Genomic DNA, 115,343 nt, shown 5'->3' with positions numbered 1-115,343 from the left:
GCGAATTGCCTGCACCGCATTCTCCAGATTCTCCGGAAGGATATGAAGCGGCACGTAAGCACCCGGAATTCCCAGTGCTTTCAGTGCTGCTTCATGCATAATAGGAGATTTTGATTGTATAATAGGATCTCCCATTACACCCAGCAGGATATTCCCGGTATTGTAGTCCTCGGTTGCAGTTATCAAAGACACTGTAATAGCCTCCCCGTTAGATCATCGAAGGGCGGGTAAGCACCTTCACGCCACGCGGAACGTGGATAGCCACGACTGCGCCTTCTGTCCCGTTGACCTTAATCCATCCCAAACCTGAAATATAGAGATCGCTCCGACTGCCTTTATTAATTCGGAACTCATGCCGTTGCCATGGTGGCAGCTTGTCCATCCGATCACTTCCTGGAGGGGACAACATTTCACCTCGATGGTCCGCATAAAGAGAATCTGCACGTTCCAGCTTCGTACGATGGATTTTTAAAGTACCGCTAATAAAGCAAGTGAACGATTGATGCTGACCTTGCACGAAATCAAAACGTCCCAGTCCGCCAAAGAATAGCGTCTGTCCTTCATTCAACTGATAGACAGCAGGCTTCAACGGATTGGCAGGCATAACTGCATCCAAATCCTGACGTTCAACTAGTTCACTATAACGCCATGGATACACAATCCCTGGCGTATCTATAATATAGTGGCCATCATCCAGTGGGATTTTAACCGTATCGAGTGTTGTGCCAGGGTAACGCGAGGTGGTTAACTCCTGCTCCAAATCACTATAGTCCGAAATCAAACGGTTGATAAGCGTGGATTTCCCTACATTCGTAGCACCCACCACATAAACATCACGTTGACCGCGCAGTTCTGTTACAGCTTCCAGCAAACGGTCGAAGCCTTGGTTACGTTTCGCACTACAAAGTACGATTTCAGCTGTCCGCAATCCTTCTTCTTTACAGCGTTGCTGCATCCAGTTACGCAGTTTATTCCAGTTGGTAACCTTAGGTAGCAGATCACACTTATTCACTGCAAGAATAACTGGGTTATTGCCGACAAACCGCTGAAGGCCGGAAATCAAGCTGCCTTCAAAATCGAAAATGTCAACAATATGAATAACAAGTGCATTCTTCTCCCCTACCCCACTCAGCAAGCGAAGAAATTCATCCTGGTTCACAGAAACAGATGAAGCCTCGTTATAATTCTTAATCCGGAAACAGCGTTGGCAAATCACAGGGTCCCGATCTAGTGCGACTTCCGGAAGGTATCCTGGTTGATCCTTATGCTCCGTCTGAAGCTTAATCCCACAACCGCTGCACTTCTCAGGACGCTGTGTTTCACTTTGTTCGTTCATTACTATTTATCCTCCTCGTGCCACAATCCTTTTTTACGAAGCCGTGTCAGAGCAACTCGCTCTACCCGGCGGTTAAATCTTGTGCCGAACCCTTCATCCTTAACGGAGATTGGCAGCACCAATACGGTATACAGGCCAAGCCGATTGCCGCCGTATACATCTGTAAGCATTTGGTCTCCCACCACAATCGTTTGCTCCGGTGGCAACTCCATCTGCTTCATCGCTTTAAGAAAAGGAGCATTACTCGGTTTACGAGCCTGATGCACAAATTCAATATTAAGCGGTGTAGCAAAGCGTGACACCCGATCCATGTTGTTATTGGATACGATGATGAGCTTAAAGCCCACTTCCTTCACCTTCTCAAACCATAACAACAGCTCCGGAGTAGCCATAGGCGCTTTGGCACCGACCAGTGTGTTATCCAGATCCGTAATGATTCCACGGTATCCCTGTCGATACAGCTCTTCTAGAGAAATATCGAATACCGTCTTCACCCGGAGTTTGGGAACTAACATTTCAAACAATACGTTCACCTCGATTTCATACAAAAAACTATAACATACTCCATGCGCTACGCAAATAAATCTATATCAATGATTTACTGCAATCGCGCTATTTCTTGGATCTAATCGTTCTCCGCAGCCGCAAAGCTTCAGTATACACGCTCTGCCAGTCTTTGTCTTCAATAACATCAGGGCTATACTTCGCTTGTTCAAACATCGTTAACAGTGAAGAAAGATGATTGGCCACAGCGGGTCGTTCCTGACTCCAGCGGACTACGGCTTCACGCAATGTTTCATGTTCTTCTTTCATCATTCCCTTACGATGCAAATACCTTATCCAGCGCTCAGTTTCCGCCACAACTTTCTGATCAGGTGTTAATGGACGACCCATCCGCATCTGTTGAATGAAGAAGCGAAGCTTAAAGCGCATATGCCAAGTTTTAAAAATTGTCCAGGAAAGCAGTACAACCACTGCAGCCAAAACTACCCATAAACCTACATGTAAGCCTTGATCTCCTTGTGCATTAGTTACAGGTGCTGGTGTAGGTTCTGCTGCATCTTCTTGATCTTCCGGATCTGTTTCAGGTATTTGCTCATTCTGAGTCAGAAGAGGCACATTAAATCCCGGAGTAGCTTCAACCGGAATCCAACCATACTCACCAAAATAGACCTCTGCCCAAGAATGGGCATCTGCATTGGTAATCGTATAGTTATTGTTCGCTGCACCCGCCTGCTGCTGCGCCGGATTCATAGGCATTTCTGGCTGTTCGCCAGGTGCATACCCCTTAACCCATCTTGCAGGAATGTTAAGGGACCGTGCCATAGTAACCAGTGCCGTAGAATAATAATCACAGTAGCCTTCCTTCAGCTCAAACAAAAATCCATCCACAAAATCCTTACTTGAAACGCGTGATATATCCGGCTTGTTGGTATATGGAAAGGTTTGTTGTAAGTATTGTTGCAAAAGCGCTGTTTTTTCATACGGTGTTGTTGCTTGTGCTGTAATTTCCTCGGCCAGTTCCTTAACCCTTTGAGGGAAATCGTCAGGTAGCTGAAGGAAGCTTTCCTCCAGATCATTACCTTTGTATAGCTCCTCATAGGTCTTCGCTGTCAATTCCTGAACAGGAATGACAGGAACTTCAGAAGTCACCTCAAAGCTCGAAGGATAATCGCGGTTCTTCCCATTAATATCCCATAAAAGCTCGCTATCACGATCTCTCCAAAAAAGACCTTTTCCAGCTTCCTCATCATTTAACGAATCCACCGAAGTAACTGAATACGCACCGAACAACACAGGAAATTCATTATTGTTAAGCACTCTAACCGTTTGTTTCAATGTTCGGGTAGTGACCTTAGGGGCAACATTTTGCTCCAAGAGTTTACCTGTCTCCACTTCTTCTACAGGTCCCCGCTTCAATCGATCCTTATCCGTCCATCCGCTTCCGGAGTAGATCCTGCGTGTCTCTCCACGCATATAAATCCGCAAGTCCGAAACCACTGTCATCACCGGAGTATAATCGAAGTTAAAGCCCCCGCCCAGATTATCATCATTCAGACTGTAGCCAGACGAAGTATTATTAATAGAGGAGCTTGAGCCCGTATTGGATTTCGATGTTCCAGTTGTGCTCTTACCAGAAGACTTTCCATTTCCATTCCATTCTTGCCATGCTGTATATGGATCCGTCAAAGTAGGCCTTACATCCGGCATATTCACACCGATTAGGATAACCAGAGAGAAGACGATTGCGATATTCATGACTATTTTCGAGGGATATTCCATCAAATGTACCCATCCACGCGGATAGTGTAGCTGAAAACTTCTCAGGTGCTGGCTGACAAGCCATCCCATACCCGCAAATACCGTCCAAGCCACTTCTTGCCACAATACAATAGACGTAAAGGAATCAAGAGCCGCCAGCGCTACAATGTTCATTCCAATAAACCATAAGATACGCTTCTTCGAGGATACCCACCAAGACGAAAGCAACAGCAAAGCAGATGCACCAAGAGCAAACCAGATATACGGCACCATATGAACACTAATATCCTGGAGCCTATCTGCAAGGGTTAATGCCCATGGGTCAGGAACATAAATTCCATAATTAGTAATGGTTCGATAAACGATATAGATAATAGCTACTGCTTCCATCAACAGTCTAAACTTAACTTTAACAGGGATAAGAATTTCAATGACTGTAATTGTTATTAAAGCAGCCCATACAGAAGCAGTGGTTTGATTTAACCAGATGGGTTCCGTATAAGAAATCCACTGCTGTGCAATAATCAATAGCCAAATTAGGCCAATGGAACGGTGCCAGGAGAATTTTATCTGATTCCACCAGGTTCTCATATCAGCCCTCCCCTCCTAACACTAAGGGAAGCTCTTGAAGTGAGCTAATACCATAACCGTTTATTCCACGTGATCTAAGGACATCAATCCAATCGTTACCTTTGTTCATCTCTGCCGAATTTCGCACATGAATGTGAGAAGCTGTCATCCCTCTGCTGTCAGCCCAACGCAGTGCATCAAGTACAGGCTGTCCACGCTGCGGGCTGATCAACACGAAGTAAGAACCCTTAGGAAACATACGGTATCCTTTTTCCAATCGGGAGATAAGCGGACCCCGCCCTTCAGCGTTAAGATCGATTAAATACTGAATCATCTTCTGTCGTTCAGCAGCACCTTCAACGGGTGCAAATACCTTCGTGGTTTTATCCAAACAACATAGGCCAATTCCAATTCTCTCTCGAATTCCAAATCCGAGTAGTGATGCCGTCACAGAAACTGCTAATTCAAATTGATTCGTATTCATATAAGCTGATGCGCTTCCGTCAAGAACTAGAATGGTTTTGGGAATCGACTCATGCTCAAACTCTTTGGATTTCCAAGAACCGGTCTTAGCAGTGGCATTCCAGTGAATTCGCGTCAAGCGATCACCGTATACATAGTCACGGACGCCATTAATTTGTGTGGTTTCACGCCGAGATTGAACAACGGAGGTCTGCGGCCCTGATAGCCGGGACTTCCTCTCATATAACTGCCAGCGCGGAACGTAGATCGCACGAGGCAACACCTGAAACTGTCCTTCAGATAAAAATGTCCCTTTATGCTCGACTAGCCCAAATATATCTTGGCTGATAATATCCGTATTAGCGAACGTGTAGGTACCACGCTCTAGGGCTGGTGTCTGAAACTTCAGTTCCCCAATGCCTCTGAGGCTTGGGATCACACTCTCTTCAAACACCCACGATTCTCCATTATGCCGTTTAAGCACCTCTCTCACAACTACGTAAGGCAAGGGCAAAATGCCGGGTATTGTAACCTTAAGTTTTACACGAAGATGCCCTCCTGCAGAGAGCAAATCCCCTTTGTCCTGTTCAGAAAAAAGACTGCGAGTGCCCTTAGCTCGCCGAACGCCTCCTAAACCTCCAGCAATCAAATATGCAATAAGTACAGAGACCATGATAAACAACATAAATGCCGTTTTCCCGCCCTGAAAAAGTACATATAGGAGTGTAATGCTCCAAATTACAAGGATGCTTGCGAGCTTAGATGGCTGAATGATGGCTGCTACCGACGACAAATAACGTCTCATATCATTGCCTCATCGTAACAGGCACATGAATGCTCTGCAGAAGCTTTTGAAGCAAAGATTCTACGCTAATATTATCAAGGCGCGACTCTGGACGCAGCAATATCCGGTGACCCAAGGCAAATGGAGTAAGGATCTTCACATCATCAGGCAGAACATAGTCTCTTCCCTGCAAAAAGGCATAAGCTTTACAAGCCATCATAAAGGATAGTGACGCACGTGGACTTGCACCTAGCATTACTAGTGGATGCTCTCTTGTCTGCCGTACAATATCTAACAAGTAATTCAGTACAGGATCGCTCATGAAGATGTCACGAATCTCTTCCTGAATCCCTGCGATTTGTTCCATGCTTGTTACTGGCGAAAGCCTGTCCACTGGTTGGCCTTCCTGATGACTCAACAATAGATTTTTCTCAGTCGCTGCATCAGGATATCCAAGGCTAATTCTTAGCATAAATCGATCCAATTGAGCTTCAGGAAGCGTGTAAGTTCCCTCAAAATCTATCGGATTCTGGGTAGCGCACAACATAAAAGGATGCGGAAGTGGATACGTCTCGCCATCCACAGTTACGTTTCGTTCCTCCATCACTTCGAGAAGTGCGGATTGTGTTTTCGTTGTAGCACGGTTAATTTCATCGGCTAGCAGAATATTCGTCATCACCGGACCTGGCCGGAAATGAAACATCTCATCCCTAGGATGATACACAGAAACACCTGTAATATCACTTGGAAGTATATCCGGATTACATTGAATCCGGCGGTATTCACCGGACATTGATCTTGAAAGTGCTCGTATTAACTGAGTTTTTCCTGTTCCCGGTACATCCTCGATCAATACATGACCTCCAGCAAGCAGTGCAGTTAACAGTAATTGTATTTCAAATGATTTTCCAAGTATGCAGGATTCCAGATTAGTGCGTACAGCATTCATGATGTGCATCGATTCTTGACGTACGGGCATATATGATCCTCCTAGCCAGAATAAGCAGTATTATTTATATTTTACATGATTAGGGGACCCAAAGTACATTGTTGAAGATCACGAAGTCAGTATACAAAAAAAACCATAAGATGAAACATCCTACAAGTTTTAAACAAAAAACGGTTGCCGTCTTTTCAGACGACAACCGTTTCAAATAGAATCATACTTGGCTAACCCTTAGGACGTACTACTAAAGCAGCCAAAAAGGAGAACACAATAGCTGACGAAATACCCGCACTTGTAATATCAAAAATCCCCGTAACTACGCCAATCCAGCCATCTCGTTCCAGCTCTGTTAATGCACCGTGGACCAAGGAATTCCCAAAGCTTGTGATTGGAATGGTTGCACCAGCACCTGCGAACTTCACCAGCGGATCGTATATTCCAAAAGCATCCGCAATCGCCCCGGCAACTACTAATGTACTCATGGTATGTGCAGGTGTCAGCTTCAATACATCGAACATCAGCTGCCCTATAACGCAAATGGCTCCTCCAATCAGAAAAGCCCATAAGTAGATCATCATTATGCTTCACCTCCACTTTCTATCGCAACAGCATGAGCCACACACGGAATACTCTCTCCTTGCTGATAAGACAGAGGGGATAAAAGTGCACCCGTTGCGACTATTAGCACCCGTTTAAGTTGACCCTTTTTTAAACGTTTAAGAATATGGCCATAGGTTACAACCGCTGAGCACCCGCAGCCACTTCCTCCAGCGATCACATATTTCTGTTTCTCAAGGTCGTAAATGAGCAGACCGCAATCATCAAAAGTAGTTTGCTCCATAGGAATTCCCTCTTTAGCTAACAGGGTTTTGGCTATAGGTAAGCCTACAGATGCCAGGTCTCCGGTAACAATTAAATCATAGTGCCCGGGCGATAGGCCTGTATCCCGAAAGTGCGCAGTAATTGTATCCGCCGCCGCGGGTGCCATAGCCGTACCCATATTAAAAGGATCTGTCAAACCAAGATCCATAATACGTCCAAGTGTGGCTGAAACCACGACTGGATGGTTACCAGAGCCGTCATTTTGACCTACTACAGCACAGCCCGAACCTGTAACTGTATATTGTGCTGTCGGGGGTTTCTGCGAGCCATATTCCGTTGGATAACGAAACTGCTTCTCCACTGTACAGTTATGGCTGGATGTTCCCGCGAGCACATACTTACTGCCTCCAGAATCAACGATCATTGAGGCAATAGCAAGGCTCTCCATAGAAGTAGAGCAAGCACCAAAGACTCCGAGATAAGGCACACCTAATTTTCTCGCCGCGAAAGAGCTGCTGATAATCTGGTTCATCAAATCGCCGCCAACAAAAAACTCCAGCTTTTGTTTATCGATATTCGCATTAATCAGAGCCAGATGGGAAGCCTTCTCGAACAAAGCGCGCTCGGCCTTCTCCCATGTCTTCTCGTCCATTTCCAGCGTATCAAATATAAAATCAAAATCTGAAGCTAAAGGACCTTCTCCCTCCTCTGGGCCAACTACTGCGGAAGAACCTAAAATAACGGGACGGTTCGTGAACTCCCAAGTTTGACTACCAAGCTGTTTCATGTATGTGCACCTCCACCTGTGCCCAAGATGAGATACACGATCCCAATGATGAAAGCAGCGACAGCTCCAAATACGATGACTGAACCCGCTAGCTTAAACATATTGCCGCCTACACCAAGCACAAGGCCCTCAGCGCGGTGTTCTAAAGCTGCAGAGCACATACTGTTTGCGAACCCCGTAACTGGAACTGCAGTTCCAGCACCAGCCCACTGAGCCATCTTGTCGTACACACCAAAGCTGGTCAGGATTACAGAGAGCAGTATCATCACCGCTACTGTCGGACTGGCGGCTTCCTTGGAGGTCATATCGAATATGGCCATAAAAGCCTCCTGAATACCTTGTCCAATAACACAGATTATGCCGCCAGCAATAAACGCTCGTATGCAGTTCTTAAATACGGGCCTAGCAGGAACAAAGGGCTTGGACAATTTCTCGTAATCTTGTGGAGTCAGGGTGTCAAGCTTCAGCTTGACACCCGATTTCTTAGTTTTCGCCGGCATTGAGGCACCTCCTGAAAGTTAGGCGAAGGGGGCTGACAAGCATCATTGTACTCACTTTAAAGCCCCTCAAGTTGTTCTTCGCTTAGAAGTTTTCCTTATTGTTTGCCATCCTCCGCTTCGTTATGTCCCTCCAGTTCAGGAAAAATACAGTAACACAACAATCAGCAATAAGAAAAGCACAAAAATAAGTACTGCTTCTCTTTCCCTTGGATTGTGGCGCCAGTATCTTCTGCGCATTCCGCTTACTTGTAGGCTTTTACTAGAGAATCCTCCCTGCACCCTTCTTTTGGGTACGCTGCCCGCTACCCTCATTCGTCTTCGCATCCTTTCTAAGGCTCCTGCCACCAAAGCCTCTAATGCATAGTATTCGTGGAGCTCGTGCCCGGTGTTCAATGTCTCTAATCATGGACAAGTGAGCTCAGAATGTTCATACTAGGTTGAAGGAAGAAATAACGATGCCATCCATTATGGATAACATCCGTTTCTCGTAGAAATATAAGAATTGGAGTGAATTCATATGAATCAAGAAACATTGGACATGTTTAAAACACTTACCGAATTTCCCTCAGCCCCAGGATTTGAGCGCGAACTCCGCGCTTACGTCAAGGATGCTATGACTCCTTATACTGATGAGTTCGTACAGGATCGTCTCGGAAGTTTGTTCGGCATACTGCGCGGCGAAGAGAACGGACCAAAGATTATGGTCGCCGGGCACTTTGACGAGGTAGGTTTCATGGTAACTGGAATTACTAACACCGGGATGATTCGTTTTCAACCCCTTGGCGGCTGGCTTGCCTCTGCTGTTGCATCCCAGCGCCTACATATCATTACACCTAAAGGAACGCTGACCGGTGTTGTTGGCAGCACGCCTATCCATTTGCTAAGCAACGAAGAACGCGGCAAGACTGGTGAGATTAGCAAAATGTATATCGATATCGGTGCAGACAGCCGTGAGGAAGCAGAAAGCTTTGGCGTTAGACCAGGCCAACAAGTTCTGCCTATTTGTCCGTTTACCCCTCTTGCTAATCCCAAAAAAATCTTGGCGAAAGCTTGGGACAACCGTTACGGCGTAGGTCTCGCCATTGAACTAGTTAAAGCATTGCACGGTAAAAAGCTGCCGAATACCGTTTTTGCTGGTGCAACTGTACAAGAGGAAGTAGGCTTGCGGGGCGCGCGTACTGCGGCTAATCTCCTGTCACCGGACATCTTCTTCGGTCTGGACGCGAGCGCTGCTGCAGATATGACAGGAGACAGCCAAGCATTTGGCCACCTGGGTAAAGGAGCTCTCCTGCGCATCTTTGATCCTACGATGGTTACACATCGCGGTCTGATTGAATATGTACAAGATACAGCGGATACCCACCGGATCAAATATCAGTACTTTGTTTCTCAAGGTGGAACAGATGCGGGGCAAGTTCATGTTAGTGGAATCGGCGTTCCTTCTGCTGTAATCGGAATATGCTCCCGCTACATACACACCGCTTCATCAGTGATTCACAGCGATGACTACGATGCTGCTAAAGAGCTTCTGATCAAGCTGGTAGAAGGTCTTGACCGGACTACGTTACAGACAATTATTGAAAACAGCTAATCGCATAAGAAATGAAAGAAGAAGCCCTCAAACACTTTCGCAGTGAATGAGGGCTTCTTTTATGTGAATAGCGCTTATTTAAATCATATCCAGCGGCACTTTCCAAGACGGTATTGGGAAAGCTTCATCCAGCTTCCAAATTTCATCCTTACTTAGGGTAATCAAGCCTGCGGCAGCATTCTCAATGACATGTTCACGAGAAGAAGCTTTTGGAATAGAAATAATATCCTCTTCACGCATTGTCCAAGCTAGCATAATCTGAAGCGGAGTTGCATTATGCGCACTGGCGATTTCCTGAACGACTTCACTCTCGATCACTCCTTTTCGGAGTGAACCTGCTTGAGCAAGCGGTGAGTAAGCCATTACCGGGATCTTGTGGCTTCGTTGCCATGGCAGCAATTCAGTTTCAATTCCTCTGGACCCTAAATGATATAGAATCTGATTGGTAGCACAATGAGTTCCTCCAGCAATACCAAGCAGTTCTTTCATATCGTCGACATCGAAATTGGATACACCCCATCTTGCTATTTTTCCTTGAGAGACTAGTTTCTCCATACCTACAACAGTCTCTTCTAGTGGAATATCTCCCCGCCAATGCAGCAGATAAAGATCCAGATGATCCGTATTCAAACGTTTCAGACTTTCTTCACAGCTGCGGATAAGGCGCTCATTCCCGGCATTATGTGGATAGACTTTTGACACCAAGAAAACTTGATCCCGAATACCCTTGATAGCCTCACCCACTAAAAGCTCCGAGCGCCCGTCCCCATACATCTCAGCCGTATCTATTAAATTCATGCCTAGTTCCACGCCTAATCGCAGGGCAGCGATCTCTTCCTCCCTGCGGGAAGCGTCATCGCCCATATTCCAAGTTCCCTGCCCGATTCTGGAAAGTGACGTTCCATCTGGAAGCAGCATGCGGTTAGATTGGTTCATTCTTGCGATTTCAGCCAAATGTTCGATTGAATCCTTAGTCATATTAAAAATCCCCTTATTGAAGTATTGTATACTTACTTTATACGACCTATAAGAACCTTTCTAAACATCTGAATCGTGTCTAAATTTTAACTAATCTCTCTTTTGTAGAGAAAAATTACGAATGAATCCCAAACTAAGCTATCAGTTTTAGTCCCACAGCGGCCCCCAGAATCATAATAATACAGACGATCCGGCGCCAGTCTTTGGCCTCTCCATACAATATCATCCCCAGAATCGCTCCGCCGGATGCACCGATTCCTGTCCATACCGCATAAGCTGTTCCCATCGGCAGACTCTTCATAGCTAAAGACAGAAACAGAAAGCTTGCTCCGAAACCAAGAAAGAGCAGCGCTAACGACAGGAAATTCCGGTGTTTATTCAACCTATTAATCATAGCTACTCCAAACATTTCAAATAAACCAGCAACAACCAGAAATACCCATGCCATTTAAGACTCCCCCTTTACTTCGGCTTCTTTGGTCACCATTTTCAATCCTATAACGCCTGCCAGCAAAATAACCACTAGAACCAGCTTCATCAACTTGAACGGTTCTCCGAATAAAACCATGTCCGCAACTACTGTACCTGCAGTTCCTAGACCAACAAACACGGAATAAACCGTGCCGACCGGCAATTTGGTACTCGCTGAAATCATCACATAGAAGCTTATTATTATAGCTACCACAGTTATCAGCCACTCCCACATCGTGGAGGCATGTTTTAAGCCGATGACCCACATGACCTCGAAAACAGCTGCACCAACTACCTTTAACCACTCTGAATTGTTCTTCATTCCAAGCCCTCCTTCAATTCACTAACTTTATAATTGCCCACGAAACAAACAAATAAGCCCGGAAGGTCATCGTCATTTATAACGATACCTCCCGGGCTTTTATCCCTCCGTGTAGACACGAACGATGCTGTTCGTGCGTTTTCCCTCGGACCAGACCAGCTGTGCACCAGCTGCGGAACCCTAGAAAACAATAACTATTAAGTTACATCGTATGGTAGCAAATCGGGGTGATAAAATCAACCTTTTCTAAATAAAAAAAGAACAATCTCACAGCGATCAATTCCATAAAATTGTAAAATAGCAAAAGTATTGATGCTTGATTCCCTATGAAAAGAGGTTGATCATGTTTCACTCCAGACATTTTAATTGTGTACCGATAACCGAAGGAATTTACGTCCTTGAAGCCAAGGAGCAAGGCGGAGCCATGAGCAATGCAGGATTAATAGATATGGGCGACCACACATTAATTTTCGACACGTTCAATACTCCACAAGCAGGTAAAGATCTTAGAGAGGCTGCTTTATATTTTTTTAATCAACCCATAAAATACATCATCAACAGTCATTGGCATGGAGACCATGTTAGAGGAAACCAACACTTTTCGGAGGAACTAATAGTATCTTCTAGTACTACAAGAGAGCTCATGATGAAGACTCAACCTGAATGGCTCAATCGTATGAGGAACCTTCTCCCTAACCTAGACGAAGACATTCTTAAACTAAACGCTTCTATTGATCACGAACATCATGCTTTGAAACAAAAAGAACTGTCCTCTGAGCTTTCCTATCTACTAGAAATCAAAGAGTCCATACTAACACTTAAAGTGACGCTGCCCCAGCTGACCTATGATCGAAAAATAACCCTACACGGATCGGCGAGAACCGTTGAACTCTTATCGGTGGGTGCAGCACATACTGATTGTGATACAATTCTATATTCACCTTCGGATTCCATCGCTTTTGTTGGAGATATTGTCGCCGTTCATAATCATCCACTCCTAGTAGATGGTGACCCTATATCATGGTTGGAGGCACTTACTTTCATCGAGAATTTAAATGTAGACCTGTTAGTCCCTGGACATGGACCTGCTGCTTCTAGCCCTTATATCCAACAAATCAGACAATATATAAATGATCTAATTAGCATTAGTAAACAAATGGTTGTGGAGAATGCTCTGATGGACGTGAATAATATAGAAATTCCTGAGCCGTACCTTCACTGGAAGTTTGGCAGTATTTTTTATCGAAATCTTGAGTTTCTGATCAAAACAGCTAATCGCTGATTCCATTCCCTTAAATCCATCTATTCGATATTATGGTACAATTTTAAAAAGTACAGCTTATAATGAACAACTGGGAGGGCGATCAATAGTGGTGTTTGGAATCCTGTTTATTGGAGTTGTTGTATTTATTATCATACAGGCCGTAGTTCGCAATGGTTCAAGCAGCTCGAACAGCAACAAATTTGAGAGGAATAGACGTGATGATGCGGCCAGTATGTCTTTTATGGCAGCCAGCCATCCAGATCTATTAGATCCAAATAACCCGAATCACTCTAATCACTCTAATCACCACCAACATCATCACCATCACGGTGGCGACTCCCATCATCATTCCGGACATGACAGCGGGCATAGTTGGAGTGGGGATAGCGGGCACAGTAGCGGGGGAGATTTCGGTGGAGGAGATTCTGGCGGCGGTGGCGGATGTGATTAGTGCGCTCTGTTTAAAGAAAGGGGCATCCTGATATCGCTTCAGGAATGCCTTTTTATGTTTATTGCTTTTTTAATAAGTTAAGAATCTTTGCTTGCGTGTGACTTAATAACTTCTCAGCACCGTGTGGGTGTAGTGGTTCACTCCAAGCGAATCCATCGCCTTCGTATCTAGGGATAAGGTGCATATGGTAATGGGTCAAATCATTAAACTTTCCGCCATTTTGGCATATGCTTATACCATCCGGTTTGAACAATGTTTTCAGAACGACTGATAACTTCTTCGACCCATCCATTATCGCATACGAAGTCTCTGAATCGATTTCTTCGAGATCCCAGTAATGCTTTTTAGGAAGGATCAGAGTATGCCCTTCGTTAAACGGAGCGATATCTAGTACACAAGTAATAAATTCATTTTCATATACTACTTTTACGTTAGGCTCAATTCCATTAGCAATCCGACATCCCAAACATTCCATATTGCACACTCCATCCTATATCTAAGGTCATGTCATTAAAAGCGATCCTAGCGCATTTTTACCGGATGTACGGAGGCTTCGCCTGCGTTGCATTCGTCCAAAAATACACACTTTGGTGTTGTTATACAAATTACGGGAAGGAATGATATCCTCTTCGCGTATTCTCCATTTCCGATGCAATATTGCTCTCGTGTAATATCCCAGAATGCTTTTTGTACCTCTTTCGCCCATTTCACGCCTTTCAGCCGATATCTAGGGGATTTTTGTACCTCTTTATGAAAGCTTACCATAGTTGATCATCCTTAAAGGAATGCTTATATTCATATCGGCAAACTCTACCACTCTTCTCCAAAACTATAGGACTAAACTTTCCTTTATTACAGAGAAAGACTCAAACCTTTTATAGCCGTACGCTTATCAATCCCAAGCACCTTCACCAAATCAACCGGTCGAATACAACCATTCGAACGCACAGCAATCCGCAAAATATCACGCTCCAGTCGGCTGAACTCCTCCTTCTCTTCCAGCCTCAATGCGAGGTACGGCATCAGCAACGGCCGAAGCAAAGTAATCGTAAGTTCAGGACTTGCTTCCAGGTCATCATAAGGAATCGCCACCACCCGATAACCCGCGATTTGCAGATAAGTCTCTCGATTTAGCTCCTGCCGATAGCGCGTCCTGTCTGTATTTTGCACATGCGGGCCGTAGCCTTTTACTTCAAACGCAAATTTCACCTGCCCAGGTTTCCACACAAAATCAACAAAGTAGAGCCTGCTGCGCCAATCCAACACTTCATATTCAGGATGGAGGTCATTAAGATGACCCATCATAGCCCACCATACCTTCTCAAAAAACATCCGCTCACCATGGCCATGTCCCCGCTTCAATCTCCCCCGCCTTTCTCCCGTCCTTCGACTTATATGCTCCTCTACCCACTTACGATGTTCCTCCGCAAATCCCATACGTCACCCTCCTCCTCGACATAAAAAAATCCCGCACCCAATATCGGTACGGGACGTGCTTCGTCCTATTAATCAAAAGTATAGTATTCGCTTTCTGATACTGTCAATAACACTCTACTATCAACGTTAAAGCAACCTCAGTGAGCCTATCCTCAATATAAAATGAAATCCACTAAGCCTACCTCCGACCCAACTTCCCATCCCAGCTACTTACCCCGCCCTGCAAATGTGCAAGTCGAGTATATCCGTGCTTACTTAGAATCCGTGCTGCACTTTTGCTTCGCATACCACTGCGGCAGTAGAGTAGCACATCCCGATCTTTCGGGATTTCCCCTAGTCGCTGCTCCAGCTGGGATAATGGGATGTTTTTCGCCCCCTGAATAAATCCACTCTTGTATTCATCCGGTTCGCGTACATCGATCACGAGCTTTGTTTTAGATCTATCCATTTCATTGCGGAATTCTGCCGGCTTCAATGTTCTAACACTTGCGCTTTTACCAAATCCGAGACGGGACATCCATGAGCTTAAATCCATTATCCTTCACAACAACCTTTCACAGAAATGTCGGAGAGCGTTCTTTTGTTCCCTAAAAAATCACCGTTTACCGCATATAACTTTCGAAAGCCCTGCTTATAAAGAATTCTCGCAGCTTTGTTTCTTTTATAATAACTATCTGCAAGAATTAGGACCGAATCGCCCGGGGATAGACAATGCTGCCATACATAAGCTAGCCGCCCAAGCGATATATTTATCGAACCACGGATATTGTTCTTCTCATAATCTACGGCATCCCTCACATCGAGCATTTTCATGTCCAATGATTGATCTGCTAATTCGCGAACGTCGCGTGCTTCCACAAATGAGAGTGAACGGACAGGCCAAGCGTAACGTAGGACCCGCACAAGACTTATTACTAATAGAACAAATAGTATGATCCGAACCGTCATGGCTATTACCCCCGCACCAAAAAATCATCCGTCCAAGCACCTAATCCACCCGTCATGTTCACAACATTGTATCCCTTTTCGCTCAGCAGCTCACACGCCAGTCCACTTCGACCACCACTTAAGCACATCACAATTGTCTCTGCATTAGGATCTAGTTCATCTATACGCATTAACAGCTGTCCAAGCGGAATATGCTTAGCACCGATCACATGTCCCTCCACCCATTCGGCGGGTTCGCGTACATCCAGCAGCGTAGGAGCTTCTCCATTCTTCAGACGTTCCGCCACTTGCTGAGGAGTAATTTCCTTTGGAATTTTAAAAGCCATCGAGCATCTCTCCTTCTCTTTTGTAAAAATAACTTGATTTTTATATCACTATATCATAATATTACGATATAAGGATATTGTAAAGCGAGGAGTTCATAACCATGGACAAAAATTTTAAAGCCTATAACCAAACCGCCGAAACCTTAAAGGCTATCGCTCATCCCGTTCGCTTATGCATCATTAAAGGACTGCTTGAAAAAGGCAGCTGCAACGTTAGCTTCATGCAAGACTGTCTTGACCTTCCACAATCTACGGTATCACAGCATTTACAGAAGCTTAGATCCCTAGGCATTGTCGAAACCGAACGTAATGGACTGGAAATTAACTATTCTGTTAAAGACGAGAAGATCAAACATCTAATTCAGCTATTTTTAGGGGAGGACTAAATCATCATGAGTAAAAAAGTACTGATTGTCGGAGGAGTTGCAGGAGGCGCATCAGCCGCCGCCAGGCTTCGGAGATTAGATGAAGAGGCTCATATTGTAATGTTTGAGCGTGATCCGTACATTTCTTTTGCCAATTGCGGACTACCTTATTATATCGGAGGTTCCATTCAGGACCGTTCCAAGCTGCTGGTGCAGACACCGGAGGCGATGCATAAACGGTTTAACATCGATGTTCGGATTCAAAGCGAAGTGGTGTCTATCGACCCTGTGAACAAGAAAGTGCGAGTAGAAAGTAAAGAAAAAGGCTCCTATGAAGAGAGCTATGATGCGCTTATTTTATCACCCGGTGCTAAGCCAATTCGTCCGAATCTACCTGGTATCGAAAGTTCCAAAATTCACATGCTGCGCAACATTCCCGACACTGACAAAATCAAAACCAAAGTCGCAGCCGAAGGCACTCGTTCCGCCGTTGTGATTGGTGGTGGATTTATCGGTGTTGAGATGGCTGAGAACCTTAGAGAAGCTGGACTGGAAGTATCCTTGATCGAGGCGGGTCCGCAAATCTTAGCTCCGTTCGATCCTGAAATGTCTTCTATTTTGGCAAAAGAGCTTGATGAGCATGGCGTTAATCTTATTTTTTCGGATATGGTTCAAGGGTTTGCAGATGTTGGTGAACAAATAGAAGTTCAATTGGCAAGTGGCACGGTGCTGCAAAGTGATATGGTTCTGCTGGCTATCGGCGTTTCGCCGGATACCTCTTTCCTGAAGGATAGTGGCTTAGAGTTCGGTCCACGCGGGCATATCTTGGTCAACGAGCGTATGGAGACAAACTTGGATCAGGTTTACGCTGTCGGTGACGCGATCGAAGTGATGGATTTCGTAAACGGAACTAAAACCGCCATTCCATTAGCAGGCCCTGCCAATAAACAAGGTCGGATTGCAGCGGACAACGTTAGCGGTCTAAACACTACTTATAAAGGTTCCCAAGGAACTTCCATTATCAAAGTATTTGGAATCACAGGCGCTTCTACAGGCAATAACGAAAAAACACTACAGCGCTTGGGCTTACCTTATCACGTGATTTACGTACATCCAAGCTCTCATGCAACTTATTATCCGGGGGCAACTCCGATATCTATGAAGCTGATTTTTGATCCAAAAGGTACGGTGCTAGGAGCACAAGCTGTCGGTTACAGTGGAGTAGATAAACGTATCGACGATATCGCCACAGTTATTCGGTTCAGAGGTACGGTCACTGATTTATCGGAATTGGAGCTTTCTTACGCCCCTCCTTATTCTTCCGCTAAAGATCCGGTGAACATGGCTGGCTTTGCCGCTGAAAATATTTTGCAAGGCATGACCACGGTATTCGTTCCAAAGGATTTAGAAGGACGCGACAAGAACAACACCATTTTAGTTGACGTGCGTTCGGAAATCGAACATGCCAACGGCCATATTGAAGGCTCCATTAACATCCCTGTAGATGATTTGCGTGGTCGTCTAAGTGAGCTTGACCCTAGTAAAGAAATTTGGGTGTATTGCCAAGTTGGACTTAGAGGCTATACGGCTTCCCGGATTTTGCAGCAAAAAGGTTTCCGTGTGAAGAATCTGACCGGCGGCTATAAGACGTACCAACTGAGCAAATTTACTCCTACGAAAAAAGATATCTCAGCGCCAACCACTACGATTTCAGCAGCCAGCAAAGAGATTGCAGCAGCGGGATCTGGGTCAGCTACGGCGTCTGGATCAGCAATGGCGACGGCCACGAGAAATGAAAATGGGATTCCCGTATCCGCACCAGCCAAACAAGAATTAGATTTAACACCTGATTCCGTGCTTGATGCTTGCGGACTATGCTGTCCCGGGCCGCTGATTCAAGTCAAGATGAGCATGGACCCGCTCTTGGACGGACAAATCTTGAAGGTAACGGCTTCCGATCCGGGATTCTATGAAGATATCAAGGCATGGGCTCGTATGTCTAAGCACACGCTTTTGCAATTAACGAAGCTGCCTACGGGCATGATCGAAGCTTATCTGTGCAAAGGTTTGAGCGAAGAATCCGCACTAGCAGGAACACAACCCGTCCAAACTAGTAACGCAAGTACGATGGTTGTGTTCAGCGGGGATTTGGATAAAGCGATTGCTTCCTTCATCATTGCTAATGGAGCAGCCTCCAGCGGCAAAAAAGTAACGATGTTCTTTACCTTCTGGGGCTTAAACATTATCCGCAAGGATGAGAAAGTACCTGTGAACAAAAATTTCATCGGAAAAATGTTCGGAGCGATGATGCCACGCGGCAGCCGGAAGCTAACCCTTTCCAATATGAACATGATGGGCATGGGCTCCAAAATGATTCGTTCTGTAATGAAGAACAACAATGTCTCTTCTTTGGAAGAGTTGATTCAGATGGCTGTCGACCAAGGTGTCGAGATCGTTGCCTGCCAAATGTCTATGGACCTTATGGGCATCACCCGTGAAGAACTGATCGACGGCGTAAAAATCGGCGGTGTAGGGTATTACCTCGGTCAAGCCGATCAATCTAATCATAATCTATTTATCTAAATTGTTATAATTAAAGAGACTCCTCTATTTATATAGAAGAGTCTCTTTTTTTAGCCACAAAGACATTTGCTTTCAAATAACAAAGCAGAGAGTTTTCTCTTTCGACATACAAAAATAGGGAATTCCCTGCCACTTAGGCATGGAATTCCCTACTCTTCAAATTCAATTAGTTTCTTCTACAAGTGAAATTGTAACCGGATCAATGACATTAGTATAAGTGCCGTCACCAAGCTGGGCTAGTCCATTGTAACCCCAAGTCAGCAAGGCTCCCTCTTCGCTAACCGCTCCGCCGCTCATATAACCTGCACTAATAGTAACGATACGACTGCCAATATTGAGCATTGACGCGATAGAACGCTCTGACTCAGCTCCACCACCGAGTTGACCCTCGTTGTTCGCTCCCCATAGCCATACGGTTCCGTCCCTCTTCAGCGCTATGCTGTGCAAGGCGCCAGCGGATACGCTGATCACTGAGCCAAGATCCACCGCTTGAACGGGAGTATAATGATCTTCGGTTGTCCCATCACCCAAAATCCCCTTGGCGTTCGTTCCCCAGCTCCATACGGTTCCGTCCTTTTTCACTGCCATGCTGTGGTAGAAACCGGCAGATACGGACGCAACCCCGTTTAATTCAGCAACTTGCACGGGAGTCGAGCGGTCAATCTTTGTGTCATCGCCGAGTTGACCATACGCATTGAACCCCCATCCATAAACCTGACCCTCGCGGCTAACCGCTAGATTATGAAAGGCTCCGGCCGAGATTGATGCGATTGGCTCCAAACCTACAACCTGCACCGGTAATGTGCTATCCTCGTTGGTACCATTTCCAAGCTGCCCATAAGCATTAAGTCCCCACGCCCACACCGTTCCATCGGACAATAACGCTAACGAATGCTGCTCACCCGCTTGAACCGCTACGACATGCGCCAATCCAGGCACTTGCTGCGGCATAAGCTGGGACTCCACCGCACCATTACCCAGCTGGCCCACATTATTGCCTCCCCATGTCCAAACCGTTCCGTCCGTCGCAAGTGCGATGGAATGGTCTTGTCCAACGGATGCGGCACTTATCTCCGGCAAACCAACAATTCGCACAGGCTTATTACGAGTAATGGTCGTACTATCACCGAGCTGACCTTTCCTATTATTGCCCCAAGCCCATACGGTACCATCCGGCTGGATAGTCAATGTATGGAAGGAATTCCCGTTGCCCATGCTCATAACCGGACCAACCACACTTACATCATCAAGTGTACTAACCTTCAACTCGTTACTGAATGCTGATTTATTCCCCGCTTCGTCTATAGCTTGTACTAAAAAGGTGTACTCTTGTCCAGCCTTCAAGTTGACGGCCGAGTAGACTGTTGTGCTGACCGTTACTTCTGCCAACAGATTAGAGTCCTGATATAGAACATATTCCGCAACTCCCACATTATCATCGGATGAACTCCATGCCATGCTAATACTGTCCGATGTGCGACCGATAAGACTTAACTTAGGGCTACTCGGCGGTTCTTGATCGGCTAGTGGGAGTTCCTCTTCTTTCGTTGTCGGAGATTGTGCTTCTGCTGGAAGCGTATTTGCGATTAAAGGGAGACTTGTTTTTGATACAGGTCCAGATAAATTTACCGCTTGGACCGTGAATGTATAGCTCCGCTCAGAAGCTAATCCCTTCACCGTATACTCCGTTAACCCATCTGAATTAAAGGTGTAGACCACATCGGTCACGCTAGAATTGGTCTGCTCCGCTAGGCTTACCTTATAACTCACATCGGAGTCAGAGCTTCCCACTACGGCATCCCAGGTAAGGCCGATGCTTGTGGAGGTTGTACCGCTAACTGCCAGATTCGCCGGTGCAGCCAGCAGCTTTACTTGTTCAAAAGCACGCCCTTTTGCATACCCCGCAGACGGAAATTGAATGACGAATGGAAATATAAGAACTAACACCAACAGTAAGCTCAATCTTTTTATCGAAACTAGCTTTCTTGCCAAATTTAATCACTTCCTATCAAATAAAATGGATGGTCCAGCCCCAAATCTTGAATTACTTAATTTCAATTCCAGCGCTCGCATAACCTGTTACTGAATTTATCAAGCTTAGACCGGCAGCTGTAGAAGTGAATACTAGCATTAAGCGATCACCAGCCTGAACAGCAGCATTTAATCCTGTTGCTGATCCGGTACTAATAGATCCGATAGATATTATTCCTGTAAAACTAGGCGCCAAGGATACTGCTGCACCACTAATAGGAGTAAAACTATTGCTGTTACTACCCGCTTTATACATTTGTGCTTGAATGTTTACGGTTGTGCCTACTAAAGACATTGCTGTAGTTGTACTGAAGAAAGCATAAATCGAAGTAATCGTACCATTACGCGGAACGACAAACGCCAGGTTAAGATTCGAACCATAATTTCCAGTCAAATCTATTGTATTACCTATTATGCTAGCTCCTGAGTACGAATTGCCAAATCCGAGCATTGCCCCTGTGCCGGTTAATCCCCCCGGGATTGTCGTTACGGTAATTGGTGCTCCGGAAGAGAATGGAATTATTGTTGATACACCTGATGCGCCAGCTGCCCCGGTTGCTCCGGTTACTCCTTGAATGCCTTGGACTCCCTGTGGTCCGGTCGCTCCGATTGCTCCAGTCGGTCCAGTCGCTCCAACTGCTCCAGTTACACCGTTAGCTCCAGCCGCCCCGGTTGCTCCGGTTACTCCTTGAATGCCTTGCACTCCCTGTGCTCCGGTTGCTCCTTGAATACCTTGGACTCCCTGTGGTCCAGTTGCTCCGATTGCTCCAGTCGGTCCAGTCGCTCCAACTGCTCCAGTTACACCGTTAGCTCCAGCCGCCCCAGTTGCTCCGGTTACTCCTTGAATACCTTGGACTCCCTGTGGTCCAGTTGCTCCGATTGCTCCAGTCGCGCCGACTGCTCCAGTTACACCGTTAGCTCCAGTCGCCCCGGTTGCTCCGGTTGCTCCGGTTGCTCCTTGAATACCTTGGACTCCCTGTGGTCCAGTTGCTCCGATTGCTCCAGTCGGTCCAGTCGCTCCAACTGCTCCAGTTACACCGTTAGCTCCAGCCGCCCCGGTTGCTCCGGTTACTCCTTGAATACCTTGGACTCCCTGTGGTCCGATCGCTCCGGTTGCTCCGGTTGCTCCAGTCGCTCCAACTGCTCCAGTTACACCGTTAGCTCCAGTCGCCCCGGTTACTCCTTGAATGCCTTGCACTCCCTGTGGTCCGGTCGCTCCGGTTGCTCCTACAGCTCCAGTTGCGCCTGTTGCTCCAACTGCTCCAGTTGCTCCCGTAGCGCCTTGCGGTCCACTGGAGCCAGAGGACCCGTTTTGACCTGCTGCGCCAGTTGCGCCCGTGTCTCCCTTATCACCTTTTGAACCTGTCTGGCCTAATGCCACCATTCCTAATACTTCAACGAAGGAAGCCACTCCTCCATTATGGATGAGCGTCACCAATGCCCCTGTAGGCAACACACCCTTGCCATTGTCTCCGAACAGAACTGAATGGGTATTGATTTCGAACTTCGACGTCTGGCCGCTGCTGCTTAACAATTCGATAGAATTCTTCGACATCGAGACGACAGAGCCATGGATAATTCGATCGGATACCGTGCTCGCAAATATTTCCGTCTTAGATAAAATAGCAGCAAACTCGGCACGAGTAGCCGTCTGCTTAGGTTTAAAAGTATTATTAGGGAAACCCGAAATGACATTACGGTTTACTGCAGCATTAATGTAGCCTGCTGCCCAGTCCGATGCGTCTGACGCATCCGAAAAACCGATGTTGCTATCCTTAAACTCTATCGCCTCAGATTCCTTGCCTGCCGCACGAATAATTAGACGTGTTATCCACTCGCGACTTGCTTGCTCTTTTCCCCAGATGACGGTATTTGGTCTCTCTTCCTCACTTGGGATTATTAGGCCGATGTCAATGGCTTGCTGTATCCATACAGTTGCCCATGAATCCACAGTGAAGGGCAGGCTCGTTCCATTTTCTTTTGGTTGCTCATATCCCATGAACCTAAGCACCATAACTACCGCTTCCTGATTCGTGACTGGACGGTTCGGGTTGAAGTTGCCTGAACCATCTCCTTCAATTACCCCTAGTGCGGACGCTTTGGTAATATACTGGTACGCCCATGAAGAAGTATTGACATCGCTGTAAGCCGCTGCGCTTGCCCGGGGTAGAATACCACTAAAGGCAGGGCTCAATGGTGCAATTAACTGACTCATTAGAATAAATGCCATGGAGCTCTTGTAGGCTAATTGATTCCCATTCTTCTTGCCACTTGCCTTCGCTCTCTTTAGTCTTGCCATTAACAATGTCCCCCTCAAGTATATAAAGTTACGTATTGCTTTAAATAATCGCGATTTGCTATGACGCTAGGATGCTTCGGTACGTAACCCCTAGCTAATTCATTGTGATAGTTAGCTTCTTCGTGTTGACCTAAGCGATCATAACAAACGCATAATTGCAGATGTGGCAGCCACGTCCATGCCGAATTGTCTATTCTAGCGTTAGGCTCAGTCGGCTTAGGAACTTCTGTAGCTAGCTTGTACCAAAAAACAGCATTCTCGAACCGTTGTTCAACTAGCTCATAAGACCCTAATTGGCAACAAGCTTCTGCTCGGGGAGGTGACAATGCAAAGGCTTGAAGTACTTTAAGCTTAGCTTCTTGAAAGCGGCTTAATTGCGCCAATGCATCGGCGGCACGCCGACTCGCTAGCAGCTTGTCCTCCATCCAGCCATCCGGCATTGCAATGAAGGTATCATATTGCTCTATCGCTCGCTGCCATTGGCCGTGATCATACAATTCATTAGCATAATAAAATAAATCCCGCGGAGTGAAGCTCGCCTGCGCTTCGATCATCCCCTCATAGATAAGCAGATTACGCGAAGACTGCGTATGCTTTCTATCATGCGTTATGCCTAACTCGGCATAGAGTACTTTGCCTTCGACCTCCAGGTACTCATGAACAATTCCAATCCAACGGAAACCACAACTTCGTCTAACCAGACGATTCCGCCTTAAACTCGAAGTTACGCTACCGTCCTTATCTCGGTCGAGATAATAATGCATCGATACGGCATCAATATCCCATGGTAATCCGGATATAACGGACCCTAGAGCCTCTGCATCCTCTGATTGCAGATAATCATCCGCATCCAACCACAGCAGATACTCTTGAGTGGCGAGACTGAAGGCATAATTTCTTGCTTTGGAGAAATCGTTCACCCATTCGAAATCATAAACCCGAGCTCCATAAGAAGCCGCGAGCTCTTTGGTTCCATCACTCGAACCCGTATCCACAATAATGATCTCATCGACTAGCTCCCGCACGCTGGATAAACAACGTCCTAAGGTTTGCTCTTCATTCTTCACGATCATGCATAAGCTGACCGTGACCTTTCGCGTACTGCAATGCAATGACGAAGTTAAATCGAATCCCCATTTACTTATGGCCATAGCACGATTCAAGATTAATCTGTTATTGTACCAATCGGGATCATTGGGATTGACTGAAGGAGGTTCCTTCCGGAAGACTACGCATCCTTCCGCTATGTAAATATCCAGATTCATAGATAATGCGCGATAACACAGATCATCGTCCTCATAGGATTCAACCTCAAACCTCTCATCGAAGGACCCCATCTGCTCAAAATAGTGACGCGGTATCATCATTAGCAAACTGACAAGCCTAGGAACCCGGGTCCAAGACATCGATTTCCCAATGGCAAGCATTGACGCCGACTGATAGAGTTGCTCCATGTTCTGATAAACAATCGGAATCCTTTGGCCACCGCTAACGTCATTCATCCTCGGACCCACGATCGCAGCATTCGGATGATGGTCCAGACAGCCCGACAACTGCTCAAGCCACCCCTCATTTACCATGATCTGATCGCGGATAAATACAAGACGATCACCCGAAGCGGACCGCGCGCCCAGATTAAATGAAGCTGCAACCCCTTTACTCCTGCTATGAATGACATGAACACCATATTCATAAGCAAGGAAATTCGATACTTCGGCAGATTCATTATCCGAGACAACAATAAGTTCATAGGACATAGACGTATATTGCTTAATTCGATCCAGACATTGTACGGTTACGTTAAAGTGCTGAGCCAACAATATAATGCTAATATTCATTCGCTTTGTACCATCCATTATTATTTAGTTGTAGAACGCTTCCAAATACGATTAATTCCTTAAAGCCCCATATTTCCTCCAACATTCGACAATTCACCTAAATCTACCATTCTATCCGTGGTCCAATCAAGACAACTAAAGTTGCTATTTAATACTCACCCGTACATTAAGAAAATTATCGATTATCTTATCTTTTTTCATACCACTACTAGCATCTTGTACAAGTCATTCCAACAATATATATAAAAAAAGAGCATAAAAATAGTGTACGTTGTCATCACTTTTGTCATATGACATTATGGTATTTAATGTAATATAAGTCATATAGAAGAGAATGAATGGATAATTTAGATTCATTAACTCAACCCTTTAAAACCAAAAAAGCCGCCTCTAAGGGCAGCCTTTTTCTAAATACATCATTGATTACGAACGTTAGGGATTACTCCATCTTACTCCACATCATATTGATCTAAAGTACCTTCTGAAGAAGTTTGTATCTTCAATAAAAAATTGTGGATTATCTAAACCGTTATTACGACCAACGCCCTCTTTTTTACATAGAAGAGTCTTTTGGCGTTGCTAAGGGCTAGCGGATTAATCTTCAAATCTAACTCAGCAAGTTTAGGCTTGCTTCTTCAAGCGATGGTATAAGAAATTTATGATCGATTGGCGATGACATCACGATTAGAATCGTGTAGGTACCGTATTTGTCACATTGATTTCCGAACTCCTCAAGCGCTCGGGTAGAGTCGGTTACTACTTTCAATAAGTAGTTGTGTTCCCCACTTATACGGTAACATTCAACGACATCGGGAGACGAACGGCAGAAATCAAGAAATGCATTACAATCCCTTGAATGAAATAACATGTAGGCAGCAGCATGCTTGCCAATCTTTTCAGGGGAAATTATGGTGCGATACTCGCTGATGATGCCTTTTTCCTCCATGCGCCTAACTCTTTCCGTAACTGCAGGTTGTGATAAACCGACACATTTTCCCAGCTCTGTCATAGAAATTCTCGCTTGACTCTGAAGGTGAAGAAGAATTTGCTTATCAATATGATCCATCGAAATCTCCTCCTTTAAATTTAAGGTCAATCCTATAAACTAACTTGTAATTAATCGTTATAAAGGTAATTTAACTTAGTTACCTTATGTAATCAAGGTACCTTATTTTATATAATAACCCTACAATAGTAAAGCATTTATGACTTTAACTATTCCGAAGGGATGAAGACTGTTGGAGATATTGGATTCACATAAAATTAATTCAGAGGGATTACCCCGTCGTGTCGGTGAGGTAATTGATCGTACACTTGCCGACAAGCGGTTAGTTGGTGCTGTTGTTAAAGTGGCGATAGATGGAGAACTGGTTTATAGCTGCGCTGCCGGTCTTGCCGACCGCGAAAAGAACCTGCTTATGCAAGAAGACGCCTTATTTCGGCTCGCTTCGGTTACTAAACCTATCGTTTCAACTGCTGCTCTAGTATTAGTGGCGCAAGGTCGCCTGCGGTTGGACGATCGTGTTGATCGTTGGCTTCCAGAATTCCAGCCACGTTTGCAGAACGGTGAGGTGGCCACAATGACGATCCGTCATTTGATGACACACACCGCAGGTCTGTCTTACCGTTTCTTTCAAGAAGAGAATGGCCCCTACCAACAAGCGGGAGTATCAGATGGCATGGATCAGCCCGGCATTACGTTGGAAGAGAACCTACGTCGGCTAGCCTCTGTCCCCCTCCTCTATACGCCAGGTACCGAGTGGAGATATTCCATCGCAACAGATGTGCTTGGAGCAGTAATTGCAAAGGTCACAGAGACACCACTCAGCGAGGCCATACATGCGCTCATTACAAAACCGTTGGGTATGAATGATACCGGATTTATTGCAGTCGATTTAGAACGGTTGGCCACTTCCTATACCAATGATAGTCCAGAGCCACGGCCTTTGCTTGATTCGGACAGCATTTCCTTCGTCGAGGGTACAGCAGGATTCTTGCTTGCACCTGGTCGAGCACTGGACGACACTGCCTATCCTTCAGGGGGAGCTGGTATGGTCGGCAGCGCCGGAGACTTTTTGCAACTACTAGAAACATTACGCAAAGGCGGAGCCCCTCTGCTGCCGGAATCTTTGGTTCAGGATATGACAACCAACCAGATCGGTGATCTGCCAATGGCCTTTTGGCCAGGCCGAGGCTTTGGCCTAGGCATTACGGTACTCAAGGACCCTGCAGCCGCAGACACTCCAGAATCCCCAGGGACATGGCGAATGGGCGGTACCTATGGTCATTCGTGGTTCGTCGATCCCAAGCAGCGGCTCAGTGTTGTCGCGTTCACCAATACCGCACTGGAAGGCATGTCAGGTCAGTTTACAGTTGACCTGTGTGAAGCTATATATGACAACTGAACGTTTCCCATGGGCTGGATTACTTGCCCTTGCTATGACGGGGTTTATCTGTATTCTTACCGAAACCATCCCAGCTGGGCTATTGCTCCAAATTGGGGACGGGCTTGGCGTCTCCGAGGCCCTTGCAGGTCAACTTGTCACTTTGTACGCCCTTGGTTCGCTGTTAGCCGCGATTCCTATAACCACCGTGACACGCGGATGGCGGCGGCGTCCCCTTCTGCTAATGTGCATCCTTGGTTTTCTCGTATTCAACACCGTCACCACTCTTTCTTCAAATTATGTACTTACGCTGGGAGCTCGGTTCTTCGCAGGCGTATCCGCTGGAGTCTTATGGGGCATGATTGCAGGTTATGCCCGGCGTATGGTCCCGGAATCACGCAAGGGCCGAGCTATGGCGGTGGCGATGGTGGGCACGCCTCTCGCTCTAGCACTCGGTGTCCCTGCCGGAACACTTCTTGGCACCCTTGTGGGCTGGCGCTCCATCTTCGGGATCATGTCGCTTCTGGCTCTGATGCTTGTCGCCTGGGTAGTTTGGAAGCTACCGGACTATCCAGGGGAGGCTCCTGATAAGCGGCTCCCTCTCTACAAGGTTTTTGTTATTCCGGGAGTAAGGCCGGTACTGTTTGTCGTTCTGGCATGGGTGCTAGCACATAACATCCTGTATACCTACATTGCACCCTATCTTACTCAGGCAGGGCTTACCCAACGCGTTGACTTGATACTGCTTATTTTTGGCATAACTGCGCTTGTTGGCATCTGGGTCATCGGTATTTTGATCGACCGTAAACTACGTCCATTGGTTCTAATCAGCCTCGTGGCTTTCGCCTTGTCATCCATTGTGCTGGGCATTAGTAGCAGCCAAATAATGATCTATTTAGTGGTTGCTGTATGGGGGTTGACGTTCGGAGGAGCGGCTACTTTGCTACAAACAGCAGTTGCTGAAGCAGCTGGCGAAAGTGCAGATATGGCCCAGTCGATGTTAGTAACGGCATGGAACCTAGCTATCGGCGGTGGCGGCGTGATGGGTGGGATTCTTATTGAAACAGTTGGTGTCCGCTCCTTCCCGTTGGTATTGTTTATTCTATTAATTCTTGCGCTACTAGTAGCGTGGCAAGCTAAAGAATACGGATTTCCTTCAAGGAAGCGTTGAGGCACACCTAAGAAATCATGCCACAATCATCAAGTTTACTGATATCGGCAACTGAACAAGAAATTAAAAAAAGTAAGCCAGTGGTGCATATCAAATATGACTAATATGGACTACTGGCTTACTTATATTAGATTTTTATTAAAGATCAGACTTGGCCTTTTCTATCTCCTACTCCGCAGCCAAAGAATTAAATTCTTGCAGATCCTTGGCTAAATCTTCTTCCGTGTATTTCCCTTGGCCGAATCCAATCAGTGCCCGCAGCGGCATATATTTCATCATCGCCATGAACATTTCTGGATTATCGCCCATCGCATCGCCTAACCCAAAAACACTGCTGAATTTCTTCACTTTATCTGCCGTCCGTGGATTGACTAGCAAATCACCAACGGTACTGTTGCGATGATATCGTAACGCAAGCGGAACTGTCGATTCCACTTCAATAGAAGCAGTCAGACGAATATCCCTTGAAGAGGAACCGATAGCAATGTCAAAAATGCCACTTTCCACATGCCAATCCCCAATGTTGACGTTGTAATAAGCAAAGGAACGTTTATCCAGTTCAAAAGCAACCTCTTGCTCTTCCCCAGGCTGAAGCGCTAGCTTCTGAAAGCCCTTTAGCTCCTTAAGTGGGCGGATTACGCTGCTCTCCACATCACTAACATAGAGCTGAACGATTTCTTTTCCAGCACGAGTACCTGTATTTTTGACGGTAGCCGTAACTTTTACGGACTCGTTATCTTTTATACTGCTCTTGGAAATTGTTAAATTACTGTATTGAAATTCTGTGTAGCTTAGGCCAAAGCCGAAAGGAAACAGCGGTTCAAGCTCTTTTTTATCATAATAACGATAGCCTACAAACAAACCTTCTTTATACTCCACTGTATCCCCTTCACCCGGGAAATTAAGAAAGGATGGATTGTCGCTCAGCTTCATCGGGAAGGTCTCTGCCAGTTTACCGCTTGGACTAACCTCTCCAAACAATAGATCTGCAACTGCACCGCCAAAAGCCTGCCCACCTAGATAACCTTCAAGAATCCCCTTCGTTTTATGGATCCAAGACATTTCTATGGGTGAACCATTGCTGAGCACGACAACGATATTGGTTTGCACCTCAGCCACTGCATCGATCAGTGCTTTATGGCTCTCTGGAAGTGACAAGTGACTGCGATCATACCCCTCTGATTCATAGTTATCCGGAAGTCCAAGGAACAATACGGCTATATCCCCTTTTGCCGCTGTATCCCGCGCCTCTTGCAGCAAGGCTTCATTAATTCGTTCATGATTCAGTTCATAACCTTGTGCATACAGCAGTTCGGCAGAACCTGCGAGAGCCTTCATCTCTTCAAAAGCGTCATCTAATTTCGTCGGATTCACATGTGAGCTGCCCCCGCCCTGATATCGTGGATTTCTAGCAAACTCACCTATGACCGCAATCGTTCCTTGTTTAGCTATCGGTAAAATATGATCCTCATTTCTAAGGAGCACCATGCTCTCCCGTGCCACTTCACGAGCCAGTTGGTGATGTTCTTCCGCATTAAATGATGCATTATCTTTACGGTTCTCCACCGCCTTAAAAACAAAGGCAAGTAACCGTTCCACTGCAAGATCCAACGTTTCTTCAGCCAGCTCGCCGCTTTGTACTGCTGCGACAATCTTAGCATCACCAATTCCTCCGGTTGAAGGCATTTCCAGCTCCAGCCCTGCTTGCAGCGCCTTCACCCGTTCATTGACCGCACCCCAGTCGGAGACGACGAATCCCTCGTAGCCCCATTCTTCTCTAAGAATCTTAGTCAGAAGAAATTCACTCTCGGAAGCATACTCACCGTTCACTCGATTGTAAGAGCACATCACGCTCCATGGCTGACCATTCTTAACTGCGCCTTCAAAGCTAGCCAGATAAATCTCCCGCAGCGTCCGCTCATCAACAACGGCATCAACAGACATTCTCCGGTGCTCCTGATTATTAGCGGCAAAATGCTTGAGTGAGGTTCCTACTCCTTCACTTTGCACACCTTTGATATGATTCCCGCCCATCTCCGAAGAAAGGTATGGGTCTTCCGAAAAATATTCAAAGTTACGGCCGTTCAATGGAGAGCGCTTAATATTTGTTCCCGGTCCAAGCAGAACAGCAACGTTCTCTGCTTGACACTCTTTCCCGAGTGCTTTACCCACACGCCCGATTAAATCCCGATCCCAAGAAGAAGCCATCCCTGCTGCTGAGGGAAAACAAGTCGCAGGTACACTATTATGGAGTCCGAGATGATCGGCGCTCTCTTTTTGCTTGCGTAAACCATGGGGTCCGTCCGTTACCATTAAAGAGGGGATTCCGAGTCGTTCAATGCCCTTCGTATGCCAGAAATCAAGCCCTGAGCAGAGTCCTGCTTTCTCCTCAAGGGTCATTTTTGATATGAGTTCTTGAATGTTGGTTTTCATAAAAATACCTCCTCTGAATGTATCTATCCCCATTTTAATCGACTTCATATTAGATTTATGGCATTATTATTGTATTTTTGGTATTCTGGTTGGGCGAGGAGGCTGAAAATATTGAATCATTTAGATGATCATGAAGGAGCGCAATATATCTGTAAAGTGTTGTATGAATCGCTGCATATTCCTGTGTTTCTGCTAGACGCCAATCGGAGAATTGAGCTAGCGCTGCCTTCCTCAACGGAAGGCGCCCCATGGGTTTATGACATTAATGAATTCCTTTCGGAAATTGCAGATTCTACTAAAAGAGAGAACAATTCTATTCTGGATCACTCCAATGCCTCCATACCGATCATTCGCACTACTAGTTTCCTAGAGAATTACATCCTTCTCCATCTGCCCTCTGGCAGCAGTAACGGGGGAAGTATTGTGATCGGTCCTACACTGTATACTCAACTTTCAGAGAATAATATGACAAGTCTGATGCGTGACCATGAGGTTCCACTCAGACTGCACGAGCAATGGATGAAATACTACCGCAGTTTAGCTGTGCTTAATAGAATGAGACTCAACCATACCGCTATGCTGCTATACTCGCTCGTCACTGGAAAGACGCTATCCCTTAGCGAACTGTTATTGAACACTCGAACTTTTGAACATAAACAGCCTCTCTCAGACAGTTTAGACTTAGACGTTTCCTACCGACGTGAGAATACATGGCTGCACCACGAACCCATGCTGGAAAAAGCATTATTTCACCATATCAAAAATGGGAATAAGGCTGAGCTGCTTCGTGTCCAGGCAACCTTCTCTGAAGAGAATTACGGAGTACTCTCCAAGAAGAGCCATTTACGCAACAAAAAGAATCTGGCGATCTCCTGCATTACGCTTGCTACACGTGCCGCTATTGATGGAGGACTGTATTGGGAGATTTCTTATACCCTAAGTGACTTTCACATCCAGCATATCGAAGAACTAAAGGATATTCCTGCCGTAGATCATGCTATTCTTAATGCTCTTTGCGATTTCGCTGACCATGTCAAAGAGAGCCGAATGGCGAAATTCTCGCGCACCGTGGCCCTCTGTCAAAACTATATTTTCAACCACCTATATGAGGAACTCTCTTTAGATAAGCTAGCTGAAGTCGCAGGATTAAACAGGAGCTATCTCTCCCAATTATTTAAGAAGGAAACAGGATTCACGGTCAGTGATTTTATTCAATTCGAGCGGATTGTAGAAGCCAAACGATTAATCGAATTACCGGGCATTAGCTTATCGGATATCGCTACGAGGCTACATTTCAATGACCAGAGCTATTTTACCAAAGTGTTTAAGAAGTATACCGGAACCACCCCTAAACAATTCAGAAAAAACTGGGAAAGTACGCTATAGGCATAGGAGACACGACTAAAAATCTAAAAGGATAATTAAAGATCAGTGATGGCTGCCAGAACAGTATTATTGAAGTAATCCACATACATATTTTTAAATGGCTTCTGGTGATCTAGCTCTACGGATAAATGTACTGTAACTGTCTGATAAACCGGATCCACACAGAGGAATGGACCTGCCGCACCCCAGTGTGAATAAGCTTCTGGAGAGAACAAATCTCCACCGTCACGCTTCGTGCCGTTAATCGCCCAACCGTAACCCCAATAGGCTTCAGGAAAAATCTCGTCTCTATATTGTGAGGATACGCCTGGAATTTGATTACGGGTCATTTCTCTCACTGTTACCGGACTAAGGAATCGTATTCCGTTATAAATCCCACCGTTAAGAAACATCTGACCAAAGACAGCCAAATCCATCGCCGTTGAATAAGCGCCGCCCCCCGCAGAGACAGAATTCAGATTGTACTCACTGTCTACCCATTCCGCGCACGCTGCTTCTGGTGCACGTCTAACTACTTGGTCCCGTACTTCCATCGGCACACGATAATATGTATTTTCCATGCCAAGCGGTATAAAGATGTTTTCATTTACGAATACATCATAAGCTTGTCCACTCACTCGCCGGATGATTTCACCCAACAGCTCATAACCATACCCACAGTAAGACATGACTGTACCAGGCTCATTACTAAGCGGTGCATCATAACCGCCATACAAGTACTTATGTTGATCTGGGTCTTGATTAGGTTCGTGCGGAGGGTACTCCCCTTGCTCCTGTTTCGCTTGCCCATTCTGCCAAATGACCTCACCCTCCAGACCAGAGGTATGTGTTAACAAGTGATGTACGCATACCTTAGTTTTGCCTTCACCTGTAAATTCGGGGATGTAATCGGAAACAGGTCTGTTTAGACCTACTTTCCCTTGTTCCATTAACATCATAATAGCGGTTGCCGTAAACAGCTTTGTTATGGAGCATAGTGGATATATAGCATCCACAGTTAATTCCGCTGCGCCTGGCTCTGGACCGAATTTACCGTTCGCTTGATGGACTAGTAGTACCCCCTTTCTCGCAGCAAGTATCACTTGTGCCGGTGTGATGTTGTCTTCAACCATTTGTGCAGCTGCTGTACGTATGCGCTCCACGCCGTAAGCCGACATCCCCGCCTGTTCTAGCCCATTAAATGATAGTCCTTTCATAGGTAGCCCTCCTAAATAATTTTATTTAATACATATATAAACTATTATACAAATATATTAAATAATCCTGCTTACTTGCTATTTTCCTGTTAGCCGATTATTAATAAAAAAAGCTGATCTCGGATTTTTCCCGAAAATCAGCTCCAACAACGTTCTTTTTCTTCACTAAGTGACTGCTACTTTAAATGCGTCGACGTTTAATACCGATCCATTGATGGTCAATGTGGCATTATAATAGCCTCGATTCCCATTTGGCGTACATTTATAATCACCAGAACATCCGCACACGAAGAATTTAGTTTTCGTATAGCCAGGATAAATATTGGTAAGCTTCCGGTAAAACTTGTGCCCATGATGCGTAAAAATGGCAAGTATCTTATCTCTCACCTTCGCAGGAATAGCCCCAAAAAACTTAGCAGTTTCCGCCGCGCTTAATACATGGCTTGGATCAACCGTGATCCCGCTCACCTTTAAAGGCCAATGAAAATCAATAATATAAAAATGCTGATCATCTAAATTTTTCAATATATTAATACTGCCCGGAGTGAACTGCCCCATAGCACAATTAAGCCACACGTACTTCACCATACCCTGTGTCCCCGGAAAATTCATTTGCCCTTCCACTGCACCTAAATATTGCGTGAACAAGGACTGTGTACTAGCCTCCCAATTCCCTATAGATGCTTTATAAGGGATGCTCCCCAGCGTGCTTGTTACCGTATCTTTAAAATCCTTGTAGTAAGCATTTGCATTATTTCCATGATTCGCTCCCGCTTGCGTGTTATCTCCTCCAAAAATAACAAATCTCTTATTCCCGCTGCTTACTGCCTTTGGCAAAAGATTCTTAAAAATGCTAGCGCTATTCCCATATCCGACATGGCTGTCCCCAATAACCGCGAAGTTAATGGTCTGGGCTGTTGCTTTAGGATTCAGATTAGATTTGGGTTTAGGTCTGGAGAAAAGCTTGCGCTTCTTGGCTGAGGCTAACTGCTTTTTCATCTTAATCACCTCTTTAAAATGGATAAAGAATACCTGGTAGTATGTATATTCGATCCAATATGCTTTCTCTTGGACAGACAAATCTTTTAAAAAGGGAAGATGTTATAATTGGTTCCACAGAAGTCAATAATACTGTTCAATCCATAGATTTATAGTTTGAAAATATATTCAACTAACGGAGGCCTTATTTTGAATAACGTTATCCCGGAATGGGCCGAATCTCATTTTCCTTTATATAGCGCTGGCAGCATTCAATCGATGTATGGGACCTCAAATCTACCAAGAGCTCAGATCCATGAGAATCTAACCGTGCTGCTGGCCGTTGCCGCTGGTAAAGGGAGCCTTGAGGTCAATAATCTAACTTATGAGCTTACGGAAGGAAGCGTAATCCTACTCCCCGCTAATATTCATGCCGCTTTAATTACAAATCTTCAGCAGCCGCTTCATGTGTATAAGCTCACCATCTGGATTCAGGAGCAGACACAGGCCATACCTGGCGGTGCAATGATCCGAAAAAGCGAGATTGCTTCGGGTTCAAATATGCTGTTGTTTCCCTATGAGCCTGCGATTGTATCGAGTATCAGGGAGTTGTATCTCCACCGACTGCCAGATCGAGAAACACGCCATATACAGAATCAAATGCTCTTTCATCAAATTATTCTGCAATTATTAGAACAGCAGGAAGCCAGATATACAGTCAATGAGCAACCTTCGATGGAACGGAGCATTTCTTACCTGGAGAATCACTTTAGCGAAAAAATAACACGTGAGTACTTGGCCGCCATTGCGGGTGTAAGCAGCTCGCATTATTCAACGCTGTTCAAGCAGGTGACAGGCTTCAGCCAAAGCGAATATCTGTCACGGCTACGGGTTCATAGTGCCAAGGAGCTTTTGCTTAACGGTTCAGGCACACTTAGGGAAATTGCGCTGAAGGTAGGCTACAAGGATGAATTTTATCTCAGTCGTCGCTTTAAGCTGCAGACAGGCGCATCTCCATCCGGTTACAGCCGAAGCTCGTTCCAGCGAGTTGCCGTAATGCTTACCCCTTATGCCAGTCATCTACTGTTACTTGGCTTAGAACCTGCGGTTACCATCTCTGAAAGCAGTGAATATTTGAATCTTTCGGATCAGGAACCACCGCAGTCGATGAAATTTATCAATACAAACAGCTCTGCTGAACAGATCAGGTCGCTATTACTTGAGGCCAACGTCGAACTGATTATTGCGGCGAAAGAACATCTGGAGGAATACGGATTGAAGGCCGGGCAGCTGCGAGCTGTAGCACCGATTATGGAGATCTCTTGGAATGAAATCGGATGGAAAGATCAGCTGCGATTAATCGGCCGGGCCATTCAGCGGAGTGAACGGGCGGAGCAGTGGCTGAACGATTTTGAACAAGAAGAGCTAGAAGCCCGCGAAGTAGTGCAGCACAGCACAGTCGCTAATGATATCATCACCATTCTGGTAATCAAGCCTGAGGAGCTACTCGTTTACGGAGCAAGGAATGTAGGTTATGTGATGTACCAATCCCTTGGACTTAGAGCACCGACCTTGATTGACAACGAGATAAAAAGATTGGGAGATCAGTTCCATTCGATTTCGATCGGGGTTTCAGATCTTGCAGATTATGCAGGAGACCGAATTTTAGTCATTGTTTTTCCCGATGCCAAAGGATCTACTGCGCATACTGAAGCAATCTTTCAATCCCCTTATTGGAACCAGCTTCCCGCAGTGCAGCAGAAGAAAGTCCATTTACTTGATCTGGATGATTGGGTGCCTTATAACCCGGCTTCGATTCGTTTACAACTGGGACGTGCTGTAGCTTTATTCGGAGGCAAATAATAGTCCAAGCCTTTTTTCCAACAAAAAGGCATGGCTAGGTACATAAGTGATCCCTATAATGATTACAAATGCGAATGATTCTCATAATCACTCTGAGGTATAGCTGAAGATTGATTTACACTTCTGGAATTGTTCCAAGAAACACTGTCATACAAAAAAGGGGAGACTTATTTAATGAGAAAGATATTTATTCCGTTTGTACTTATTATGGGGCTTGCACTCAGTGCTTGTGGGGGAAATCAGGCGAAAAATGAGGCTAGTCCTACAAACAACCCATCTTCTGCTCCTGCTGCAGAGTCAGAAAGTGCAACTTTTACTTATCAATCCGAAGACGGGCCTGTTGAGGTTCCAACACATCCTCAGCGTGTCGTTGTACTCACCCGTTTTTTAACAGGTAATGTTATGGCACTGGGTGTGCCTGTTGTAGGCGTAGATGAAATGTCCAAAACCAACCCACGCTTTGAAGAACAGCTGAAAGACGTAGAAGCGGTTAGCGATGAAAGTCTGGAGAAAATCATTGAACTGCAACCGGATCTGATCATCGGGCTCTCCGATATTAAGAATATCGATAAATTCAAGCAAATCGCACCAACCGTTACTTATACTTATAATAAAGTGGATTATTTAACCCAACAGCTGGAAGTCGGCAAATTGGTGAACAAAGAAAAAGAAGCTCAAGCTTGGGTCGATGACTTTAGCGCCCGCACTAAAAAAGCTGGTGAAGAAATCAGAGCGAAGATCGGCGATAATGCAACTGTGTCTGTTATTGAGACCTTCAATAAGCAATTATATGTTTACGGATATAACTTTGGCCGCGGAACTGAGCTTCTTTATGGGGACTTTAAACTCGGTATGCCAGAATCAGTAAAAGAAAGCACCAAAACGGATGGATTCTTTGCTGTCTCGACAGAAGTGCTGAAGGATTATCTGGGCGATTACGTTATTTTCAGTAAAAATGCGGATGAAGATAATTCCTTCCAGAATACAGAAATCTACAAGAGCATCCCTGCCGTCAAAAACAATCGTGTTTTCGAGGCTGATGCAAAAGCATTCTATTTTAACGATCCGCTTAGCCTTGAATACCAGTTGGAATTCTTTGAACAACAATTTCTTGGAAAATAAAGATCATGACTACGAAGCAAACTTCCATTCCATTTTTATATAAGCTGCTTGGTAGCGTGCTGGTAATGGTTATATGCCTCGTGATTGCTATGCTATTCGGGGCTAAAGAAACCACTTTCAATGACCTATGGCTTGCCATCACCTCAAATTCAAAAGCAGACAATGTTCTTATTCTGCGTGAAATCCGTCTGCCTCGCGAACTGACCGCCATGCTAATCGGTGCCGCCTTTGCCGTATCCGGTGCTATCATGCAGGGGGTTACACGTAATCCGTTAGCCGACCCCGGCCTGCTCGGTCTGACCTCGGGAGCTAATATGGCGCTGGCTCTTACGTTTGTATTTCTGCCGGGACTGAATTATTTTGGTACCATGATCGCTTGTTTCTTCGGCGCTGCTCTAGGAGCCTTGTTAGTGCTTATTCTCGGCTCCGCGCGTCAAGGCGGCTTCTCTCCGATTCGAATCGTGCTTGCTGGTGCTGCCGTATCTGCCTTCCTGTATGCTATCGCAAGTGGCGTGAGCATTGCCTTCAAAATATCCAAGGATGTATCCATGTGGACAGCGGGTGGATTGATCGGCACAACCTGGGGCCAGCTTCAGGCTATCGCACCCGTTATTCTCATCGGCATCGTGGTGGCATTAATATTTTCAAACCAGTTAACAATTCTTAGCTTAAGTGACGAGGTAGCCATCGGATTAGGACAAAACCTTGCTTTGGTTAAAGGGACTCTATTTACTCTTATTATTCTGCTGACCGGAGCATCGGTCGCTCTGATTGGCGATATGGCTTTTGTAGGGCTGATGATTCCGCATATTGTCCGTAAGATTGTCGGTACCGATTACCGGTATATTTTGCCGATTTCGATCTTTACGGGTGCATCGTTCATGCTTCTCGCGGATACAATTGGACGGACAATTCATGCACCTTATGAGACGCCAGTGGTCGCCGTCGTAGCTATGCTTGGGCTGCCTTTCTTCTTGTTTGTTGTTCGGAAAGGAGGTAAAACACTCTCATGACTTCCTCTGCACCCGTACGAAAGCAACGGATTATCCTATGTGTATGCACCGGATTGATTCTGCTAACAGCAATCGTCAGCATGGGAATCGGATACTCTTCCTTATCTTTTGACAGGCTGCTTCCGGTTCTATTCGGGCACGGAACCTTTAAAGAGGATTTTGTATTATTCTCTGTAAGATTGCCGCGAATTCTGATTACACTACTGGCAGGTATGGCCTTGGCGTTATCCGGTTCCATTCTGCAAAGCGTTACACGAAACGATCTAGCCGACCCCGGTATTATTGGTATCAATTCCGGTGCAGGTGTAGCTGTCGCTGTGTTCTTTCTATTTTTTCCGGTTAGCGCCGGATCATTTATTTTTGCTTTGCCGCTGGTTGCTTTTATAGGGGCATTACTTACGGCCGCGTTAATCTATCTATTTTCATATAGTCGAACTAAGGGACTTGATCCTGTTCGGCTGGTGCTAGTTGGGGTAGGGTTCTCCCTAGCGTTGTCTGGCGTTATGATCGTGATCATTTCGTCCGCGGATCGTGCCAAGGTAGATTTTATTGCAAAATGGATTGCAGGGAATATATGGGGTACAGATTGGCCGTTCATCTGGGCTTTACTGCCTTGGTTGATCCTGCTAGTTCCCTTTACCCTGTACAAATCACAGCGACTCAACCTGCTCAGTCTTAGTGAAGTATCCGCCATTGGTGTCGGCCTGAATCTGGAACGTGAACGTATCGTCCTGATTCTCACGGCTGTTGCAGCTTCCGCCTCAGCAGTATCCGTCACAGGCGGGATCGCCTTTATCGGGCTGATGGCTCCGCATATTGCAAAATCACTAGTGGGCCCGCGCAATCAGATGTTTATTCCCGTCGCTGTATTGCTTGGCGGCTGGTTGCTTCTGATCGCAGATACTGTTGGCCGCAATCTGGTCGATCCTGACGGTATCCCGGCAGGGATCATGGTGTCGCTAATCGGCGTACCTTATTTCGCTTATTTATTGCTTAAGAAATAAGCATTTCTATAAACAAAAAAGAGAACCTCGGCATAATTACCGAGGTTCTCTTTACTTACAACTCCTATTTATATAAGTTGAACTTAAAAACATTCTAAAAAGGAAAAGTGAAGGAGGGGAAGTTTGGAACTGTAGGAGCGCTAGCGACCGCCTTTGTCACCGGATTTCCACCGCGAAGAGCGGTATCTAATCAAGAAATCTGGTGACAACAGCGGCCGGAAGTCCAAACATTCACCGCAGTCACGTACTTACCTTAATAGAATAAATTTTAATTTCAACTGATGTACTCAAATCTTCATATCCTTACCCGTATAATCCACAAACATGAAATGACCTTCAGGTGTAGTCCGCTTCTCGATCAGGTCAAGGATCCCTTCGGCGCTTTGATTTGGATTTGTCGGGGCCTCTGCCCCGCCCATATCTGTATGCATCCACCCGGGATGCACGCTAAGCACTTGAATTCCGCGTTCTTTTACATAAACATGCAGCTGCTGCGAGAACATATTGAGCGCTGTTTTGGAAATGCCATATGGATAGTCGTTTGGATATGCATTAGTGATGCTGCCTGCTTCCGACGATACATTGATGATCGAGCATTCAGATTCCGTGAGTAGCGGCAGGAAATGCTTAACCACTCGCATTGGTCCATACAGATTAATATCCATTGTTGTAAGCATATCTTGGAAATCCAACGTTTCAATCGATGTATCCCGGGCACTTAGCACCGCCGCATTATTAATAATGGCACCCAGCGTCCGCCCTTGTTTTTGTAGACTAGCAGCCAGTGCTGCGATTCCCGCTTCATCCGTCACATCCAACGCTGCGACAGTTAGCTTATCTCCGTAGGTTTCAGCAAGCTGGGATAGCGCTGTTTGATCCTGATCAGGACGACGAACCCCAGCAATCACTCCATGACCACGCTTTAATGCCTCAGCCGTCAGTTCATACCCCAATCCACGTCCGGCGCCGGTAATTATAATATTCATAATGAGTCCTCTCCTTTATCCTTGTCGTTCTCTAGCAGCTCTACGATTACCTTTAACTCCTTGAACGTATCCATATAAGCATAACGCCCTCCGGTATACTCACCCTTTTGCTGGAGCGGGAAGCCTTTGCCTTCGAGCAGCATAATCTTCTCCTTCATCCCTTCAACCACAAAAGCAATATGATGAGGCCCTTCCCCATGCTCATTCAAGTAATCACGCCATGTGCTCGGCTCATGATCCGGCTCAATCAGTTCCAACTGCAAGGAACCCATATCAAAAAAAGCCAGCTTTGCCCGTGCTTGCGTCGCCACGCCATTATGACGGGTCTGCGCAATATCTTCTGTATCTGTAACGATAATTCCCGGCTTCTTCAGTCCAAAAAACTCCGCATATGCCGTACTTACCTTCTCAACATCATTCACCAAGATTCCAATCTGCGTAACAAAATTGCTAAGCAATCCTGACATCTGTTCAACCTCCTATTTGTCTGACAAGTCCACCATACCGATTCTTTGAAAGGGCTGTCAAGCCTGAGAAGAAATCATTCTGAAGCAGAGCGGATTTCTAGCCTGCTTGTTTCGGTTAATCACCAATCCGGTTATAGAATGAAAAGTTTACATTAACAAAAAGGGGTGAGGAACGATGGACCATAGAAAAAGATCACGCCTGATACAGCAGTTTGTTTTTGTCGGGCCAACTTCCCTGTTTTTCTTTATTATTGTGCTGATTCCTTTCTTTCTGGGACTCTATTATTCATTTACCAGCTGGAACGGAATTTCGCGTCATGTGGAGTGGACCGGGCTCCGGAATTATCTACATATCTTCACTAAAGATCCTTCCTTTCTTAATTCTTTCTGGTTCACAGCGAAGTTCACTTTCTTTGGTTTAGTACTGACCAATCTGCTCGGCTTTGCACTCGCTTATGTACTGACCCGCAAGCTGTTTACGCGCAATGTTCTGAGAACGGTATTTTTTGTCCCTCATGTCATCGGCGGACTTTTGCTCGGGTTCATTTGGCAGTTTATTTTTGTTAGAGGATTCTCTTCTATCGGACAAGCTACCGGTTGGTCCTTCTTCAATCTTCCATGGCTGGGCACCGGAGGGACGGCCTTCTGGGCGATTGTGATCGTATTTGTCTGGCAAAATGCAGGGTACCTGATGGTCATCTACATCTCCGCAATCAACAACGTTCCCAAAAGCCTGATTGAAGCCTCGAAGGTGGATGGCGCTGGACGTTTTCAGGCTTTACGCCATGTCACCATCCCGCTCGTTATGCCAGCTGTAACCGTCTGCCTGTTCCTGTCGATCTCCTGGTCGTTTAAGCTATTCGACCTTAACCTGTCGCTGACCAAGGGCGGCCCCTTCAAAGCTACCGAATCTGTAGCGTTGAATATTTATAATGAGGCCTACACGATCAGCAGGTTCGGTATGGGCTCGGCCAAAGCAATGATTTTCTTCGTCATCGTAGCTGTGATCTCCCTGCTGCAGGTTAGAGCAACCAAGAAAAGAGAGGTGGAGCTGTAATGGAGACTACTGCCAAAAAATTCAACGTGCCTCTGCTTCTCGTCGAAGTGATTGTGATCCTGCTAGGTCTTCTATTCCTGGTGCCATTTTACTTTTTGCTAGCGAACTCAGTAAAAAGCTATAGTGAGATTCTTTCAGATTCTGCTGCGCTGCCTACCGCGTTCCAGTGGAGCAACTACGCCGAAGCTTGGAAAGCTACCAATTTCCCTCGTGCCTTCCTGAACTCTTTTATCATCACGGTGGTTAGTAATATTCTGCTAGCGTTCCTCTGCTCTATGTGTGCCTATAAAATGGTCCGCAATAACAGCTTGTACAACCGCATGCTTTATATTGCATTAGTAGCCGCTATGGTTATCCCGTTTCAGTCGATCATGATTCCGCTGGTGCAGGTCGTCAGCGGAATCGGGGTTATGGATTCAACCGCTGGTTTGATCTTAGCCTATCTTGGATTTGGCGCCCCGATGACTGTCTTTCTGTTCCATGGCTTCGTCAAATCGGTACCTCTTGATATTGAAGAGGCTTCAAGGGTGGATGGCAGCAGTCCTTACGGCACTTTTTTCCGAATTGTACTTCCGCTCATGCAGCCGATTATTATCACCGTCATCATTCTGAATACCCTGTGGATCTGGAACGATTACCTGATGCCTTCGCTTATTCTGCAGGACCCGGGGCTTCGCACCATTCCCATCGCCATTTATAGCTTTTTCGGACAATATACGAAGCAGTGGGATTTGGCACTTCCGGGACTCGTGCTCGGGATTACGCCCGTGGTCATCTTTTTCCTAGTCATGCAAAAATATATTATTGAAGGCATTGCCCAAGGCTCCGTAAAGGGCTAACGACTACAAGTTACTTTCAGCCAGAGAGGATGAATGAATGAATATGAGAATACAACGTGGAATTCTCCTCGCATGCTCCCTGCTGCTGGCTACCCTGACAGCCGGCTGCGGACGCAGCAGCGACAATGCAAATGGAGTCAAAACCGTGCATATCTACCAGTTCAAGGTTGAAATATCCGAAGCGCTGGCTTCGCTTAAGACTGAATTCGAGAAGGAACACCCAGATATTAAACTGGAGATTCAGAGCGTGGGTGGCGGTACCGATTACGGTGCTTCCCTACGCGCCAAATTCTCTTCCGGAGATGAACCGGATATCTTCACCATCGGCGGCAACAATGAAAGAGATATGTGGCTGGAATATCTAGAGGATCTGAGCGGTGAAGCTTGGGCTAAGGATGTAAAGCCGCTTGCAGCAGATCAAATGACCATAGATGGAAAGCTCTATGGCATGCCGATGAATCTGGAAGGCTACGGCTTCATCTATAATAAGGATCTGTTTAAGAAGGCCGGCATCACAGAGAAGCCATTGACCCTAACCGCACTACGTGAAGCCTCCGAGAAGTTAAAGTCGGCAGGGATCACACCTTTTGCCAATGGGTACCAGGAATGGTTCGTGCTCGGCAATCATAATGTGAACGTAGCTTTCGCTCAGCAACCAGATCCCGAAGCGTTTATCGCCGGACTTACAGACGGCTCCAAGACCTTTGCCGGAGATCCTATTTTCTCCAAGTGGATCGATCTACTCGACCTTACTGTTGAATATGGCAACAAGAACCCGCTCTCGACCGACTATAATACCCAAGTCACTATGGTAGCGAGCGGCGAAGCCGCAATGATGCAGCAGGGCAACTGGACACAAGGACAGATCGACGGCATTGATTCCAATCTTAATCTGGGCATCCTGCCGATGCCCATTGATGACACACCCGAAGATAACGACAAGCTGTATGTAGGCGTACCAAGCAATTGGGTGATCAATAAGAACTCCCCCGTCAAAGAAGAGGCCAAGGTCTTCCTGAATTGGCTCGTCACCTCCGAGACGGGGGAAAAATATATCACCAAGGAATTCCAGTTCATCCCTGCGCTCGACAACATTAACGGAACCGAAGAAGATCTTGGAGCACTAGGTGCTGAGGTGCTGGCCTATACCGATAATGATCAAGCGCTGACCTGGAACTGGACCCGCCTGCCGAACGGGATGCCGCAGGAATTATCCAGCAGCATTCAAGGCTATCTCGGTGGCAAGCTGACCAAAGAAGGCATGCTGAAGGAATTCCAAGTCAACTGGGATAATCTCAGTGTGCAGTGATTTACCCGCTCTGTACACATCAAAAGCCGCGCAACGTTGCGCGGCTTTTTCTTTTGAGCATATTCATTTGGCTAGTTAGCGCGCAGTATACTGATTTGTCTGGCTAGATATACCGGCGTATAAGGCATGTCATCTCGAAGCCAAGAAATAACCGTGCCAATTAGGGCGGCTGAACCGTACCAAACGGCAATGTCCTTCTGTATGGGCATCTTGGAATGATCAGCGGCGCCCTCCTTTTTCTCCTGGTGAGCAGAAATGATCTCCGCCATCAAGTTGAACAGGCGATCTGTAAAAATCGGTTCCGTTTCGATGTGAGTATAACTTTGTGGAATTTTGCATTTTCCGCAATATGCTCAAGCAGACTCTCTAATATCCTTAAATTCTCTTCCTCAACCGATTCGTGATGGTCGTTATCGTTGTTCACCACTTGCAGAATGTCCTCCACCATCTCATCCGCCATCTTTTCCAACATATCCGGGAGGTCCCGATAATGCAGATAAAAAGTAACACGATTGATTTTAGCCCGCTCTGCAATACGGTTTACTGATATTTTCTCAATATCCATTTCCTCCAGCAATTAAATCACAGCATCTCTAAGCAATTGACGTGTACGAAGTACCCGGGGATCTGTACGTTGCGTTGTGTTATTCATCTTACTCTCTCCAATCTTTAACTAACTTATCGTAAACTACATTTTACAAAAAATTGTTGTTTTTTAATGAGAAAACACTACAAATTTAAATTGAATGTAAACTATTTTACATTTTTTCGCAAATCGTTGCTTGATTACATGAAAATTTCATTTATAATCTAATTCATGCATTGTAAACTATACAACACACTGTAAATTTAGTCCATGATCGACGATTTGAAAGGATGGAGTGGAGTGAGTACAAAGACAGAAGTAACAAGCAGTTCCGTAAAAAAGGGACCCATCTTATTCATCATGATATTGGGCGCCTTTCTTGCGACACTGAATCATACGGTAATGAGCGTAGCCGTTCCCGAATTTATGCATGATTTCAATATTTCGGCTGCAACCGCTCAGTGGCTAACAACAGGCTATATGCTGGTGAACGGGGTTCTAATCCCAATTACCGCTTATTTGATGCAACGGTTTACGACGCGAGAACTTTTTCAAGCTTCTATGTTTATATTTCTGGCCGGCACGATCGTCTCGGCAATCGCGACAAACTTCCCTATTCTGCTGACCGGGCGTATGATTCAGGCTGCCGGGGCCGGGATTATCATGCCACTGCTCACGAATGTCATCTTGACCCTGTTCCCTCCTGCAAAAAGAGGGGCTGCCATGGGAATGGTAGGGTTAGCTATTATTTTTGCACCTGCCATTGGACCTACTCTGAAACGCTGACCGTATCCAACGAGGCGAATCATACGGATGGTTCATACGGTTAACCATGCCGAAGGTGTATGGAAGACTATGACAAAGGCGGAAGCTTCCGCAGAATTAGCTGAGGCCAATAATTATCTTAAACAAATCACGAATAAAGTGCTGTCGTATCAGGTGCAGGTCCACCAATCCAATTCGCAATGTCGGATAATGTTGTCCCCATTTGTACACTCATTGCAGAAACATCTTTTCTTGGTATTAATCGCCTCCATTCTGTGAACGCTTACATATATACTCACATTATTTTACCTTCCGATTCTATCCACTACTATACTGATACTAAAGGCGTTACCCCATAATCATAGGAAAACACACGCAGGATCCAGGAATTCCTTATGTCTTCCCATGTAATAAGACTTCTTCATAGGTAATCCAATACTATTCATTAAAAAGATTTCACAATATAGACGATTACGAATGATCTTTTTTTAGATATGCGCATACTAAGCTCCATATTTTGAAACTTGCGCCAAGTTAAATCGTAAGTTTGAAGATAGGTCCTGAAGTCTACTGATTTGACGAACTGATATACCATACTTGTGTAGAACACGCAGTTATGTGCACTTATGCAGTAAATCGAAGCTTATGAGACCTAAACAAAGACACAGCACAGCGGAGAGGAGCTATCATTAGTGGAGTATTACCGCAAGAATGTAACAGACAGTTTACAGGAAGTGCAGAGTACAACTAACGGGCTTAAGTCGGCAGAAGTCGACAAACGACTGGAACGTGATGGTTACAATGAATTAAAAGGAAAGAAAAAAGATCCCCTCTGGAAGCTTTTTCTTGAAAATTTCAAGGACCCTATGGTGGTCGTACTGCTTATTGCGGCCATTGTCCAGATTGTTATGGGCCAAGTTATGGAGTCGCTTATCATTTTCCTCGTGTTGATTCTCAATGCAGTTATAAGTGTCATCCAAACACGTAAAGCGGAGAGTTCACTTGATGCCCTGCAGCAGATGTCAGCACCCGAGGCCAAAGTGTTGCGGGATGGAGCCTTAAAAACCGTCCCTGCCAGAGAGCTTGTTCGCGGTGATATCGTATTACTGGAGGCTGGAGATTTTGTACCTGCCGACGGCCGTATCATAGAATCGGGAAGCTTGAAGATCAATGAAGGCATGCTGACCGGAGAATCCGAAGCTGTAGAGAAGCATACGGATACCATCGCGAAAGAATCTCCACTCGGGGACCGCCGTAATATGGCGTTTAGCGGTTCTTTGGTTGTATATGGCCGTGGAACTCTTGTAGTAACAGGAACTGCACTGACAACCGAAATCGGCAAAATCGCTGAACTCATTGAGAGCGCCGAAGCCAAGCAGACGCCACTACAGCGTAAGCTCGAAACCTTTAGCAAGCAGTTGGGTGTAGCGATTATCGTGCTGTCCGTTTTGATCTTTGCCATCCAAGCCGGACGTGTTTGGCTGTCGAATGATACAGTGGATACCACGGAAGCCATTCTGAATGCCCTAATGTTTGCAGTCGCTGTAGCGGTCGCCGCTATTCCAGAAGCTCTATCCTCCATTGTAACGATTGTCTTATCTGTAGGTACGAACAAGATGGCTAAGCAACATGCGATTATCCGTAAGCTTCCAGCCGTCGAGGCACTTGGGTCAACCAGTGTCATCTGTACGGACAAAACCGGCACCCTGACCCAGAATAAAATGACGGTTGTAGATTACTTTTTACCGGAAGGTGACCGTGATCAATTCAATCGTGAGCCCGAAGAATGGTCTGAGGAAGCCCGGCGCCTCCTACACATTGCCGTGCTTTGTAACGACTCTAACATTAATGAGGATGGTAAAGAACTAGGCGATCCAACTGAGGTGGCACTTATTGCCTTCAGTAACAGCATGAACAAAGATTACAAGGAAATACGCGACAATTTCCCTCGCGAAGCCGAACTTCCTTTTGACTCGGATCGCAAGCTGATGACGACCTTACACACTTTTAACGGACAAAAAGCAATGATCACCAAAGGCGGACCGGATGTACTCTTTAGTCTTTGTACGCATGTACTACTAAGTGGACAAGAAGTGCCGATGACTCCGGAAGTTCTTGATCGTTTCATTGAAGCCAATGAGGAATTCTCCAGCAGAGCACTACGTGTACTTGCCTATGCTTACAAAACTGTACCCAATACGGTCACTGAAGTCGGGCTGGAGGATGAACAAAACCTGGTACTCGTAGGTTTAACAGCTATGATTGATCCCCCTCGGGAAGCTGTCTATGGTGCGATCGAAGAATCTAAGAAGGCTGGAATTCGGACCATCATGATTACTGGTGATCATAAGACAACCGCACAAGCGATTGGACGCGATATCGGCCTGATGACCGAAAAAGAAATTGCCGTAACCGGTCAAGAGCTCGATGCCATGTCTGACGAAGAACTGGATAATAAGCTTGAGCAGATTGGTGTATACGCCCGAGTCTCCCCGGAGAACAAGATCAGAATTGTCCGTGCGTGGCAGCGAAAAGGCAAAATTACAGCCATGACCGGTGATGGCGTAAATGACGCACCTGCCTTGAAGCAAGCAGATATCGGTGTTGCTATGGGCAGTGGAACCGACGTTGCTAAAGATGCGGCTGCCATGATTTTGACCGATGATAATTTTGTATCGATTGTTAATGCTGTATCTGTGGGCAGAACGGTATTCGACAATATCAAAAAAGCGATCGCCTATTTATTTTCAGGTAACCTGGGTGCGATTATCGCCATTCTCTTTGCCCTGATTTTCGACTGGATTAATCCCTTCACGGCGATTCAGCTTCTATTTATCAACCTGGCGAATGATTCTCTCCCAGCCATTGCGCTTGGTATGGAGAAACCTGAACCTAATGTGATGAACAGAAATCCAAGAGAACTCAAGGAAGGTATATTTGCCGGAGGAATGATGCAGGCTATTATTACCCGTGGTCTACTGATTGGTATAGCCGTAATTGTATCCTTGTATATCGGACTCCAGCATTCCCCTGATATGGGCGTGGCTATGGCGTTCACAACCCTGATCCTGTCTCGTACGCTTCAGACCTTTGCCGCCCGCTCGAACAGTCAAACCGCTATTGAAGCTGGCTTTTTCAGCAACAAATACGTCATCGGAGCTGTTCTGGTCTGCTTTGCCTTTTATGGCATTGCGGTTCTGCCTGGGGTTAGAGAAATCTTCTCGATTCCAGCTTCGTTCGGAATGTCCGATTGGCTGATTGCAAGTGGTCTGGCACTAGGCGCCGTCATCCTAATGGAATTGACAAAGGTTATTCGTAGAGCGTTTACTCCTAAATCAGCTTCTTAATCACAATTGACCGAAAAGACAGAACAGCGATTCTCCAAGGATGGAGGATCGCTGTTCTTCTGTCGTTTATAACTTATCCTTTCACCGCACCAGCGACAACACCGTCGATGATGCTCTTCTGCATAATCAGGAAGAAGATAACCAAAGGCAGAGTGGCCAACACTAGCATTGGGAAAAAGGAGGTCCAATCCGTAGAAAACGGACCGACGTTTTTATATACCTCTTGCAGCAGTACCGCTTTGTTCGGATCTTGGAGGAACAGAAGCGGCGTCAGAAAGTCATTCCAGATTGCCAAGGCATCTAAAATTGCCACAGTGGAAACGATGGGTTTTAGTAATGGAAATATAATGCTCCAGAACGTACGGAAAGTTCCATATCCATCAATGGCCGCTGCTTCCTCCAGTTCTATCGGTACGGTATAAATAAAACCCCTGAACAAAAAGATGGATAATGGCAAGTTGATGCAGAAAACATCAATTAGAATGATGCCGGGAAAAGTATTCATGAGATTCATTCCCGAAATGATTTTATACAGAGGGATAATCGCAATTTGAAAAGGAATAATCAACCCGACCATAAATATCGAAAACATCCATTTAAAAATTTTCCGGTCACTTCTAGCGATTACATAAGCGGCCATAGAAGAAATTAAAATAATAATAATGACAGAACACACGGTAATTAACAGATTGTTTGATACTGCTCTCGGATAATCCATAGCGCTGTATGCCTTACTATAATTGCTAAAGTTCAGTGACTTGGGAAGCCCAAGCGGGCTTGCTGTGGCTTCTGCCGGTGTCTTAAACGTAGTGATCAGCAAATAATAAATCGGAAGAAATACAACCGCTCCAGCCAACAGATACATTATATTAGTAAACGAAGATCGTAATTTTCTATTCTTGATTTTCATGAAATTCTCTCCTCCCATTTATTCAAGAAGAAGGTAACCAGTTTGGATAGGGTAAATACAATGACAAAGAATACAACAGCAAATGCCGAAGCGTACGCAGTTCGTCCTGAACTGAACCCTTCCCGAATCAATGTTGTCATGATGGTCTCCGTAGCAGAGCCGGGTCCCCCTTTAGTCATAGCAAATACAACATCAAATACCTTCACTCCTCCGATCAGACTCATCAAAATATTAAATGAGGCAGCAGGATACAGCAGAGGAAGCGTAATTGTTCTAAAGGTTTGAAGCTTGCTGGCGCCGTCGATATTGGCCGCTTCATAAAGGGAAGAATCAATGCTTTTCAAATTGGCGATATAAATAACCATACTCCAACCTGTCCATTGCCATACCTGAGTCGACAGTACAGAATAAAGTGCAATTTTACCGTTTCCTAGCCAATTGACAGGATGACCTCCAAAAAACTGAATAATATTGTTTAACAATCCGTAATCTGCCGAGGTCATTATGTATTGGAACAAAAACCCTACGACCAATACACTTAACACTGCTGGAAAAAAGAAAATGGATTTGACGAGATTGGTGACAAATCCTGTTTTATTAAGCAGCGTTGCGAATAGAATCGCCAGGGTGTTCTGGATGATCGTGATCACTAACGCATAATTTACAGAGTTTTTGATCGCTGTCATATTTTTGGTATCATGAAATAATTTCACATAATTATCTAGGCCAATAAAGCTGAAATTGGGCTTATACACCGACCAATTCGTTACACTATACCCAAAGCTCATGAGTGTCGGCACAATAAAAAGTATTGTAAAACCAATAAAGGCAGGAAGGATCATCATAAGAAAAACCCGATCTCTATGTTTGATATTCAAGTGGTGTCTCTCCTTTCTATGTCTACCCTAGAGAAAAGGCCGGTGAGCTATATAGCGGCCGGCTTTATCCCCTGTAGCTTTCTCTTGTTATTTCAACGAATCACGCATCGTCTGATTCACTTGATCCGCATCCTCAAGCGCTTGCTTCACAGTTTTGGTCCCAGCAAGTACTTCTTGTAGCGATTTCCCATAAGCTTCTACAATCGGATTCCCTGAATCCCATGCCGCTGTCCAAGGAGCGTATACGTTTCCTGCCTTAAAAGCCTCTTTAGCGTCCGCATAAATCTCTCCGAGATCCACATCTACTCCCTTAAGGAAAGAGCTCCCGGCATTATCTTTAATTAATGCTTGCTGCGCCTCTGGTGTTGCAGTAAGTTCCAGAATCTGAAGCGCTTCGGCTTTATGCTTCGTGTTCGCGTTAATGGCAAAAGCTGATCCAGGTCCACCCACTAACCAGCCTGGACCTTCATTAGAGCCTGGGATCGGGAACATGCCAAGTTCAAAATCCGGGCTTTTTTCCAAAATGGTGCTCACTGCCCACGGACCGCTTTCCCACATAGCCGCTTTACCTGTAGCGAACTCATCCAGTGCCTGATCATAGCTCAGTCCCAGCATATCCGGCTTAAGAATACCTTCTTTGATCATACGCGACCAGTTTTCTACATAAGGTTCCCATGTCTCCGCAAGGCTCGCTTCCCCTTTATTAAATTTCTCGTCGAAGCCCTTATTACTCGGATTTGAATAATAATCATTATTTACAAGACCAATGCTTTGCTTCATCATTGGCTCCCAAGATTGAGCTCCCATGGTTTGAGGCTTAATTCCCTTAGCCGCTAAATCCTTCTGAATTTCAATGAACTGGTCGAAGTTTTTTGGAATTTGAATCCCGTTATCGTTAAATATTTTCTTATTGTAGAAAATCCCTTCGTACCAGCTTTGTAACGGGGTCGCATAAACCTTACCCTCAACAGAATAAGGAGTCAGACCCGCATCTGCATATTTGGACACAAAGCTTTCGCTCGTCAAATCCATCAAATAACCTGCTTTGGCAAGCAATCGGGCTTCTCCGCCCAATTCAATAATATCTGGGCCTTCACCTGCTTGCAGCTGAGTGTTTAAAACATTATTAAAATTATCGAGCGCGACAAATTGAAATTCTACTTTGATGTTGGGAAGCTTTTCTTGCAGCATCTTCAAATAGGTTGCTCTTGATGCTTCCGAGTTGTAGCCCATAATCCGGATCGAAACTTGCCCCTCTGTTTTAGTTCCCTGGTCTGAGGATGCAGTCGCATTTTCTGTTTGATTGCTTTTGCTGCAGCCTGCCACCATAACCATCGGCATTGCAAAAGCCAGCAGCAGAGGCATCCATTTCTTGTTCATTATTGTGTTTCCCCCTTTAACTTGATTGAAAGTGTTTACATGATTATGATAAAACGTTCTCTCTTCGCATAAAAGAAAGCGTATTCCGTACTTATGGCAATAAATTAAGGAGTTTGATTTTTAGTTGAGCGAATTCCGCCCCTACTTGTAAACGATTGCAAATATATTACGATTAAAGAAATAAATTATGTAATTTATTAAGATCGGCATCCTAAATCACAAAAGCCTACCCCCATCTGCACTACCGGAGGGTAAGCCTTTTATCAATGTTTTATAGGTTTCAACAGACAGACTCTTTATGAATTAATTGCCGCACGATATTCATTCGGTGTCTGACCGGTGGATTTCTTGAATAATTTAGAAAAATAGCTTGGGTTATCATACCCGACCATATACGCGATTTCGTAGCTCTTATACGCTGTCGTTCGCAATAGTTCCTTGGATTTACTAACCCGAATATCCGTCAAATAAGCCCATAAATTTTTCCCTGTTTTTTGTTTAAATAAATAACTAAAGTAGTTTTTACTAACTGCCAGTTCAGTACATATTTCTTCCAAAGACAAATTGCGGTTGTAGTTTTCACTCAAATAGCGGATAGCTGTTTCAACCAATTGACCGTATTGAGATCTCGCTGGTTGAAGATGATTTCCCTGGAGAAGCTGAATGATCCGATTCAAAAAGCGGCTTATTTCGTTCGCAGTGGACATATCGGATATATCCTTATAACTCAAGTTGAGGATTTCATGATGCTCTTCAGATAGATTGTTTTCTTCGACTAATTTTTCTCGTATCGCACAGAAAACCGTATAGTAGAAATCAATAAACAAGTGCAGATATTCCGGATTGGATTTGCATGATAACATCAGTACTTCTTCAACGATACATGCCGCGTCCTCCGATTCGTTATTGTTTAAGGCATCGGTCAGCTGCTTAATATAGACCAAAAAATCCGTTTGCTGTATATATTCTTCTATTATATTGTAGCCGTAACCCAGGATTGGCTCATCCCTGACGTAGGCACTGTAACGGATAAGAGAAGTAAGGTGTCGATATAGCTGTGGCAATTCATCAAACCGGGTTCCTTGCGGACTAAAGCAGACATTAATGTCTCTGTGAATTTCATTTTTAAATAAAGTGATCATTTTCAAAGCGCACTTCTGCAGATCCTCCTGCGAGCAGTTCCCACTGAGAATGGCTGTCCAGGAATAGTCGCTATAAGGGAACAGCATACATTGCCCAAACTCTTTAATCACCGAGGACATCCGTTCCATAATAAAAGGCATTTGTGCGTCCAATTGCATGCCGCCTTCAATATAATCATTAATAGATTGATCCTTAAGAATAAAGTTAAATAAGCAGTAACTTTCGAAATTGATCTCCAGCTTTCCAGCGCTTTTTCCTGCGGCTAGCGGATTAGCACCCGAATTCATATAATGGTAAATCGCCAATTTATGATGCTCCATTTGCTTTTTCAGCGCATCTTTTTCAGCTGCTTTTTTATCCTCTATTTTGGCAACGATTTTTTTCAGTGTCTGCTCCAGCTCATATTCATCTACCGGCTTTAAAATATAATTGCAACAACCGAGTTCCATCGCTTTTTTAACATAATCAAAATCAGCAAAAGCACTGATTAAAATAAATTCAGCTTCAGGATTCATAAGCTTCGCTTTTTTAATAAAATCGAGTCCATTCAATCCTGGCATTCTTATATCTGTAATAATGATATTAGGATTCACACGGTAAAAAAGTTCCAAAGCTTCAATACCGTTCTCTGCTGTTCCACTGATGCTAATGCCAAGCCCATGCCAATCCAAAATACTTTCCATCATTTTAACGGACAAATTCTCATCATCTACAATAATTGCTGTCAGCATATTCATCCTCTTCCTGCTTTGGGTATCGTAATAACAATGGTTGTATTTATGCCGCCCTTCGATAACATTTTCACTTCTGCTTGTGATCCAAAACAGCTTTTCAGCCTTTGATTTAGATTTAATAGTCCGATACTTTTGCTTTGTGTATAGGTATCCCGGCTGGATAGCATCTCATTAATACGCTCCATGTCCGCAATCTCAATAGAATTGCCGTTATTTGTAACGGATATATAAATTTCATCTCCATCATCTTCTGCCGATACGAAAATGGAGCCTTCCTTCCGGTTCTCAAAACCATGCTCGATTGCATTTTCAACCAGAGGCTGAATCATCAGTTTAGGCACCAAGAAATGTTCCAGCTGTTCATCACAATGTGCATCAAAAATAATCAGATCGTTAAAGCGTATGTTTTGCAGGGCGATATAATTTTCGGTGTATTCAAACTCCTGCTTTAGCCCTACCATTTCATAAGGGTTATAAACCGAATACGACAAGATTTTACCAAGCAGCGTCGTTGCACGAGAGATGGAATGATTATCGCCCGTTACTGCCATTGCTTTTATCGACTGAAGCACGTTATTCAAGAAATGAGGATTGATCTGATGCTGAAGCGCTTTAAGCTGCTCACCTGCTAATCTTGTTTGCTCTTCTACAATCTCATCCGTTAAATGGTTGATACTTTTGAGCATATAGTCAGCCGTTTCAGCAATCAAATTCACTTCTTTGCTCTTGGAATATTTAAAGGTGATATCTCTGCGCCCCGATGCAATTTGATTAAATCGTTGCAACAAGCTCTGCATAGGGTTTAGGATGGATCGCGAAATCATCACAGACAAAATAATGACGCCAATGCAAGCGGTTACGATAATCGTTATAACCACTTTGGAAGTATTGGATTTCATTTCCTCCATTTCCGTAAGCGGCATGATCCCAAGAATGGACCAACCCGAAACAAGAGATGGCTCATTGATAATGAGGTATGATACGGAATCACTGCCGGATTTAGAAATAATAAATGATTTTTCATTCTTTTTTAGATGTTTGGCAACTTCATTCTTTTGAAGCGTGGAAAGATTGCTGTTGTTAGCAAATTGAATAGGTGTAGTCCCATCATAAATAGCGATTTCCACATTATCTTCGCCGCTCTTATCAGAGATAATCGGATTATGATTAAAGTCTGTCATTAAAAAGGTATGGGTTGCACTGTATTGATTACCGTTGATGATTGGCATAATCACCGATACAGTTTGATGGTTTGCATGATCCAGCAGATAGTCGGATGAATGAAAGTTGGTAAAATGAATGGGTTTGTCTACATTTAATGCGGATTTGACGAACCATTCCTGTTGGTCGAAGCGATATCCCCTGACCGGAGAGCTGCCATAGTAATACAAATATTCATAATCATCGCCAATCACCAAGGCATTTGTAATCGTGCCAAGAACATCGAGCTGTTTAATTTTGGAGTCGACATTACGTTGATTATAAAGCTCGACCGAGTAATCAATTTCATCGATGCTGTTGCGATAAGTAACAGCCTTAATAATATCCGGATCACTGGCTACAATTTTGGACACGGAAATAATCTGTGTTAAATAATTATCAATTAATAAAATATTTGCCTTGACCACTTTATTCATAGAATCATAGCTTTGCTTCTGATAACTGGATAAGTTGTATCTTAGAATCAAACTGCCAAAGACGACGATCAGAACACTAAAAACAACCGAAAAGGAAATGATCATCTGCTGGCGCAAGGAGAATTTCACTTCTTTAGCCCCCACTGCTGTAAGTTGAGTACTTATTTTTGAATCGAATAAATTATAACAACATTTAATAAAGGTTGCCTATATATTAAAAAAGCCGCAAATAATGCGGCTTTTGAAGGAACGATATTAACGCTTTCTATAGTAAGGCAGTCTGCTGAGAGGCACATCAATTTGCTTGGTCGAAGGACCTTCCACAATGCTGCCGTCATCACCATCCCAAGTGCCTGCCGGGAACGCCACAACGCGCGTTCTCATTCCTTTTGTAATAACAGGGGCGACGAGTAAGAAGCTTCCGAGCATAAATTGATCCTGTATAGTCTCAAAGCTTGCTTCAGGGAATTCATAAGCCATATGGCGTACGATAGGTTCACCCGTTAAGGAGGATTGTCTGGCCAGCTCTAGAATCTCCTGACCAAACTGAGAATGAAGTTGTGCGGCCTCAACGCAGTATCGTAAATGATCTTCATCCAAAATACGCCAAGGCGCAGCCGAAAACTGCATCATCGGGAATAATGCCGAGCATTGGGCTGAGCGTACCACTAACTCCTGATCTAATTCAGCCGAAGTAAAGCTCAGGAATTCACCTCCTCCGATCATATCAGGACAAGTATAGGCATAGCCTAGCAGCCCTTGCGCTAAGCCGTCCGGAATTAACGTGTCCAGTCCGTTCCCCTGCCAGTCATGAATCTTATCCTTCAACCTCTGTACAAGCGGCTGACCTGCGAGCTTCCAGCAGGCGCGGTATTCATTCAGTTCGTATTTCAATCCGACCCTGGCCCATGCTTCACTTTGACCGCTGCGGCTTGTCGGCACATAACAACAATCATCCGATTCATAAAACTCTACATCACCGGCATCCAGCTTGAAGCCATCAATTCCATACTCGTGCTGAAGATTATCCAACTGATCTTGTATCCAGATGACGGCTTGGGGGTTGGTGCAGTCGAGCACCGCACTGTTCCCGTTCCACCATTTTCGAATGGCATTCTGCCCCTCGCGATCCTTCAACAGGTAGCCCGTAAATTCAAGTTCACGGAAAGTAAGAGAATCAGGACTAATAAAGGGACACACCCATAGCATCACTTTAAAGCCCATAGCGTGAAGCTCCTCCACCATCCCCTTCGGATCAGGAAAGCGACCGGAATGAAAAGTCCAGGTACCATACGGCTCATGCCAGTTATCATCGATCATGATCACACCCGGAGGCATACCATGGTTTATAACCTCCTTGGCATATTGTAATACTTTGTCCTGTGTAGGCTCGTAGAGGAGTTCAATCCAAAGATTGTACTGCGGAGCCGTAAATAGCAATTTCTCCGGGATGCTAGGTACAGGCGGGAAGAAGGTACGGGAGACATATTGGAATACTTCTTTCAAGGCTCCATGACCTTCCCCTGTAACTAATTCTCCTTTCCCTTCCACCAAAAGACTTCCTTGTTCAAATCGAAATGCAAACGGCTCTTCACTCCAAATGAACCTTCCCTTGTTAGAGATCAATAGTGGAGAAGCTTGATTGGCTTTATGACTGGTAGTCAGATCTGCACTAAATAGTGCCGTACCGTATGGCATATTTGTCCCGTCTGCCACCCGTCCGCCCCACCAGTGCTCATCCAAAAGCAAATTGAGTATGAGATTATGATTTGACATATGTATTCACTCCTTTATCTAACCTGATCTTACCGTTCAAAGATTCGCAAGACAATCTAAATGTTGTGCGCTACAATATAACAAAATTGACTTTTTTAATAAGGAAGGAAACGCTAATGATTGAGCCTTTATCTTATGCATTTAGAAATGACGATACATCGATCTTGACACTAGATTCTATAGGATGGCAGAAGATCAGGAGCCCCGATTACAGATTTTCAGGTGATACACGCCCCGATTCCGGCCATGTCATTTTTCAATACACACTCAGTGGTCAGGGATATATTGAATTAGAACAGCACTCAATTCCTTTGCCCAAAGGTTCGGGATTTCTAGTCAAAATTCCAAGCAAGCACCGATATTATTATGTAGAACAGGCAGAGCCTTGGGAGATTTTATGGCTTAATATTCGCGGAGCAGAAGCTAATCGAATCTGGGATTTAGTAATAGAACAAGAAGGCCACATCCTTCAAAGAGAATCTAACTCCCCTCTAATACAAGGTTTATGGGAACTGTTGAGGGTAATTTCGGAAGAGAAAGTAACAGACAAGTTTTTGTTATCTGCCGAAGTGTATAACTGGATGCTTACATTAGTAAAAACGAGCGGGGAAATGCGTAAGGAGATAAGCGCAAATTCAATCACGCTGATTCAGCGGGCTAAAACCTATCTGAAAGAGAATTATGCATTGCCTGTAACCTTGGATATACTTTCCGACTATTGCGGAGTAAACAAATATCACTTATGCAGGTTGTTTCAAAAATCGGAGCAGACCTCTCCTCTCGCTTATCTTAGAGATCGACGAATGGAGGCTGCCATAGCATTGCTACGGACTACAGATTTACCTGTGCAGGAGGTTGGGCAACGCTGCGGCTTCGAAAGTCCAAGTTATTTTGGTAAAGTCTTTCGGGAATACATGTCGATGACACCAAAAGAATATCGGATGAAGAAGCTAGAGTTTCCTTATGATGCTATTTATTATGAATAGAATATTCAACAGGCTCTTGCCTACGTAGCAGAGGATACATGCATCATTCTATATTCTGACACTTGACTGTTAGCGCTTCATCTATGATAATTACAACCTCACCAAAAAACCAAAAAAACTATAATTAGGAAGAACATTGATTTGAAAAGGGGCGGTCGTCATTAGCTGGTTAAGTGATCTCTATAAATTACAGAAGCAGGAGCTAAAAAAGGATATCGAGCCCTCTTTAGTCAATGCCATCTTTCGAATGTATGATAGATTTCCCAGGATTGGACTTAAAGAGCGAATCGGCCAGCAGGATATGTCTCTAGATATCGCTGATGCCTACATTCATGGTCGAAACGCGATGATTGAAGCTGGAGTCGGCATCGGCAAGTCCTTTGCATACCTCATTCCCAGCTTGCTTATTAACCAAATCTCTAGGCAACCAATCATTATTGCAACATCCTCCATACAGCTTTCAGAACAGATACATAAGGATCTGAGATTCATCGGAAGCCGGCTCGGATTTACTTCGGTTCGCTCCGTAGTCGGAAAAGGCATGGGGCAATATGCTTGCCGGTACAGAGCAGCAGAATTGTTCAAGACTGATGATTCAAGCTCCCCTCTATCTACACTTGCCCAGTGTATTTTGAATTACGAAATTGATGAGAGAGCAGATATTAAAGGCGGGGTTACGGATGCAGTATGGTCTAACGTTTGTGTGAATGATTGCAAATTTGAACGTTGCCATTATAAAAGTACATGTTCATTCTATGAGATGAGAGCGAAGATTAACGCTAACGCCAGCGACATGGATTTTATTATCGTCAACCAGGACCTGCTCATCCGTGATTTGATCAAGAAAAAAGAGGGAACAAAGGGTTTAATCACTGAACGGCCAGCTCTGATCGTAATTGATGAAGCTCATAATCTGGAAGCAAAGGTTAGAGATGCAAGAACGCTTGAGTTTACATTCCGGGGAACCTGCCGCATGCTGGATGACGCCTTACAAATTCTCTTCAAGCAATCCGCAGATACGGATCTAATGTCACAATTCAAATTTTTAAAAAGATGTGTTGGTCATATATTCAAACAAGTTGAGGCGGATTTGCTGCAAACAGCCAAGCAAGACAATGACCGCATAAAAGTGTCGGAGATAACCGGAATTTCCTTAAGACGAGCGGCGCAGGTTCTAAAAGAGGTTAATCTCAGCGTTTCCGTCTTAACTTCCAAGCATGAGCGGGAGATCGACAATATTTTTGAAGCCATAAACGGACTTATAGACCTCTTTGATGTCCTCTCCGGAGTGGAGGATAACTACCTGATTTGGGCAAGTAATACCCAGCGGGAAGCTACCATTAGTATCTGTCCTAAAGGTATAAGCAAGTTTCTGAAATATACCTTATTTAACGGGAAGACATCTGTTATCTTAACATCAGCAACGATGTGCCAGACCGGCGAAACACTAGAGGAGCAATATGCATATCTGACGCAATCCCTCGGTTACAAAGGAGATTATATGGAGCGTCAGGCTTCACCGTTTGATTATGACAACCACACCATGATGTATATTGCCAAGGACATCCCATACTATAACCATCAGAACCGGGAAAGTTATCTTGAAGCGGCATACAAGGAAATGCTAAGACTCTGTAATTTAACGGACGGGCGGACATTGGTCCTTTTTTCAGCTAAAGAGGATATGAAGTACATTCATAATAAGTTAAGCTCCGAGAAGCTTGCATGGGCGGTGCATGTCCAAAGAGAAGGATCGTCCCAGGACGGGGTGATCGCTGAATTCCGGGGAAGTAAGGGCGTCCTTCTAAGTACCGGTGTATTCTGGGAAGGCGTGAATATCGAAGGTTCCGATTTGTCGCAGTTAATTATTTTCCGACTGCCCTTCCCGGTTCCTTCCGATCCTGTCTATGAACATAAGGCATCTTTAGCAGAGAATCCCTTAAAAGATGTTTTTGTACCGGACATGCTGCTTCGCTTAAGACAAGGAACCGGGCGTCTGATCCGTAGTGAAACTGACCTCGGAGTACTCAGCATACTTGATTCCCGTCTGTCCACTGCCGCCAAAAAGGATTACCGGGAAAAGGTACTGGGATCTTTGCCATTTAAAAAAGTTACCGAGGACTTTGGGGTGCTAGAGAAGTTTGTAAAGGAAAAAGGGATACAACTTAGTGACAAGTAGAACCGCCTGTACCGTTTTCCAAGGGACGCGTATGCTTTGGAATTAGCGATAAATATAAGGAATAAGCCTGACGGGCTTCTGTGCCAGGCTTGTTTCTGTTCGTAATCTCAAATGTGATAATCATTTACCCAAGGCAAAATAACCATCACGCTGGTACCTACCTGAACCTCTGAATCCACCTTAATTTGCCCCCCGTACATTTCTATTAATTGCTTGCAGATCGATAATCCAATTCCTGTCCCTTTTTGCTTGGTTGTAAAGAAAGGGTCAAATATTCGGTTTAATTTATCCTGTGGAATTCCTTCTCCATTGTCTTTAAAAATAAGAATAATTTCGTTAGTCTCAGAATCGGTCGTAACTGTAATGTCTATTCTGCCTCTAAACGCTGTGAATGAATCTATACTATTTTTTAAAATATTCAGGATTACCTGCTCAAGTTGGGAGGCGTTTCCATACGTTAGAACTTTTTCAAGAGAATAATCCACTGAAAGAATGATATCATCACTAAGTATGAGTTGATTTACGATGTTATTAACTCTATGTATAACCTCCATAATATTAAATACCACGACGTTATTCTTCGCACTATCACCTTTTCGAGCCAGTACTAGGAAGTCCGTTACTAATCCATTCAGAGCATCAATCTCATTGATGGTTATATCCAGATACGCACGCAATTCATCCGTCTTGATCTCCGGTTCATATAGCCTGTTATTAACAAGCTGAGCAAAACCTTTAATTGAAGCAAGCGGATTCCGTATTTCATGTGCCATCCCTGCTGCCATTTGTCCCATCAGAGCAATTTTTTGTTCATGTAAGTTGTCGATCTGTTGATTTTTATTAGACAGATAACCCTGTGCAAAGCCAGTAAACCGGATCCAGTTGCATTCCATTAAACGATTATAAAAAACCAATCGAATCGTAGAATCATCTTCCATTTCTTCAATGATTTTAAACATAATACCCTGAGCGGTTAAGTTTAAATCCTTGCTCATTTCAAGTAAGATATCAAAATGATCACCGAATATTTCTGCAGTATAAACGCCTTGCTCAAACCCCTCTTTTTCTAGTAGGTTTAGGTACTGGCCGTAATCAAAGGAATCCAAGAACAGTGCTTCTACCATACTCATTAATATCATACTAAATGTCGAATCTAACATTTCCTTTTGTGTCTCTACAAACCAGGCGGATTCGATATTTTTCATAGTTATAGAATGATAATGCCTGTCTAAAATGATTGGAACAGCTAGGGTTAATGACGAACGTAAATCCTTTTCTCTGTATGACATTTTCATCCTCCCTCTTTGTTGTTTTGTATTCAATACATATGTATATTTTCCTGCTTCAAAAAACACAGTAAATCATTATGGCTCACTTAATCATCATTTTAATTCAAATTTTAAATATATATTCTATAAAAATGTAAGACACCCCAAACCATTCCGCCCATTAAGAAAAGGGAACCGCTCAGGCGGCTCCCTTTTTGGATAACAAGACATGGGACAACAAATTTATGGCATGATGTTTCTGGAAGAGTCGACATCTATTTAAGAATTAAGAGTAGAATCTATGTGCTATCAAAAAAAAAGCATTTGATCATAGATCAAGTGCTTTTAGCGTTGTTCTTAAATTATTCAAACAGATCATCCATAGAACGGATAGGCTTCACATCCATCGATTCCTTCGATGCGGCTAGATTGAAATACACGCCTACCCAGATGATTGCACATAAAACGATAACTCCTCATCACCACCTATAACAAAACGATTCATTTTGTAAGAGCCGGTTTCGGATTCTCCGAGTACGTTAGCATTACTAGGATTAGGGGCATGAATGCGTTTGCAGAAAACCTGCAGTGAGAGTATTCCCTGCTTATTCCCTTGCTCCGCCTAGCACCAAGCGAAGGTGCTGTCTCCACTTATAATTTATGAAATACATCTATCCTGATGTTACCCTGCCACACTTCATTATATTAAGTCAGCGAAACTGAATCGTTATTCGCTTTTGGACCCTTTTTTGCCAGAAGCTTTTCCGTAAAATGCACATCAAAAAAATGAATGATGGGCCCTAGGCCTAACATGGAGACTAGAGTTCCCAAACCTATAACGCCTCCTGACAGAAAACAAATCAAAGCACAAAGAGCATCTGTAAACATCCGATGCCAAAAATATGAGATTTTCGGTAATTTAGTTTTCATTATCAGGGACAAGCTGTCAAAGGGAGCTACTCCCACATCCGATTTCTGATACATGGATACCCCAAAACTACATACCACTACGCCAATGGCCACAGTGATTACCCTCTGCCAAAACAGCTGAGGTTCGCCCAACAGATGTAGCCAGGTACTATGAAAGAATGTAGCTATGTAGCCCAGAAAAATTGCATTTACGAAAGTACCGGCTCCGATAAGCTTTCGTCCTGTGATAAATTGTATTACAAACAATACCAGGTTCAGTAAGATTAGAAAATTTGCATATACGATACCGCTGGACTCTGCAAGTGCCATCACCATCCCACTGAAGGGATCGTTTCCCATACCTGACAGCTTAAAAATACTGATTCCCATACCCAGAAATACATTGCCCATAACCATAATGATCAATCGTTTTGTATCTACTTTATTAATATTCCACTTCATATGGTCCATCCTATTTTCATATTATAGATCTATTTTTCACAAAACAACGACGTCAATATATCACAAATTCAACAGCTAGAGCTTACTCCTTCCTTCTGTATTCACCAATATACTATCATACCCGTGTATGAAATAGCATTGAGGTAGTTAATTTTTACCACACTGATTCTCTAGGTTGGAATCTATACGTTTCATACAGGAGACAACCTCTTGGCTTTGGAATAGATCGGCTTTCTGCTGCATGAACTTACATCTGTCTGGGCTGCTTCTGCTATAAAAAGAAGAGCCGCCAATCTCAGCAGCTCTTCCATTACTTCTATCACACTCATGTTAATTCCTAATTACCCATTTTTGCCGATCAAGGGTAGGATCTAGCTCACTTAGAGTCAGTATCGTTCCATCCGCTGATACTTCCAGCACTTTTTTATGATGGGCAGAAATAATACTTATGGTACCATCATCATTCTTTTGAAGAATCCAACGCTGATTGTTATATCCGAGGTAATGGTACAACTGAATTTTATTTTGCCCTGTGTCCAGATCAAGGGCCTGACCGGCCGTTGTACGAATGGAATAGGATCCTACATCGTCCCCCGTCGGCACGAATACCCACTTCTGATCCGTAGAATCATTCGCATCCTTCAGAGCAACAGCTTCACCATTTACAAGATTTGCTGTATAGAGAGATTTCTGTAGTTCTGCATTTACTAGACTGGATGTGGTCAGATTGGCAGGTGCTTCTCCGCTCACGTTAACGTTTTGATATGAAACCGATCCGCCAAATACATGTAGTCCAAAGCGTCCTTCTGCAAATGTGCCATCCTGCAGGTCGATCACTTTCTGCCCGTCCATATATACCACAATATGTGGGCCATTTGCTTCGATTTTCACTTTATAGGTTCGACCGGGCTGAATGAACGTCGGAACTTTCGCCAGAACTTGACGCTCTTCAAAACTGCCGGCAATTTTATAAAACAGTCGAATGGACTTCATATTCGGATCTAGATTTAAGTAGTATCCGCTGCGTCCATCTTCGCTGGCACGGAACAACATAGAGCCTGCTCCTCCGGATTTTCCTAACATCATCTCTGCTTCATAAGTAAAGTTCCCTACCTGCTTCTCTGCGATATAATTCGCGTCACTAAAGTAATTTCCACGAATTCCATTTTCACTAATGACCCAGGAGGCTGCTGATAGATCTTTAGTCCACCCACTTAAGTTCGTATGGAATTCACCGCCAGATACCTTAACTAATACGCTGGCTGATGTCTTCCCATTTGGAGTAGAAACAGTAATGATAGACTCGCCTTCTTTTTTGCCTACAATGGTTGCCTGTGAGTTATCTACCACGTTTAGTTCAACTACATCCTTGTTACTGGAATTCCATTTAAGCGGCTGTGCCCCATTACCTGTGCCATTCTCTACCATTGCCAAAAGTGTGTCGCTTTCCCCCTTGCTCAGTTCACGATCACTTGTATCCATCATTATCTTGGTAGCTGAGCCGGACTCCTGATTCCATACAGAACCTAACTGATTAACTGTCAAAGATACGACTTTTACGTTGCCTCCTTTGGTGTAAAAGCTCAAAGCTCTGCTGGCTGGATCCGGAAAAATGACATCAGAGAAAACGACTTTACCGTTGTTACCAAAAACCTCAACAGAAGATTCGTCTACAAGGATACGCAGCTTTACACGCTTGTTCTCCATTTGCATTGGTGCTTCATGTCTTGTACTAAATAGACTCGAAAAATCCGTCAAACCAGATGCAGCCCGATCCACGAAAATCTGACTCTCACTAGGAATATATCCAACAACCGTTTTCTGACTTCCCCCTACCCGAACGTTAAAGCCAAATTCACTTACCTGACTACCTGCAGGAATTTCCACTTCAGCTTCAATCTCGTATGCACCAGAAGTAACACCTTTCATTAGATTCTGAGAAGAAGGACTTACCTCTTTGTTAGCAGTATAATATAGCTGACTACGCAGCGATTGAAGCTCCTTGATTGGGCTTTGAGCCAGCTGAATCCCATCTTTAGTCGTTACTAATGAGACTTCTCTTGGGATTGACAGTACCCCTTTCCAATTGGTTGTTGGGAAAGCAAACGGATAGTCCCAGTTTGTCATCCACGCCATCATTACGCTGCGATGATCCGGCATGTTAGAAAAAGACATTGATGCGTAGAATTCTTTTCCAAAATCAGTTCGCAATACTTTCCCTGCCGGATTATCATTAACGAATTTACCTTCCGCTGTTAAATGACCCACAAAATATTCAGCATCTGATCCGCCTGTTTTTGAATTCGCTCCTGTACTAATCATCAGAACCCACTTCTTCAGTGATGTTCCGTCTACCGAAAGCTGAAGCAAATCCGGACATTCCCATACACCGCCGCGAACATAGTCCCCGTATCCCCAACTATCTGTCAGAGTCCAATCAAGTAGATTCGTTGAAATAAAGAAACGAATATGATCTCCACCGGATACAACCATTACCCACCTGTTATTGTCGTTATCACGAATCACTTTCGGATCACGGAAATCCCAACCTCCAGGCTCATCTCCATTATCGCCGGGATTCTCAATAACCATTGGACGTTCCTTGGAATATTCCCAAGTACGGCCTTGGTCCTTGCTGTATGCAAGGCCGATACGCTGATTCCCATTCGGGCCATCGGGATTATAGGAAGTGTAGTAGGCAATTAGCCCCTTACCTCCTGAATCCCCGAACAAACCTGATGCATTCGTCAAATCTGCCACAGCCGATCCAGACCAGACATGCCCATGATCATTCCACGGTAGCGCAATCGGAAGCCGCTTCCAGTTCAGCATATCTTTGCTGACGGAATGTGCCCATGTGCCTCCGTCCTGATGGAATAGATGATATTCTCCTTCGAAGTAGACCAGTCCATTTGGATCACTTGCAGAACCACGAATTGGCGTATAGTGATATTGAGGACGATATTTTTCATTATAATAACTGCTAGCCTCCGTCACATAGGTATCCTGGAAGTAAGCCGTTCCCTGTTTAACGACGATTCCTGCATATCCATCGGTGTAGGTTTTATCTGTTAGATCTATTGCAGCCGGGGTGTATCCGTCTAAGAAGACCTGAATTCTGTTTCCATTTGCCTTTATCTCTACATGATGTTTTGCTCCCGTCTGACTTGGATAGGTATGCTGCGAACTTGCAATGGTTGTTCCATTAGCTTTCGTCAAACTTACACGAACCTGATTTCCTTCCTTTATAAGGGTAGCTTCATATCCCTTTGATCCATCAGCGGATGAACGAAAGGCGAGCGATGCAACAGAATCAGGATGAAGAGATACATTTCCTTCATATACAAAATCAGCAGCTTGTTTGTTATACACTTGCTGTGACTTACTTTGGTTTATTGCCGTTCCTTTTTTGCCGCTGATATTAGGCTCCCATTGTCCTTTATTTGTAACCATGGCGCCAAGATTTCCTCTCAGATCACTCACGATAATGTTTTGGAACAAAACAGAACCATCCCATACATTGAGTCCTAGCTTACCATTACGATACGTATAATTCTGAACCTCAATCACAGGTTTATATGCATTGTCCCAATACACTTTCAGCGATGAACCCTGTGCTTTCACTTTGAGATGATAGATCTCTCCTTCCCTCACAGTAACCTTCCGCTCTTCTTTTAATTTGCCTTCACCATCCCTTGCATCTCGTAAGCGAATCATACCTGCATTCGGTACGATTTGGAGCATATAGGAACCCCAGCCATCTTCATTAGAACGGAACAATAAGGTCGCGTCAGCTTTCATATCCTTGATCATGACATCAGCTTCAAAGATAAAATCCTCTGACACCGTTTCGGAGATTGCCATTACATTTTCTTTTGGATCGGAAGTCAGTAACATCCCTTCAACCGTATCTGCCAACTTCCCTTTTCCTTTTATTTGCCAACCTGTCAAATTCGTATTGGCATTGGTTACGCTTTCAAAAATAGAAAGTCCCTCCTTAGCTCGTTTGCTTACCTCCTGTTCAGCGAACGCAGCCCACCCAGTGCCGGGATTTGCTACATAAATGCCTGCTGAAGTCATAACAAGCCCTGTTGCCATAAGAAAGCCTAATGCGACTTTCACTTTATTTTCCATCATCTTTGCCCTCATTTTCTATCATTAATATTGAAAAACAAGAAGGAGGCCAATTCATTACTGCACTGACCTCCTCTCTATATTCTTTTACAATTGAGCAGAAATCTGACTTTCCAGTGCTGTGAGTCCAAGAGCCAAAGCACCGCATAATCCCGCTTGTTGACCTAGACCTGGTGGAACAATATACTCATCGATGTGTTCCAAAATAGTACTTGAGCTGACATAGCCGTTCAGATTCTGAAGCACAGCCTGACGGATCAGTGGAAACAATTGTGACTGCTGCATAACACCGCCACCCAGAATGATTTTCTGAGGTGAGTTAAGCAATATAGCACCCGTAATCGACTGCGCAATATAAAATGCTTCCATTTCCCATGCCATATGATCCATAGGAAGTTCATGTCCCTTCTTCCCCCACCTTGCTTCAATAGCAGGACCTGCCGCCATCCCTTCTAGGCAGTCCCCATGATAGGGGCATCCCCCCGGGAATACATCGCCAGGATGGCGTCTCGTAAGAACATGACCCCCTTCGGGATGCACAAGACCATGAATGAGTTTGCCTTCTGAATACACTCCCACACCAACACCCGTGCCAATTGTATAGTACAAACAACTGGATAACCCTTGGGCAGCGCCCCATTTGGCTTCACCAAATGCTGCTGCATTGACATCCGTGTCCCATCCAAAGGGAACCGAAAAGTTACTTTTCAAAGTGCCCAGCATATCGTAATTTCCCCAACCTGGTTTTGGTGTTGTCGTAACGTAACCATACGTCAGGCTATCTGGGCGTATATCGATTGGACCGAACGATCCAATTCCGATAGCTTCTACTTGCTTGTCTTGAAAATATTGAATAACTTTGGGCAACGTCAACTCAGGATGTTCTGTTGGGAAACTAATCTGATCTTCAACTACCCCGTTTTCATTCCCGATGCCACATATAAACTTTGTCCCGCCAGCTTCAATCGCTCCAATACGCATATACAAGACTCCTCTCGGTGACTAATTCTTGTCTTGCTTAGCAGAGAGAGTAAGCTCATAGATATCCAGGGAAATCAGCAAGTCATTCTCATTATCTGCAAACACAGCAATACCTTTAGATTCTAGTCCAGGGAATATAAGATCCGTGATCACTGCCTGACCTCCATTACTGAACACCTCAACGGAAGAGCGATCCACATAAATACGGAGATCATTTGACTCATCAAGCGCTTCGAGCTTGGCTGAATGATGTCCTACGAAATGTTCGTGGAAATCATGCTGACCTGAAGCCATCCGATCTACATAAAGCTCCTCTGTCTCACCGTTAATACCGATTATTGTCTGACTATCCGCACCTACTCTTACTTTGAAGCCTACAGATTTACCTCGAGTGAACTCAGCTATAATCTCATAAGATTCCAAGTGAATCTCCTCAAGAAGAGTATTAATTTCTTGTACCGTTGCTTCTTTCACAGAAAGAACTTGTACACGAGCAGATTCCAACTCTTGTACCGGCTTCTGCACAAGAAAGATCTCCCCTTGTCTTGATTCGAGTTGAAGTTCTCTTGCAATCGTCATCGCACCACGGAATTCTTCTGCAGGTGTTTTGTTAGCATACATCCAGTTGCTCATCCAGCCGATAAATAGTCGTCTTCCATCTTCAGCCGGTATATCAGACCAGCTTACACCTGCGTAATTATCTCTTCCATAATCAATCCAGCGAACTTTTAGCGAATCTTCATCTGGCGTGAACACTTCTCCATCAAAATGGCCTGTGAAATACTGCGTTCTTGATCCTTCTACAAAAGCGGGATCCGCACCGATGCTCACGAGCATCACCCATTTCGTGTTCGAATGATCGCCATCAATGGCCAGCGAGAACAAGTCTGGGCATTCCCATACCCCGTCATGAGAACCGATTCCTTCTCCGAATTCACTGGCAAATGTCCAATTAATCAGATCAGGAGAATGATATAGACACACCGTTTGACCACAAGCTACAATCATCACCCATTTATTCGTATCTTTATTCCAAAATACTTTCGGGTCACGGAAATCAATAAATGTATCATGTTCAAGTACCGGGTTTCCATCATATTTCGTCCAGGTTCTTCCGTTATCTTTACTGTAGGCCAAGCTTTGACACTGAATGGCTGGCTTCCCTTCTGGCATATCCAAATGGTGTGTAAAGATCGCTACCAGACCAGGTTTATCTTCAAAAAATCCAGTCGTATTATTCCAGTCAACTACAGCACTGCCGGAAAAAATCATCCCTAATTCATCTGGAGCGAGAGCGATAGGCAGCTCCTCCCATGTAACAAGATCCTTGCTGACCGCATGGCCCCAGTGCATAGCTCCCATGGTCATTCCACCCGGATGGTGCTGAAAGAACAAATGATATTCACCCTCAAAATAGACCATTCCGTTTGGATCATTCATCCACTTTTCCTTAGGGGAAAAATGGTACACACCTCGGTAATTTTGTTTCGCAATCGTAGACATTATTGTTTTCTCCTTTACTCCCGAACACGGTCTTCACCGCACATTATTTATAGTTTGTTATTGGGTTGCTCTATCATATCCGCCTTGTTTAATTTGAAGCCATTCTTGCAAGCCCAGACGATCCAATTCTTTCAGGTATTCATCCCATTGCGCTTCGACTTTACCGTTTTGGTACCATTCCGTGCGCATTCTAAGCACGTAGGCAAAAAGATCCGTTTCAATTGTCGTAAGGCGATCAAGCTCTTGAATAGAGTGGAATACACTTGGCATTACGTTTTCTGCTTTCATATTTGGCGCCATGATATTCTTGATAATGTCCATTCTGCTTTTGGCATCATCCGGCATGGTTGTGTATTTTCCATAATAGGAATCAAGGATAGCTAAGGGACCACCCACACTTGTTTTCTCACGTAGTTCTACAGGAGCTGCACCCTCCAATGGCAAATGTTTCAGCATTCCTTTTTCTTTATCAAATTCGAAAATATTCTGCTGCTTATCATCTCCATACGTCCCCCAGTTGTTCTGTACAGATTGAATCGGATCGAAGAGTTGATCAACCCACTTCGCTGTCGTTTCCAAGTTCTTATTGGCGCTTGTGACAACCATCTTCCCTCTTCCCAAACCAAGCGCGTTCGTTCTTGTTACGTTAACTTCTCCATCAGGTCCAGCAAGTGGAGGCATAACTTCGTAGCTGTCATTATCTCCGGTGATGTTTGCCTTATCCCATGAGAAGTAAAGTCCGTATTTCTGATCCTTTCCTTTTGCAAGGTAAGTACTCCAGTCTTGCGTGTAGGCTTCAATATCAATGAGTCCTTCTTTATACAGCTCGTTAATAAAAGAAACTGCTTCCTTGTAATCTTCTTGTGCCGCCGTAAATATCACTTTCCCATCATTGCTCACAACCGCATGGTCAGGGTTCTCACCCAATCCAAACGAAGCAAATAGGAATGCCAGATCTTCTGCTCCCGGCTTGTTAATAAAGGACAATGGAATTTCGTCAGCCTTACCGTTGCCATTTGGGTCTTTTGTCTTGAATGCAATTAATACTTCCTTTAATTCTTCTGTTGTTTTAGGCATATCAAGGCCAAGCTTCTTAAGCCATTCCACATTGATCCAAGGCATACTATCTACCGCTTGGATTCTTTCTTTACCGCTACCCAGCTCTTCAATCCATGGAAACGCATAAATATTGCCATCTGGTGCCGTAATCATAGACTTATACTCCGGTGCTTCTTCCAGCACCTTTTTGAAGTTTGGCATATTGTTCTCGATGAGATCATTAAGCGGAACGATGGCACCATCTTTAGCAAGCTTGAGCAGCTCATAGTCACTATAGTCCGCATTAAAAATAGCATCAGGAAGATCACCACTTGCCACAGCCAGGTTTCTTTTTTCAACAAATACGTCTTTCGTGAAATTCTTCCAATTAATATGAACATTCGTCTTTTCTTCAAGACGTTTATTAATCAGTTTTTCATTTGGATCAGTTGGTGCAAGTGGAGAGCTTTGCGTAATAAAGTTCAAAGTTACTTTACCGCTGGCGTCCTGTTCTTTACTAGCTGCACTTCCCCCTCCTCCTCCACCGCATGCACTAAGGAACATAAGCGAAGCAAGTACAGTTACAGAAGCTGCTTTCGTCGAAACTCTTGATTTCTTAATTCTTTTCATAGGGTATGACCTCCAAATTAGATATGAATGAATTAATCTTTATCTATGTGCAGCCTGTTTCCTACTTAAGGGAACCGACCATAACACCTTTTTCAAAGTACTTCTGGAAGAACGGATACATAACAATGAGTGGCAAACTGGAAACAACAATGGCAGCATACTTGATGATTTCAGACAATCGCTTCATTTCCGCCATGGCGAGTTGGTCGCTGATCATGCCCGGATCTACCTGATTCTGGATCAAGATGGAACGCAACACGAGCTGCAGTGGATGAAGATTCGGATTATCTAAATAGATCATAGCGTCAAAGTAGGAATTCCACTGGCCAACAAAGGCATAAAGAGCGAGCACAAAAACAATCGGTTTGGAGAGCGGTAATACGACACTGAAGAAAATCCGCATCTCCGAAGCTCCGTCTACATTAGCGGCTTCCTTCATTTCATTCGGAACTCCTTTGAAGAAAGTTCTAGAGAGAATGATGTTCCAAACATTGACCGCCCCTGGAATGATCACCGCCCATACTGTATCAAGCAGACCAAGGTTCTTAACGAGTAGATATGTAGGTATGAGTCCACCCCCAAAGAACATGGTGATAATAAACAAGGTCATGAAAAACCCTTTTCCTTTGAGCCTGTCATCGGACAGTGCGTAACCGGCACAGATTGAGACGAGAACGGTAATCATAGCAAATGAAACAGAGTATAAAACAGAGTTTCCAAAACCTCGGATCATGGCCGGATTAGAAAGAATTTTCTTATACCCTTCTAATGACCAGTCCGAAAGATTGAATGATAATCCTTTACTGAGCAGCACAGATGGATCCATAAAAGAAGCAATCACTACATAAATCAAAGGAAGTACGATGATAAGTACAGCCAGTGTCAGGAAGATCGCGTTCAGCACGACGATAAAGCGATCTAATCCGGAATGTTTAATAGGCATAGCTTGTTGCTCCTTTCTTAGTAAAGACCGTCACCCTCATTCAGTTTCTTCACGGTGAAGTTAACTGTGAGGAGCAAGACGATGTTGATGATAGAGTTAAACAATCCTACTGCGGCTGAATAGGCATAATCGCCCGACTGCAAACCAATTTTATAAACGTAAGTCGGAATGATTTCTGAGGTTGGTAAGTTCATCGCCGTTTGCATGAGATAGGCTTTTTCGAAGCCAATGGACATAATCCCACCGGCTGCAAGGATAAATACGATAGCCATAATTGGACGAATGGTTGGCAGATCGATATGGCGTATTCTTTGTAGAAGATTAGCGCCGTCGAGATTGGCTGCATTATGTAACTCAGGATCGACATTCGCAAGCGCTGCTACATAAATAATGGATGCCCAACCGGCTCCGGTCCAAATATCGGATAAAATGTAGATCGAACGGAAGTACTCAGGACGAGACATAAACATAATTGGTTCACCGGTAAGCCAGGTGAAAAACTGGTTAATCGGTCCCGTTGGGGACAAGAAGATAAACAACATCCCGACCACAACGACAACAGAAATAAAGTTAGGTGCATACAAGAACAATTGAATGTTCTTTTTGACGCCTGCACGGCGAATTTGATTCAACATCAAGGCAAGCAGGATCGGAATTGGAAAACTCAGAATTAATCCGAAGAAACTTAATTTAAGCGTATTCAAAAAGATTACTTCGAAATTGGGAGAAGAAAGGAATTTCTCGAAGTTGTACAAACCTACCCATTCACTCCCCATGATTCCTTTGATTGGGCTGAAATCTTTGAAGGCTATAATCGCACCATACATAGGACCGTATTTAAAAATAAGGGTCAGAATCACAGCTGGTGCGAGCAAAATATAAAGAAAGTAGTGCTTCTTTAGATAATCCATTAAGGAACTCTTATGTCTCGTCACCGTTATTCCGTGTTCGGCTTCTATTGGGTTATGCAATGCCTTTACCTCCGTTCTTATCAATGTTTACATCTTGATGCAGTAAGGGCTTTCAATCTCAATTATGTCCTGCTGCTTTTACAATTTACCAAACACTTAATCGTTCGTCAATACATTTTGTAAAAATATTTATGTGCATATGACAAATTATTTTGTTCATAAATGGCGTTAATGATTTTACATAATTACAAATACAGCCAATTTAAATAGGATTACATCCTTTAATCTCACCAAATTCTCAATATAATGAAAATAACACTATCTTTTTGCACACTTTATATCAAATAAAATGTAAACTAAATTGTGCATTTGTAAAAATCATGTTGCTATTTTAGGCAAACTAATATACATTAAAGAGAGTTGGAATAATGGAAAATAGTACACGATTTGTGGCGGATATCAAGAACAAGAATATAGAGGTGAATTACATAGATGGCCAGGGATAAAGTAACTATACAAGACATCGCAGACGCTTTAGGAATCTCCAGAAACACAGCTTCCAAAGCTTTAAATGGAACGAACGGTATACCTGATGAAACCAGAAACAAAGTTATAAAAAAAGCGATAGAGTTAAAATATAAACAGTTTGCTTTTATGGACACCGAGAGTACTCTATCAAGAAACTCTGGAAACATTGCTTTATTAACAGAAAACTTACCGAACACTTCCCATTTTGGATCGAAACTGATCAGTGGCATGGAAAAAAGAATCAGTGCAGAAGGATATAATTTATCCATGCACATTATAAGAGACGTTGATCAGGAGTCCCTGTCTCTTCCAAATAATTTTGATGTCTCCAATGTAGACGGAATTATTTGTATTGAGCTATTCAATTCGGAATATACTAAGCTAATTACAAGTCTAGGTATTCCAACTATTTTCATCGACTGCTCTGCACATGTCTGTTATCCTGAATTCCAAGCAGATGTCCTTCTAATGGAGAACGAACATAGTACCTATCAACTTACAAAAAAGTTAATTGATGGCGGTTACACATCACTGGGGTTCATCGGGGACTATAATCACTGTAGAAGTTTCAATGAAAGATGGGTGGGCTTTAATCGCGCACTAATAGAATCCGGGATTCAGCTTGATCTCTCGCAATGCATTCTCGATGACGATCGACTATTTTTCTCAAGTCCGGAGTGGGCAGATACTAGACTAAGTCAAATCGATGAGCTGCCTTCTGCTTTCGTGTGTGCTAACGATTATATTGCGGTTTCCTTTATGAAGTCACTTAAAAATAAGCTTTCCATTCCTAACGACATCGTCATTAGTGGTTTTGATAACGGTCCTGAATCAAGCATTGTAGAACCCCATCTCACTACAGTTCATATTTATAGTAATGAGATGGGTGTCAAAGCGGCCGAAATGCTGCTCTCCCGAATTAATGATCCGAAGCAACCCTATCAGGTATCTCATATTTACACCAAACTCATCATAAGAGAATCTACACCTAATATCAGTTGATGAATTCATAATTTCGAGATGAAAAGACAACCCATGAAAATGAAGCAAAGAACCCAAGCGATTGAAACTCAATCGCTTGGGTTCTTATTTTGGGTAGACTTCAAAAGACCAGTCTACTCCCTTTATTGGGACGATAGCTCTTTATGGCATTAATCAAGCCAATGCATGATGTGATGTCAACAAAGAGGTCGTCTCTTATTCGGTCCCCATTGTGCTAATGTCGATGACAAACCGGTAACGGACATCTGAAGCAAGCACACGCTCCCAGGCTTCATCAATCCGGTCAGCAGAAATGACCTCGATTTCAGATGCAATATTATGTTCAGCGCAGAAATTAAGCATTTCCTGCGTTTCACGGATTCCTCCAATCATCGATCCGGCAAACGAGCGGCGGTGGCTGATCAGCGAGAATACATTAACTGCCAAGGGGTCAGCAGGCGCACCGACATTGACTAATGTACCATCCAGCGCCAAGAGCGAAAGATAGGCATCGATATTAATCTGCGCGCTTACAGTATTTACGATTAGATCGAACGAGCCGGAAAGCTGTTTAAATGTCTCCGGATCGCTAGTGGCATAATAATGATCTGCCCCTAACTGCAATCCATCTTCCTTCTTCTTTAGTGACTGTGATAAAACAGTAACCTCAGCTCCCATGGCATGAGCAATCTTCACAGCCATATGTCCAAGCCCGCCAAGACCCACTACAGCTACTTTTTTGCCGGGAGCGGCTCCCCAATGACGCAGAGGTGAATAGGTGGTGATCCCTGCACACAGAAGCGGTGCAGCGGCGTCAAGCGGAATACTGTCAGGGATTCGAACCACAAAATCTTCGGTTACGACGATATGGGTGGAATAGCCGCCTTGCGTATATTGCCCATACCGGTCGATAGCTCCATAGGTGCCCGTATTTCCACTCAGGCAATATTGTTCCTCACCTTTATGGCAATTACTGCACTCTCCACAAGAGTCAACCATACAACCTACCCCTACCCGATCGCCCACTGAGTACTTTGTGACTTCAGAACCAATCTGGCTGACAATTCCGGCGATCTCATGTCCCGGAACGAGTGGATAGTTGACCGGTCCCCACTCCCCGCGGGCAGTATGAATGTCCGAGTGGCAGATGCCAGCGTATTTAATCTCAATAAGAACATCGTGCGGCTGCAGATCTCGGCGTTCGATTGTGGTTAGCTTGAATGGCCCTTCCTGACTGAATGTTGCGCGAGCATTAACTTTTATCATAGTGAAACCTCTCTTCTAGATAATATTAAAACCTATAACGTCAGCTTTACAAAACATATGTTATTACTTAAAGTTAACTCTAAGTCAAGCACAAAATATATTTGAGATTGGAGATAGATGATGAAGACATACTCTATAAGTGAAGTTGCAGAGTCCTTTAACATGACACCACATACCCTGCGTTACTATGACAAGGAAGGTCTTTTCCCTGCTATAGATAGAACCTCCGGCGGTAAACGTATATTTAAACAATCCGATATGGACGCTTTAAAAGTAATTGAATGCCTGAAGTCATCCGGGATGCCAATTAAAGAAATAAAACATTTCATTGAGTGGTGCTCTGAGGGGGATTCCACCTTACAGCAAAGATATGACATGTTCCTGGAGCGGAAAGCTTCCGTAGAAGCACAGATGGAAGAATTGAAAAAAACGATGGAAGTCATAGAACATAAATGCTTCTACTACAAGACCGCCTTGGATAGTGGTACGGAAGATGTCCATAAGTATAATGAAATAAAGTAGCAATATATCCTAATTCTGGTATGAAAAATGTAACATTATTGATTGGTATCTTCTTATTAATTGGTACATTCGCAAGTGCAATTTTGATTATAAACAAAAAGAATACACAGAATGGGAATTAATCTGCACAAGGTTCATCTATTACCTGTAGACATAACAGTGGCATAGACGACAGAACGAAAAGTGGTAAAACCCAAAAGTTTTCTCCCTACTTATGATAAAGTTCCCCTTATCACTCTAACAGCAAAAATCAAGTGATGCATAAAAATGACCCTGAACTCCACGTCTGTGGTGTCAGGGTCTTCTTCAGTCTGCAGAAATGGTTGGATTATTGAACCTCTTTAAACGTACTCGCAGCTTTCATGAACATGTCGCGTTTTTCGTTCATGCCGGTTGTATAATTTTTCGATTGCTGAGCAAGATAATACGACATATTTTGATTACTTTAAGGATGGAGAAGAAGACTATAATGGAACAATACGACCCCCAAATGAAAATTCATCAAATGTCCACATGGCTTGATGAACTAAAACAGAAATTAAACCATATGGATGATGCCGAAATTATTGAGCACAAAATAGGTACCAGTGCCTCAGTTCATCTTTTATACATAAAAACGTTAATCGATCCAGAGCGTTTAAACGAGACGATTATTCAACCACTTCATCGTTCTGCTTGCAATTCGCTTTCTTCATGCATAACCAATGCCAAAGTTTCGGAAGTTCTATCGTTCGAAGATGCTGAGCAAAAAATAATGCAAGGATTTATTCTTCTAAACGATTCAGTCAACGATCAGTGGTTAGGCGTCCAACTAGAAAACCCTCTTGGTCGGGCAGTTGAACCTTCTCAAACGGAAACGGTTATATATGGAGCGAAAGACAGCTTCAGTGAACAAATCGATAAAAACATTACAATGTTGCGCAGACGTTTGCCTATAACGACATTAAAAACGGAAAGCTTTACTATCGGTTCACTGAGTAAAACAAAAGTTGTGTTACTGTACATAGACGGATTAACTAATCCAGAATTTGTTTCCCTTGCAAGAAAGAAAATTGAAAGTGTGGATTTCGATCAATTTTTAGACTCCTCTCAGCTTGCAGCTTTTATTGAAGATCATAACCATACGGTCTTTCCGCAATTTCTACAAACGGATCGGCCGGATGCCTGTGCCTACGCCTTAGGTGAGGGAAAGCTGACGCTATTGGTTTCCAATTCACCGTTCGCCTTAATTGCTCCCATTACTTTTTTCCATCTAATCCAATCGCCGGAAGACTACTTCCTTCGTTGGCCGGTAGCCAGTTTTTTACGTTTAATCCGGTACGGAAGTTTTATTGTTTCTTTGACGATGATTCCTTTTTATGTTGCGTTAACGACATTTCATTACCAAATGATTCCGCTGCCGATTCTTTTCGTATTATTGGAATCGAGAAGCAAATTGCCCTTTACTCCGTTTACGGAAGGACTTTTCATGATCGTAACGCTGGAAATCATCAAAGAAGCAAGTTTGCGAATGCCGACCAAAACCAGTCAAACGTTAGGGGTTATCGGTGGTATCGTCATAGGACAAGCTGCTGTAGAAGCAGGCTTTGCAAGTAAAGTATTGATAGTGTTGATGGGTATATCCGCTATTGCTTTCTTTTTAGTTCCCAATTATCAAGTGACAAAATCCATGGTGCTGTTACAAATTCTTCTTCTTATCCTTGCATCGTTTCTTGGGTTGCCGGGAATCGTGATCGGGCTAATCGGGATTCTTGCACATCTCCATGCGTTAACGTCATTAGGTCAACCTTATTTAGCACCGATCGCTCCATTTTATGGAAAGGATTGGAATGACCTCTTTATCCGCGGACCTTTAATTTGGATGAAAACGCGTCCGAACTATCTAAAACCACTACGGAAATGGCGACAGGAGATGAAGAAGTGAAGAGTTTATCCTTATATAATCGAACTTCCACCCTTGGCGGTATCTATTTCCTTCTCTTAGTCAATCGCATGCAAATGCATTATTTTATTTTAATCATGCCGGTTTATTTAGTTCATCCGTATATGGTTTGGGGAATTGTCGCAATGGGGCTACTGTCCCACCTTAATTTGATGATGATGTCCAAATGGTTTACTTCCAGTTATGCAGCGAAAGGCTATCAAGGATTTTTACAGCTTTTCGGGAAAAGGACGGTTCAAGTTTTCGCAATACTTGGATTTTTGCTAATATTATTAAAAATTTCAATCATCACACTGGGATACGTTGAAATGCTTCATAATTTTATTTTTCCATCTATGGATAAAAGATGGCTGATCTTAATCATTCTTTTGATCAGCTTATATGTGGCTTCACATGGAATGGAGAATACATTGCGTTTTGTCGTCATCGCCTTTCTTTGCGGGGCTTGGATCTCAGTCATGTTTATTCCTTTTTTCTTTCAACCGGATGCAAATTACCACGATTTGTATCCTCTCATACCCACCGAATGGTCAGGACAATCATGGCAAGGTTTGTTGTTTATTTGGTCGGCATTTTCCGGTCCGGTATATTTGGTTTTTATGGTTCCATGGTTAAGCTCCAATAAAAAAATATCGAAATATCTGGTCATTGGAAACATGCTATCGATCATGGAATATTTATTATTGTTCGTTGCTTCGGTATTATTTTACGGTTCGTATTACTTACGCAAGATCGATTTTCCGATAGGATATATGGGAAGCTACATTCAAACGAGCGGTTTAGAACGAATCGATTACATCCTTATCTCTTTCCATATGTTTAATTATGTGTTTGACATATCAATTCTTCTGTTATGTTTTTATGGAGCCGGAAGAATCTTTATGAGAAAAATGAAAGAACGCACGACTCGGATTGGATTTTGGTCGAGCTGGCTCGTCATTTTGATAAGCATCATCTTAATGGATCAATGGTTATGGCAAACGGTTCCGGGTCAAAATATGTTACTGAACATTCAAATCTGGATCAGCTCATGCATTTATTTACTTATTCCTACGATCCTTTTCACTGCAGTTAAACGAAAGGAGCGTATGTAGGCATGGTACCATATAAGCACTATGGTTTATTGGCGATTGTAAGCCTTATGTGGATGGCCGGCTGTTCTTCTCCATATGTCGAGAACAATAAGATCGAAGAGATTGCTCCGGTAGTTTTCTGGTCGGTTGACAAGGGGACGGAAGGAAAGTTAAAAATCAGCACTTTAGTACCACCGCTCATCCAAGAAAAAAAACGTCTTCTCTCCAAGGAAGTCAACCTGTTAAAGCAGGGAGACCAGAAGTTTAATTTAATTTATTATCGGGAATTGAAACAGGGGCAGCTGCGAATGTTATTAATTAATGAAGAGCTGGCAAAAAAAGGAGGTATTGAAAAGCTGATCAATACGATACTGGTTGATCCCGATATTTCAATGCGTGTCTATTTGTTGATTATCAGAGGCGATTTTGATGAATACATAAAAAATCAATTGACGAAGCAAGAAAACCAAGATTATTTTCTTTATCGGATGTTAAAGCATTACGAGGAGCATAATCAAGGTGAAATGAGCATCGTCAATATTCATACATTTATGAAGAAGGTATATTCCCCTTTTAAGGATCCCATCCTGCCGGTTTTTCATTCGGATAAGAACAATTTCAATTACGTAGGAACAGCCATCTTCCAAAACGATAAAGAAGTAATGGTCATTCAGGACGTGGACGATAATATTTTCCAACTTCTGGATAACGATCATTTCCTAAAAGTCTTGGCCATTCCAAAGTTATCTATCAGTTTAGGACGTATTCGATCCAATGTTGGCGTGAAACTATCGCGAGATTATTCATCCTTGTCTTTACATGTGAGATTGAACGCAAGAATAGAAGAATACCAGGGAGAAATGAATATTCAAAGTCAGGAACAATTGGAACATTTAATTCATGAGGTTGAGGTCTACCTTGAGGAACAGACGTCAGATTTATTAAAAAGAATGCAACGGTGGAAAGTAGATCCCTTAGAGGTCGGAACCCATTCGCTTAAGCCGTTTTCTAAACAAATAACGGAAGAGCAATGGTTGAAATATTGGGAAAATATGAAAATTAATGTTGACTACGAGATCAAAGTACATCCTTTAAATTGGAGCGGTTGAAGTGAGGTAGCGTCAAGAAGTTTGTGTAAGCTAGGGAAAGTAATTCTTTAGACTGTATGGGTGGTATGGGTGGTATGGGTGGTATGGGTTGTAGGGTGTTCTTTGGAGTGAATTCAATAGGCATCGTAAATCACCATCAAAGTCGGTGGACAAATGCAACGGTAGAAGGTCGATACATCGCATTAAAGCCTTACGGAGGACGTCGGGTGTGCAGTTCAAACTCTGTCAAGGCGCGTAAAACCAATCTAGAGCAAAGGCTCATAGAATGTACTTCCGACCCGATTCCGTCGAAACTGGTGCAGCGGTTGCTGGGCCAATCCCACTCGCTGCTGCTCTCTTCTCCCCGGAGACGCAAAAGGCTCTTTTCCAGAGCGTCATCAAGCAAATTCATTTCAGTATCGCGAAGGACATGCGAAGCATTGAACTGGAATTCAACCCGCAGGTGCGACAGCATTTTTTTAAACTGACCCCTTCTGCCAAAACGGCGGAAGGGGCTTTTGCTGTAATTCGGCAAAAGTCCCCGTCGAGGTACATCATTATTCTGTAGTAAAAATTAACTCGCAGGAGCCGGTTTACGCACCATTCCAACCAAAGCTTGCTTTACGTTCTTGAAACCAGCTTCCTTTAGCGCCAATATATTGAGGCAAGCAGTGACACCTGCACCACAATAAACGATGATTTCTTGGTCCGCTAGGAGAGCCCTCCTCCCAATAATAATGGATCGCACCGGGGATATGACCAGCCTTGGTGTACTTGCTTGTATCCTTGCCCGTTTAGCGCTCTGGTACCCGCAAGTCGATTAGCACCCTGCCGGCTTGACCGATTCCATTCTTTACCTCGCGCATTGCAGCCAGCAGGCTCTTCTATCCCCTCCGTCTGGCTAGTGTTGTTCCCCCATTCATCATAGCTATACTCATTTACTGTTGTTCCACACTTATTAACCATCTGCATCACGTCTCAGTGCCCTTATACAGCTAATAATCTGTACTTGCGGTCTTGTCCCTTTTTACCAGCACTCTATCGTGCCACTTACTGACTTAACAAAAAAAGCAACTCCCTTGTTGGCAAGTCGCTTTTAAAACACTCTATTCTGAATCTCTATTAATATCAAAATCATCCTCTAAATCTCACCGCTTCGCCTTATAAAACTAATGATAAAGCTTCATCAGCGCCCTCTTCTCTATCCGTGAGATACCCAACTCCTTAGCAATCTCCCTCTGCGCACGCTCTTCATCCCACTTATTTCGGATACACTACCTGGCTATTCTTATGGCTTCTTTCCCAGCAAATACTTTACTCTTTTCAAAATGCCTATTATTGATCTTGCGGACTATTGCATCTGAAATCATCAGTAATTCTACTTTATGCCATGTTCCTACATAGAAATCTTCCACTTTCATGAAATGAAAAAATTATATTCTCCGTTAATTTTAGCTGTTCTTTTTCTATACCGGGAGTGCATTTCATTTTGGGCAGGATGGCGTGCTGCTCCTGCATCGCAGATAACCAATGACTCTGTTCTTCCGTAAGTTTTGTTGGTTGTGAGTAGATGGATCCATCTCTAGATCTGTCAGCTCTTGAGTTCGGTAGGCTTGCCAAATAAATACTGATCATTTGATTTCGTCAAATTCACATAGAAATCTAGTGAAATTCATGCTTTTTAATGATGTAGTGGATGATGAAGCTCTATGTCCTATGAACACCTCCAAAAACATATCATTTAACGTTATATATTTAATATAATAATTAACATCAATATTACACAAAAACAATAAAAAGAGTCTTTTTTTCTTTTTTTAATCTCAAAATATATTAAATTAATAATATTTATTGACTGATATAATTAGTAGTGTTATATTACCTAACATTAAATAATAACATACATAAAGGAAAAGGAGATTACGCACATGAATAAGTTCAAACGTCTACGTGAAACTAAAAGAGACCATTCTGGTTCCACCCGATCTGAATATTCACCAGCAAAAAAAAATTGGAGTAAAAAGCAATTTATAGCTACTTCAATTGTGTTATCTGTTATTGCTACGAGTGTAATTCCGTTCCAAACAGCTGACGCTTTAACTCGAGTTACTTCAGAAAGTGGCACAGTATGGGAGATTCACGATGTTTTTGCTCCTAGCTTAGACACAGGAAGTTTACGTACAGTTGGTGCTACACAAGTACAAGGTTTCGGCAATATCTTTGTTAAAGTGTCCTCGCCTTCAGCTCCACTGATGAATGGTCAAATGATGCGTGGGTTTGACTTGAAATACGATGGCGTTAATAAGTTTACTTCGGCGCAATCTGTAAATCTAGGAAATGTAACTGTAACACGTGAGGTGTATGTGGATACTATTCATAATCGAACGAGATTCTTTGATACATTCACTAATAAAAATGATGCCGCTATAAAAGTTGATGTATCATTCGGTGGTTCTTTAGGATATGGTACAACAACAAATGCTTCAGTAGTTAAGGCAACCTACTCAGGCGATTTAAAGGTAACTACAGATGATTCATGGATTGTTGTAGATAGCAGTGCCAGAAACAATAAGCCGCTAGGCGTTGCAGTGGGATCTCCAAAACCGTTTGATAATGGATTAACAGGTCTAGGGAATCAGCAACAGGATCCATTCACAGTACCCTTAGCTGAGTATGGTAATGAAGCGAATTTCTATGGGTTCATTAATTCACTAAATATTGGGCCGGGCGAATCGAAGTCCCTAGTAAACTATGTACAAGTTGGAGAAGCTGGTGAAGAAGGGTTGAAGAATCTGGTTGCTATGCTAGATGGACTTAATAGTCTGCTGGATGTATCAGGATTAACAAACGCACAAATTCGTTCAATTAGCAACTGGGATATATCTGCTATAGAGGGACTTGATACTGGAGATCATCTGGATATTCCTAATGCTCCTGCAGCCAAAGAATTAATAACTTCATCGCCGTATGATGTTAAGAATAAATCAATTGCAGAAATGCAGAAGGATATGATTAATGGTAAAACTACTTCTGTACAAATTACTCAAGCCTATTTAGATAGAATTAAGGTATACGATGAGGGACAATTGGGATTCCATGCATTCCTGCATGTATCTGAAACTGCGCTTAACCAAGCAAAAGCTGCTGACGATGCCCGTGCACAAGGTGTAAAAGGTGATTTATTGGGTATTCCAATTGCGATAAAAGATATTTATGACACAAAGGATATGCCTACTACAGGTGGCAGTAAAGCTCTTGAAGGCTGGCAGCCTGATTCCGATGCATTCCAAGTGAAAAAGCTGCGGGAAGCTGGAGCTGTAATTATTGGTAAAGTAAATACTTCTGAGTTTGCTAACAGCGGAAGCTTTAGTGAGAGCGGCTGGCAGCAAACATGGAATGCACTCTATCCATCAAAAACATCTTTTGGCTCAAGCGGCGGGTCTGCAGTATCTGTTGCGGCTGATTTTGCAGCAGCAGCAATGGGATCGCAAACAGGGGTATCTCTCTATGCACCAACTACAGGCGCTAGCTTAAAAAGCTTCCGGGGTACAGACGGTATGGCCAGTACTTCAGGTGTACTGCCACTCACTTGGGGACAAGATTATGCAGGTCCCATTGCTAAAACAGTAACTGACCTAGCCATTATATTGAATGCTACAACGGGTACGGACCCACAGGATATTTTTACAGTCACTGCCGATGCAGATCATAAGCGTCCAGTGGATTGGAAGGAATCTCTGGATGCTAATGCATTGAAAGGAAAGAAAATCGGATATATTCCTGCATCCTTTGTATCTGCATATGCTGATGATGATACTGGACGGGCTGTGATGGATAAGTTCTCAGAGCTTCAAGCAGCGGGTGCGACAATGGTTGAAATGTCAGCTGTACCATCAGGCCCTAGTCGTCCTTCAGGTATTAATGGATCTACTGAAGGTTGGGCACGTTATATTGAGCTTCATAAGGACTTCCCTTATATTGATGGAGCAAGTGTACTAGCTTCAGATAAGGTGCTTATCTATAATCAAAGAGGATATAGTGCCCCAACTCGTATGACTGAACAGGCTGTACAAGATTATATTAAGTATAGAACTGACTATAAGGAAGTTATTAAAAGCTGGATGGACGCGAATGGCGTTGATGCTGTTGTTTATGCAGGTTTTATTAGTGACGTATATAACAATGACGCATCAGCTTCTCAATTAAGTTCTGACCGTAACACGGGCGTATTAACCTCTAATGTGGGTCTCCCTACGGTAGTTGTTCCTGTAGGAACGAACGACAGCGGATATTCTATCTCTGTGCAATTAGTTGGTAGAGCATGGGACGATGCAAAAATTTTAGGCATGAGCTACGCTCTTGAACAACAAAGTCAAGCTAGACTACTTACAACATTTGCTCCAGCACTTCAATATGTTTCAAACTCTACTAATCCTGATCCAAACACAGATAATGGACCAACCAATCCAAATACTGGAGGAAGTACACCTCCAGCAATAACAACGCCTATAGAAACAACTGCACCTGCAGAAACAATAACACCAGCAGATAAGCCGAAAGTTGTTAGTTTTGTAGATACAATGAATCATTGGGCAAAAGCAAGCATCGACGCGCTTATTGCTAAGGGATTATTGACGGGTTATTCCGATGGAACATTCCGTCCAAATTCAGGTTTGACTCGTGCCGAAGCAATTAAAGTAATTGCAACTTACATGGGACTTGAAGGACAAGAAAGTAACTTTATAGATGTATCTCCAACTCATTGGGCGAATAAGTTTATTGGTGCAGCTGCTGGATCAGGCTTGATGAACGGATATAGTGACGGAAGATTCCGTCCAGATGAGAAGATTAGTCGTGGTGAATTAGCGGCACTAATCACTCGAGCTTTTAAGCTAACAGGTACTGGAAACACATCATTCAAAGATGTTACAAGAAATGCATGGTATTATGATTCCATTGATGCACTCGCATCCAATAATATTATTACAGGATACGCAGACAGTACATTTAAGCCTGAGAAAGATATTACTAGAGCAGAGTTTGCAGCAATTGTTTCCAGATTACTAGGAACTATTAATTAAAAGAAATTCAATTAAAGCTTTACGAGTTGTCTTGAGTGATCTATCTAGAAAAGACAAAAGACCGCCTTTTGTGACAAAGACGGTCTTTTGCCCTTATTCTAAAAACTTAATAAAAATGATGAGGTTCATTGATAAACAAAAAGTTATTAATGAAATAATAAAGGTTTCCCTTATCATCATAGAATATGTTGGTCGCACCGGCTAAATTAATAGTTTGGACCTTCTGGAATGATTTAAGATCATAGATACCTTTTTTTCCCAATGCCGTATGATTCACTACATCCACTGCATAAATCAGTTCCGGGAACGTCCCTATCACTTCCTGCAGATTACCCATATTAAAAGCTTTATTCTTCGCTATAATCATTCCCTGACTTTCCACTAACAAAATCGGCGTATCCAGCAGGTCTCTATCCATATTCGGGTATCCCAAAATGGACTGGTCCTCTTTGACAAAACTGCCTTCCACATGAATGGAGTAGGCGTAGACATCTGAACCGGCAAATCCGGCATCCCAGCCATATTGACTCCAGTAAAAGAATTTACTGTTATCACTGGTGAATACCATCTCCCCGATCCCATTAATCTCCTTATTGCCGCTACTTGGCAAGAAAGTTACTTCATCAAAAACCAACAACGTCGGAGACCAGTCACCTAGTACAACATACAGACGGCCCGACTTGCTGTAAATATGGCGATCAGAGAAGTCCCGGGAATCTGCCGGATTGGGATACGTCAAGCTCCGAGTAACTGAATAGTCATTTAAGCTTCAGTAACCAGATTGTTAGCATCCTTATTCACAATAAACAATTGTCTGTCCAAACGGATCGTGAAGCGATACGTCCTTCCGGGTCTTTTTCAGTGATTTTAGGTGCATCAAGATTTCGTTTTCAATACAACGTGCAGCAAATGTAGCTAGTTTGTTTCCTTTATTAAGGCGGTAGCTCTCTCAATGGCTTTGATCAGGCCAATCGTTCCAATGGAGATTAAATCCTCCATGTCTTCCCCAGTATTATCAAATTTCTTAAGTTTGCGGACATGGGTGCGACTTTAATATCATAAACGCGGCGTCTTGGCGAGATAGATATGTATTTTTCTTTCTTTTGTATATAACTAAAAAAAACAAGGATTCTTCTTTAGTTTGAGAGTATTAAGTTCCTAAAGTCCAATGCTATAATCTGGGCTATTAGGAGGTGAGTTCCAAATATTTATGTAAGCGCTTCACGTTATTCCAAAAAATCGCTGAAGGGGATGCATTAATGAAGAAATCGTTTAGGCAGGTTGTTTCCGGGTTACTCGCAGCGGTCTTACTTCTTCCAGCCGGCTTGATGGCTCCGGTAGTCAACGCAGCAGATCTGGCAGTTGCTAATTCGAAAACAGTATATCAAGAAACTTTTAAGGATGTACAATCGGTAAAAGACACCAAATTAACCCAATCTGGTAATCCAACACTGGCAATTGTCAATGGCAAGACGTTTGATGGAAATACCGATGGAGCAGCTTTATCTGTAAACACCCGCTCCAAAAGCTGGGACGGCGTAGATATCGCCTTCGCGGATATGGGCTTGGTAGTTGGCCAAGAGTATACTGTAACCGCTTCCGTATATGTTGACGATAATGCTAACCCGCCGGTAGCCGGCAAAGCGGTCTTGGAAATTGTAAGCAATAAGGGATCAACGGACGTTAATAATAAAGAGGGATACACTCAAATCTATTCCTCTGATTTCAAAGCGGGACAAGGCGTTACACTAGCCGCCGCTCTTTCCGTTACCAGTGTTGAGAATACAGTGCTGCGGATCAAGTCTGATGATGCTGGCCAGACGATTCCCTTCTATATCGGAGAAATCACCGTCACCCAGGCACAAGCACCTGTTCAACATACTGAAGTCCTTAACCAGAGCTTTGAAGACGGAAACACCGGAGGCTGGAGTAAGCTGGGTTGGGGATCCAATGGTAAAACAGCGGTCGTGGACGAATTCGCTTCTCATGGCACGAAATCGTTAAAATTCTTCGAACGGGCTGATGAAAAAGCAATTCCTGCTCTCGTACTTACTGACAAGATGAAATCCGACCGTAAGTACGACATTTCTCTTAAGGTTAGACTCGGTTCAGGTGAAGGCGATTTCCATCTGGGATCCAAGATTGATTCCGAGGTAGCAAGTAACAAATATCCTTGGATCATCGGCAACAAAAAAGTAAGCGCTTCAGATTGGACGTTATTTGAAACGAAAGGCTTTGAAATTCCATCTCAAACCAAGGAAGTCATTATCTTTGTTGAACCATCCGGCAATACTTTGACCTCGGACATTTACATTGATGAAGTCATCATCACCGATGTGACCCCTGGCCAAACCCCACCGGAGGTTGTAGATAAGACAGGCATCTCTGCAGACTTTGAGAATGGCTTGGATGGCTTTGGGCCACGGAATGGCAAAGAAACGGTGAAGCTTTCCCAAGAAGCTAACCATACGCCTAACGGAAAGCAAAGCTTGAGCGTTACTACTACTGCACAATATGATGCAGCCTTAGTCAATGCTGCCGGAAAAATGGCCAAGAATCACGAATATGAGCTGTCAGCTTGGGTGAAAATGGCACCTGGTGAAGCGCCTACAACACTTCGTATTAGTGTTCAGTATGCGGACAGCGGTTTTGCAAACGTTTCACAAAATGCAACCGTTACCGATTCAGAATGGGTAGAGCTCAAAGGCAAATATACGCTTACCACTACCCCAACGGTACTCAATGCTTATATTGAGACAGCAAACGCAGACGGTGGCAATCGTACCTTCTACTTGGATGACTTTGTTCTGAAATATTTGGGACCAGTAGCTGCGGCACCTCCAATTCAAGAAAATCTCCCTAACCTCAAGGATATTTATAAGGATGAATTCTTGATCGGTAACATTGTTAACCCGGCTACCTTTGACGAGACCAGACTCAAGCTTCTGACAAAGCACCACAATATCGTTACGTTTGAGAACGATATGAAGCCGGATTATGCCTATGATGCCAACAGAAACTTTGATTTCACCGCAGAAGATGCTCTGGTTAAAAAGGTACAGGATGCCAATCTGGAAATTGCCGGTCACGTACTCGTCTGGCATGCACAGTCACCTTCATGGCTGCATACCGCTGCTGATGGTAAACCATTAAGCCGCGAAGAAGCTCTGAAGAATCTGAGAACACATATCCAGACCGTAGTGAAGCACTTCGGTAACAAGGTCAAATCCTGGGACGTTGTCAACGAAGCCATGAACGACAACCCGGCTAACCCGACAGACTGGAAAAATGCTCTCCGCAATTCCGGCTGGTTACAGGCCCTTGGTCCTGACTTCATCGAGGAATCATTCCTTGCGGCTAAGGAAGTCATTGACGAAAACGGCTGGGATATCAAGCTTTACTATAACGATTACAACGATGACAACCAGAATAAATCTACAGCCATCTACAGCATGGTGAAAGAACTCAATGAGAAGTACGCTGCAGCTCATCCCGGCGAACAACTCATTGACGGAATTGGCATGCAGGCCCACTACAATTTGGGCACCAGATTGGAAAATGTCAAATCGTCCCTCGAGCGTTTCATTTCTTTGGGCGTAGAAGTTGTTGTTACTGAATTGGACATCATGGCAGGCACCAATTCTACAATCACTACCAAAGAAGCGAAACAGCAGGCCTATCTGTATGCCCAACTAATGGATCTCTACAAGAAGAACAGCGAGCATATTCCGCGTGTCACCTTCTGGGGATTAAATGACAGCACCAGCTGGAGAGCCGAGCAGAATCCAACCTTGTTCGACAAGAATTTCCAAGCAAAAGAGGCGTTCTCCGCGGTCACTGACCCTGAAAAGTTCATAGCGGAAAATCCGCCTGAAGAGCTTGAATACAAGCAATCCAACGCTTATTATGGAACACCTGCAATCGACGGCTCCGTAGACAGCGTATGGAGCAACGCTCCTGAAATGAAACTGGAGACCAAGCAAATGGCCTGGTCAGGTGCTACAGGAACAGCAAAAACACTCTGGGATGACAACAATCTATATGTGTTGGTCCAAGTCAAAGACGATAAGCTGGACAAATCCAACCCGAATGCTTGGGAGCAGGATTCCGTGGAAGTGTTCGTCGATGAGAACAATGGCAAGACTTCTGCTTTCCAAGACGATGATGGGCAATACAGAGTGAATTTCGAGAACGCGGCTTCCTTTAATCCTGAGGAAATTGCTGCAGGCTTCGAATCAAAAGTCTCTGTTTCCGGTACCAACTACACGGTTGAAATGAAGATTCCCTTCAAAAAGGTTAAACCTGCGAACAACGCCAAAATTGGCTTCGATGCGCAGATCAATGATGCTAAAGACGGCAACAGAATCAGTGCAAACGCATGGAACGATCCATCCGGTCAAGGATACCAAGATCCTTCTGTATTCGGAGAATTAACGCTGACTGGCAAACCTTCTGATGGAAACAGCGGTGGACCTGTTCAGCCTACTGAAGTCCTTAACCAGAGCTTTGAAGACGGAAACACCGGAGGCTGGAGTAAGCTGGGTTGGGGATCCAATGGTAAGACAGCGGTCGTTGACGAGCTAGCCTCCCATGGCACGAAATCGTTAAAATTCTTCGAACGGGCAGATGAAAAAGCAATTCCTGCTCTCGTACTTACTGACAAGATGAAATCCGACCGTAAGTACGACATTTCTCTTAAGGTTAGACTCGGTTCAGGTGAAGGCGATTTCCATCTGGGATCCAAGATTGATTCCGAGGTAGCAAGTAACAAATATCCTTGGATCATCGGCAACAAAAAAGTAAGCGCTTCAGATTGGACGTTATTTGAAACGAAAGGCTTTGAAATTCCATCTCAAACCAAGGAAGTCATTATCTTTGTTGAACCATCCGGCAATACTTTGACCTCGGACATTTACATTGATGAAGTCATCATCACCGATGTGACCCCTGGCCAAACCCCACCGGAGGTTGTAGATAAGACAGGCATCTCTGCAGACTTTGAGAATGGCTTGGATGGCTTTGGGCCACGGAATGGCAAAGAAACGGTGAAGCTTTCCCAAGAAGCTAACCATACGCCTAACGGAAAGCAAAGCTTGAGCGTTACTACTACTGCACAATATGATGCAGCCTTAGTCAATGCTGCCGGAAAAATGGCCAAGAATCACGAATATGAGCTGTCAGCTTGGGTGAAAATGGCACCTGGTGAAGCGCCTACAACACTTCGTATTAGTGTTCAGTATGCGGACAGCGGTTTTGCAAACGTTTCACAAAATGCAACCGTTACCGATTCAGAATGGGTAGAGCTCAAAGGCAAATATACGCTTACCACTACCCCAACGGTACTCAATGCTTATATTGAGACAGCAAACGCAGACGGTGGCAATCGTACCTTCTACTTGGATGACTTTGTTCTGAAATATTTGGGACCAGTAGCTGCGGCACCTCCAATTCAAGAAAATCTCCCTAACCTCAAGGATATTTATAAGGATGAATTCTTGATCGGTAACATTGTTAACCCGGCTACCTTTGACGAGACCAGACTCAAGCTTCTGACAAAGCACCACAATATCGTTACGTTTGAGAACGATATGAAGCCGGATTATGCCTATGATGCCAACAGAAACTTTGATTTCACCGCAGAAGATGCTCTGGTTAAAAAGGTACAGGATGCCAATCTGGAAATTGCCGGTCACGTACTCGTCTGGCATGCACAGTCACCTTCATGGCTGCATACCGCTGCTGATGGTAAACCATTAAGCCGCGAAGAAGCTCTGAAGAATCTGAGAACACATATCCAGACCGTAGTGAAGCACTTCGGTAACAAGGTCAAATCCTGGGACGTTGTCAACGAAGCCATGAACGACAACCCGGCTAACCCGACAGACTGGAAAAATGCTCTCCGCAATTCCGGCTGGTTACAGGCCCTTGGTCCTGACTTCATCGAGGAATCATTCCTTGCGGCTAAGGAAGTCATTGACGAAAACGGCTGGGATATCAAGCTTTACTATAACGATTACAACGATGACAACCAGAATAAATCTACAGCCATCTACAGCATGGTGAAAGAACTCAATGAGAAGTACGCTGCAGCTCATCCCGGCGAACAACTCATTGACGGAATTGGCATGCAGGCCCACTACAATTTGGGCACCAGATTGGAAAATGTCAAATCGTCCCTCGAGCGTTTCATTTCTTTGGGCGTAGAAGTTGTTGTTACTGAATTGGACATCATGGCAGGCACCAACTCTACAATTACTACCAAAGAAGCGAAACAGCAGGCCTATCTGTATGCCCAACTAATGGATCTCTACAAGAAGAACAGCAAGCATATTCCGCGTGTCACCTTCTGGGGATTAAATGACAGCACCAGCTGGAGAGCCGAGCAGAATCCAACCTTGTTCGACAGGAATTTCCAAGCAAAAGAGGCATTCTACGCGGTCACTCACCCTGAAAAGTTCATAGCGGAAAATCCGCCTGAAGAGCTTGAATACAAGCAATCCAGCGCTTATTATGGAACACCTGCAATCGACGGATCCGTAGACAGCGTATGGAGTAACGCTCCTGAAATGAAACTGGAGACCAAGCAAATGGCCTGGTCAGGTGCTACAGGAACAGCAAAAGCACTCTGGGATGACAACAATCTATATGTGTTGGTCCAAGTCAAAGACGATAAGCTGGACAAATCCAACCCGAATGCTTGGGAGCAGGATTCCGTGGAAGTGTTCGTCGATGAGAACAATGGCAAAACTTCTGTTTTCCAAGACGATGATGGGCAATACAGAGTGAATTTCGAGAACGCGGCTTCCTTTAACCCTGAGGAAATTGCTGCAGGCTTCGAATCAAAAGTCTCTGTTTCCGGTACCGACTACACGGTTGAAATGAAGATTCCCTTCAAAAAGGTTAAACCTGCGAACAACGCCAAAATTGGCTTCGATGCGCAGATCAATGATGCTAAAGACGGCAACAGAATCAGTGCGAACGCATGGAACGATCCATCCGGTCAAGGATACCAAGATCCTTCTGTATTCGGAGAATTAACGCTGACTGGCAAACCTTCTACAAGTAATAACAATGGCGGAGACAGCAGTAGTCCCGTTACTCCAACATCTGGCACGGTCCAGATTAACAACGGTGTGGTGTCCATTCTGCCTGCTGTAAAAGTCGAGAACGGAACAGCCACCGCAACAGTTTCAAGTGCCAGCCTAAATAAAGCGATAGATCAGGCTTCTCCAGGTGCGAATGGCAAGAAACAGGTTACCATCGAGATACCGAAGCAAGCAAATGTGCAATCCTATGTTGTACAATTGCCTGTTTCAAGCCTGCAAAGCAACAGCAATGTTGAGTTTATCCTTAAGACAGACAATGCTGAACTTCTTATTCCGTCGAACATGCTGTCTAATATGACAGGGCAAGCGGATCAAGTATCCATTCAGATTAAGAAAGTCTCGGGGGATAGCTTGAATACGGGAGTTCGCGGAAAAGTGGGTAGCCGTCCGATTATCGATCTTAGTGTAAAAGCTGGCGACACTGTTATTGCTTGGAATAACCCAGCAGCCACTGTAACAGTATCCATTCCATATACAGCTACGGCACAGGAGCTTGTCAATGCAGATCAAATCGTGATCCTATACATTGACAGCCAAGGACAGGCAACAGCTGTGCCAAGCGGACGCTATGATGCGAAGAGCGGTTCGGTTGTATTCAAGACAACTCATTTCAGCACCTATGCTGTAGCCTACGTAACTCATTCCTTTACCGACATGCAAAATATACAGTGGGCGAAACAAGCGGTTGAAGCCATGGCTGCACGTGGCGTAATCATGGGAATCTCTGAGGATACCTTCGCGCCTGCGGCTTCTATCACGAGAGCAGACTTTATCACCCTGCTAGTTAGAGCGCTTGAATTGAAAGGTTCCGGCACGAATGCGGCTACCTTCAGTGATGTACAGCCTACAGCTTACTATGCGCAAGCTGTAGCTATTGCACGGGAGCTCGGAATTGCATCAGGATTTGAGGACAATACATTCAAACCGGGCAGCAGCATTACCCGTGAAGATATGATGGTTCTTACAGCAAGAGCCCTGAAAGCAGCTGGTAAGCCATCTGTCGGAAGCGGAAATCTGACTTCTTATTCCGATGCAGCAAGCATTTCCACTTACGCCAAGGACAGTGCAGCTTTCCTTGTAGGAAGAGGAATCATCAATGGCAAGAACGATAAAATTGCACCAGCCGATTCATTGACTCGCGCTGAAGCAGCAATGATTCTTTATCGAATCTGGAAGATGTAGAATTAATTTTTATCCCTCATAAGTGAACTGAACCCCGAATAGTTGACACTTAAAAAAAGTGGACCCTATTCGGGGTTTTTCTACATAAGTTCTGAAGAACAATTATTGCATCCCATATAGCACTCTGGTTTCACATCTTAGCTTTCAAAGTAGGTTTCGACAGTTTGTTGGATCTGGAAATCATATATTTCTTGTATATCAATCTACTTGCCTTACCCAAACAAGCAACTTGCATATTGGCAAGTTGCTGAAAATAAGCACTAATGTAAATATTTGCATCTCACCTCCGGTGTTATCGAATTTCTTGAGGTTATGGACATGATACGATGTCAAAAATAATTGCTTATTCCTCGTTATATCATCAAACTGTAAGGCCTATTCCTCCGAATCAAGCATGCGTAACAGCACATCTCTCATTTCCCCAAGGTTGATTCCCTCTGCATTGCTGAGCAGAATGACCGCTGTCCCCTGAGACATATCTCTCCAAATCTCAGAAGAGAAACCATTGATTGCCCCATTATGTGCGTACACCATCCCCATTGGATCGGGTATCCCCCATCCCAATGCGTATTCATCCAGATTCGGTTTGCGCATCGCTTCCCATGATGCATCACTGATGATTGTCCCGTTCTCGAGCCCTAGAAGCCATTTATAAAGATCTTGTACAGTGGAATATATACCGCCAGCTGAATAAGGGACGGTCATATCGATAGGCCGGGCTATCTCAGAGATGTCGGGAGTAATAAGTGAATACCCAACAGCAATATCTGTATGGTTGTTGTCTTTTGTTAAATAACCTGATCTTTTCATATCGAGAGGTGTGAAAATATGCTCATTCAGATAGTCGCCATACGACTGTCCACTAACTTGCTCAATCACAGCACCTAGCAGCACATACCCGGAGTTACTGTAAGAAAATCGGCTGCCCGGTTCAAACTCTAGTGACTTGTCTTTGAATTTGGCAATTAAATCGTCAACGCTAATTTTAATGTTTATTGATTTTAGAAAATCCGGAGAATTGGTATAATTGGGGATCCCGGATGTGTGGGTCAACAAGTGGTAAAGTGTGACTCTATCATTAGGGTAATCCTTAATATATGTATTTACGGGGTCGTCGACACTCAGCTTACCGGCCTCTTGAAGCTGTAAGATAGCTGCAGCGGTAAATGCTTTAGTAAGCGAACCGATTTGATGGATAGTATCTCGTCCATTAGGTAGGTTATTATTATAGTCCGCCATATTGTATCCCTTGGAAATTATAACCTTGTTATCTTTGACGAGAAGCACAGATCCCGAATAGTTCTTGGACATATACTGATCAAGCTTTTCTTCAAAGGCATCCTTGTGGACTATTTCATTCGCTTGCGGCAGCGAATCATTAATACTGTTGACGCTGTTGACACTGTTGTCTGAACAGGAAACCAGTACAAAAACTAAACCGAAGATAGCAACGAATTTAAAATAATTTGACAAAAGAATCCCCCTCTATAAATACATTGATTTCTGCTTTTAATAAGCAATCCGCTATCGAGTTCCCATCAACTTTCACCTTAATATACCGTACGTTTTGCTAGAATTCACGTTCCAATTATGTAAAAAAAATCGCCTCGCAAGCATAAGCTTGCAGGGCGATTTGGTAGATATTTCTGGACTACACGCTGAAGATACAGTTCCTATCCCCTCACCGCTTCGCCTTATAAAACTCATGATACAGCTTCATGAGCACCCTTTTCTCTATCCGCGAAACATAACTCCGCGAGATTCCCAGCTCCTTCGCAATCTCCCTCTGCGTCCGCTCTTCCCCACCTGTATCCAATCCAAACCGCCCCACAACAACCTCTTTTTCCCGATCATCCAGAATATCAAGGTTGCGATATATCTTGCTTTTCTCGATCTTCAGATCAACTTCTTTAATGACATCATCCGCCTCGGAGCCTAGGATATCGATAAGCGTAATTTCATTACCTTCCTTGTCTGTCCCAATTGGGGCGTGGAGGGAAACATCCTTGCGTGTTTTCTTCAAAGATCTAAGGTGCATCAGGATTTCGTTTTCAATACAACGGGCAGCAAAAGTGGCCAGCTTTGTGCCTTTGTTCGGGCGGTAGCTCTCGATGGCTTTAATCAGGCCGATCGTGCCGATGGAGATCAGATCCTCCATGTCTTCGCCGGTATTATCGAATTTCTTGAGGTTATGGACACGATGTGATGTCATATGCGCCACTTGAGATTTCAGTGTCCACACTAAACAGAACAACTTTCACAAGGACTACTTAGTGAAAGGTATTTATAATTTTTGTAAACATAGTAATAATAATTTCAGGATCAACTCCCTTTTTTGAATGATATTCCTTCACGTTTTCTTCGCTTCCGAAGTCCCCAACAATGTGAATTTATCTGTTAACCTGCAGTTACAAAGCATAGGTAAACAACACAAAAGCAACCCGACCATTCAGCGGGCTGCTTTTGTCCGTTTAAATTTAACATTAACTTCTGGAGAACAACTCATTGGCCGACTACTACTCATACAATTTATCCACTAACTCGCTAAAGGAATTACATACAAAGCGCACTTCCGGATTTGCCCCGCCATCTGATTGCTCATGATCCCAGAATACAATTGAAGGCTGGTTTCCTGCACGGTAATCAAAGCACAGATAGTTGCCAAATGGATCATCTGCAAAAGGAAACACGGTCTCCGGAAGACGGTCCTTCAACCGGTTATGTACTTCCAGAACATTTCTATTCTCCCTGATGTTAAGATCAATCAAGGAATTGAACACCGCTTCTTGTTTACCCTCAAAATCAAAGGTATCCGGAACAGGTTGTCCGCCATTCTTCAGTAACACGCAACCGACGTAATCAGGTGGAAATAAAATACTTAAAGCTTCCTCCACTTTCGATACATCCTCCCGGGAGAGTTCACTCTTTGCAAGAATCCACTTTACATTATTCGCTTGTTCCATTTGCAAGTCTCCTCCTCAATATTTATCTGTTGTCCGATCCGCCGCCCCAAATAACTCTTCCGCCTGTATGAGCAGTAGTTTCATGAAGCGAACGCTCTACCAGCTGCATAACGCCCGGTTCCTCATTATGATGCCAGACATATCCTTCCGGCACCTTGCCGTTATTGATTTGTTCGATTTGTCTTTCATCAAATTTCGTCTTCAGGTCAGGGTCGCTGCTAATCGCTTCACTCAGCGATTGCGTAGCAGATTTGAACTGCTTGCCATCCGATTCAAGATACAAAGACTCATCTAATTCCATCTCGTATGTAACCGGAAACTCAGGGAATACACCGGTAAAGGTCCCCTCTAAGGTCTGTATGTTTTTTTCCTGGAAGGGTATATTGGTCTCGGGATGACACTCCCCGGCCAACCCCTCATTTCTGGTCTTCAAATACAGCGGTTCATTTGCCTCGTCAAAGCTAGTAATGGAACTCGGTTTCAGATCCTTAGCGAAGCCGGGAACATCAGAAGAGACCTTACTTAACCCTTCCTTCATCGTTTCCCAGTTCACACTTATAGATGAAAGGGCCTCTAACATACGCGGACCTCCCCTTCCTTCCGTTCTTCGATCCACAGATAATAGAAATCTCTAAATCCCGGGTCCTCCTGGGCCTTGTCCTGAAGCAGACACTGCATTACAGCCGGTTCGTATGCTTCCGGATTCGAGAACGCAGTATACTTTCTGAGGCCTTCAATAAATCTTCTATTCCATTCCGTAAGATTTTCGGCAGTTTTGGCATATTGAATGAGTCCTACTCTTTGCGGGATCAGTGAAGATACAATTCGCGACAATTCCCCAAATTTCTGCTGCTCCCATAACTGCATTTTATGATTCAGCTGAAAATATTCCAGATCGTGCAGAAGCGATTGCCGAATCGAATGACTTACAGGACAACCCAGCAGCCATTTTTTCAGACGGTCGGCTTCAAAGGAGGCCAAGCTGCTACGGCTATTCTCCGGAACCCTTTCCAGCAGCAGTATTTCGAGCAGCTTGCTCAGCATCTCCCGGTTAGAGGGCTGCTTTGAAACGGCAGCTTTTGTTTCCGGCAAATACGGCTGATAATTATTGAATTTACTCACTTCACATAATACCGGCTGCAGCCAGTTATTTTGATATACCGCAGCAACGCCGGTGCGCAATTTAGGGAGCTCATTGATCTGATGTTCATTTAGATTGGCAGTTTTTCCGACCTCAGAGCGGTCCAATTCATCCGGCAGTCTTAGAATAATTTTGGTGTTGGTGTTCCTGATGACCGACCGGTCCAATAAATTAGGCGCCTGATCAGCAATGATGAATCCTTCGCCGTAGGTTCTCATTTCGGCAATAGCATTGGCAATCATTTCAACCGACTTGCCCTGCAGATTGGCCCCTTCCTGGCTCTGCTCGGAAGCAACGCGGCGCAGCAGGTGATGCGCTTCTTCAATAACAGTCACATGCTGCAGTTCGCTGTTGATAGGACTGTCATTTGACATTCTGTACTCTTGAAGCCTCGTGAACAGAATCCCCATAATCAGCGCCTTCGTCTCAACAGAACCCACCCGGCTTAAGTCAATAATACAATTCTGGTCAAATAACACTTCACTCGCGACTTCATCATCTGTGAATATTTTGCCGAACAAGCCATTGGTCATTGACTTCACTCTGGTCACGAGTGCGCCGGTGTAGTTGCTCTTTACCTCTTCGGAATATGCGGATTCGCGAATGACAACAGGCAGAATCGTCAATAGATCATAGAACGTAGGATATTGCACCTCGCACCCGAAGTAGAAGGACTCTTCTAAATCCCACCCGAAGGAGATGTATGTCCGTTCGATTGCTTCCTTTAGCACCGCCGGCATTGCCGCGTACATCGGCCAGCAAGCGTTGAGGATTTCAATAATCCGGTCAATATGCTCCAGCACATGCACCTGCGCCGGGAAACGGAATGGATTGATCCGAAGCAACTCGGTGAAATTCGCATTGGTGCCAAACACAGAAACGTCCTCCCGGCCGCCGAAGATTTTTTTGTATTCACCTTTTGCCGGTTCGATGACTAGGAAATGAATGTTTTTTCTAACCAGCTCATTCAGCATTTGATAGATCGTATTCGACTTTCCTGAACCTGTAGAGCCGGTAACAAAGGTATGCATCGCAAGGCTGTTAACATCAATCTCGACGCTTGTGTTCTCCTGCTTCCCCATATGAAACACGTGGCCCAGCTTAAACGCAGCCCGATTTCCTTCAGCCGGATCATAGGTAACGATATTTCTGCCAAATTCAGCCGTCTCAATGACCGGAAGCCCGTTCAGCGATTTCTGGGGAAAGCCCAATTGAAGCGCCAGCTCCTTACCATTGATTAACGAACCCGGGGAGATATGCGGCAAATTCAGGCCGGTATTGACTTTCATTTCGATCAGCGGGTGATTAAATTTCTTCAGGTACTTCCCAACTTCTAATAGATTAGCTTTATTGTTGTTATCCCACGTATTAATAAATGAGTTCTCCACCGCTGAATTCTCGCCGCGCATAATCGCTTTATACGTGCTTGCAGCTACCCGGGAAGTCTGAACGCTAGGTGCGATGAAATAACAGGCACAGCTCCACATGCCGAAATCCTCGGAGCTTTTCAGCCGGAGTAACTGTTCATCGATCTTTTGCAGTAAATTGGTTACCGTCTTATTTTCAAATTGGATTTGCAGGTTTCTGGAGTTGCCGATGGTCTGCGTCTCAGATGAGCTTTCCTGATTAGAGGTGCCGTCCGATCTTCCGCGCATCTCAGACTCTCCCTCAGTCCGCGACTGATTAGTTGCCTTGGACTGCGAATGGGTCGTCCCGTCTGTCGAACTGCCGATCAATGATCCGGCCATACCAGAAATCCCGCCTGCTATTACAGCACCAGCCGGTCCGCCAAGCAGAAATCCTCCCGCTGCGCCTAATCCGCCAAGCGCTCCGCCCCAATTGGTCGTCTTGGAGTGGGACTCGGTCTGGCTCTCCGATTCGGAAGAACCCTGGGTATAGCTCTGCGTCTTAGTCAGACTCTCGTTGATCGTCGCCGTAACGCCCTTACTCATTCCTTCTGAAATCGCGATGCTGTCGCTTGAATTGAAGCTCAAATCACATTTCGCGAACGGTACTAATTGTGAGTATAAATTTTCGTAACCGAGCTTAATCTCTTCAATGTTCCGGTGTGAGATCGGGTCTGCCACAAAAATGGCGGAGAATTCCTCCCCCTTCATCGCGTCGACAAGCTTCTCCAGTCCCTGAACAAACTTAGTCTTATCCTGATCTTTCAAAGAAGGGACACCGGAAACAGAAGAGATGCAGTTCTCATTCTGTGACAGCTCCGAAATAAAGATGGAGGAGATCACCTTCTCAATTTCACTGTTGGTTAAGTTCTCGATATCGCTGCCGGGAAAGTTTCCCTCAAAGCTCTTCTTCAGTGCTTCCTTTGCCGAGTTTACATCCTGCTCCTTGGAGCCCGTCCGGGTACCCAGGTACAGATCGGTGCGGTTACCGTCGCTATTAATGATCATGACAAGCGAACCGGATATATTCCCCAGGGTATTGTACACACTCATAATCTTATCAAGATTGTTCTCCTGTTTGTCAAAGACCAGTTTATTCATCTTGAACAGCCGGATGTTGTTCCGGGTTGTCAGTTCGCTGATATGCTTGGGAACAGGAACAACATTGCGCAGGTGCAGCTCGTCCAAATAATTCTTCTGTACAAAATCAAGCGAAACCTCAAATGCCTCATCCAGATCTTTGAAGTTTCTGCCGTCTATTTCGACCATATCCGATATATTGTTCATCCCAGTCACCTTCTATTTTAGGTTACGTTTTGATTTTTTACTTTGAGAATTATAGTCTTTTCTGAATCTATCTGTGAATCTTTCAATTCTCTTAATTACGGGTTGAGATTCATATTGGCGGATAGCATCCTTATCCGGGGCTGCATGAGCAACAGTGCTTGAGTTTCCTCTTATGTCCGCGCGCTCCTTCACTATTCTGCTCTCCAGTTTCTCTTCTGCAATCGGCAGACTCTTCTTTTCTTGCTCTTTTACTATTTGTGGTTTCTGGTCAACAGGAACAGGGCTACTCCCAATATCGCTATTCCTCCCAGTCCCGCTATCACTAGCCATTTTGTATTCGGCTTTCCCGTATCAGCAACCCTCGTAGGCACAGTAGTTGTCTTTATCGCTGACGGTGATACAGCTGGCACAACCGGCTGTGACGGAACTTGTGCTGCCCCCTGCTGCTTCACCGGCTCTGACGAGAGTTGCGTAACTGCATGCTGTCTCATCGGCTGTCCAGCAGGTTGCACGACACTCCGAATAGGAGCTGGAGGGACATTCCCTTTCAACGCCCGGACCTTTTTACCGACTTCTATGATGAACTCAAAGCGTTCCTTGGAAAAATTATAACGAAGGTCGCTCTTTAATTGACCCAGATAATCTGTGGTCCACTTGCCGGAGTCTTTTTCGATGTACAGCCCGTCATGCACTACCCAGAGCGGTTCGGATAAGCGGCTCTCCGCATATTCTGCCGCCTCTAAGACTTCATTTTGTTCATTGGTCGGATTTTTGGAGAGATAAGTGCTTAGGGCTACTCTTACCTGTTCTATTTCTTGCTTATTTACAGCTTCCACCAGGAAATTCTGTGGTTGAAACATATTTCCGCTCACTTCCTTTTTTAAATTTCTAAAATTTGCTCCAGACGTCCAACGAAGCTGTGCAGCCATTTGCTTTTCTCTATGTCTTCTTGGATTCTGGAATTGAGAATCTCGCTGTCGCCCGACAGCTCCTCGATTTCCTTGACCTTCAGCAAAAGAAGTTTCTCTAGCCGGTTAATTTCCGTATTGAAAAATGCCTTCAGCTTGGCTACCTCATTGTCAAGGTAGGCCTGCGCCTCATTAACGTTATTTAATAAATCCTGCTTAGCTGGGTTAATAACCTCTTCTGCGATACGATCAACGTCTACTAAGGTTTTAGTGACATAGGTTGTCTCATAATATCCTGATCCCCAAGTAGATGGCCTCCACCATGTCGAGGTTTTCACCCACCGATCCCCGTTCGCAACGCTCTTGTTATATTTCATATTGTCTACCAGCGTCTCGGCGTCGGGAATATCCACGGCAAAAATCTGGAACTCATCCTGCTGGAGGCTATCGCCGCTCACTTCGATCAGGTCCTTGACATAGCTGCGGTACTCTTCCAGCAATTGATCGGCGTCATTTTGCATCGTTGCCAGTATGATGATCTCCAGATCGGTCTTAATGTCACTTTGCAGGGAGGAGATGTCCTCTTTTAATTTAGAGATGATTTTATTAGCTCTGGATACTTCGATGCTGCCTTCGTTATTGAACACTGCCGCAAAATCATCGATTTTGGTATGCACCTTGCCCTCGATCCTTCTCATTACAGCCCGGACGTCATATTTCTTATTGTTGATCCGTTCTTTAAAGGCACTTGCCTTCTGTCCTTTCGAAATCTCCTCTTGAATCCGTTTCATTTGCGCATTGATGTTCTTCCGTAATTCCTCGTTGCCGGACATTTGTGCCTGCAGCTGCTGTTCCATTTTCTTGCCTTCTACAATATCTTTGAAGGAGTTCACGACAGCCGTAATTTTGGATGTTACCGCATACTTGTCCAGATACTCATTAATCGCTTCTTCAATCGATGGAATCCCGGAATGGATCAACGCTTCAGCGTAGGTATCATTTGTTCTCCGGGCTTGTTCGATTTGACTTAACAGCTTACGTTTCTTGGTGTTGCTCAGCGGAGCATACTTAACCAAATGCATCTGAGGTTCTTCAATGAAGAAGTCATGTGCATTCAGTGTCTGCTGCTGCTTGCGGGTCAGAATACCCCCATTCTGATCCATCCGGATCAGCTTGGCCGTCTCCGCGGAGACCGGGAAAATATTAGGATTCATGATTCCCTTATCCTGCAGATAGTCTCTGACATCCTTTAAGGTATCTTCAATCGTTTCCCGTTCAGGATCGAACAGATCGATTTTGTTGACAGCAAAAATAAACCGGTCCTTCGACTGCTTCCCCCCGCTCTTCATCTGCTCCGCCACAATCGACAGCAGATTATTATCATCATCTGTGCTGAGCTGGGTTGAATTCAGCACATAGAGTACTAGCGGCTTGGATTCATTTTTGATAACGCGGTAGGTATGATCTTTATGAGCACTGTTCCTGGAGTTGTTCGGCCCGGGAGTATCTACCAAAATCAGATTCATGCTCTTGGAAGATATGTATGGAATATTTCCTTCAATCTCAATATGCGAGACCTCTTCATTGTTGTTGAACTCCTTCATGCGGTCACTATCCAATGGCTGCAGCGGCTCAATTTCGTTGCCTTCCAGATCATAACAGCGGCCGATAAACTCATTGCGGCTGGGCACATTCTTGATGCTGGCAATGGTTGCGGTACAGGCTGCCTGCTTGGACGGCATCAGTTCTTTGCCCAGCAGGGAGTTGATTAATGTCGACTTGCCCGAGCTCATGGTCGCGATTACAGCAATCTCGAAATCTGAGCTGAGCGCTTTTGCAAAATTCTTCATAATGGCATCACTGCGGAGCTCTTCAAACGGACCGTGCTGCATTTCATGAACAAGCTGCGTCAGTTCGCTGATTTTATCGTCTTTGCACTCAGCTGGAATATGGGCTAACTGAATTTTGGCAGCCTTGCTCTGATTGTATTTCTCACAGACCTCGGTTACATCATCATAGTCGGGAAGCGTCCCCTGGAATACAAGCTGGAACTCCATCTCGTTAAGCTCGTCTATCAATATATCAATCAGCTGGTCCAGCCAGACCTGCAGTCTCTCATTCTTAAACTTGGCAAGTTGACTCTCTTGGCTGATCTCCTCATTGTCGTACAATATCTGTGTTTCAACTTTATACGGGTTGTAGCGGATAAACACTTCAGTCATGTACATGAACACCTTCCATTATCGGGTATACTTGATCTCTTGCAGTAGCAATCGTTCCAAAATATGAATGCCTGTCTTCTTCATCGCTTCAACTATTTCCCTTGAGCTGATGAATTTATTGCCTACCTGAATCATCCGGTGTGATCGGACATGGACTGCAGATTGCGGCAACGACTGTATCAGGCTCCTGTCAACATACCGGTTCATATCATATTGCGGAATCCGGAATAACTCCAACAGAGAAAGAGCATCCCTCGTTTCCCGCTTCGTTAGGAGGCTGTTACCAAGGATGTTCCTAAACAATCCGGCAGCATACGAGGATATCGGAACAATAACCGGTGAAACGATGCCAAGCTCCATCACATGGCTTCTAGCAACAGCTAAAGACTCAGTAAGATTGTCGTCTGCCTCCAGATCCAGTTGATCAGCCTTGTTCAATAAGAAGATGATTTGTTGATCTCCTAAATGCTTTACAACTTGCTGCAGCAGGATCTTATCATCATCCGGAGCAAGATTTGTAGCGTTCAGGACATACAAGATCACATCGCTGTTCTTTTGTTCAAGAATTCTTTTCGTAACTGCTTCGTGCTCACGATTTCTCGAATTATTTGTACCAGGTGTATCAATAAAAGATACGTTATGCCTCTTCAGCATCGAAACGCTATTCATTTTACCTTCGATTTCAATCCGCTCAATACTGGAGTCGCCATTCCATCTCGCAATATCTTCATATGTAAGATTCCAGCGGAAATCTGGATAATTACCTGCAGCCAGCCCTATCTCTCTTACTAGCTCGGGCCTGTTGGTAAATTTCAAATATGTCGAGGTACACGCTTTGTTTTCCGAAGGAAAGACCTTTTTGCCAATCAGTGCATTTAAAAGCGTCGACTTCCCAGAACTCATAGTGGCGATCACTGTAACATGAACGGAATCCGCCTGTTCTTGTACCCAATAGGCATTTGCGGCGTTCTGAAGATACTTGAACACTTCCAGTCGTTTCAGTTTGAGCAGTCCCTTAACATCTGCACCTGCGATCATTTTAATCAGTAATGACTTGATTTCCGTCTCTTTTGCCTGAGGAACCTCACAAAAATCAATATACAAGCGGAGGATCGGATTGAAATTAAACTTGTAGGCATCATTTAATTCAAAAAAGAGCATCTCTCCCAAGAGTAGCTTACTGCATATAGACTTTTTAAATTTCCTGCTCTTCAAGGAATCTCCGCAATATCCCAGTAGTGTAAGGACAGAGTTGAAGAGCTCTTCCTCACCCTCACCCCCGATATTTTGCAACTGATTATAATCACTGTCTTTAATGCTAAAGTGCCGTTTATATGTACTTAATACATCGTTAACCTGCTCCTCATTTCTGGCTCCAGCCTGCAATGTGATGCTTAAGAAGGAGATATAAGCCAATTTGAATTCATAACTCTGTCTTGTTGCCGGATGTTTCTCCAAATTTAGAAATCCGTTAATTCTCTCTACTTTATAACTCAAAGGACTCAATTTCATTAAAATATCACCTCCTGTTTGCAACGAACAGCCCTATTAAATCATAGTTATAAGTCAGCTTGTTGCCACGGAACGTACGTTCCCGAAAGCTATTTAACGCTCAGCTCTTTATGCGCTTCCAGAATGTGATGAGCAATTACTGCTCTACGGAATACATCGAGATTACTCGCTTCTTGATCTAAATGCAGCCTTTTCAGCGAATCCTCAACTTGACCTCTGACTCTGACCTGTAAATTGACAAAAGAAATGCTAGCATCTCTGACATTAAGAATTTTTGCAATTTTTTTCAAAGCACTCTGACTTGCCACTGGAGTCATAATCTCCATAAACAGGCAGCATAAAAATCGGTGAATATACTGATCCGGAGCATTGCCATGAAGACTTGGATGTAAATTTATGGCGCGTTCAAACTCCACATCCTTGATCCGGTTCGTTAACCGTTCATCAAGTGGACCAGCTTTACGGAGCTGCATCAACTTAATTATCTTCTTCTGAACAAATGGTTCCTTTGTCATTAGGCGGATGAATTCCTCTGTGCTGCCGGTAGCACTTCCTCTGGCTATAATTTTATTCATATGGGCTCCGACTAGATAGTCACCGACAAATGAGAGCCCTCTGGCCGCCCCATCCCAATCCTCTATATGTTTATATAATTGCTGGAGCGTCTCGTGTGCCTCATCGTCGTTTATCTGATCACGTTGCTTCATCTTCTGAAAAGCTAATTCTACAATACGGTCATAAGGCTCCATTGTTAAATTCACTCCATTCCACTAAATCTCTTGATCTTCTGTCTCATCATCTGCGACTGTTAACGCAGCGCCAATGTCATCCACATGCCACCGGCCTACAATCCAATTGGCAATCTTCTGTCTCCGGTTCTCAAACTCCGAATAAGTCCACTCACTGTAAGCAGCCAGCTCACGCTCAGAAAACAGGCTCGATCCAGCATAACAGCCTTTCTGTCCAGCCGAACCTCTCTTCTTGTCGAAACCTTTGTTGCTATAAGTGCTGTTATCAAAGGTCATCACCAGATTCCCTAAATCATGCGTCGCTTCTTCAATCTCTTCTCCCGTCCATCTTGACTGCCAGTATGACTTAGTTGGAGTCTGCGGCAAAATATGTTCAATCGAGTCTTGCTTGTCCTTCTTTTGCAGATAGACCCAGTCCATAAGAACCGGCTTGCCGGATGCCAGATGCAGCTCATATTCATACAACAAATATTTGAGACCATACCATCCGTACCAGTCTACTCTTGCATTCGTCTCCTCAATGAATTTCTTATTAGGAGAATAATACAGCAATAATTGATGAACACCGGTGAAAGCATCCTGATATGTGACCATCCCATGATACAAATCGTATGCAAGCTTTAACAGATTCGATTGCCCTGCGTTAGATCGTTTACCCGCGTAACGGTATACACGGAATGTGAACTTTTCACATAGCTTCAGAAGCTCCAAATACATTTCCAGATTATCGCTATGCTTTAGCCGGCTGGCCATAAGAAGCGGAATGAAGGAGGCGATGACACCGATGCGTTGCAGTTTAGCTGTATAATCTTCTAACGCCTTCCTTGTTACTTCATTCGCCCCGAAGAAAGAACCCGACCGTTTGGCGTGAATGACATCGCAATACACCGTGCAACATTCTTTGAGTGTATTCACGCAAGCCCGTAAATCATTGCGAAGCTGAGTATGCTGTCCCTTATAATTTTTCAGATTATATACCGTCTTGAACGAATTGCTGCCATCCCATTGCTTGGAGTTGTAGTTATGATACATAAGCCAGAAACTCCGGAGCAGTTGGTTCTCGTCAGAATCCGAAGCCTTCGCCGACATCAAGCTTTCGTAGATATATGTCCACGTCCGGTTAATGTCTTCCCCCAACTCCTTGCCACCGTCGCATGTTAACTTGGAGGACAGGTATAATAAATAATTTTTGGTCTTTTCCATCTCAGTCAGCTTCTTGCCGCGATTGTTCATGACCTCAAAGATGACGCCCACATCTGTAGCCTTTGGAACTAAATAAACGGTCAGTTTCATCTTGTTGCTGATCTTGTTGTACGTCTTATTGAGCCATGTTAAGTAATGCTCACTTAGCTCTTCCGACCTATGGGCTAAATATTGTGCAAAATAGCGTTTGGCATCAAGCAATCTCTGCTCCGAGGTGACCTTGGCAGACGTTACGGCTTCATACTCAGAAATTATATATTTTTTATAAAATAGGTTCGTGTCCCGGTTGAGCGATAGCTTAGGTAGCTTATCGTCATTTTTGGTCGTGGCAATGTACTTTTTGAGAATGCCGTCAGCAAAGGTTTGTCTTCCATCAAGCCCTTTAAATTGACAAGCGATCTCATGAAGCAGGATCGATAATGTTGTAAGTCTTTGCTGTCCGTCAACAACATCGTATACTCTTAAGGTGTTGCCTTCGTCGTCGTTGATATCCCCTTCATCCTCTGCCTCATGAATAACCAATGTTCCTGTATAATGTTCCTGATCGTCCTCCAGGAACTCGAGGTCCTCCATCAAATCGAGCCATTGATTCTCCTCCCAAGCGTAGCCTCGCTGGTAATCAGGGATTCGAAATAGCTTGTGCTGAAAAATATCTTGTACCGACTGTAAATGCTGCAAATATGATACCTCCGTATAATGAAGTAGTTTTTAAAAATCATCCAGCGCACCTTAGTTTGAAGGCATTACTCCGTGAATGTTACCAAGACAGTTATCCAAATTATAACATCAAATTTCAAATGTTTTACATGGAAATCCTACTTTTTACATCATTCTTTTGAACTATATGTCTCAAATTCGACAAAAAAAGAGCCTGTCAAAAGACAGACCCTATACTCTTACCGCTTCACCTTATAAAACTCATGATACAACTTCATCAGCGCCCTCTTCTCTATCCGAGACACATAACTCCGCGAAATGCCAAGCTCCTTAGCAATTTCCCGCTGTGTCCGCTCTTCCCCACCTGTATCCAATCCAAACCGCCCCACGACAACTTCTTTTTCCCGATCATCCAGAATATCTAGGTTGCGATAAATCTTGCTCTTCTCAATCTCAAGATCGACCTCTTTAATAACATCATCCGCTTCCGAACCGAGGATATCAATGAGTGTAATTTCATTACCTTCTTTGTCAGTCCCAATTGGGTCGTGCAGAGATACATCTTTACGAGTCTTCTTCAAGGATCTTAGGTGCATCAGAATTTCGTTTTCGATACAACGGGCAGCAAAAGTGGCTAGCTTTGTGCCTTTGTTCGGGCGGTAGCTCTCGATGGCTTTAATCAAGCCGATCGTGCCGATGGAGATGAGATCCTCCATATCTTCGCCGGTATTATCCAATTTTTTTATGTAAAAAAAGTGAAGCAATTGCGATCGCTCCCGATTTTCCAGGAACACAAACATCGGTGCAATTGTCTCATTCATACGTTAAGTTCCTATTCATTTTTCTCAATTATATCTGTGTTATATTCTTGGACAATTTCTCCTTCAGCTTAGCAAGATCCTGCGTAAGATTCATCAATTATATAAACGCCTCTTTTTATCTTATAGCTTAGTAAAGAACAGCAAAGTGCAATTTGTGTTTGCTCAAGTCTGTAAGCACTTGTTAAATGACCAGCAATGATATAACAAGCTCTTTATACGGGTATTACCTGGGTTATATGTGTATTTGGTTGAATGATGAGTTCATTCGATACTAGGAAGCTCCAAAAAAACCTTGAAAGGTATAAAGCCAATCAAGGTAAAGTTGATGTTAGTCATTCCATATTTTTCAGTTCTTGCTTTGCTAATTCAAGAGCAACCGCTAACTTAATTTGATTTTGTTTACTGAGTCCATGTAAGTATTGAGAGACAGCTTCAAATTCAACAATTGGTTCAACTTCATCGCTATAACGGTCTAACTCAATCTCTGCAATAAGATCATCATTAATGAGTACCATATAAATATCTTCACCTTGTTCAGGTATCCAATTAACAATGTACGCTGTTTTCATTTCCGAAAATGAACTTCTTATTACTTCAAGTAGTCTTCTTTTTTCCTCACTCTTAAATAGTGATTGATTGGATTTAATAAATTGCTCCCTTAATTCTTGTTCCAACTTACTCCCAATAAGTTTCATGATTGTCACCCTCTTTTTTAACTCCAGGTGTTGCCGCAACTAAATTCCCATTCCTATCAGTCAAGATTATCTTTGAATTTATTAAGTCCGATAAACTTATTTAAAGTGACCACTCTTACATATCGAATTCCATCGATACTATCAATGCTCCTGTTAACTGGTGAGTTTACTATATCTTAATTGGATAGCATTGAACGAAGTTCTTCTTGAGATATGGTAAACTAAGAAGCATTCTTTTTAGACAATGCCTATTAACAATATGATCCCACCCATTTCATGCATATTTCCAGTTTGATCGGTATATATAAGTGGATTATTGATCACATACGTATACATTATCAATCCGCCCTTCAACCGTATCCTCATTTAAAAAATGTCCCATACTCGAATCGTAGTATCGTGCCCGTAGATAGTATAGTCCCGTTTCAGCATCATACACTTCTCCTGCATATTTGAAGGAGTTTGAGATTCCTTCGATCTGACTAGTGATATTGCCCCATTCATCATAGCTATACTCATTTACTATTTTTCCGCCAGTATCCACAATCTGTACCACATCACCATGACCATTGTATAGGTAATAGTAAACTTTATTTGCTGCCTTGTCCTTTTTCACGAGTACCTGGTCCCGCGCACAAACGTGGATTGTTGGACTATGCTGTTGCCATTCGACTTTTCTTCAGTTAGAACCTCAGCGTTATAGTCATAGTTCACCTGGGTATGGCTGCTGCCGGTACTCATTAGATAGCGTAGACCGTCGGCATAATTCAAAGCATCATACACATAGGTTGTAGTTTGTGTTTCCGCTTTGATTCGTTTCCTTCACTGAAGTAATATTTCCGTTGTTATTATATACATAACATATTACTTCCTTTTTCATAAAAAATTCTCCTCTCAGATTGAGATTTTTAGATTTATAATCCTTATTTCATATTTTCACAAAAAAACACATGGAGTTTTTACTCACATGTGGTTAGACGATAACTTAATTTTGTTTTAGAATAGCATTCGTTCAATAGTTTTTTTATTTTCATTACTTAGATGTATACCTCGTACTTTTTGATTGAGATATTCATTAAAATCTGAGAAATCAAAAATTGTATTTTGGTCATACACCAATTTAATATTTTCTAAAGCTTTCTTTATCAAACTTCTACCTTCTTTAACATTTCCTTGTTCAATAAGTATACTTCCTAATTGCACATAAGAGTTAACATTATTAGGGTTAATAGCTATTGATCCCCTTAACATCTCAAGTTGTTTTATTTTATCTGTATCTGCAAAGTACCATGATAATATTAACTTTTTGATAGAACTTATGTCTGAATTAAAAACATAGATATTATTAATTTTGCTCACTAAATTTTCATCAATACCACCTAAATGATAATAATGAATACAGCATTCCAAAATTATTGCTTCTACATTTTTCTTATCATACTCTAAAATGCGAGATAAGCAAGCAAGGCTTTTACCATAATCTACTAAAGGTACGTTTATTAATGTGACAGCTAAGCGCATCAATAAATCGATATCATTAGGGGTAATTTTAAGTTTCTGCTCGATGATTGTCTCAACCTTCTCTATATCATAATTTCGAACTGCTTCAAATATTTCTTTTTCAAACTCATTCAACTTTTCTCCCCCTAAGGATAAGTAATAGTATTCCCCATATTCCTTGTAGATTGTCCTTTTAACATATCATAATATATAAGTTACCCATCCTTTACGAAAATTCTAATTCTAATTCAAACCCATTGATCGTTGTTCTAATTTACGTTGCTCCTTCTTTATTAAGCCCCTTTTCATTCATTTTCCCAAGAATTTTGAATCCAGATTTCATAATTCCTTCTCGGCTTTTACCTAAATCCATAATTCCATTCTTAATATGATCTGCAGAAAAGACATGCATTTCTTTTTTTTTAAATAAAAAGTCCACGTTTAGTTACCTTAGGTTGATTATTATCAGTAACAATCGCTGTTAATTGAATTTGTGTTAAAGATGTAAGATCAACGTAACTAGAATTCCCCATCCCGCTAACACCTGATCCCCATGTTGCCATGTGCCCACTCAGATCAGTATAGATCAACGGATTATTATGCACATAAGTATAAAGGTTCTGAATCAGCGGTTTATCAATCTGTCCTTCATACGTATCCTCATTTTAAAATCGCCCTATACTCGGATCATAATATCGTGCACGCAGATGATAAAGACCTGTCTCTTCATCATACACTTCCCCTGTACTTGAATGGGTTTGGCGTTTCTTCTTTTTGGCTGGTAATGTTGCCCCACACATCGTAGGCGTGGCTATTCACAACTGCGCCACTCGTATCTATCATCTGTACAACACCGCCGTGACCATTGTACAGATAATAGTAATCTTTACTAGCGTTCTTGTCTTTCTTCACCAAAACTCGGTCGCCTCGGAAATACGTGGATTTCTGCACGATATTATTCCCATTTAACTTTTCTTCTGTAATACCTGTCCATTAAAATTATAGTTTACTTGCGTATTCGTGCTACCTTTGCTCTTTATCGCACGAATTCCGTCAGAAACAATTGAATATGGAGATCATATATTTCTTTGTATGTCACAAAAACACCCCTCAGCAGCTAAAAAGATAATTTTCTGTAAATACTCTAGTACCACATAACTGAACAAAAAAGCAACTCCCTTATTGGCAAGTCGCTTTTAAATCACTCTATTGTGAATCTCTACTTATTATCTAAATTACCGCTAAATCCTACCGCTTCGCCTTATAAAACTCATGATACAGCTTCATGAGCGCCCTTTTCTCTATCCGCGAAACATAACTCCGCGAGATTCCCAGCTCCTTCGCAATCTCCCTCTGCGTCCGCTCTTCCCCACCTGTATCCAATCCAAACCGCCCAACCACGACTTCTTTTTCCCGATCATCCAGAATATCAAGATTACGATAAATCTTGCTTTTCTCAATCTTCAGATCAACCTCTTTAATGACATCATCAGCCTCGGAGCCAAGAATATCGATAAGCGTAATTTCATTACCTTCCTTGTCTGTCCCAATCGGATCATGTAAAGATACGTCTTTACGTGTTTTCTTGAGCGAACGTAGGTGCATCAAGATTTCGTTTTCGATACAACGGGCAGCAAAAGTGGCTAGCTTTGTCCCTTTGTTCGGGCGATAGCTCTCAATGGCTTTAATCAGGCCGATGGTGCCGATGGAGATTAAATCCTCCATGTCTTCGCCGGTATTATCGAATTTTTTGACGTTATGGACACGATATGATGTCATTTAGCTAAAGAGTTGTGACGGCAACTTCTTAGGCGATTGAGAAAATAAAAATATTAATTCATATTACATCAAAGAAAGCCGGAGTCATGGCGAAGGCTGACATCACTTTGCTTCCCCGGCTTTTCTTTAGTAGTTATTTATTTACTATATCAAGGAATAGCGAGATGACCTGAGCACTTTCTGCACGGTTTACATTTTCATGCGGCATGAATAATTGGTTCCCACGTCCGTTGATTAGGCCAAGCTCCTGTACGGCAGCGACTGCATTTGCAGCCCAGACGCTGATCGTATCGGCATCCTTAAAATTACTCAAGCGGTTAATTGCAACATTCTGTCCTGTATGAAACAGATACGCTTTGTAAATCATTGCCGCCATTTCTTCACGGCTTATGGTTTCCTCTGGCGCAAAAGTATCTATACTTCTTCCGGTAACAATTCCTGCTTCATATGCAGCAGCGATGGAAGAAGCGTACCATTTCGTGGATTTCACATCCTTGAATGTAGCTGTACCCGATGCTTTTATTCCGAGTGCACGAGTGATCAAGGTAGAGAATTCAGCTCTACTCACATTTTGCTTCGGTGCAAATAAAGTCTCACTTACACCTAAAACAATTTGCTTCGCAGCCATCCTTTTAATTACATCACTGGCCCAGTAAGAGGCATTAACATCTTCAAACGATTTGTCGTAAGTAAGAACGGCAAAATTACTGTAGTGGCTCACATTCGCCGTCCATTGATCGCCTGAGAAGATTCCACCCAAAAATTCTAGTCTGTCGTCATCAGTGATGTAATAAATACTCGTCAGATCCTGGCGAGAATTCTTCTTTGCTTTCATCTTAATGGTGACAGGCCTTGAGAATTTTTCAAGCGTAAACACCGTTCCATCGGCCTTAACAATAGATAATTTGAAACCGTAGATCTCTCCGGTTAAAGAAATGTTTGCGTGATTCTTGCGTCCAGCTCGTTCGAGCAGTTCTTTGCTTTGCTCTGAAGATAAAGCTTTCATTTCATAAGAAATTTTCGCCTGTTCAAGCTCTTTGGCTGTAACTAGTGCCTGTAATTCCTTTAAAATCTCTGCGGAAACTTCAATTTCCACATCTGCGTTTTTAACCTTAAGAGCATTCTTGCCGTCATTTGCTGCCAAGGTTACCGGAAAGAGCACCTTCCATTCTCCCTTTGCCAACTCGAATGACAAGCTACGCTGACTATCCGGTTTGCTTGCAGGAATCACAGGTTGACTTGGAGGATCGATTGGATTCGTCGGATTCGTCGGATTCTGCACCTTAACCGGTACATTAAAATCATCAACATTAATATGTCCGAAGCCGCCTGTAGATTGGTCAACCACCTTGATATAAAGCTCCTGACCAATATACTGTGATGCATCCCAGATCTTTCGTTGATACTCCTCATAATTAGTTGCAGTTTCTTTAAATAGTTCTTTTCCATCTGATGCCCGGACCAGCGCAACATACAGTTTATCGATATCACGCCCTCCGCTGACTAAGAAGTTGATCTTGCCATTCCCACCAAGTACAAAGTTCTGCGATTTCAGCGTTCCAGTTAAGCTATCACCGCCAGCTTGCTCGTTGAAGCCCCACAAATGATAGCCACTCGGAATTTTATGCGACGGATTGAAGTAGATCGTTTCCCAGAAAAACTGGGCATCAGTCACATGAACATCCTGGAAAGCGTCTCCTTCTGTAGTCCAGCCTGTTAAATCGCCTGTGGCAAAGTCATGGTTAGTCAGCTCCGTAATATCGGTATACACGGAGTTATCCCAATTGTCAGGTACATCGACTGGAGCAGCCGGTTCGCCCGTCAAGGCATTCATGTTCCATACTTCCATCGACTTGACCGTAATATTGTTGTCGGCCCAAACCTGCAACCCCAAGGAATCATATCTTCCTACGTAGACACGTGTGGTCAGTTTTTTCTTGTTATTGGCAAAGGCTTCGACCACTGAACGGTCCAAGAAGATATGCAGCTTCAGGTTCTCTCCGTCCAGATCCACATATCCGCCTTGGATGCCATCCACGCGAACATCCGG

Annotated in this window: 89 protein-coding genes, 5 pseudogenes and 1 riboswitch (2 of these 95 running past the window's edge); of the genes and pseudogenes, 28 read left to right on the top strand and 66 right to left on the bottom strand. The window is 43.8% G+C overall.

The genetic code is table 11. The features are described from left to right. The 9 genes from aroE to spoVAC form a co-directional block, all read right to left on the bottom strand. Positions 1-192, bottom strand: partial view of a shikimate dehydrogenase gene (gene aroE, locus ACN6MV_RS07925; protein ID WP_419886109.1) — the 5' portion only. The gene continues 684 nt to the left of window position 1, outside the view; 192 of the gene's 876 nt are visible here — the first part of the coding sequence; its start codon is at positions 190-192; its stop codon lies beyond the left edge, outside the window. A 16-nt stretch (positions 193-208) separates the two neighbouring features. Further along, positions 209-1,336 (bottom strand): ribosome biogenesis GTPase YqeH, encoded by a 1,128-nt coding sequence (gene yqeH, locus ACN6MV_RS07920; RefSeq protein WP_076121872.1) that lies wholly within the window; start codon positions 1,334-1,336, stop codon positions 209-211. Between the two features lie 2 nt (positions 1,337-1,338). Then, positions 1,339-1,860: a YqeG family HAD IIIA-type phosphatase gene (locus ACN6MV_RS07915; protein WP_419886726.1), complete on the bottom strand. Its 522-nt coding sequence runs from the start codon at positions 1,858-1,860 to the stop codon at positions 1,339-1,341. Positions 1,861-1,948: 88 nt separating this feature from the next. Next, on the bottom strand, positions 1,949-4,189 hold the full coding sequence (locus ACN6MV_RS07910; protein WP_419886108.1) for a DUF4129 domain-containing transglutaminase family protein: 2,241 nt from the start codon (positions 4,187-4,189) through the stop codon (positions 1,949-1,951). A gap of 1 nt (position 4,190) precedes the next feature. Further along, positions 4,191-5,435: a DUF58 domain-containing protein gene (locus ACN6MV_RS07905; protein ID WP_076121869.1), complete on the bottom strand. Its 1,245-nt coding sequence runs from the start codon at positions 5,433-5,435 to the stop codon at positions 4,191-4,193. 1 nt (position 5,436) lies between these two features. Then, a complete protein-coding gene (locus tag ACN6MV_RS07900) occupies positions 5,437-6,393 on the bottom strand; it encodes an AAA family ATPase (RefSeq protein ID WP_042125369.1) in 957 nt (318 codons plus the stop codon). A 191-nt stretch (positions 6,394-6,584) separates the two neighbouring features. Continuing rightward, entirely contained in the window at positions 6,585-6,935 is a 351-nt protein-coding gene (gene spoVAE / locus ACN6MV_RS07895; protein WP_036675923.1) for a stage V sporulation protein AE, read from the bottom strand. Between the two features lie 2 nt (positions 6,936-6,937). Continuing rightward, positions 6,938-7,969 carry a stage V sporulation protein AD gene (spoVAD, locus tag ACN6MV_RS07890; protein WP_042125367.1) on the bottom strand — a complete coding sequence of 344 codons (1,032 nt, stop codon included), beginning with the start codon at positions 7,967-7,969 and terminating at the stop codon, positions 6,938-6,940. Then, positions 7,966-8,469, bottom strand: a complete 504-nt coding sequence (gene spoVAC / locus ACN6MV_RS07885; RefSeq protein WP_042125365.1) for a stage V sporulation protein AC — start codon at positions 8,467-8,469, stop codon at positions 7,966-7,968. The genes spoVAD and spoVAC overlap by 4 nt, the downstream gene beginning before the upstream one ends. Before the next feature lie 517 nt (positions 8,470-8,986). On the opposite strand from spoVAC, the gene ACN6MV_RS07880 reads away from it, so the two are divergent. Then, entirely contained in the window at positions 8,987-10,060 is a 1,074-nt protein-coding gene (locus ACN6MV_RS07880; RefSeq protein ID WP_419886107.1) for a M42 family metallopeptidase, read from the top strand. Positions 10,061-10,138: 78 nt separating this feature from the next. Here ACN6MV_RS07880 and ACN6MV_RS07875 read toward each other — a convergent pair whose 3' ends face one another. From ACN6MV_RS07875 to ACN6MV_RS07865, 3 genes are all read right to left on the bottom strand, one after another. Next, entirely contained in the window at positions 10,139-11,038 is a 900-nt protein-coding gene (locus ACN6MV_RS07875) for an aldo/keto reductase (RefSeq protein ID WP_042125361.1), read from the bottom strand. 133 nt (positions 11,039-11,171) lie between these two features. Next, entirely contained in the window at positions 11,172-11,486 is a 315-nt protein-coding gene (locus ACN6MV_RS07870) for a DMT family transporter (protein WP_419886106.1), read from the bottom strand. Then, positions 11,487-11,831 (bottom strand): DMT family transporter, encoded by a 345-nt coding sequence (locus tag ACN6MV_RS07865; protein WP_042125357.1) that lies wholly within the window; start codon positions 11,829-11,831, stop codon positions 11,487-11,489. A gap of 86 nt (positions 11,832-11,917) precedes the next feature. After that, positions 11,918-12,026: riboswitch (guanidine-I (ykkC/yxkD leader) on the bottom strand. 148 nt (positions 12,027-12,174) lie between these two features. Here ACN6MV_RS07865 and ACN6MV_RS07860 point away from each other — a divergent pair. Together ACN6MV_RS07860 and ACN6MV_RS07855 are read left to right on the top strand one after the other, a co-directional pair. Continuing rightward, positions 12,175-13,113, top strand: coding sequence for an MBL fold metallo-hydrolase (locus ACN6MV_RS07860; RefSeq protein WP_419886105.1), 939 nt, complete (start codon positions 12,175-12,177; stop codon positions 13,111-13,113). Positions 13,114-13,201: 88 nt separating this feature from the next. Beyond that, positions 13,202-13,546, top strand: coding sequence for a hypothetical protein (locus ACN6MV_RS07855; RefSeq protein ID WP_052414516.1), 345 nt, complete (start codon positions 13,202-13,204; stop codon positions 13,544-13,546). A 58-nt stretch (positions 13,547-13,604) separates the two neighbouring features. Here the strand turns inward: ACN6MV_RS07855 and ACN6MV_RS07850 are convergent, their stop codons facing one another. The 5 genes from ACN6MV_RS07850 to ACN6MV_RS07830 form a co-directional block, all read right to left on the bottom strand. Beyond that, positions 13,605-14,021 (bottom strand): HIT family protein, encoded by a 417-nt coding sequence (locus tag ACN6MV_RS07850; RefSeq protein ID WP_341111270.1) that lies wholly within the window; start codon positions 14,019-14,021, stop codon positions 13,605-13,607. A 377-nt stretch (positions 14,022-14,398) separates the two neighbouring features. Further along, a complete protein-coding gene (locus ACN6MV_RS07845; RefSeq protein ID WP_419886104.1) occupies positions 14,399-14,983 on the bottom strand; it encodes a hypothetical protein in 585 nt (194 codons plus the stop codon). Positions 14,984-15,161: 178 nt separating this feature from the next. Next, positions 15,162-15,518 (bottom strand): rhodanese-like domain-containing protein, encoded by a 357-nt coding sequence (locus ACN6MV_RS07840; RefSeq protein ID WP_042125348.1) that lies wholly within the window; start codon positions 15,516-15,518, stop codon positions 15,162-15,164. Next, a complete protein-coding gene (locus ACN6MV_RS07835) occupies positions 15,518-15,931 on the bottom strand; it encodes a rhodanese-like domain-containing protein (protein ID WP_052414515.1) in 414 nt (137 codons plus the stop codon). The genes ACN6MV_RS07840 and ACN6MV_RS07835 overlap by 1 nt, the downstream gene beginning before the upstream one ends. A 5-nt stretch (positions 15,932-15,936) precedes the next feature. Next, positions 15,937-16,257 (bottom strand): rhodanese-like domain-containing protein, encoded by a 321-nt coding sequence (locus ACN6MV_RS07830; protein ID WP_042125346.1) that lies wholly within the window; start codon positions 16,255-16,257, stop codon positions 15,937-15,939. 101 nt (positions 16,258-16,358) lie between these two features. Here ACN6MV_RS07830 and ACN6MV_RS07825 point away from each other — a divergent pair, with 101 nt between their 5' ends. Continuing rightward, a complete protein-coding gene (locus ACN6MV_RS07825) occupies positions 16,359-16,643 on the top strand; it encodes an ArsR/SmtB family transcription factor (protein ID WP_042125344.1) in 285 nt (94 codons plus the stop codon). 6 nt (positions 16,644-16,649) lie between these two features. Continuing rightward, positions 16,650-19,205 (top strand): FAD-dependent oxidoreductase, encoded by a 2,556-nt coding sequence (locus tag ACN6MV_RS07820; RefSeq protein ID WP_419886103.1) that lies wholly within the window; start codon positions 16,650-16,652, stop codon positions 19,203-19,205. Positions 19,206-19,367: 162 nt separating this feature from the next. On the opposite strand, the gene ACN6MV_RS07815 is transcribed toward ACN6MV_RS07820, so the two are convergent. The 4 genes from ACN6MV_RS07815 to ACN6MV_RS07800 form a co-directional block, all read right to left on the bottom strand. After that, positions 19,368-21,197, bottom strand: coding sequence for a fibronectin type III domain-containing protein (locus ACN6MV_RS07815; protein WP_419886102.1), 1,830 nt, complete (start codon positions 21,195-21,197; stop codon positions 19,368-19,370). 52 nt (positions 21,198-21,249) lie between these two features. Next, a complete protein-coding gene (locus ACN6MV_RS07810; RefSeq protein WP_419886101.1) occupies positions 21,250-23,535 on the bottom strand; it encodes an exosporium glycoprotein BclB-related protein in 2,286 nt (761 codons plus the stop codon). A gap of 14 nt (positions 23,536-23,549) precedes the next feature. Then, the gene (locus tag ACN6MV_RS07805) at positions 23,550-25,373 is read right to left on the bottom strand and encodes a glycosyltransferase (RefSeq protein WP_419886100.1); all 1,824 of its coding nucleotides are present in this window, start codon (positions 25,371-25,373) and stop codon (positions 23,550-23,552) included. Between the two features lie 607 nt (positions 25,374-25,980). Then, positions 25,981-26,439 carry an Lrp/AsnC family transcriptional regulator gene (locus tag ACN6MV_RS07800; protein ID WP_419886099.1) on the bottom strand — a complete coding sequence of 153 codons (459 nt, stop codon included), beginning with the start codon at positions 26,437-26,439 and terminating at the stop codon, positions 25,981-25,983. Between the two features lie 172 nt (positions 26,440-26,611). Between ACN6MV_RS07800 and ACN6MV_RS07795 the strand changes: the two genes are divergently transcribed. After that, on the top strand, positions 26,612-27,778 hold the full coding sequence (locus ACN6MV_RS07795; protein WP_419886098.1) for a serine hydrolase domain-containing protein: 1,167 nt from the start codon (positions 26,612-26,614) through the stop codon (positions 27,776-27,778). Beyond that, the gene (locus ACN6MV_RS07790; protein ID WP_419886097.1) at positions 27,768-28,928 is read left to right on the top strand and encodes an MFS transporter; all 1,161 of its coding nucleotides are present in this window, start codon (positions 27,768-27,770) and stop codon (positions 28,926-28,928) included. Before ACN6MV_RS07795 ends, ACN6MV_RS07790 begins: the two co-directional genes overlap by 11 nt. 168 nt (positions 28,929-29,096) lie before the next feature. Here ACN6MV_RS07790 and ACN6MV_RS07785 read toward each other — a convergent pair whose 3' ends face one another. Then, on the bottom strand, positions 29,097-31,361 hold the full coding sequence (locus ACN6MV_RS07785) for a beta-glucosidase family protein (protein ID WP_419886096.1): 2,265 nt from the start codon (positions 31,359-31,361) through the stop codon (positions 29,097-29,099). A 111-nt stretch (positions 31,362-31,472) separates the two neighbouring features. Here ACN6MV_RS07785 and ACN6MV_RS07780 point away from each other — a divergent pair, with 111 nt between their 5' ends. Beyond that, the gene (locus ACN6MV_RS07780; RefSeq protein ID WP_042125335.1) at positions 31,473-32,747 is read left to right on the top strand and encodes a helix-turn-helix transcriptional regulator; all 1,275 of its coding nucleotides are present in this window, start codon (positions 31,473-31,475) and stop codon (positions 32,745-32,747) included. A 35-nt stretch (positions 32,748-32,782) separates the two neighbouring features. Here the strand turns inward: ACN6MV_RS07780 and ACN6MV_RS07775 are convergent, their stop codons facing one another. Both ACN6MV_RS07775 and ACN6MV_RS07770 read right to left on the bottom strand, forming a co-directional pair. Continuing rightward, complete coding sequence (locus ACN6MV_RS07775) at positions 32,783-33,943, bottom strand: serine hydrolase domain-containing protein (RefSeq protein ID WP_419886095.1); 1,161 nt, start codon at positions 33,941-33,943, stop codon at positions 32,783-32,785. Positions 33,944-34,108: 165 nt separating this feature from the next. Further along, positions 34,109-34,942 (bottom strand): metallophosphoesterase, encoded by an 834-nt coding sequence (locus ACN6MV_RS07770; RefSeq protein ID WP_042125333.1) that lies wholly within the window; start codon positions 34,940-34,942, stop codon positions 34,109-34,111. Between the two features lie 189 nt (positions 34,943-35,131). Between ACN6MV_RS07770 and ACN6MV_RS07765 the strand changes: the two genes are divergently transcribed. The 4 genes from ACN6MV_RS07765 to ACN6MV_RS07750 all read left to right on the top strand — a co-directional run bounded on the left by ACN6MV_RS07765 (position 35,132) and on the right by ACN6MV_RS07750 (position 39,923). Next, positions 35,132-36,784, top strand: a complete 1,653-nt coding sequence (locus tag ACN6MV_RS07765; protein WP_419886094.1) for a helix-turn-helix domain-containing protein — start codon at positions 35,132-35,134, stop codon at positions 36,782-36,784. A 174-nt stretch (positions 36,785-36,958) separates the two neighbouring features. After that, complete coding sequence (locus ACN6MV_RS07760) at positions 36,959-37,906, top strand: iron-hydroxamate ABC transporter substrate-binding protein (protein WP_419886093.1); 948 nt, start codon at positions 36,959-36,961, stop codon at positions 37,904-37,906. Positions 37,907-37,911: 5 nt separating this feature from the next. Further along, entirely contained in the window at positions 37,912-38,919 is a 1,008-nt protein-coding gene (locus ACN6MV_RS07755) for a FecCD family ABC transporter permease (RefSeq protein WP_419886092.1), read from the top strand. Then, entirely contained in the window at positions 38,916-39,923 is a 1,008-nt protein-coding gene (locus tag ACN6MV_RS07750) for a FecCD family ABC transporter permease (RefSeq protein WP_419886091.1), read from the top strand. Before ACN6MV_RS07755 ends, ACN6MV_RS07750 begins: the two co-directional genes overlap by 4 nt. 287 nt (positions 39,924-40,210) lie before the next feature. On the opposite strand, the gene ACN6MV_RS07745 is transcribed toward ACN6MV_RS07750, so the two are convergent. After that, positions 40,211-40,909, bottom strand: coding sequence for an SDR family oxidoreductase (locus tag ACN6MV_RS07745; protein ID WP_419886090.1), 699 nt, complete (start codon positions 40,907-40,909; stop codon positions 40,211-40,213). Continuing rightward, on the bottom strand, positions 40,906-41,376 hold the full coding sequence (locus tag ACN6MV_RS07740; protein WP_419886089.1) for a VOC family protein: 471 nt from the start codon (positions 41,374-41,376) through the stop codon (positions 40,906-40,908). Before ACN6MV_RS07740 ends, ACN6MV_RS07745 begins: the two co-directional genes overlap by 4 nt. Before the next feature lie 175 nt (positions 41,377-41,551). On the opposite strand from ACN6MV_RS07740, the gene ACN6MV_RS07735 reads away from it, so the two are divergent. The 3 genes from ACN6MV_RS07735 to ACN6MV_RS07725 are packed head-to-tail and all read left to right on the top strand — an operon-like array spanning position 41,552 to position 44,581. Then, the gene (locus tag ACN6MV_RS07735; RefSeq protein WP_042125321.1) at positions 41,552-42,433 is read left to right on the top strand and encodes a carbohydrate ABC transporter permease; all 882 of its coding nucleotides are present in this window, start codon (positions 41,552-41,554) and stop codon (positions 42,431-42,433) included. Beyond that, positions 42,433-43,272, top strand: a complete 840-nt coding sequence (locus ACN6MV_RS07730) for a carbohydrate ABC transporter permease (RefSeq protein WP_419886088.1) — start codon at positions 42,433-42,435, stop codon at positions 43,270-43,272. Before ACN6MV_RS07735 ends, ACN6MV_RS07730 begins: the two co-directional genes overlap by 1 nt. A gap of 43 nt (positions 43,273-43,315) precedes the next feature. Continuing rightward, the gene (locus ACN6MV_RS07725; protein WP_419886725.1) at positions 43,316-44,581 is read left to right on the top strand and encodes an ABC transporter substrate-binding protein; all 1,266 of its coding nucleotides are present in this window, start codon (positions 43,316-43,318) and stop codon (positions 44,579-44,581) included. A gap of 71 nt (positions 44,582-44,652) precedes the next feature. On the opposite strand, the pseudogene ACN6MV_RS07720 reads toward ACN6MV_RS07725, so the two are convergent. Then, positions 44,653-45,233: pseudogene (locus tag ACN6MV_RS07720) on the bottom strand (TetR/AcrR family transcriptional regulator). A gap of 204 nt (positions 45,234-45,437) precedes the next feature. On the opposite strand from ACN6MV_RS07720, the pseudogene ACN6MV_RS07715 reads away from it, so the two are divergent. From ACN6MV_RS07715 to ACN6MV_RS07705, 3 genes and pseudogenes are all read left to right on the top strand, one after another. Next, positions 45,438-45,944 (top strand): annotated as a pseudogene (locus ACN6MV_RS07715) (MFS transporter); the annotation flags it as partial. 36 nt (positions 45,945-45,980) lie between these two features. Further along, positions 45,981-46,211, top strand: a complete 231-nt coding sequence (locus tag ACN6MV_RS07710; RefSeq protein ID WP_339289803.1) for a hypothetical protein — start codon at positions 45,981-45,983, stop codon at positions 46,209-46,211. 413 nt (positions 46,212-46,624) lie between these two features. Continuing rightward, positions 46,625-49,279 (top strand): cation-translocating P-type ATPase, encoded by a 2,655-nt coding sequence (locus tag ACN6MV_RS07705; protein WP_042125313.1) that lies wholly within the window; start codon positions 46,625-46,627, stop codon positions 49,277-49,279. A 73-nt stretch (positions 49,280-49,352) separates the two neighbouring features. Here ACN6MV_RS07705 and ACN6MV_RS07700 read toward each other — a convergent pair whose 3' ends face one another. The 6 genes from ACN6MV_RS07700 to ACN6MV_RS07675 form a co-directional block, all read right to left on the bottom strand. Further along, positions 49,353-50,189, bottom strand: coding sequence for a carbohydrate ABC transporter permease (locus ACN6MV_RS07700; RefSeq protein WP_375105200.1), 837 nt, complete (start codon positions 50,187-50,189; stop codon positions 49,353-49,355). Further along, complete coding sequence (locus ACN6MV_RS07695; protein WP_052414512.1) at positions 50,186-51,067, bottom strand: carbohydrate ABC transporter permease; 882 nt, start codon at positions 51,065-51,067, stop codon at positions 50,186-50,188. The genes ACN6MV_RS07700 and ACN6MV_RS07695 overlap by 4 nt, the downstream gene beginning before the upstream one ends. Positions 51,068-51,154: 87 nt before the next feature. Beyond that, positions 51,155-52,447: an ABC transporter substrate-binding protein gene (locus ACN6MV_RS07690; RefSeq protein ID WP_419886087.1), complete on the bottom strand. Its 1,293-nt coding sequence runs from the start codon at positions 52,445-52,447 to the stop codon at positions 51,155-51,157. Between the two features lie 296 nt (positions 52,448-52,743). Then, entirely contained in the window at positions 52,744-54,321 is a 1,578-nt protein-coding gene (locus ACN6MV_RS07685; protein WP_419886086.1) for a response regulator transcription factor, read from the bottom strand. Between the two features lie 2 nt (positions 54,322-54,323). After that, positions 54,324-56,090 (bottom strand): sensor histidine kinase, encoded by a 1,767-nt coding sequence (locus ACN6MV_RS07680; RefSeq protein ID WP_375105196.1) that lies wholly within the window; start codon positions 56,088-56,090, stop codon positions 54,324-54,326. A gap of 126 nt (positions 56,091-56,216) precedes the next feature. Further along, on the bottom strand, positions 56,217-57,737 hold the full coding sequence (locus ACN6MV_RS07675; protein ID WP_419886085.1) for a glycoside hydrolase family 31 protein: 1,521 nt from the start codon (positions 57,735-57,737) through the stop codon (positions 56,217-56,219). Positions 57,738-57,853: 116 nt separating this feature from the next. On the opposite strand from ACN6MV_RS07675, the gene ACN6MV_RS07670 reads away from it, so the two are divergent. Both ACN6MV_RS07670 and ACN6MV_RS07665 read left to right on the top strand, forming a co-directional pair. Continuing rightward, on the top strand, positions 57,854-58,723 hold the full coding sequence (locus ACN6MV_RS07670; RefSeq protein WP_419886084.1) for an AraC family transcriptional regulator: 870 nt from the start codon (positions 57,854-57,856) through the stop codon (positions 58,721-58,723). Between the two features lie 301 nt (positions 58,724-59,024). Continuing rightward, entirely contained in the window at positions 59,025-60,902 is a 1,878-nt protein-coding gene (locus ACN6MV_RS07665) for an ATP-dependent DNA helicase (RefSeq protein WP_419886083.1), read from the top strand. A 107-nt stretch (positions 60,903-61,009) separates the two neighbouring features. On the opposite strand, the gene ACN6MV_RS07660 is transcribed toward ACN6MV_RS07665, so the two are convergent. The 9 genes from ACN6MV_RS07660 to ACN6MV_RS07620 all read right to left on the bottom strand — a co-directional run bounded on the left by ACN6MV_RS07660 (position 61,010) and on the right by ACN6MV_RS07620 (position 73,681). After that, a complete protein-coding gene (locus ACN6MV_RS07660) occupies positions 61,010-62,191 on the bottom strand; it encodes a sensor histidine kinase (protein ID WP_419886082.1) in 1,182 nt (393 codons plus the stop codon). Between the two features lie 684 nt (positions 62,192-62,875). Beyond that, positions 62,876-63,541, bottom strand: coding sequence for a YczE/YyaS/YitT family protein (locus ACN6MV_RS07655; RefSeq protein WP_042125297.1), 666 nt, complete (start codon positions 63,539-63,541; stop codon positions 62,876-62,878). A gap of 191 nt (positions 63,542-63,732) precedes the next feature. After that, entirely contained in the window at positions 63,733-63,870 is a 138-nt protein-coding gene (locus ACN6MV_RS07650; RefSeq protein ID WP_419886081.1) for a hypothetical protein, read from the bottom strand. A gap of 1 nt (position 63,871) precedes the next feature. Next, positions 63,872-67,675, bottom strand: a complete 3,804-nt coding sequence (locus ACN6MV_RS07645) for a GH32 C-terminal domain-containing protein (protein WP_419886724.1) — start codon at positions 67,673-67,675, stop codon at positions 63,872-63,874. An 87-nt stretch (positions 67,676-67,762) separates the two neighbouring features. Next, on the bottom strand, positions 67,763-68,656 hold the full coding sequence (locus tag ACN6MV_RS07640; protein ID WP_419886080.1) for an ROK family protein: 894 nt from the start codon (positions 68,654-68,656) through the stop codon (positions 67,763-67,765). Positions 68,657-68,677: 21 nt separating this feature from the next. Continuing rightward, a complete protein-coding gene (locus tag ACN6MV_RS07635; RefSeq protein WP_419886079.1) occupies positions 68,678-70,159 on the bottom strand; it encodes a glycoside hydrolase family 32 protein in 1,482 nt (493 codons plus the stop codon). Positions 70,160-70,216: 57 nt separating this feature from the next. After that, positions 70,217-71,827 (bottom strand): ABC transporter substrate-binding protein, encoded by a 1,611-nt coding sequence (locus ACN6MV_RS07630; protein ID WP_076119342.1) that lies wholly within the window; start codon positions 71,825-71,827, stop codon positions 70,217-70,219. Positions 71,828-71,888: 61 nt separating this feature from the next. Beyond that, entirely contained in the window at positions 71,889-72,770 is an 882-nt protein-coding gene (locus ACN6MV_RS07625) for a carbohydrate ABC transporter permease (RefSeq protein ID WP_042125286.1), read from the bottom strand. 17 nt (positions 72,771-72,787) lie between these two features. Then, positions 72,788-73,681 carry an ABC transporter permease gene (locus ACN6MV_RS07620; RefSeq protein ID WP_341053321.1) on the bottom strand — a complete coding sequence of 298 codons (894 nt, stop codon included), beginning with the start codon at positions 73,679-73,681 and terminating at the stop codon, positions 72,788-72,790. 492 nt (positions 73,682-74,173) lie between these two features. Here ACN6MV_RS07620 and ACN6MV_RS07615 point away from each other — a divergent pair, with 492 nt between their 5' ends. Beyond that, positions 74,174-75,211, top strand: a complete 1,038-nt coding sequence (locus tag ACN6MV_RS07615) for a LacI family DNA-binding transcriptional regulator (protein WP_419886078.1) — start codon at positions 74,174-74,176, stop codon at positions 75,209-75,211. Between the two features lie 195 nt (positions 75,212-75,406). Here ACN6MV_RS07615 and ACN6MV_RS07610 read toward each other — a convergent pair whose 3' ends face one another. Then, positions 75,407-76,456, bottom strand: a complete 1,050-nt coding sequence (locus tag ACN6MV_RS07610; protein ID WP_419886077.1) for an NAD(P)-dependent alcohol dehydrogenase — start codon at positions 76,454-76,456, stop codon at positions 75,407-75,409. Between the two features lie 120 nt (positions 76,457-76,576). Here ACN6MV_RS07610 and ACN6MV_RS07605 point away from each other — a divergent pair, with 120 nt between their 5' ends. The 5 genes from ACN6MV_RS07605 to ACN6MV_RS07585 all read left to right on the top strand — a co-directional run bounded on the left by ACN6MV_RS07605 (position 76,577) and on the right by ACN6MV_RS07585 (position 81,649). Beyond that, positions 76,577-76,978: a MerR family transcriptional regulator gene (locus ACN6MV_RS07605; RefSeq protein ID WP_419886723.1), complete on the top strand. Its 402-nt coding sequence runs from the start codon at positions 76,577-76,579 to the stop codon at positions 76,976-76,978. Positions 76,979-77,447: 469 nt separating this feature from the next. After that, on the top strand, positions 77,448-78,902 hold the full coding sequence (locus ACN6MV_RS07600) for a spore germination protein (RefSeq protein WP_419886076.1): 1,455 nt from the start codon (positions 77,448-77,450) through the stop codon (positions 78,900-78,902). After that, positions 78,899-80,014 carry a GerAB/ArcD/ProY family transporter gene (locus tag ACN6MV_RS07595; protein ID WP_042125275.1) on the top strand — a complete coding sequence of 372 codons (1,116 nt, stop codon included), beginning with the start codon at positions 78,899-78,901 and terminating at the stop codon, positions 80,012-80,014. The genes ACN6MV_RS07600 and ACN6MV_RS07595 overlap by 4 nt, the downstream gene beginning before the upstream one ends. A gap of 2 nt (positions 80,015-80,016) precedes the next feature. Then, positions 80,017-81,102, top strand: coding sequence for a Ger(x)C family spore germination C-terminal domain-containing protein (locus ACN6MV_RS07590; RefSeq protein WP_076119330.1), 1,086 nt, complete (start codon positions 80,017-80,019; stop codon positions 81,100-81,102). A 265-nt stretch (positions 81,103-81,367) separates the two neighbouring features. Beyond that, positions 81,368-81,649, top strand: a complete 282-nt coding sequence (locus tag ACN6MV_RS07585) for a hypothetical protein (RefSeq protein ID WP_042125271.1) — start codon at positions 81,368-81,370, stop codon at positions 81,647-81,649. 143 nt (positions 81,650-81,792) lie between these two features. Here ACN6MV_RS07585 and ACN6MV_RS07580 read toward each other — a convergent pair whose 3' ends face one another. Both ACN6MV_RS07580 and ACN6MV_RS07575 read right to left on the bottom strand, forming a co-directional pair. After that, a complete protein-coding gene (locus tag ACN6MV_RS07580) occupies positions 81,793-82,056 on the bottom strand; it encodes a hypothetical protein (protein WP_156114744.1) in 264 nt (87 codons plus the stop codon). Positions 82,057-82,250: 194 nt separating this feature from the next. Further along, positions 82,251-82,334: pseudogene (locus ACN6MV_RS07575) on the bottom strand (RNA polymerase subunit sigma-70); the annotation flags it as partial. A 675-nt stretch (positions 82,335-83,009) separates the two neighbouring features. On the opposite strand from ACN6MV_RS07575, the gene ACN6MV_RS07570 reads away from it, so the two are divergent. Continuing rightward, positions 83,010-86,162, top strand: coding sequence for an amidase family protein (locus tag ACN6MV_RS07570; protein ID WP_339289794.1), 3,153 nt, complete (start codon positions 83,010-83,012; stop codon positions 86,160-86,162). 106 nt (positions 86,163-86,268) lie between these two features. On the opposite strand, the gene ACN6MV_RS07565 is transcribed toward ACN6MV_RS07570, so the two are convergent. Further along, a complete protein-coding gene (locus ACN6MV_RS07565; RefSeq protein ID WP_419886075.1) occupies positions 86,269-86,901 on the bottom strand; it encodes a hypothetical protein in 633 nt (210 codons plus the stop codon). A 78-nt stretch (positions 86,902-86,979) separates the two neighbouring features. Next, positions 86,980-87,191: pseudogene (locus tag ACN6MV_RS07560) on the bottom strand (sigma factor); the annotation flags it as partial. Positions 87,192-87,421: 230 nt separating this feature from the next. On the opposite strand from ACN6MV_RS07560, the gene ACN6MV_RS07555 reads away from it, so the two are divergent. Continuing rightward, positions 87,422-94,450 (top strand): endo-1,4-beta-xylanase, encoded by a 7,029-nt coding sequence (locus ACN6MV_RS07555; protein WP_419886074.1) that lies wholly within the window; start codon positions 87,422-87,424, stop codon positions 94,448-94,450. 375 nt (positions 94,451-94,825) lie between these two features. On the opposite strand, the gene ACN6MV_RS07550 is transcribed toward ACN6MV_RS07555, so the two are convergent. The 19 genes and pseudogenes from ACN6MV_RS07550 to ACN6MV_RS07460 form a co-directional block, all read right to left on the bottom strand. Beyond that, positions 94,826-95,923 carry a serine hydrolase domain-containing protein gene (locus ACN6MV_RS07550; RefSeq protein WP_419886073.1) on the bottom strand — a complete coding sequence of 366 codons (1,098 nt, stop codon included), beginning with the start codon at positions 95,921-95,923 and terminating at the stop codon, positions 94,826-94,828. 208 nt (positions 95,924-96,131) lie between these two features. After that, positions 96,132-96,662, bottom strand: coding sequence for an RNA polymerase sporulation sigma factor SigK (sigK, locus tag ACN6MV_RS07545; protein ID WP_419886072.1), 531 nt, complete (start codon positions 96,660-96,662; stop codon positions 96,132-96,134). A 304-nt stretch (positions 96,663-96,966) separates the two neighbouring features. Continuing rightward, a complete protein-coding gene (locus ACN6MV_RS07540; protein WP_419886071.1) occupies positions 96,967-97,413 on the bottom strand; it encodes an SMI1/KNR4 family protein in 447 nt (148 codons plus the stop codon). Positions 97,414-97,435: 22 nt separating this feature from the next. Continuing rightward, complete coding sequence (locus tag ACN6MV_RS07535; protein WP_419886070.1) at positions 97,436-97,993, bottom strand: HNH endonuclease; 558 nt, start codon at positions 97,991-97,993, stop codon at positions 97,436-97,438. Next, positions 97,987-101,247 carry a helicase HerA domain-containing protein gene (locus ACN6MV_RS07530; RefSeq protein ID WP_419886069.1) on the bottom strand — a complete coding sequence of 1,087 codons (3,261 nt, stop codon included), beginning with the start codon at positions 101,245-101,247 and terminating at the stop codon, positions 97,987-97,989. The genes ACN6MV_RS07535 and ACN6MV_RS07530 overlap by 7 nt, the downstream gene beginning before the upstream one ends. 251 nt (positions 101,248-101,498) lie before the next feature. Continuing rightward, the gene (locus ACN6MV_RS07525) at positions 101,499-102,107 is read right to left on the bottom strand and encodes a hypothetical protein (protein WP_419886068.1); all 609 of its coding nucleotides are present in this window, start codon (positions 102,105-102,107) and stop codon (positions 101,499-101,501) included. A gap of 20 nt (positions 102,108-102,127) precedes the next feature. Continuing rightward, complete coding sequence (locus ACN6MV_RS07520; protein ID WP_419886067.1) at positions 102,128-104,377, bottom strand: dynamin family protein; 2,250 nt, start codon at positions 104,375-104,377, stop codon at positions 102,128-102,130. 18 nt (positions 104,378-104,395) lie between these two features. Further along, the gene (locus tag ACN6MV_RS07515) at positions 104,396-105,889 is read right to left on the bottom strand and encodes a dynamin family protein (RefSeq protein ID WP_419886066.1); all 1,494 of its coding nucleotides are present in this window, start codon (positions 105,887-105,889) and stop codon (positions 104,396-104,398) included. An 89-nt stretch (positions 105,890-105,978) separates the two neighbouring features. After that, entirely contained in the window at positions 105,979-106,638 is a 660-nt protein-coding gene (locus ACN6MV_RS07510) for a hypothetical protein (protein ID WP_419886065.1), read from the bottom strand. Between the two features lie 21 nt (positions 106,639-106,659). Next, a complete protein-coding gene (locus ACN6MV_RS07505; RefSeq protein WP_419886064.1) occupies positions 106,660-108,519 on the bottom strand; it encodes a DUF262 domain-containing protein in 1,860 nt (619 codons plus the stop codon). Between the two features lie 218 nt (positions 108,520-108,737). Further along, positions 108,738-109,244, bottom strand: a pseudogene (gene sigK, locus ACN6MV_RS07500) (RNA polymerase sporulation sigma factor SigK); the annotation flags it as partial. Between the two features lie 407 nt (positions 109,245-109,651). Continuing rightward, on the bottom strand, positions 109,652-110,014 hold the full coding sequence (locus ACN6MV_RS07495) for a hypothetical protein (RefSeq protein WP_419886063.1): 363 nt from the start codon (positions 110,012-110,014) through the stop codon (positions 109,652-109,654). 313 nt (positions 110,015-110,327) lie between these two features. Further along, the gene (locus tag ACN6MV_RS07490; protein WP_419886062.1) at positions 110,328-110,630 is read right to left on the bottom strand and encodes an RHS repeat-associated core domain-containing protein; all 303 of its coding nucleotides are present in this window, start codon (positions 110,628-110,630) and stop codon (positions 110,328-110,330) included. Between the two features lie 380 nt (positions 110,631-111,010). After that, the gene (locus ACN6MV_RS07485; protein ID WP_419886061.1) at positions 111,011-111,649 is read right to left on the bottom strand and encodes a tetratricopeptide repeat protein; all 639 of its coding nucleotides are present in this window, start codon (positions 111,647-111,649) and stop codon (positions 111,011-111,013) included. 139 nt (positions 111,650-111,788) lie between these two features. Next, on the bottom strand, positions 111,789-111,953 hold the full coding sequence (locus ACN6MV_RS07480) for a hypothetical protein (protein WP_419886060.1): 165 nt from the start codon (positions 111,951-111,953) through the stop codon (positions 111,789-111,791). 226 nt (positions 111,954-112,179) lie between these two features. Continuing rightward, positions 112,180-112,251 carry an RHS repeat-associated core domain-containing protein gene (locus ACN6MV_RS07475; protein ID WP_419886722.1) on the bottom strand — a complete coding sequence of 24 codons (72 nt, stop codon included), beginning with the start codon at positions 112,249-112,251 and terminating at the stop codon, positions 112,180-112,182. Then, positions 112,244-112,429, bottom strand: a complete 186-nt coding sequence (locus tag ACN6MV_RS07470) for a hypothetical protein (protein ID WP_419886844.1) — start codon at positions 112,427-112,429, stop codon at positions 112,244-112,246. Before ACN6MV_RS07470 ends, ACN6MV_RS07475 begins: the two co-directional genes overlap by 8 nt. 333 nt (positions 112,430-112,762) lie before the next feature. After that, positions 112,763-113,293, bottom strand: coding sequence for an RNA polymerase sporulation sigma factor SigK (sigK, locus tag ACN6MV_RS07465; protein ID WP_076107143.1), 531 nt, complete (start codon positions 113,291-113,293; stop codon positions 112,763-112,765). Positions 113,294-113,426: 133 nt separating this feature from the next. Then, positions 113,427-115,343: the 3' portion of an S-layer homology domain-containing protein gene (locus ACN6MV_RS07460; protein WP_419886059.1), read on the bottom strand. 3,696 nt of this gene lie beyond the right edge of the window; the window shows 1,917 of its 5,613 coding nt (coding positions 3,697-5,613); its start codon lies beyond the right edge, outside the window; its stop codon occupies positions 113,427-113,429.

The organism is Paenibacillus sp. B-A-8 (assembly GCF_048572915.1).
Taxonomy (GTDB): Bacteria; Bacillota; Bacilli; order Paenibacillales; family Paenibacillaceae; genus Paenibacillus_AQ.
This window is presented reverse-complemented; position numbering and strand designations above follow the sequence as displayed.

Excerpts from the sequence above, each read along its gene's own strand:
- yqeH (WP_076121872.1), bottom strand. The coding sequence starts at position 1,336 with ATGAACGAACAAAGTGAAACACAGCGTCCTGAGAAGTGCAGCGGTTGT.
- ACN6MV_RS07910 (WP_419886108.1), bottom strand. The coding sequence starts at position 4,189 with ATGAGAACCTGGTGGAATCAGATAAAATTCTCCTGGCACCGTTCCATT.
- ACN6MV_RS07905 (WP_076121869.1), bottom strand. The coding sequence starts at position 5,435 with ATGAGACGTTATTTGTCGTCGGTAGCAGCCATCATTCAGCCATCTAAG.
- ACN6MV_RS07900 (WP_042125369.1), bottom strand. The coding sequence starts at position 6,393 with ATGCCCGTACGTCAAGAATCGATGCACATCATGAATGCTGTACGCACT.
- spoVAE (WP_036675923.1), bottom strand. The coding sequence starts at position 6,935 with ATGATCTACTTATGGGCTTTTCTGATTGGAGGAGCCATTTGCGTTATA.
- spoVAD (WP_042125367.1), bottom strand. The coding sequence starts at position 7,969 with ATGAAACAGCTTGGTAGTCAAACTTGGGAGTTCACGAACCGTCCCGTT.
- spoVAC (WP_042125365.1), bottom strand. The coding sequence starts at position 8,469 with ATGCCGGCGAAAACTAAGAAATCGGGTGTCAAGCTGAAGCTTGACACC.
- ACN6MV_RS07880 (WP_419886107.1), top strand. The coding sequence starts at position 8,987 with ATGAATCAAGAAACATTGGACATGTTTAAAACACTTACCGAATTTCCC.
- ACN6MV_RS07875 (WP_042125361.1), bottom strand. The coding sequence starts at position 11,038 with ATGACTAAGGATTCAATCGAACATTTGGCTGAAATCGCAAGAATGAAC.
- ACN6MV_RS07870 (WP_419886106.1), bottom strand. The coding sequence starts at position 11,486 with ATGGCATGGGTATTTCTGGTTGTTGCTGGTTTATTTGAAATGTTTGGA.
- ACN6MV_RS07865 (WP_042125357.1), bottom strand. The coding sequence starts at position 11,831 with ATGAAGAACAATTCAGAGTGGTTAAAGGTAGTTGGTGCAGCTGTTTTC.
- ACN6MV_RS07860 (WP_419886105.1), top strand. The coding sequence starts at position 12,175 with ATGTTTCACTCCAGACATTTTAATTGTGTACCGATAACCGAAGGAATT.
- ACN6MV_RS07850 (WP_341111270.1), bottom strand. The coding sequence starts at position 14,021 with ATGGAATGTTTGGGATGTCGGATTGCTAATGGAATTGAGCCTAACGTA.
- ACN6MV_RS07845 (WP_419886104.1), bottom strand. The coding sequence starts at position 14,983 with ATGGGATTTGCGGAGGAACATCGTAAGTGGGTAGAGGAGCATATAAGT.
- ACN6MV_RS07840 (WP_042125348.1), bottom strand. The coding sequence starts at position 15,518 with ATGGATTTAAGCTCATGGATGTCCCGTCTCGGATTTGGTAAAAGCGCA.
- ACN6MV_RS07835 (WP_052414515.1), bottom strand. The coding sequence starts at position 15,931 with ATGACGGTTCGGATCATACTATTTGTTCTATTAGTAATAAGTCTTGTG.
- ACN6MV_RS07830 (WP_042125346.1), bottom strand. The coding sequence starts at position 16,257 with ATGGCTTTTAAAATTCCAAAGGAAATTACTCCTCAGCAAGTGGCGGAA.
- ACN6MV_RS07825 (WP_042125344.1), top strand. The coding sequence starts at position 16,359 with ATGGACAAAAATTTTAAAGCCTATAACCAAACCGCCGAAACCTTAAAG.
- ACN6MV_RS07820 (WP_419886103.1), top strand. The coding sequence starts at position 16,650 with ATGAGTAAAAAAGTACTGATTGTCGGAGGAGTTGCAGGAGGCGCATCA.
- ACN6MV_RS07810 (WP_419886101.1), bottom strand. The coding sequence starts at position 23,535 with ATGGCAAGACTAAAGAGAGCGAAGGCAAGTGGCAAGAAGAATGGGAAT.
- ACN6MV_RS07805 (WP_419886100.1), bottom strand. The coding sequence starts at position 25,373 with ATGAATATTAGCATTATATTGTTGGCTCAGCACTTTAACGTAACCGTA.
- ACN6MV_RS07800 (WP_419886099.1), bottom strand. The coding sequence starts at position 26,439 with ATGGATCATATTGATAAGCAAATTCTTCTTCACCTTCAGAGTCAAGCG.
- ACN6MV_RS07790 (WP_419886097.1), top strand. The coding sequence starts at position 27,768 with ATGACAACTGAACGTTTCCCATGGGCTGGATTACTTGCCCTTGCTATG.
- ACN6MV_RS07785 (WP_419886096.1), bottom strand. The coding sequence starts at position 31,361 with ATGAAAACCAACATTCAAGAACTCATATCAAAAATGACCCTTGAGGAG.
- ACN6MV_RS07775 (WP_419886095.1), bottom strand. The coding sequence starts at position 33,943 with ATGAAAGGACTATCATTTAATGGGCTAGAACAGGCGGGGATGTCGGCT.
- ACN6MV_RS07770 (WP_042125333.1), bottom strand. The coding sequence starts at position 34,942 with ATGAAAAAGCAGTTAGCCTCAGCCAAGAAGCGCAAGCTTTTCTCCAGA.
- ACN6MV_RS07760 (WP_419886093.1), top strand. The coding sequence starts at position 36,959 with ATGAGAAAGATATTTATTCCGTTTGTACTTATTATGGGGCTTGCACTC.
- ACN6MV_RS07755 (WP_419886092.1), top strand. The coding sequence starts at position 37,912 with ATGACTACGAAGCAAACTTCCATTCCATTTTTATATAAGCTGCTTGGT.
- ACN6MV_RS07750 (WP_419886091.1), top strand. The coding sequence starts at position 38,916 with ATGACTTCCTCTGCACCCGTACGAAAGCAACGGATTATCCTATGTGTA.
- ACN6MV_RS07745 (WP_419886090.1), bottom strand. The coding sequence starts at position 40,909 with ATGAATATTATAATTACCGGCGCCGGACGTGGATTGGGGTATGAACTG.
- ACN6MV_RS07740 (WP_419886089.1), bottom strand. The coding sequence starts at position 41,376 with ATGTCAGGATTGCTTAGCAATTTTGTTACGCAGATTGGAATCTTGGTG.
- ACN6MV_RS07735 (WP_042125321.1), top strand. The coding sequence starts at position 41,552 with ATGGACCATAGAAAAAGATCACGCCTGATACAGCAGTTTGTTTTTGTC.
- ACN6MV_RS07730 (WP_419886088.1), top strand. The coding sequence starts at position 42,433 with ATGGAGACTACTGCCAAAAAATTCAACGTGCCTCTGCTTCTCGTCGAA.
- ACN6MV_RS07725 (WP_419886725.1), top strand. The coding sequence starts at position 43,316 with ATGAGAATACAACGTGGAATTCTCCTCGCATGCTCCCTGCTGCTGGCT.
- ACN6MV_RS07710 (WP_339289803.1), top strand. The coding sequence starts at position 45,981 with ATGGTTCATACGGTTAACCATGCCGAAGGTGTATGGAAGACTATGACA.
- ACN6MV_RS07700 (WP_375105200.1), bottom strand. The coding sequence starts at position 50,189 with ATGAAAATCAAGAATAGAAAATTACGATCTTCGTTTACTAATATAATG.
- ACN6MV_RS07690 (WP_419886087.1), bottom strand. The coding sequence starts at position 52,447 with ATGAACAAGAAATGGATGCCTCTGCTGCTGGCTTTTGCAATGCCGATG.
- ACN6MV_RS07685 (WP_419886086.1), bottom strand. The coding sequence starts at position 54,321 with ATGCTGACAGCAATTATTGTAGATGATGAGAATTTGTCCGTTAAAATG.
- ACN6MV_RS07675 (WP_419886085.1), bottom strand. The coding sequence starts at position 57,737 with ATGTCAAATCATAATCTCATACTCAATTTGCTTTTGGATGAGCACTGG.
- ACN6MV_RS07670 (WP_419886084.1), top strand. The coding sequence starts at position 57,854 with ATGATTGAGCCTTTATCTTATGCATTTAGAAATGACGATACATCGATC.
- ACN6MV_RS07665 (WP_419886083.1), top strand. The coding sequence starts at position 59,025 with ATGTCTCTAGATATCGCTGATGCCTACATTCATGGTCGAAACGCGATG.
- ACN6MV_RS07660 (WP_419886082.1), bottom strand. The coding sequence starts at position 62,191 with ATGTCATACAGAGAAAAGGATTTACGTTCGTCATTAACCCTAGCTGTT.
- ACN6MV_RS07655 (WP_042125297.1), bottom strand. The coding sequence starts at position 63,541 with ATGAAGTGGAATATTAATAAAGTAGATACAAAACGATTGATCATTATG.
- ACN6MV_RS07650 (WP_419886081.1), bottom strand. The coding sequence starts at position 63,870 with ATGAGTGTGATAGAAGTAATGGAAGAGCTGCTGAGATTGGCGGCTCTT.
- ACN6MV_RS07645 (WP_419886724.1), bottom strand. The coding sequence starts at position 67,675 with ATGGAAAATAAAGTGAAAGTCGCATTAGGCTTTCTTATGGCAACAGGG.
- ACN6MV_RS07640 (WP_419886080.1), bottom strand. The coding sequence starts at position 68,656 with ATGCGTATTGGAGCGATTGAAGCTGGCGGGACAAAGTTTATATGTGGC.
- ACN6MV_RS07635 (WP_419886079.1), bottom strand. The coding sequence starts at position 70,159 with ATGTCTACGATTGCGAAACAAAATTACCGAGGTGTGTACCATTTTTCC.
- ACN6MV_RS07630 (WP_076119342.1), bottom strand. The coding sequence starts at position 71,827 with ATGAAAAGAATTAAGAAATCAAGAGTTTCGACGAAAGCAGCTTCTGTA.
- ACN6MV_RS07625 (WP_042125286.1), bottom strand. The coding sequence starts at position 72,770 with ATGCCTATTAAACATTCCGGATTAGATCGCTTTATCGTCGTGCTGAAC.
- ACN6MV_RS07620 (WP_341053321.1), bottom strand. The coding sequence starts at position 73,681 with ATGGATTATCTAAAGAAGCACTACTTTCTTTATATTTTGCTCGCACCA.
- ACN6MV_RS07615 (WP_419886078.1), top strand. The coding sequence starts at position 74,174 with ATGGCCAGGGATAAAGTAACTATACAAGACATCGCAGACGCTTTAGGA.
- ACN6MV_RS07610 (WP_419886077.1), bottom strand. The coding sequence starts at position 76,456 with ATGATAAAAGTTAATGCTCGCGCAACATTCAGTCAGGAAGGGCCATTC.
- ACN6MV_RS07605 (WP_419886723.1), top strand. The coding sequence starts at position 76,577 with ATGAAGACATACTCTATAAGTGAAGTTGCAGAGTCCTTTAACATGACA.
- ACN6MV_RS07600 (WP_419886076.1), top strand. The coding sequence starts at position 77,448 with ATGGAACAATACGACCCCCAAATGAAAATTCATCAAATGTCCACATGG.
- ACN6MV_RS07590 (WP_076119330.1), top strand. The coding sequence starts at position 80,017 with ATGGTACCATATAAGCACTATGGTTTATTGGCGATTGTAAGCCTTATG.
- ACN6MV_RS07585 (WP_042125271.1), top strand. The coding sequence starts at position 81,368 with ATGTACTTCCGACCCGATTCCGTCGAAACTGGTGCAGCGGTTGCTGGG.
- ACN6MV_RS07570 (WP_339289794.1), top strand. The coding sequence starts at position 83,010 with ATGAATAAGTTCAAACGTCTACGTGAAACTAAAAGAGACCATTCTGGT.
- ACN6MV_RS07555 (WP_419886074.1), top strand. The coding sequence starts at position 87,422 with ATGAAGAAATCGTTTAGGCAGGTTGTTTCCGGGTTACTCGCAGCGGTC.
- sigK (WP_419886072.1), bottom strand. The coding sequence starts at position 96,662 with ATGACATCACATCGTGTCCATAACCTCAAGAAATTCGATAATACCGGC.
- ACN6MV_RS07540 (WP_419886071.1), bottom strand. The coding sequence starts at position 97,413 with ATGGAACAAGCGAATAATGTAAAGTGGATTCTTGCAAAGAGTGAACTC.
- ACN6MV_RS07535 (WP_419886070.1), bottom strand. The coding sequence starts at position 97,993 with ATGTTAGAGGCCCTTTCATCTATAAGTGTGAACTGGGAAACGATGAAG.
- ACN6MV_RS07530 (WP_419886069.1), bottom strand. The coding sequence starts at position 101,247 with ATGAACAATATATCGGATATGGTCGAAATAGACGGCAGAAACTTCAAA.
- ACN6MV_RS07525 (WP_419886068.1), bottom strand. The coding sequence starts at position 102,107 with ATGTTTCAACCACAGAATTTCCTGGTGGAAGCTGTAAATAAGCAAGAA.
- ACN6MV_RS07520 (WP_419886067.1), bottom strand. The coding sequence starts at position 104,377 with ATGACTGAAGTGTTTATCCGCTACAACCCGTATAAAGTTGAAACACAG.
- ACN6MV_RS07515 (WP_419886066.1), bottom strand. The coding sequence starts at position 105,889 with ATGAAATTGAGTCCTTTGAGTTATAAAGTAGAGAGAATTAACGGATTT.
- ACN6MV_RS07510 (WP_419886065.1), bottom strand. The coding sequence starts at position 106,638 with ATGGAGCCTTATGACCGTATTGTAGAATTAGCTTTTCAGAAGATGAAG.
- ACN6MV_RS07495 (WP_419886063.1), bottom strand. The coding sequence starts at position 110,014 with ATGAAACTTATTGGGAGTAAGTTGGAACAAGAATTAAGGGAGCAATTT.
- sigK (WP_076107143.1), bottom strand. The coding sequence starts at position 113,293 with ATGACATCATATCGTGTCCATAACGTCAAAAAATTCGATAATACCGGC.